Genomic DNA, 115,343 nt, shown 5'->3' with positions numbered 1-115,343 from the left:
CATATCAACACTGCACAATATGAAGGAGGTGGCTGGACATTAAACAGCAACCGCCAATATGCTGAAATATATGCAGACTATCATAATGCCAATTTTGATTACTCCGCCGGTCTGGGCTCAAGCGATCATTTAAAACAAGTGGGCAGTGTACAGTCAGATAAAGGTGTGCTTTTTAATCTGGCTAACGGCAATGATACCGGCATAGGGCTTAAGGCCAATGCCAATATGTTTATGCTGGAAACGGGCAATAAGAATATTACCGGCGGTGATAAACAAGATATCTTTGTGCTTAATGCCAGTGCTCCATTAACTGGGGCCGATGGACGGTTATTTGATGAGGCCAGGGCAACACATGCGGCGTTATTTAGCTCGTACCGTTATGACTTGGATGGCGGCGACGGTATCGACAGCCTGCAACTTAATACAGATTTTTCTGATACGGATTATTTGGGATACAAGGTAGATTTAACGGCAGAAACTATCGCCCTTAAACATAAAAATGGTACTGAAACCAATATCGGTACAGTTGCCAATATGGAAAACCTGCTCCAGGGGATTGCTGCGACTGACTTTAAATCTCAACACCATTTTATTGGCGATGAAAACAATAACCTATTAACCGGCAAAGGCAAGGACACCCTTGAAGGAGGGGCCGGTGCTGACTCTTACCGCATTGGCGAATTGGAAAACGGTGACAAGGTTACGATTATCGAGGCCGCCGCTCAGGATGAGATCGAAGGCAATTCCGTAGAAGTTAACGATGTTTTGCTTGGCACTCAGTTTACTGATTTAGATAACTGGCAAATTGTCGGCAATGATTTGATTATCAGCCTTAAAAAGGGCGGTCAGATCCAGGTTAAGGATATGTATGAGCTCAATGCGCAGGGAGAACGTGTCAGGCTCAACAAGTTGTTGCGTTTTTCTACGACCGACGGCTTCATGTTATCGGCGCAATTGCCGCAAACGATCAGCGGCAATGGCAATGTCGATGATTTCAAGCTTTCCACTATCTATAACGCAGCCATGGACCAGCAAAGGATTAATGGCTCAAATCAGGGGGTAGAAATTGATCTGGCGGCGCGCAGCATTAGCCGTAAAGGTGACGGAGCGGGACTGACGCAGTTGGAAAACAACCAGCAGATCAGTTACCAGGGAAGCCAGAGCAAGACCAAATACTGGTTTGATGCCGCTGCTAAAGATATCAGTGTTCGCATGGATGTTGATTTCCGTTTTCATGATTCGGATTCAATATATGGTCATGGCAATCAACGGGTGGTGACCTTTAATGACTTCAAACTGGTTTTTGTCATCGACAAAGGCAATGGCCAGAAAGAAGAAGTCAAACTTGATATCGGCTCATTTATCGAGGATAAGTCTGAACAATGGGATTATGACTTCCATGAAAGAAAGCATTCTCTAACCTTAAATGTCGAAGGACAAGAGCAAAAAGCGGTATATGATGCTTTACGTTTTTATACCAATGACGGTTACGAAGTTAATTTCGGTACTGAATTGGGCAATATTATGCGCCGCTTCGAAGTTTTCTCGGATGGCGGTTATATGGATGCAAGATCTCCGATGTCGACGACGATTTATTCTGATTTGTCACAGGCCGGCGGTTTAGTTACCACCGAGCATACCGGTTTTTCAGTGCCAAAACCTATCGTGCTTTCGGAGCGATATGAACTTGCTGCCCAGGGCACGGAACTAAATGATAATATCATAGGCGACAGTAAAGATAATATTCTGGTTGCCCAGGGTAACGATACCTTAACAGGGCGTGCCGGAGCCGATATCTATGTCGCAGCCAGCGCTGGCATCACCGTTATCGATAATCAGGATACCAGTACGACGCCTGAAAATGATGCCATAGTGGTCGATGCCGGTATGGAAGAAATTGATATGTGGCGCGATGAGCATGATCTGGTGTTACGTTACCGTAACAGCCAGGGTGAAAAAGTTGTGGTACAAATACGCAATTATTATCAACAAGACAGCCAGGGAAATTACCCCAATGCTCACCTTTATCTGGTGGACAATGAAGGGGGCTCTATGCATTTCTCTTACGATAAAGAAAAAGATATCCTGGTTAAAGCCCTGGTTGGCGGCGATGTGACGGAAAAATCTGCGGCAACATTCCAGGGAGATATTCTCATTGCCGGTGATGAAACCAACACCTTAATAGGAGGCAATGGCCACGACTGGTTGCAGCTGGATGCCAACTCAGGTAAGCAAGTAGACTCACCTTTGATGCTAAGAGGCAACGCCGGGGATGATATGTATGACCTGAGCCAACTTGGTGAGCAGGAAGTCATTATAGACAACCGTGATGACGACCGGGGCATTGATACCGTAGCAATCACATTAGATCCCGCAACTGGCGAGCAGGGACTCAGCTTTAACCGTGACAACCAGGATCTGGTGGTTAACTTTCAATCGGATACAGGTAAAGCAGGTAAATTTACGCTGGCTGACTATTTTCTTTCTGAAAATTATCAGCACATAAAACTGGTGGTGCTTAATAATCTGCCAACGGATGATTCTGCTGGTTTCTCCGGTCTGTCTGCTGAAGCATTCAGGGCAAAAGCTTATGCTGCTCCGCTTGCTTTAGAAAGCCAAAACAGTATTAGTGCAGATGCGCTGCTTGATAGTATTACCAACTTTCACAATCCCTTTGAAGACGTGCAATCAACCGATGTTACGATAAAAATTGGCGGTGCTGAAAGTGGTGAATTAACGACTACCATGCATATCAGCCTGATGGCAGGAGATCGTACACTGAACAAAATTAGTTTACCTCAAGCCCTTAGCCAAGGTTATCCCAGTGCAGACAGCATTGCGCTAGCCATTAATAATGCAATGCCGGGCGGCATTACTTTTGCCGATGCCTCATTGCGTAATGAAAGCTTAAGTGCTTTTGTTAAAGGGCTCTTAAATGATCCCAGCAAGCGCACCATTCCCAATAGATGGTTTATCGACGGTACTACAGCAGCAATTGCTCCTGTTGATAGCAGTGCAGTGGCCTGGGGGAGTGAATTTGTTCAGAGCAACTCTGAAAGTATTGCCGCACAAGGAGGCACTGTTGTTAAAGTACTTGGTAATGAGTTTTCTGCTGCCAAGCAATACCGGCTTGAAGTCTCTACCGAAGGAGACATTACCGGGCTTAGTTTGTCCTTGTTTGCCGGTGATACTTTGCTGAAAACCGTCGCTCAAGCCAATACGCTTGCTATTAATCCTAATGAGCTTAGTTATGAGCAGCTAAGTGCCGCCCTGAATCAGGGAATGCGCTTGGAAATCAGTAACAGTGGTGACACTGAAGTATCGCTAGCCAATATCACTTTGGACGCCAAAGCGATTAACGCTCATATCTCTTATACCACCAGCCGCCGGGAGATTATTTCCGGGCAAGTACTAGATGCACAGGCCTGGGAAAATATGAGTAAAAAGGAGCAGGATGACTACATAGCTGTTGGCCAAGCGGCAAATGAAAAACCAGGCAATGGTACGGTTTTCGACTTAGGTTGGGGAGCGATTGAATCAAACATTAATGGTGTTAACACCTATAACGATAATTTTGAAGGGTTTGGCAATGTTCAGGGGACTATATTAGACGATTACATCGAAGGAGCTGGATACGAAACTTCTAAAAACACCCTGGATGGCCGCGCCGGTGATGATGTTATAAGAGGTTTTGCCGGCACTAATGTATTGATCGGTGGCACAGGCAATGATGTTATGGATGGTGGCGCCGGAAATACGACATATCATTACACCAAAGGTGATGGTGTTGACGTGATCAGGGATAGCGGTGGTGAAAACACTCTCATTTTAGATGGCTTTGATACCGATGATATCTGGTTGACGAAACAGCAAGATGATAGCTTGCTTATTGAGTTTGGCGACTCACAGAATGGCGCTGACTGGCAAAATGGTGCCAATGGCAGTATTACTGTTCACGGTAATATTGACGAAGTCAGCTTAGGTGAGCACAGCTTAAGTTCAGCAAATATCAACTTACTTGTACAAGCCATGGCAGGTAGTGATATTGGCGATCTGGATGGTGTTTCCGGTAACGGTCAGACAGTGAAGCAACAATTAGATACCCTGTGGATGCCTAAGGCCAGCTAATGGTGTTAACTTATAATAAGTATAAATAACAAAGTATTATTCGTATTTTTGGCATATAAGGATACGAATAAACTTTAGAGTTACTTATTGCTTTAATAAAAACCGTAAAGGAAGATTTCTTTACGGTTTTTTTATTTGTATGACGCAATGGTGCATAAATAATTGGATATCAAAAGGTTCATCTCTGTTTGTCTATTGCTTTAGGCATATTAAATACCTCTCATCCAATGTTTTCGATAATTTGGATTATCGGAAATACTGAGAAGCTGTAGTTTTAAAGTGTTACGGAATTCAATCCACAATCAATTTAATTTGGAAGTTTTACGCTATAGAACAAATCAGGTTTTGCTTATTCTATATAGGTAATTTCGACACACTAATGTTTATCTTAAAATTTTCAAACCTAATGAAGTTGGTAATTACGGATCTCGTTACTACTAATACTATTTTTCTTAAGGGTTTCGGCAACTGCAAGGCAACATTATTTAAATCTGAACTCATCATTTAAGTAAGTTGAGCTTTTTTTAAGGGATATAGGGTAAAGTTCCGCAATTAAAGATGTATTTAAGTTAAAAGGTACCTTGAAAAACGCCGCCCCTAATTACAGGTAAATATTTCTCACCAGGTTTTAACTTATCCTCTGATAATATTTGCTTTGTTGTCTTAAAATAAAAGCTTAATCAATTGAGCTTATCCAGTTGTTCCATGGCTGTAATTCTACATTTCTCATCTATATCTATAATGAGTTCGGGAAATATTCCTATACATTGGTCCCATAACTAGTCAGAATTAATGATAAAACTGATGGTTAGATATAAAAGCCAGTAAAATCTGAAATAGGGATTTTTCATGAAAACCAAAACATTCCCGATTAACCAATTGATTGAACAGATTCACCAATCATACGACTTTGACAATATAAAAGAGCCCCCTGCACGCATATACAAAATACCAACACTGTCAGCATATGCAGTTCAATCTTCGCATATTGAAGGTGCCCCTACTGATATTGAAGAAGCATCCGTAGGTGTGCAACATTCAATAGAGGGTGATCTATTACGTTGGTATGGTGATTGCTGGATGGGCTTAGATTGGAGAATGAGTCAACCCCATCTACGCATTACTTATATAGGAATTAAGGATTATGAAAATCTATTTCCATATGTACAACCAGAACCATTAAAACAGCGTTTGGCAGAAATGTTTGAAGAAGCTGACAAAGCTTTTGAAAATGAATTATGGCTAAGCTTTACGACGATCGCAGGAGGTGTATGTGAAGGAATTTTATCTTCAGTATTAAGAGCTGGTAAGGGGCTTAATTTTTCACAACTTATTAATAGAGCAAAAGAAAATAGCATTATTACAGAACAACAAGCCAGTACTTTGGACGACGTTAGAAAGTTGAGAAACATTATTCATCCTAATCGATATAATGAACCTAACATTTCTCGTCCTGTTGCAATGGAACTACGAATTCTAATAGATGAACTTATGAGGGTAGACTGGGAAGCTAAATTAAAAGGGGAAAATCCAGCCGGGTAAGCCACAGCAGAATGCCTATATTGAGCGTCATAACCGTATCATTCGCTATAGCTGGGTGAGTAAACATTTATTTGAAACGCTTGAAGAAGTTCAAGACTATGTAACCAAGTGGCTTTGGTTTTACAATAACGAAAGGCCACATAAAGCCAATAATGGCAGGCCACCGTTGATGGCGGCCTAACTTCTACTTTTAACTTCAGTTAAAAATGGGAGGACTACCCTGAAATGACACAGATTTTTGAACACTACCGATTACCGTAGCGAATCATAATTGTTCAATGAGTTCTTTCATTTGCATCCATATATTTATGAACTTTAAAATTAAAATAATTATTCGGTTTCATCTTTAGATGATAATTCAAAATTCATCATGTTAGCGAAAGTATTCATCGTATTAGCTTGAAGTCTGGCACTTTCATTAATTGTTAAGAGATCAATTCTCCCATTGGGAAGCTTTTGTACTTTTTTTAAACTATCAACTACATGCATTGTTCCCTGTACAAAATGCAATTTCCCTTGATACGCTTGCTCTCTAAGTAAATTGAAGTTTCGCTCAAACTCCAATCTATTTCTAGGTGTCTTCATGTCTGTCATTTTAGTCATTTCTACTTCCTAATTAATCATTGATACTTCTAAAGTTTTACGGTTAATGAAAAATTGTGATGTGAAATTGTAATTAACACGCCAAAATATTTCCCAACCTCTTTGAGATAAAAGATCTAATTTTTCACTTGTCATCATCAATCGATTCCCCTCCCTAATAGGTCTTCCCAATTGTTCTGAATCCCAGCTACGTCCTTCTATCCAATGATTTTCACTAATGTCATTAGGTTTGACCTTACCTGTAAAACCTTGAACTCCTAAGTTAATAAACGAAGGGGTTATTCTTCCTCCTGTATAATTTATTCCAGGTGAACAATTAAACAAGAAGCATTCATTTTTTCTTGTTTTACGTTCGTGAATATCTGTAACCATAGGGTGTTGATTAGCTTGAAATTCTATAGGTTGAAGGCGGCTGTTTTCATTACTTAAAAAGATTGATATTTCAATTAACTTAGGGCTACTATCAGGTGCGGCAATCACCTCAAAATAATGTAAGTATTCATTATTACCTTCCTTGATGAAATCCATAGGATTCTGTGAAGAGTTAGAAAGGAATCGAATTATTTTTTTATCTAATCCATTTTGACAATAATTTTGTATACTTTCATCTGGAAAATTAGGGTTGAATTGTCTTAATGCAGAGATAACTAAATTAATATTTTCATCTGTAACCCTATGTTGAATAATCTGATTTATTACGGGTAATAACTGGTCATTTATATATTTTTCATTTTTCCCTATATTATATCCTCTAGATATTTTTTCATTGATACTTACAACTTCATCAAACCCTAAGTATTGAGAATTTTGAATCAATAACTTATTTAGCGAAAGAAGGTCTGAATCCTTCCATACACCAATTTCTTTTAGCGTAGATAAAATATATGTGAGGGTTTTCCCTAAACCACTTTTTTTTATTTCATATTCAATTTTTCCACTTATCTCTATCGGCTTACTATTAAATATAGAGTTATCTAGTGTTGTATCTTCTTCTAGCAAAGAACTGTCAAGATTGTTGATATATCTAATGATTAGAGACCATGTATGTTTTATGACTAAATGATTACAGTTCTCAACTTTGCTAAATAGTGAGTTTATGTTTACATGAGATTTGATTTGGCTAACATCTTCAATTGCTAATGAATAGAGTATTCCTACCGCGATTTCAGGAGATAGTGCTTGTATATCAGTTAATGAATGTTTGGCTAAAATAGGTAAATAAAATTCAGGTTCAAATCTCGCAATAGATTTTAATATGCTTGGTACTCTTGAATATATGGCCGGCGATGGGTGGTCGATGAAATTAAGTATAAACTTCATTAATACTTCATCATTAGAGGTTATTTCCGAATTTTCAAAGTCCATCCATTCATAATCATCAACAATATGCTTTGGTGGGGAAACCATAGTTTTTATATGTTCAATTATAGATTCATGTACCTGTTCTACCTTTTCAGAAGGCAATATATTACTAAACTTCGAAATTAACTTATCTACTATTAACCAGTCAGTTGCATGTGGTTCATCAGCAATGAGAGGCGTTAATATTTCTAACAACTCATTTTCATCACATAGTTTAGATAGCTCTGCAAATGCTTCATCATTTTGGCTTAGATTTCTAGACCAAACACCCCAGCCTGAATCCTGTATCGCTCTTAACGATAATAATAATTCTTGCTTACTTGTTATGTCGTCCTCAATATCTAAAGCTTCTTTGGCAAGTGCAAAGTGAATATCAAATTCTTTTAACCCCTGGGATGTTCCAAAAGTTCCAGGTAGGTAAAGTGAATTTTCCAGGTCATCTTCATCCTTGTCTTCCGGTTCTATATCTTCATATTCTATGTCTTCAGGGATATATTCCGGCGCTTTGGGCATTTCTATATCAATTTTTTTCTTCTGGATCAGTACGGCCAATTCATCATACTTACATCGCTCAAGATGCTTATTAAGCTCAGTTATAAATTGGTTTCTTATATTGAGTTCCATGTCAGAAATTAGAATTCGAATGATCCTATTTATATAGAAATTTGATTGTATTGTGTTGCTATTATTAATTATTTGAGCAAATATTTCAGAGAAATGGCTGATATATCTATCATCTCCAAGCAGAAATAGTTCGCTAATAGCCCATTGTAAGCTAGGTCGTATGTCTTTTGTGTTTTCTAATATACTTAATATACCATTTTGCTCATCTATTTTTCTTACCCCAGTATCGTAGCTTGCTCCCTTATGTAAACTATCAATTTGATTTGACTCAACTCTATGTAAAATTAATTGATGATCAAGAGGAATGGTCTCATTTTGAAAGTACTTTATAGCTGTAGATAACTTCCCTGATGAACATATAGAGCCAATGAACTCTTCCTTCTCCATCCGTATATAACGTTGAAAAGTCATTTCACCTGATGCAAAGTCTAAAATAGCAGCCAGCTCTTTTGGAGACCATGAGACATTGTGACGCTTAAGCATACTCAAAGAAGAATTAATCAATCCTAACTGATCTTCTTTATACCATGATGGTCCCATTGAAGAATTTAGTAATTCTTGAAAACATTTGTCAGCGCGTCCGCTAGCGAGCTTCCTATAATGTGTAGCCAAAAGTATTAATTCTTGACATCTATCCCAACGATTTTGAACACCCAATAAAACATGTTCTTCGAGTTTTTTTAGTAACTGGAATATTTGTTTTTTATGCTCTATTTGGGGGAGCAAACTTTTTATAAGCGTATGAATAGTTTCTCTAAAACCCTCAGAATAAACCCCTAACTGCTTATCTGAATGTTGATAGATAAAATCTAAATACTTACCTAAATTTTGTTTTGAATATATAGAGAAAAATTCTAAGATAGAATTATAAATAGATGGAAGAACCGTCTCTACTAACATATATGAACGTTCAAACTGTGAACGCGTTAGCAAATCAAAGTTGAGAAGAGGTAAAACCTTTTCTAACATGTCTACAGTTAATTGCTCTGACTCTTGGGAAGTAACACTTAACTTCCATGCAGTACCTAAAAGGTAGCCAATATAAGAAACAATACTTTCTAACGATTTTTCCCATTCTGTTTCGGTGAAAAATTCCAAATCAGGGGGGGAGTATGATTCATCTAGAAAACCTTTATATTTAGAGTTTGATAGTACATTTTCAAACCAGCTATGATTCAGGTCAACTCCATTACTTTCTCTAAAATCAGGGATTTGATTAAAAGTGCATCCACTAATTAAGCCTTCCAATATGTCATATTTGAGCGATACCCTATCCAATAACCTTACAACAAAAAGTGAATCTTCTTCATCTGGTTTATATTTTATTAAAGAATATTCTATATCTTTAACAATATTATCAAGGTCAACTTGAGTGCCAGAAATATCAGAGAAATGACCTACATGGCTATACGCTTGTATTAGAGTCAGGGTAATAGAATTGTCTAGAGGAATCTTTCTTTTTTCCAATTCTTCTATTGGCGTATATATATTATGATGAAGTAATAATAATGCAGTGTTATGCCCTAAAATATAAAGGAGTATTTTACGTTTCTGCTCTTGTTGTTCCTCACTTCCTTCTGATGAGCTAGTTAAAAATTGATGAAGTAATTGTATGACCTTTAAAGAACTTTTAGTAGGAGTGCTGGAGAGCAAGCAATTATTTATAGAGGCGGATGTAAAGAAGTTTAGTATATCTTCATATGCAATTGAGCCTTTTTCATATTCGTTCATGAAATAACTATGTATAGCCGAATGAATGAATTCAGCTTCATCGAAGTTATTTTCCATAATTAGTTTGTATTGAATATGAATAAGATCTTGTGTTGAAACTATAGGGATAGATTCACGAAATAAATGGTGAAGTGCTTCTTCAGGTTTTTTCAAAGCAATTAAATATTCAGCTAATTCCATTGCATTTAAAGCAAAAACATTGTTATATCGAAATTTGATCCGTTGTGAGAGTAATAACAATTTAGTCACAGATGTAAAACAGCCTGATTGCAAATAAAAAGATAGTGCATCTTTTAGGTCTGCAAGAATCAAATCTGGCTCAACAAAATTGTGTGAGCAATTATCGGCCCACTCTTGATTACAAAAATCTATTGTTTCGTTTCTGATTTCAGTTTTTGCTCGCAGAAGATGATGAAGTATATTCCTTTGTGAATAGGAGTTATCAATATGATTTTTACAAAAAAGGGATATTTGTGATTGGAAATCTTCTTCAAGAGCCTCTGTTTTTTTATTTACAAAGGTTATAAGTGAAGCATGATATGCAAAAATGTTTTGTTTACTGGTTAAGAAGTGGCTAATTAAATCAAGGTTTTTATTTAAAGATATTCTCATATTCGCTGGGATCGTATCAATAAGCGATTTATGCGATATGCATTCCCTAAAACGGGTGATTAAAGATATTAAATAAAGTAGTTCGTCTTTCTTTACAATGTCTTGCCAAAGGCTTTCATAATAGACCTCAATCTCACCGCTAACTTGAGGTAACCTATCCAACCAGTCATTAATTTTTTGTTCTCCATGAGTTGTTATATTAGTTCTAACGTACTCAATAAGGTATCGAAGATAGAGAGGGTGATATTCCGAACACTTCCCTATTTTATTACGTAGCCCATATGCTAGTTCAGGTAATTCTTTATTGATGAGCCTTAAGCATGTGTTTACAGGTAATGGAGTTACTAATATTATGTTTTTTTCATTTTGGATTGTATGCTTAGGTGGGAGGCTTTTCTCATTCTGACCGACGATTACGAAAATAATATTTTTAGGTAACACCACAGGCAAAGCAGAAAAAAACTCTTCTATTTTATTTGTTTTGAAAAGCTCATCTATGCCATCAACAAAAATGACGCATTTAGTCTGTTTTGCTGCGTATTTTTCTGACAACTTTTGTAGTAAATTTAATATTGTTGTTATCCATTGATTTACATCTCTCTCTGATTTTTGCGGGATATCATTATACAAATCCGCAACAATTTTATCTTCTAACCACTCAAAAAACTTTAAGTGATTCATTCTGAGTGAAAGTAGGTTTTCTTTACCTTTTTCAAGTAGAAAATATTTTCCAAGAACTTCAATGTCACTTTGAGCATAACCTATAGACTCAACAATAGTCGTTTTACCAGAACCAGGGTGCCCCTTCAAAAAAAGATAACCTGAATCCAATGCAGTGAACTTATTTGTTAACTCATCTACAACGGGAGTATTTAATTCAAAACCATTCGCACTTTCTAATCTTTCTTCTACTGTAGATTCATAGCTAATATTATTTTTATTCAGAAAATTTACTATTTTACATACGCTGATAGCACCTAATGTACCATCTAGTTCTTTTGTAATGATGCCTATGACATTATCATCAGCCATTAAAGGGGAGCCTGACAGCCCTTCAATGAACTCATTGCTTTGGTTATATTCTAAATCCAAGTCATAGCTGGATATGTCAATATTTATGTTCGCTCTAGCAACTTTTCCATCTAATTTAGCCCCTGTGTTTAATTTTCCTCTTGGGTAACCAAATGTACTCCATATAGAGTTATTTCTTATATCTTGATTAGACAATTTAAAAAAATTTTCAATATCTAATGGCTGCTTTAATTCTAAAAGTGCCACATCGAGATCTTCATCAAAATCTTTCAATGTTACTTCTGATTCGAATGGTTCACTATATAAACTGTCAAATTCAAGAAAGATTATTCCTTCATTTTTTTTTGCTTCTTCTACCGTATGATATGCTGTTAATAAATATTGATTAGATATAAGAAAAGCTGTCCCGGCGTCATCTTCACTATGAACTCTACCCACATATTTTTCTAAATAACTTTGCACTCTATCCGTCCTTCTTAAATGTAAAAGCTTCACCACTACCTGAAACTGAAATACTATAATCGTAAGCTTTTTTTAAATCTTCATTATCAAAATATTTAGACGTTTCCGTTTCATAATTGAAAATTAACCTTCTGTTTTTACATGTTTTTCTGTGTACAATTCTAGCAATAGTAGCCATGTCGGGATGATAAAACCTATCACCATTCGTTGAAATAAAATATGTATCAGAATCTATAAGGTTTAATAAACTCGGGCTTGTATTTTTAGAAGAGCCATGATGAGAGAGCTTAATTGCGTCAAACCATATTTGTTTTTGCTGATACTTGTTTTTTAACTCTCGCTCTATTATTGAAGGATGAGAATCCCCCAAAAAAAGAACTTTTTTATTTCCATACTCTAAAACGAATGAAATTGAACTACCATTTGTAGGGCTTTCATCTTCTTCAAAAGCTTTTGTTATCAGCTTTTTGATGTTCACTCCTTTATTCGACACATTTTTATCGATATTTTCTTTCATTGCCTTTTCATGGGAAACTAAAAATTCAAATGCATCGTCAAAAAATTGATTGTCCAGGGCTGAGCTACTAACTCCTAATTTTCTTAATTCCTTTTTCCAAAATGCCATAAGATTATGCAGTTTAGATTTGTCTGGAGAAAGAAGGATTAATTTCACATTACTAGAAAGCTCTATATCTATACCGTTTTCTATACAAATAGCGCCATGGTTGAATTGTGAATTCCAGTTATAGCCCCCTTTTGATATAAGAGAAGCTAAGGAAGATCCCTGTTTACCACTAATTTTTTTGTCGTGATTTTGTGTAATTTCTTTATCTTTTTTATACCCGCGATCACTTATTTGTTGGATGAGCCTTTGATCTTTTAAGGAGAGTATTTGTTGATTAATGGGGTTAGTTTGAATATGACGGTAACTGTTATGCCAAATATTTTTAATATCAATTATTTTAGATAAATTATTTTCTTCAAGTAAAGACAATGCACCAGATATATGATCAGCATCGATATGGGTAATGATTAGAAAATCTAAAGGCTGCTTTTTTCTTTTTAGAGTGGTTAACCTTTCTCTAATGTGATTTTTATAAGTACTTTTAAACCCTGTGTCGATCAAAATATTTAAGGCATCTTCTTCTACTGAAACCAAAAAACTATCACCATATGAAGCAGGAAACATAGTGATAACTAACGTGTTATTTTTTGAGTTACTCTTCATTTTTTACCATCATTGAGCTTGTTAATTCATTTATTCATTACTTGCATTTTTGCTTTTGGTGATTTTACGTAATACAGTAATCCCTCCGAAAAATAATCGAAGCTAAAAGTAGAATTTTCTCGCAATCTAAATGCAGGAGGTTCTACATAAAAGAGTCATGATATACGGGCAATTAGATTATGGATTAATGCTCCTGCAGCATGAAGAAAAACATTAAACTCTTTTCATAGAAATAGACCAATCCACTATTGATTTTCCCGTAAATTGGTCTTTCCTTAATAATGCTATCCATGTCCAAAAGGAAAGCACCTATTGCAACACTTCTACTAATGAACTGCTGCAATAACAGGCGTTACTACTAAAACAAACGTAGTAACTTAAGTCGCAACCCCTGAGTGCTAACGACACCCAGAGGTCGCTAACCACAACGAATTCCGTAGGAGTACGTCATGGCTAAATATCATCATACGTCAGAGCCCGTCTCGGCAAAAGTAAAATATCCCATTTATCGGCAACTTACCGTGCAGGAAACGGTTTGCACCACAGCTTCAAAAACCCGCGGCATAGGGATTAACTATGTTCCCGTCAAGCTTGAGCCTTGTGTTGTGCTCAGGGGAAAATGGCTGCGACTGGCCGGTTTCCCTGTCGGGCAAAAGCTCAGTATTGTTGTCAATCAGGCAGAGTTGGTGATTACACCTAAACAAGCGGAGCCAAACCTGTCCGCTGAAAACTAACCCCGGGCTTTATTGAAAAGCCATAAGCTAAGCTGCTGTATTTAAAGCAGGTACAGCAGCTTTATCTCACGGGAATAGCCCGCTCAAATCAGCTCAACACCTAATGCATCGGTGCCTGGCAGGTGTTATTTCTTGTATGGCTGTTTATTTATTGAACTAAAAATTGCTTTGATTAACTTTACAACGTAACATTTAAAAAATAACTAGCAAGGAAAAGCTAATGTCTGACTATATGGAGCGTAGTTCTTCGTATTTCCGTTTTCGTCCCCTGTATTTTCTGCTCGTGCCTTGCCTGTTTGCCTTATCTGTATTTAGTATGGGAGCCGATATGTTTGGTTGGTTTAAGAAAAAAGAAGCCTATCTTAGTCCAGAAGTTATAGGGGTAGTGACAGAAAACGGCCAGCCCGTTGCCAATATTCAGGTGTCTCGTTTATTAATTTATGTAGATGAGGTTGAGCGTATTGATCATGCAAAAACCGATGATAAGGGGCAATTTTACTTTCCCGAGAAAACCATAATGTCTCGTATTGCTGCTAATGAATTGGCTGAGCAGCGAGTATCTCAAGATATCTATATTGAGCGAGGCAAGCAAACTTATACCCTTTGGGGGGCTGATCAAACGACTTTCAAAGAAGTACCTGAGTACAGTAAGAAACTGTCATCCTTATATTGTGACTTAACCAATAAGTTAGTCACGTTCGAGTTTGCTCACTATAACCCAAACCGTAAAAATATGGCTTCCAGCATTTGTCGATGGCAAGAAGATTATCAGCCATTTTTATTGCATGACGGGGATAAAAAATATTATGTCAATGACGGGGATTTAAATAATTTAACCGAACGAAAAACTGATATGGAAGGGTACTAACCATGAATGGAACGCTTTCCCCCGCAATAGCAGCCAGTGTTGCAGCAAGAGTTTATGACATTAGAGAATCCAGAAGTTTCAATCGTGAATTACATACTGATTTTATAAGAAATTTTGAATTAACCAATACCAGAATAAACGGGATAAGCGGTGGTTTGATTAACCAGTTATTAAACCGTCAATCGGGCTTTGCTTTAACCGCCAAAGGCATCACGCCGCAATTTAAAAAGCATCATATTATTGCCATTCGCGGCACAAAATTGACCTCGGCCTCAGACTGGTTAACAAACTTTCATATCGGGATCACCAATGGTCCTAAAAACATCGGGGTGCATGCGGGCTTTCAAAAAGCATTTCGTAGCCTGCGACCGGCGTTTGAACGATATGTAACGGAGCACCGCCCTGGATGCATACATTGTATTGGTCATAGTTTAGGGGGCGCTCTGGCACAGCTTACTGCTATATGGGCGAGTGAGCGCAGTATTCCCGCGAAACTCTATACTTTTGGCGCACCAAGAGTTGTACTCAGTCACTTTTCCCCTGGCGCAGCACTCAATATTGAACATCATCGTATGGTGCATGGCACAGATCCTGTGCCATATGTGCCAACCTGGCCTTTTGCCCATACGGCAGGGGAATATCAGTTAGCTTCGAATGACAGTGCAAGGTTAAGCGCCTCGGCTCACCTGATGGAAAATGATGCACCCGGTTATATTAATACGATAGCGGGGCATCAAGATTTTGAGAGTATGGCTGGCAGATTTCAAACCATGCATGTTGAACCTGTGGTGCTGCATTATGAAAATCGTCATCAGGCAAATTTTAGTCAACGCTGGCAACGCCGTATCACTAATGCATTGATCACCTTACTTAAGGTAACCGGGCAATATAGCGCTGTTTTAGTACAAGCATCCTTGTCTGTGGGGTTAACGTTTTATGATGTATTAGCTCGCTGCCTTGATGGCATAGCTCAAGCTTCAATAGCAGCAGGCGTGCAACTTAAAGGGATTCTCGGGCATATTTTAGTTTTTGTCGGCAAAGCCGAGCAAAAAATAGAAGCGCTTACAGTGAAGTTTATCCGCTGGGTATTAGAGCTGATGATAAATAGGCTCTACAAAACCGCAAAAAATGCGATAGATAGGGTGTTTTAGATAAAAGCGCTTCAGCCCCAATATTTCCGATAATAATATTTATCGGAAATATTGGGGCTGAGATAACTAACCTATTGTCAAAAATGATATTTATGTTAACTTTTCATTTTTTATAACACCTGCATTTTTGTTATCTAGTCGTTTCCTAAGTTGCTTGTCTCTTTTTAAAGATTAAAGAAGAGCAATTTTTAAAACATGTAACCTAAAAAGCCGAATCGTTAAATGACTCGGCTAGGAAATATGCCCTGTTTTATAGTTAACAACTTATAGGCAAATCATCATGGTTGCCATTATCGGCTAAGGGATGATATCGCAAGGTTGCTCAAAACAAGTCCATTGAGTACGAAAACGTGGCACTTCAAGAAACTCCAGGAATAAATGATTGGAAACATCAAAAGTGACTTTATCAATCATATAGGTACGGTAATAGCTATCCGTGCCTCGATAGACGTATTCACTTTCAGATAAGGTGATTGAAATACTTTCACCACTGACTAACTCGGTAAAATGCCCTTTAATCTGTTCAGCCAGGTCCAATACCTCTTGTGTAACCTCATCATTGTGCACGTAGACATCATCAGGCAGGAGTTCATTCAAGCCAAAAACAATGGTTTCATAATTTGATGCAGCATTTAATTCCGAATAAATTGCTGACTGGGCTTCACTAACAAAGTCATCTTCCAATTCTTGGGTTACTAATGCATTAAAGAAAGGAATAAAGTCGAAGATGCTGTCAATATCAACATCAAAATCAACATTTAAGCTATTATCAACCGTAACGTTAGAGATTTTGCCGGTAAACATATTGTAATCACCGTTAACCCACATAGCATTGGTATCCAAGGAGTAATGGGCATAGATTAAACTGTTCTTCCTCAATTTGCCTGAAGAGTGGACTGAAAAACCGCCAAACCGGGCATTAATGGTACCATCAGCACGACCGGTTAAAATCAGTTGAACCGGCCCGTTCAATGAAAATGAATAATTCCTCAAGGAAAGTTCACCGCTCACTTCCGCCCGTATCATCGCTTCTAGGCTATCACTTAAAGCACTTTCCATCGCCTGAATTTTAGCGGCTTTATTTATTACCGGCTGGTAATCATCGCTTAAATGCGAATATTCAAATGTGCGGCCTGCATTGGTGTAGGTGATGGTTCCTTGATAATCGATATCATAAAGGCTCTTTGACCATCCCGAGCCTGCATTTGCGACACCTGATACCATCATTAGGGCCGAGAAGGCACCTAAAATACTTTTTTTGTTCAACATCATTGTTGTCCTTATTTCCAATAATAGTAGTGCAATATGATTGCTAAGAGATTACGCGCCAATACACTGTGGGCTAATTGTTTCACTGTGCTTAGTGCCCAACAATAGTCTCAATACTTGCTCGTTTTATGTTATCAATTTCATGACAGAAACTTTAACTTCTACACCATCTTATTGATTTTATTATGATATACTTGCATTATTTTATTGATTACTATCACATAAAAATGGATTTTTTTAAGTTTATACTCTGTTGCCTCTCACTATTTTTTTACACTTATTCTTTTGCTGCTGAATTTTCCCCTCCCTTTTTGGATGAACCCAGATTCGAGCTGCTAACGGCAATTCCCCAAGTTGAAGTCAATAAAATATTTCAGGATAAGAAAGGTTTTCTTTGGTTTGGTACCAACCAGGGCTTGCTGAAATTTGATAGTTACCGGGTTAAATCCTACTTGGCCAGTAATAAGGAAAACAGTTTATCGAGTAACTTGGTTTGGGATATTGTCGATGATGACAAGGGGCATTTATGGCTTTCTACTTACGGCGGTGGTTTAAATCAGTTTATTCCAGAAGAAGAACGCTTTGTCACCTTTAAAAGTGGGGACGATAATGATGAATTAGCTTCTGATACCTTGTGGGACATTGAAAAGTTTGGCAGTCAACATCTCTGGATTGGCTCCCGTAACTGGCTTAATCGATTCAATACCAGCAACCATAAAAATAGTCGATTTTCTCCCGACTCCCCTTCCCCCCTTAACATTAACAATAATGTTTGGAGTTTATTTACCGACAATGAAGAGAATTTGTGGATAGGGACCTTAGGCGGCGGACTTTATCGTTTTTCACCGACATCGGGTGAACTGAAACAATATCAACATAATGAAAAAAACGCTGGCAGTTTAAGTCATAACCTTGTCCGTGCAATCACTCAAGATAGTCAAGGAAATATTTGGGTGGCTACCGACAATGGCTTGAATGTATTAAATAAACAAGCTGATTCATTTAAACGTTATTACCATGTGCAGGGCAATAAGCAATCTTTATCAAGCAATGAAATTAGCAAACTCTATACCGATAGCTCGCACAGGCTCTGGATTGGTACTTATGGCTCAGGCGTCAATTTATACCACCCGCAAACAAACAGTTTCCAGCGTTATAATTTTAGAAGTTTAGGTTTAGCCAAGAGTAAAACCCCCAATATAATCAATGATATCTTTGAAGACGGTCAGGGGAACATTTGGTTTGCTACAGACAAGGGGGTGATAAAGCTCCATCCGGATGCTGCAAGCATTTCTCATATGATATTCGAAGATAACATGCTGTCTGATATCACCAGCATGCTTTATAGCAGTAACAGTGGATTATGGGCGGCATTTTATAACAAGCTATTAAATTTCAATAAAGATAATTTCAATTATCAGATAGTTACGGCCTTGCCCTCGATAATTTCAGATATTAGCGAAGCACCTTCGGGGAATTTATGGGTCTCCACCAAAGATCATGGTATCTATAAAATTTCTCCAAAAGGGGAGATTTTAGTCCACGTTAATAATAACGAAACAAGCCCCTCACTTCCCAATAATTACGTTTATTCCTTATATGCACAGTCCGATCAGCGTTTATGGCTTGGCTTCGCTCTAACTGATAAACCCGGTGGATTGGCATTGTTTGAAGAAGGGAAAGGCATTACTCACCATTTTTTCAAAAACAGAGTCATCAAAGACATCGAAAAATTAGATAACGATACTTTATTATTGGCAACAAATCTGTCTGGGGTGATCAAGTTCAATACCAAAACCTTAGAGCACAGTTATATCAATAATGTTGAAGAAAAAACCCTCAATAATATTAATGAACTCTATATTGCAGCCAATCAAAAAATATGGCTTGGCACCGACGCTGGCCTGGCGGAGCTATCGCTAAAAGAGCGTAAAATTATCCCATATACACCCGAACTGGGCATAATCTACGGCATACACTCAGATGAAAATACTGGCTTATGGCTAACCACAAACAATAAGCTTTTTCATTATGATGTTAATACCAGAAGTTATGAAGAATACGGGGAAGGTAAAGGTTTATCCGTGGCGAAATTTACCCAACGAACGCTATTAAAGGCCAGCGATAAACTTATTTTAGGCAGCAATGACGGATTTTTTTATTTTACGCCAAATCTAACAGACAACCCAGGCCTTGCCAGGAAGGTGCAGTTAACAGAATTTAAGCTTTTTAATAAAATTGTACCGCTGTCGAATGCTCAGTTGCCGACTCCTTTGAATAAACCTTTGTCCTTGCTAGATAAGGTGACCCTGACACATGAAGATTATTTATTTTCTTTTTCCTTTTCGGCATTAGATTTTAACGCCCCGGACAATATTCAATATCAATATTTATTAGCCGGTTTTGATAAGCAGTGGATTTCTACCGATGCTACTGATCGAATAGCAACTTATTCAGCAATTCCTCCCGGGGATTATATCTTTAAAGTAAAAGCTACAACTAACGCGCAAGTGACTCCTGAAACCAGCATTAGATTGACAATATTGCCTCCCTGGTGGAAAACCACCTATGCCTATACCAGCTATGTAATTTTAATGCTTGCTCTGCTCTATCTGCTGGTAAGCTTAAGAACACGGGTATTAAAACAACAAGCGAAAACGCTGGAGCAAGGCATAAAGACACGCACGTTAGCGTTAGAGCAACAAACACAGACTATCGCCCGGTTGCTTGAACAAAAAAAGAATATGTTTACCAATGTTTCCCATGAACTTCGTACACCACTAACACTTATTCTCAGTCCTGTGGAGCAATTATTGTCACGGGAGCAATCATCACAAAATAAATCATTATTATCACTGATCAAACAAAACAGTCAGCGTCTGTTAATGATGGTAGAGCAGTTACTGGAACTGGCTTGGTTGGAATCCCCCGATAAAAAAGAAAAAGCGCTTTTTTCTTTAACGGAACATTTACCTTTAATCATAGCGTCATATAAACCACTGGCTGCAGCAAAAAATCAACAGCTAAGTACAAGAGAAATTGATGATGTAAAACTGTTACTGTATCCGGATTCGCTGGATAAAATCATTGGAAACATACTCTCAAATGCGATCAAATATACCCCTGAAGGCGGGAGTATTGAAGTCACCACCGCAGTGCAAAAGGGCAAGGTCATCATCTCGGTAATAGATAATGGCTTGGGTATTGCTGATAAGCACCAAGCTATTATTTTTGAGCGCTTTCAACGGGGAAGTTATAAAAACAATGAGCAAATAGCCGGTGCAGGTATTGGTTTGGCCATAGTAAAAGAGCTGGTAGCATTACACCAGGGCAGTATTATGCTTGATAGCCAAGAGCATAATGGCTGCCAATTTCATGTCTCTTTACCTATATTCATCGGTACTCAAGGAGATATTGTCTCTGCCGGAGAGCGGCCAATAGCCAAACAACAGAACTTGGTTGCTTTTCCTGTCGAGAATAATCAGCCACAGGTCTCTGATGCTGAAACTAATCTTAAACACCCTATAATGTTGATTGTTGAGGATAATGTCGATATGGCAGCCTACCTGGTCAGCATTTTTAACCGTGAATATCACTGCATTTTAGCTTCTGATGGTCAAGCGGGGTTAGCAAAGGCAATTGAGCATGTGCCGGATGTTATCGTTAGTGACGTTATGATGCCAGTTATTGATGGTTATCAACTCTGTCAAAAGATTAAGCAAAACGATCTCTTGGCGCACATTCCTATTCTACTGTTAACCGCAAAAGCCGATTTAGAAAGTAAACTAACAGGGTTACGCCTACATAGCGATGATTATTTAACCAAACCTTTTAGTGATGAGGAGCTAACATTACGCGTCAATAATTTACTCAATGCCCGCAACAGATTACGTCAACAAATCGCTAAAGAATTACAAGATGATCCCGGCGCTATTGTGCAGATCAGCAAGGTATTAAACAGTAAAGATCAAAACTTTATTCATGCCTTTGAACGCTTGGTCATAAAACGATATCCTGAAACAGAATTTGGACTGGCAAGCGCTGCCTATCAGTTAAATATGAGTGACAGGCAACTGCAGCGTAAACTAAATGCCCTAATGGATAATAACTTTTCCGAGTATTTACGGTTATTTCGATTACATAAAGCGAGTGAACTTTTACAAGATGGCCTAACCAGCACTTTAGTAAGTGAACAGGTTGGGTTTTCATCACCTTCTTATTTTTCTACATGCTTTAAAAGCCACTTTAAGGAAACGCCTAAACAATTTCAGCAACGACAATTAACGCTCCAGAGAAAAACAGCGATACAGAATGAATAGAAACAATGCTAAATTTTGTGTAATTTCCTACCTCTTTATAAGAGTTGAGGATAGGCAGAGTATAAATAATAATTAACTTAAAGCCTTTGTTAAACAAGCTGTTAAAAAGAACAAGCTCGAACAATAGCTGACTGGCTTCAGGCAGTTGGTGACCAAATCACAGTTGAGCTCAGCAGCTATTGGCTAAGCATCCTATCGACATTCTCTCCGCCTTGAAGGACAGGGAGAATGTCAATGATAGCGCAATCTAACCTCTTTCTATTATTGCAACCTTAGTTTCTAATTTAGCACTATGGTGTTTTCTTACCTGAATCTGTTATGGCAGGAGATAAGCCGGAAGTATTGAATCCTGTCAGTATATTCTTTGATGTATTGCTTTCGAAAATAACACCTTTATCTGTGTCAAAAGCACCAATGTTTATTACATCAGAATTTTTAAAATCACTGTTACTGACATTAAACAGCCGAATATGCCTTTTATTTGAATTGACTTGGCCAACAAGCCAATTATTGTTGTAATAAAAACCGTTTTGATGGTAGATACCAATAGCATTGTCGAAAAACCGTTTAGTTGTATATTCCACGCCATTCGTCGGCGAAGTATTTGGGGTGCCATTAGAGATACTATCAGGGGTTTTATGTCCATCCCCTCAAAATTAACCTGCAGCAGCCAGCCCGTCTGAAAGATTTTATCCGCTTAAAGCTGGTCATCGAAGAAAAATACCATGTTCCTAAACAGGCTGAGCCAATTACCCTCAGTAGCCCTACGATTTTAGGCGGTGTTAAAACTATTCCCCCCACCCGGCCGCCAGTGATACTGTTTCACTTTTTCCGGCGGCGGGCCGGCATAAGCCAGAGCGGCTTTATAGCCGCAGGCAACCTCTATATCCATAAGCCGAAACCGGGCGGCATCCTCTGCTGAAAAGTCACTGTTCAGCAGTGCTGCGGGCAGATCCGGACTGACTGTCACCGAAAACCGCTCAAGCGGCAACGCCAGGCCAAATCCTTTGGCTTTGATATAGGCTTCTTTACGGGTCCAGCAGCTAAAAAATGCAGCTTGCTGCTGCCCCGGCGGTAAACGGGAAAATAGCTGATGCTCTGTCGGTGAAAAAAAACGCTCCGCCATCTCTGTGCCGGCTATCGGGCGTATTTTTTCGATATCGACACCAAGTGCTTCGCCGTTACTGACGGCGCATAAGGCCATTTCATCTGTATGTGAGAGACTAAACAGCAACGGCTTATGATCGGCCAGGAAAGGTTTGCCATAAGCATTATGCTCAAAAACCAGTTCAGCGGCATCTGTTGCGCAATAGGATGCCAGTATCAGCCGCGTGGCAATATGCGACACCATAAACTGCCGTCTGTGGTGGTCAAGCTGGCATGCTGCCGCACGTGCCCGCTCGTATTTATCCAGCACTTGCGGCAAGGAACCAGGGTCCTGATCAAGTGTGATATGCCAGATATCAAGCATAAGGCCTACTTGTGATGGTATTGCTCTGGCTGGGGCACATCATCGGTAATTAAAAGTAATATCAGGCCGACAATTGGCGTGAGCAATAAAGAGCCAAATGTCAGTCCCCAAAATCCGATACGGCGTCTGCGCCCTAAATAACCTATAACCAAGCTGAGAAACAGCGACAGCGAAAAAGCAGTAAACATATGCCCTCCAAATTAAAAAGTATGTCCGTATTAGTTAGCATCATTTTCAGCAACAAATCCCAGCGTCCCGTCTTTACGGCTGACCAGCTGTAGTATGGAATAATTGATATTGACGCTTTCACCTTCATTAAAACTATAACTGCCGAGTAAACCAAACCATACCGGCAAGCGGTAGTTCAGCGCCTCACTGACTTGGATCGGGACAACGGTTTTGGCACTTGCAACCCCCTGGGCATAGAGACGAACACTGTCATATCCCAACATGGCCGATACGTTGGCCTTACTACCAGTAAAGCGTTGATTAAACTTTTCTTCAAAACGTTTAACCTGATAATCACCCGCGCGGTAAAGGCTTGTTGTCCGGGTACCTATACCGTGCTCGCCGACAATATCAATAAATTCCTTCGGCGAATTAAACTCCCTGCTCCCGAGAAACGGCTGCAGCACACCGATTTCACGGGTAAAATGTATCACATGAGCAGCCAGTTTTGGCGGCATCAGTAAAATAATGGCATCGGTGTCACTGTAGCGTAATTCTGCAAGCGATGCCCGCAAGCGTCCCTGGTAACCCCGGTTTAAATTTCCCTCACCAAGCTGCATGGCATAAGAGCCCGACAGTGTTATGCCGTCGTTAACCAATTCGGTTCTGAGTAACTCAATCACTTCGGTCTCGTGATAGGTATCAAGATAGACAATAAAAACCGTTTGCCATTTTTGCTGTTTGATTTCAGCGGCAATGTTGTCTGCAAGGATTGTATTGGGCGGCAGCAACTGAAAATATAAATCGTTGGCAACCCAGTCGATACTTGAGTAACTACTGCCGGCATTGAGAAATAAAACGCCGTGTTTTTTATAAACCACCATAGATGACAGGGTTGATTCCACCGGAATATCGGCACTGATCACCGCCGAAACATTGTTTCGGGCAACCACCCGGTGGGCGATGTCGGCACCGGCAACCTGCTTGGCATTACGATAGCGCCCTTCGAGCATGGCGCGATCTACATGATGGCTCTTTAAAAAGGAAGAAGCTTCGGTAAAGTGCAGCCTCAGCTGGTGTCCGTCAATGCCTCCTTCGGCATTGATTTCTTCTGCCGCCAGGATTGCCCCGTCGCGAAATTGTTTTTTATCTTTGTGCCAAACCAGGGCGATATCTATATCCTTGCCGGCGGCATAATTTTGCCTGAGCGTCGCCGTTCTTTCGATCGCCGTGGTGCCCACTTCCGGCTGCCCGCATGCCGTTAAGCCAAGCAGCAGCAAGCCCGCCAACAGCGGGTGCAAAGTGCCAATAGCCCGATCACACATCACTTGTAAATATATCATTGGCCACCCAGAATAATCGGCAGGCCATCTTCGCCGGCGCCTATAACCACCACTTTACTGTTAGGTGACTCCGACAGCTCCAATGTCGCTTGAATACCTTGCCATTTCAGCAATTTTTCATTTAAGGTCGGGGTAATGATTTTCTGGTAGTCGCGTATCCCTCCGGCCTCTATGCGCTTACGTTCGGCCTCTTGTTCTTCCCGCTGCAACTTAAAGTTATAGGCTAAAAATTGCTGCTCATTCACCAGTTTCTCTTCAATGGACGCGCGCACGCTCTCGGGCAACTCCACCGAGCGGATGATAATGTCATCTACATGAATATATTTACGCCCTACTTCTTCCAGGGCCAGGGTAATAATATCGCTTAACACACCTTCGCGGTTGGTATAAACATCTTCCGGTGTTAAACCGCCGATATTCTGCCTCAGCACAGATTCGATCTGCGGCAAGATAATTTTATCCGGATAGTCGGGACCCACTTTTTGATGCAGCACCCCCAACAATTCGTAAATGGGTTGGTAGCGCACGGCCAAAGTAAGCATGATAGGCAAGCCCGCTTTGGTCAATACTTCGAAATCGTGCAATATGACCTGCATACGGGTATCGTATATGTACATAGTATCTATCGGCAGGATCACATGCAGCCCTTCGGGAAAAATATAATCGGTTACGGTACCTTTGGTTAACAGGCGATAAATAACCCCGGCTTCCCCCGGCTTGACAAACACCAGAATACGCGGCCAAAAGGCGGCAAAAAACAAAAGGATCAGCAAAAACAATACAATAAAGTAAGGTATGTGGTCTTTGAGCCAAAATTTTATCTTACTCATTTAAGTCTCCATTCATATTTATCATGACCAGCAGGCTCTTGCGATCCCTGTTCTGGCGCAGCAAGAGCAAAACTGTGGAAAATATCCTCAATTGCTCCCTGCTTTTTCATATTAATCAGTGCTTGATCCAAACGATCATAAACAGCCTGTTGTGCCGGATTTTTCGAATATAAAAAGTAGAGTCCCGGGTTATCGTCAAGGGTAAAGTCTGCATATTTGACGCTCCTTGCACCAATGGCTTGCAGACGCTGTTCAACCTCGCGCTTGCTGCTGACAAGCATGACATTTATCTCCTGGCGGTGAAAAGCCAGTACCATAGACTCAACCGTCGAATACGCCGCTTTGTTAAAATGACTCGCCCTTTGAAAGTCAGTATTAAAATAATTCCCCTGTGGATAACCCACCGCCATGCCTTCGAGATCGCTCAAGCCCTTAATCACTTTGGGGTTATGCTCCCACAGGGCAAAGTAAACAGAGCGTTGCTCTTCCCTGATGTTGGCGCTGTAGCGATATGCCTTCTCTCTCTCCCGGGTTCGGGAGCGGACATGAGGCACTATATCTATACTGTTGTCAGCCAGGCCGGCAAGGCTTGCCGACAAAGCTTGCTGACGCCAGTCTACCCGATAGCCTATTTCGTTGGCCGCTTGTTCCAGCACTAAGCGCAGCGGACCGGAAAAGCGGCCCTTTGAGTAATAAAACATGTTCGGCGGCTGATCGCGAAAAGTGGCAATCAGCTTTGGCCGGTTATCGGGCGCCTGTGCCGGCAGCTCTTTCTTTGGCTCAAAAAAGTCTTCCATCATCACTTCCAGCCGGTAACGGTACTCATAAGCAAGGTAAGCCCCGGTCAATACTAATATCACCAGTAGCGCAACCGTTCGGCCAAAATAGCGGTAATGGGTTATCCGTGTTAACCCGGACTTGTGCTTAATCACCGGCATCCGTCTCCGTGACTGCTATCGATAGGCTCATCTTAATTCCCCTTGACGCCATTTTCAGACAGCTGGCCTTCATCCATTTTCAGCACCCTGTCGGCTGTTGCGAAATATTTATCATCATGGGTAACGGCAATAATGGTTTTACCCTGCGCCTTAAGATCCGGCAGCAAGACCTCATAAAAATGTTTACGAAAGCCGGGATCTTGATCCGCTGCCAGCTCATCAAAGATATAGATTTGTTTATCTTCCAAAATCGTGTTGATATAAGCCAAGCGCTTACGTTGCCCGGTGGAAAGGGAGGTATTGGTAAAGGCGCCGTTTTTAAAGCGGGTTTTGCCGGCCAGGCCCATTTCTTTGATCAAAGTATTCACTTTTTCGCTGTCAATATCCTGGATACCGTATAGGCGGTCAAACAAATGAAAGTCGGTAAAGACAATGGCAAATAATTCCCGGTAATCGGCATACAGGTCCTGATCCAACAGCTCGCCGTTGATGGTAATTTCGCCGCTGCCGGGATAATAGAGTCCCGTCAGCAGTTTCAGCAGCGTTGATTTGCCGCTGCCGTTGCCGCCAACAATAAACACAGTTTCGCCAAAACTTAACTCGAGATTAACCGGTCCCACCTTAAACTGGGCTGCACCTTCCTTATCCATATACTGAAAACGGACATCTTGAAAACGTATGTGCTTAAAGGTAAGCGGATTGTGCTCGGGCGGTTCACCGAGCTGAAACCCTTGCGAGGCGGCATCAACCTTTTGTTCCAGCTCGCGCAAATTATTAACCGCGACATCGGCTTTAATAAACAAAGGGAAAGAGCCAAACAATAAATTCAGCGGTCCCATAATAAACAGGGTCGAAGCGGTTAATTTAATAATGATCCCGGGATCGGTGCCGTTGAAAAAAGGCCAGATAAATAAAATGGTGGCGATCAGGATATAAAAGAATACCTCGGAAAACATCATCACAAAGACAGAGTTAATACCGGCCCGGCTCTTTAGCGCCTTAACATCGGTGGCGATTTTATCCTGATGCTCAAAAAGATCATGGCTTTTGAGCCTGTTGAGCTTAATTTCTTTAAATCCGGACAAGGTATCGTTGAGGGCATCGAAAAAATGTATTTCTTGCTCGGTTGCCGACTGCAAATCATTGAGGATACGCTCCCTTTTAAGCATAAAAACCCAGGCCCCTAGCGCAATGGCGGTCACGGTCAGAAAAAAGCCGGTCAGGGTCAGCCAGGCAACATACACCATAGTAAAGACCAGCATAATCGCGGCCTGAAGAGAAGCAAAAACAACGGTCGCACTTTGCGAGATTTGTACGGTATCCTGCGCCAAACTATTATAGATTTCGCTATGCCCGGTATCTTCAACAAAACTGAGTTCGGTATGGCGGATCTTATCGGCAATCCGTATCCTGACCTTGTACAGCACCTCTTCAACCAATATCGCAGCCTTCTCCAGGGTATATCTTTTGGTATATATCAAGAGACAAAGCAAGACAGCAAACAACATCAGATAATAAAACTGCAGATAACCGGCAGAAGAAAATTCACCAACCATACCGGCCCCATGGTTAATCACACCTAACAATAATCCATTGGTAATACCGGATATGGCTGAAAAAGAAATAAGCCTTTTTCGCGGATACACAGCTTCCTGATCAATAAACTCAAGCAGGCGCTTTGCTGGAAGATACTTTGATAACATTCGATACCTGTCAACCGGGTCCATAAGTTACGGTATAAATTTACAGCACGAAAAATTTATACCGTAAAACTAAAATCGTTTAAGAAAATCATGCAAAAAAATACCAGCCCTGAACTAGCCAACTGGTATTTTTACCTGATCGTTACTTGTTTTTAGAGCTGCTGTCGCTTTTTTTACGACCGCTTCCACTATCCTCCTTAGCCTTTTCAGCCGCCTCATCAACTTCACCGGACGCGGTTGCTTCGGCGACCATTTTTTTACCTTCATCGAGCTGGTGGGCAAAATAATCACGCACTTTCTCGGGATCAAAAGTCAAAAAGGTGCCCCCGGACTCAAAGTGTTGGATAAAGACTTTACCCAAGGCAAACGTCGTCGCACCATTGATTGTCGGCATGGTTAATGTGCCAAGAATCGAACCGACACCGGGTATGACCTTAACCGCACTAGAAGCGACACGGGATGCAGATAAAGCAACGGTACTGCCGATTAAAGATGAAATGCTTGAACGTACCAGCTCATCTTTAAACGGAACATCGTAGATTTTCGCCAAACTGTGCACCATCTTCAGCTGGATCCCGGTTACGGCTACCAGATCCACAGCCGGGATAGGAACCAAACTGGGCACGATAGAACCAATGGCATAATTACGCACCACCTGATTTGCCTGTTCGGTCTTGCTCATTGATGACTCGTTTGATGCTTCACTTGCATCCTTCTTTCCTTCTTCGGCTACAGCATTCATACTTCCTCCTTCCTACGTTTAGAGCAAGCAGAAAAAATCAACTTGCCATTCGCTGTTTACGTTAGCTTTGAAAACAGCACTGAGTTAAACACACTTACTAACAACTTCACTTTACTGCATATCGGGATTGCCGTTTTGATCAACACTGTCACCGCTGCATATGTTTCTCCTTAAAAAGCAGCAACATAGCAGACAGAGCAAAACCACTTCCCCAATCTTTTTCATGGCTGCAGGGTTACTTGGAACCTATCTCCTGCATCAACATTTCTGCCAGTTCTTTTTCTGACAAGTCCTCAAGCCCGGCCTCCGCTTCACCTTGTTCCGGTTCAACTGCCTGTTGCACCGAACCGGCAAATAAGGTTTCCACCAGATAAGCAGCCATTTTCCTGATCGTCGGATAGTCAAAAGCCAGAGTAGACCTTAGCTTGCAACCTATATCCCGCTCCAGCCGGTCTTTTACCTCTACCGCTGTCATAGAATCCATCCCGAGATCAAACAAACCTTTATCGACATCTAACTGCTGTGCAAGATCAACCTGCAACATGTCTTTTACCAGGTTGAGCAAGTAGTGCTCAACCCGTTTGATACGTTGTGGCATCGCCATATCTGCCAACTCAGCTACCAGCACAGGTTGCGGCGATTTTTCTGCCACAGACGGCTTAGCCCCGGCACCGGCAAGATCACGCAGCAATGCCCGCTGACCCGGCAATTCACTGATTTTTCCGGGTTCGATCGGCGCCGCCACCAGTTGCGCATATTCTCTCGCATGAGCCATGGCAAAGGCCAAAGCACTCAAGCCATCGTCTGGCGCTATGGTATGATAGCCTTGGGCCAGCAAACGTTTTTTATGGCGCTCATCCATATTGGCGGCCATACCGACATCACTCCACGGCCCCCAATTGATAGTTAATGCCGCCAGCCCCTGCCCGCGGCGGTAATGTGCCAGCGCATCCAAAGCGGCATTGCCCGCCGCATAAGCCGCCTGTCCTGCTGAGCCGAACACGGATGCCACGGAAGAGAAGAACACTGCAAACTCGATCGGGCAGTCGCCTAGCGCCTGGTGTAAATGCCAGGCCCCCGAGAGTTTGGGCAACAACACCTTGTTAAAGCTCGCTTCATCCAAGTTTTCCACCAGCGCATCATCGAGTACCCCCGCCAGATAAAAAACAGATTGCAGCTCACCGTATGCCCTTGCATTTTGCACCAGGTGTTGTACATCGGCAGATACGGTAACATCGCATTGGATATGCGCTATTTTCACTCCCTGCCCGGCCAAAACATCAAATAATGCCTGCGATGCCTGTGTCGGGGCGTGACGCCCGGCAACAACTATGGTGCGGGCGCCGCAATCGGCGAGCCAGGGAATAAGCGCCATGCCCAGGCCGCCATGACCGCCTATCACCAGTTGAACATCCGTTGCCGACAACGTCACTTTTTCTGCCGGCTCTTTATAGGGCAAAGCCGCCAGCGCCGGGGCATAATAGTTCTTTTGACGCCAGGCAAGCTGGGGTTGCGAATTATCCCGGCTGAAGATACAGGTTGCGATTGCCTCTAGTGCCTGAGCTTGCTCGGCTTGCTGCTCCAAATCCAGAGACAGCACGGATAACCGGGACAGTTCATGTTGTAATGCCGCCGCCATTCCCGGCAGAGGCGCATGTGCGATATTGATCGCGCTATCAGGAGTGATATTGCTGTCAACATCCGACAGTGAGACCTGCCGGCAATTATGGGTGACCAGGAGCAGACGCAAACCATGCCCGCCATGGTGCTTTAATGCCTGGATGACCCCTAAAAATTGCTGGCATCCCGTAGCGGCATCTTCGAGCGGGTAGTTACCGGCAATAAAAATAACCGTCTTTATGGTGTCTGAAACCGCTAAAACTTCGGCAACATCGGCCGCCACCTGCTGGCGCGAGCCCTGTCCCTGAATATAGGTCACGGCTGTGTTTGGATTTTGCACCTGTTCGCACAAGGCATTTGCCAGCGGATGGCTGCCGACAATTAGGCAATCGCCGCCGGCTTCGTTTTGCCCAGATAAAGCGACCGGCTGCCAATCCATTTTATAAAACCAGTCGTTAATGCCCGGCCCCAGAGCAGAGCGGATAGCGGTTTCATCGGCTCGGCGCAACTCCAGCCCTAAGGTCTCAAGCAAGACCTTGCCCGCATCGTCAAACAGTTTGATGTTGCCTCTAAAGCGCCCCTCCTGCTGCATATCGGCTTGCCACTCGGCGTGACACCATAATTCCCCCTCTTCAGGCAGTGCGTGACAAATAAAGGCATCGAGGCAAAAGGGAATAAGCGTCCCTTCAGTTCCTCCCGGCATTGCTTCCATCAGCACCTGCCAATGGGCATCAATCAAACCCGGATGCAAACGGGCGGCATCGCTGGCGGACATCCCCGGGGGCGGCGTAATCCTAGCAAGGGCCTGATGCTGCCCCGTTTGAATCGAGCTTAGCCAGTCAAACGACGCCCCCAGCTCAATATGCATAGCCTGCATTTTTTCCTGATGTGCCGCTACAGCTATTGACTGAGGACAAGCGGCTTTTAATGCGTCGAGATCGACAAACTTCGCGGCATCGGTCGATTTGACCACCTGCGCCCTGGCATGCAGCTGAGTGCGGGTATCCAGGGTATTGTCGCCAGCGCTGCAGCTGCTTAGCTCACATTTCATTCCCTGCTGTTCCCGGGTCAAAATCACCTGAACATCCCGGCAGGCATCTTCCTTAACCACCATGGGTTTGATAAACATCAGGTTGTCAAGCCGGACCCGGGAGCTGGAAACCGCGTCCATTGCCGCCCGCATCATTTTCGCGGCATAGATAGCCCCTGGCGGCACCATATGCCCGAATACCCGGTGATCCGCCAGTTCAGGCATACGGTTAGCGTCAAAGCGGCAACGGTACAGCTGCTGACTGACATGCGGCAGTGCGATAGACTCCCCCAGCAGGGGATCTATCTGCGCCGCTTCGGCCAAACCAGGTTGCCGGTTGGCTTCAATCCAGTGCCTTACCCGCTGCCAGGGATAAGTCGGCAGCGGCACCCTGTATCCGGGGTTATCCTGATTGCGTTTGCCCCAGTCCAAATCGCAGCCGGCCTGATACAAGGCGGCCAATGCCGTTTGCAGGCTCTGCCGGTCGTCGCTGTTGCGCCTTAGACAAGGCTGCCAAAGTGCCGGGACATCATCCCCGGCGATTTGCCAGCCGAAAGCGCACATCACCGGGTGGGGGCCGAGCTCGACAAAAGCGCGGTGTCCCATGGCCAGTGCCTGCTCAATGGCTTGTTGGCAATTAACCGTTTCGCGCACATGCCGTACCCAGTAATCCGTACTTGCCAAAGCTTCATCAACGACATCCCCCGTCAGGGTTGAAATAAAGGTCACGCCGGGTCTTGATAACGATACCTGTTCGACAAGCTGTTTAAATTCCTGCAGCATGGGCTCCATCAAGGCCGAGTGGAACGCGTGAGAGACCGGCAGGCGTTTAACGGTAATGCCTGCATCCTGCAATACGGTTATCGCCGCATCCAGGTTCACTTTATCTGCGGAAATCACCTGGTTGTCGGGGGCATTGCTCGCGGCAAGACAAACCTTGATACCGCTTTGCGCCAATATATCTTGCATCCGGGCCTTGCCAGTCAAGACTGCTGCCATGGCACCGCCTTCAGGCAATGACTGCATTAAGCGCCCGCGCGTTGCCACCAGCTTGACCGCATCCTCCAGACTAAAGACGCCGGCAAACCAGGCTGCGGCAAACTCACCGATACTGTGTCCAATCAAGGCCTGCGGTTGAATGCCAGACTCTTCGAGCAAGTGCAGCAAAGCAACCTGGATGGCGAACAATGCCGGCTGGGTATAAGCGGTTTGCTGTAACAGTTGGCCGTTATGTTCCGACTCCGCAAATATCACCTCAAGCAAGTCATGCTCTAAGTAAGGTGAAAACAAAGCTGCGCATTCGTCCAGGGCTTGCCTGAAGGTAGCTTCGCTGTGATAGAGTTTTTGTGCCATGCCCGTATACTGGGCCCCCTGTCCGGTAAATAAGAATACCAGCCCTTTAGCGGTATCATGTTGCCTGACGGCCTCACCAAGCCCGCGTTCAAGTTCGGTTAACATCGCCTGACTGTTAGCGGCAACAAAAGCGCGGCGGCAGGGGAAATGCTCACGCCCGGTTTGCGCGGTGAAACAAATATCGCGTAACCGGGTATCCGGATGCCGTGTTAACCAGGCGATATATTTCTCCGTCAGGGCGTTCAGGGCTGCCGGATTTTTTGCCGCCAGGGGCAGGATTTCAATGTCCGGCGTTTCAGCTGCCATCTCAGCTGCGGGCGCCTGTTCGGGCGCCTGTTCAAAGATCACATGGGCATTGGTGCCGCCGATACCGAGTGAATTCACCCCAGCACGCCTCGGTATGCCGTCGGTTTGCCACGGCAATAATTTGTCGTTGACAAAAAAGGGACTTGAAGCAAAATCAATCTGCGGATTCGGCGTCTCATAATGCAGGGTGGCCGGTATCTGCTTGTGCTTGATTGCCAGTACCGCTTTTAATGCCCCGGCGATCCCCGAGGCTATGCCCATATGGCCGATATTGGTTTTCACTGAGCCCAGCGCGCAAAACTGGTTACGGCCCGAATCGTGGCGGATCGCCTTGCTCAGGGCCTGTACTTCGATCGGATCCCCCAGCGGCGTCCCGGTGCCGTGCCCTTCAATAAAGCCTAAGGTATCCGCCGAAACGCCGGCCCGGTCCAGGGCCTTACGGGCAGCACCGTATTCCCCCATCATGCTCGGCGCGGTAAAGCCCATTTTCTGGCCGCCGTCGTTGGTTACCGCAGAGCCACGGATCACGGCATAAATATGATCGCGATCGGCAACGGCTTTATCCAGACGCTTGAGCAGTACCGCACCCGAGCCGCTGCCAAAAATGGTGCCGCTTGCGCCGGCGTCATAAGCCCGGCAATGGCCGTCGGGGGTAACCAGCATGCCCTCGGAATACAAGTGTCCGGCATATTGCGGCAGCATAGCGGCGCAGCCTCCCGCCAAAGCCACTGCCGATTCCCCCGAGCGTATGCTTTTGCAGGCTTCGTGGATCGCCACTAAGGTGCTTGAACAGGCGGTTTGCACATTGACGCTCGGCCCGGTTAAATTCAGCTTGTAGGAAACCCGCGTCGGCAAATAATCCTTGTCGTTGGTGATCATGACATTAAAGCCGTTGGTGGAATCTACCGTAAGCAGCTCTCCCAGGTTCTCCCGCTGCAGCCAGTCGCTGTTGGCAAAAATATTATTGAGCAGGTAGGTATTGGTGCCCGCTGAAGCAAAGACCCCTACCTGCCCGATACTTTGTGGGGTATAACCGGCATCTTCAAAAGCTTCCCAGGCGGTTTCCAAAAAGATCCGCTGCTGGGGATCGATAATGCGCGCTTCCCGGGGAGAGTATTTCCAGAAATCGGCATCGAAACCTTCAATATCTGTCAGCACAGGGGCGGCATGTACATGATCGGGATTATCGGCCTGCTCGGGTGTCAGCCCGGCTTTGATCGCCTCATCGGCGCCATAAAAGCTGATCGACTCTATACCCTGTTTCAGGTTATCCCAAAAGGCCTCTGGCCCGTCGGCGCCGGGCAAACGACAGGCGATGCCGATAACGGCAATCGCCATATCCTGGGCCGGGGCCCCATCCCCCGAAGGGGTCGCATCTTGCTGCGCCTGCGCATCTTTTTGCTCTGCGCTGAAATACTCCGCCATAATGTTAACGGTCGGGGTGTTAAACAGCTCGACAATGGCAATCTGCCTGCCGATTAATTTTTCCAGCTCCGCCTGCACCTGAAAGGCCAGTAAGGAATGCCCCCCCAACTCGAAAAACGTATCATCGTAGCTGATCTCATCCAGCTCAAGCACCTGACACCAAATGGCGGCAATTTGATCCGCCAGCGCTGAACCGGCTTTGGCCTTGCGCACCTTGTTGGAGCGCTTTTCCTGCACCAGATTCCGCTCGGAAAATTCTCCCTGTTCAAGCAATTCTTTCAGTTTGGGGCGCTGAATTTTACCGATGGCGGTGCGCGGAAACTCTTTTGGCTCCAAACGGATCATTATGGCAGGAGACACCCCGACCACCTGCATCAGCTGATTGCGGATCGCTTTATTAAGCTGTATCAGATCGGCATGCTCGCTTTGCTCGCAGTGATAGAGGATGGCCAGCTGCTCGGTATTTTTACCGGCAACATTGACCCCGCAGGCAGCGACATTGCCCCGGGTAATGGCCGGCAGCTGCTCTACTGCCCCTTCAATTTCATGGCAGTAAAAATTATTGCCGTTAAGAATAATGATGTCTTTTTCGCGTCCGGTGATAAACAGGTGGCCGTTGCGCAAAAAGGCCAAATCCCCCGTGGTTAACCAGCCGTCCTTGATGATCTTGCTGTTGAGCTCTTCCTGGTTGTGGTAGCCGGAAAACACCGACGGCCCTTTCAGCTGCAACCGGCCGCTTTGCTGCTCCGGCACAAGCTGATCGTTGTCATCGACGATGCGGACAGAGGCGCCGGGAATACAGGGGCCGAGATCGACAAAACTGTCATCATCGTGGCTGTTTTCCAGGGTGAACCCCCTTGACCAGGTAATGCCCGAGCAGGTTTCCACCATGCCAAAAGCAGGCCTTAACGCATCCAGGGGCAATTGATGCTGCTGCAAAAGGCGGATAAAGTCGCGGGCGGTGCGGCTGACAATCGCCTCGCCGGCATTGACCATAAAGCGCATACAGGATAAATCCCAATGCCTGTCAGCAAGTTCCTGCTGTTTTTCCAAAAACAGCGAAAAGACAAAATTGGGCGCCCAGGAAATAGAAACCCGGTGCTCGTGGATCAAGTCCAGCCAACGCAGCGGCTGCTGCAGTACGTAGGAAATCGGCACATGGAACTGGTCGCATTTGAGCGCCACCCCCATCACCCCGAGAAAAACCAGCGAGCCGGCATGGTCCATCGACATCCAGTTCAGGGTCACATCGTCTTGGCTAAAGCCATTCATCTCGATAGTGCCGTCTACCATAGCCAAAATAGTGCCGTGTGTTTGCGGTACCCCTTTAGGAATACCCGTGCTGCCGGAGGTCAGAAAGAGCACGGCAACATCTTCGGGGTCCGCCTGATAAAACCGGCTCGGCGCTTGCCCCTGCTGCAAGGCTTCCAGGTTTAAAATCCGGGGAATAAAGGCAGCGAAAAACCGGCTGACGTCGCTGATCGGCCCGGATAAGGCTGCGCAGGTCAGGATTGCCGGCTGGTCAAAGTTCTGCCAGACATTGACCAGTTTCTGTGTTTGATTCTGATCATCATAGGTCAGGGCAACATTTAACGGAACAGGCACCACGCCGGCCAAAATACAGCCCCACATGGCGGTAAATAAATCGCCGGCATCTTCTATCTGCAATAAAACTTTCTGCCCCGGCTCAAGCCCTGCCTGCTGCAGGCCGCCGCAAATTTTTCCTGCCCGGCTCAGGAGTTCACCATAATGGCGGCGCGTCAAGTTGCCGTCGGCGCCAACGGACACAAAGCCCTTATTGCAATGATCTTCCCCCGCCCGTTGCAGCAAACTGACGAGTCTTGAATCTGATACCGAAAAACGGGTACGCTCGCCACCAAAAGCTAAAGAGTTCTTGCTATCCGGTAACTGCTTGTTTTTATGATCCCTGATATGTTCCATCATTTGTGTCCCGTGTAATAGTTAAAAGTTAGCTGTCTGGCCTCATCTATACATATACAAACTTAAGGCAACCTGGTCAGGTCATTCACTTCAACCTGTTGGATATCACCTATTTTCTTGATCATGGTGCCCGTTTGAAAACGGGCATTACCTATGGCATCGGCAACATTCTGTATGGCGGTGACATGATCGGTAAACGACTGCAGCCGCGCCTGTTCAACCGACACCAGGTCATAAACATCTGCCAGGGCAAAAGTATTGTTGCTGACGATGCCGTTCAACGCCGTCTGATAATGCTGACTTTGCTGCTTGGCCGCTTTTAAGGCTACCAAACTGTTATAAAGCGAGGTGATGGCGGAATCGACCGCAATCTCGATGCTGCGCCGGGCATTATTGTATTCGGCGTCTTTTTGCCGCCTTAAATGCCGGGTTTTATCAACCTGGGCCCGGGCTTTGTAATTGCCCAGTTTTTTTTCAAAGGAAAGTTGTACCGTATAGCCGAGATCGCTGCGCCCGTCATTAAAGGAGGAAAAGTCGACATACTCATCGCCTCCCAATCCCAGACCTTCCTGTTTTAAAACAAAGGACAAATCGAGTTTATCTTGCTCATCATTTTTCGAACCGGCATAAATGGCTTTGGCGGCATCGAGTTGCAATTTGGCCGCTTTGAGATCAAAACGGTTGGCTTCGGCCAGGGCATGCCATCTTTTTGCTATCTTGGCATGATCGAAATAAGCCAGGGTCGTGTTCCAGTCGAGGGGGAAATCATCGGCCAGTTTAGTGATTTTCCTGGCATCGCTGCTCGATACCCCCAATACCTGGGCAAGTTTGCTTCTGGCAACATTGGCCGCTTCTTTCGCTTTACTGACATCTACGCTCAATTCGGTTTTATAACCGCTTAAATAGCTGATATGTTTGCCCGCCCCCGCCGCTGAAGCCTGTTCAGAGGCAGAGACATTGGCCAGCCAGAGATCCACCAGCGCCTTCGACTCCCGGGTAAACTTCAACTTGGTTAACGCTGCTTCATAGGCCCAATAGCTGGTAAAAACCTCTTGAATAATCGTCGCCACCTGTTGATTCAAATCCATCTCGGCGGCCTCGCGCTGGTAGCGGAAGTTTTTTTCGTTGGCGGCGGCAATATTATTTTCGCCGCTAAACTTCATCAAAGGCACATTCACCGTCAGTTGGATGGTCGACGGGTGTACTGGGGAATAATCCCCGACTCTTGCCCCGGACCTTAACCCGGTCGCTTCCAGAGCCGGTATCACATCGGCAATATCTGCCGCCGTTTTATCGCTGTCTGATGAATCCAGCTCTATGCTCAACTCGGTATATACGCCGTTTCTAAAGACTTTATTGATGCCGGATTTTAACTGCTCATTATTTTGGTGATCTGTCATAAAAGTCGAGGCCGTGACCTCTCCCCCCGTTGCCGCCGATACCTGCTGTAATTCGTCGGGATATTCATAGCCGCGCACCCGCTCGAAAGCCATGCTGGTGGTAAAGTTAATATCAAAGGGATCGGCAGCCGACAATTCATCGGCCCTGGCCAGGTCGACCTGAACCGAGGCGGTAACCAGGCTGGAGGAGTTGGCGATAGCAATGCGCAATGACTGCTCCAGCGTCAGGCCTTTGCCTGCCGTCACGCTATCAGGAATTGCCGCCACCGATGAAAAAGCCAGCATCGACGCTAAGGCGATAACGCCGTTTTTTTGACCTGGTAGTAAATATTTTTTCATTTCATCCTTCCCTGTTCCTAGACATTCACCGAACCACAGATTATGGTCCCCCGAGTGCCGGCAGCACCGATGGCGCCGCCGGCTATGGCCGCTAACCCAACAGGGTTTGCAAATACGGGTTATAAAAAAGCCCTTTTGGATCCACCGACTGACGATAAGCTTTAAATGCCGGTACCGGCGCGCCGCGCTCGATGCGCTGCCCTGTGGTATAGGAGATAAAACTGGCATTAAAAGGCTGGGTGAAAGACTCCTCATCCGGGTTGCTCGGATCATAAAAGCCATACATTTTGCCGTTATGGGGCAAGCCCCCCAGTTCAACCCAGCGACGCTCGACATGGGCGAAAAAGCGCAATAACTCGTCGGTGTACTTCAGGCCCGGGGTATTGGCATCCTGCTCCTCGACGAAGCAAATCAAATCCAGGTTGATAAACATGGTCTCAGGATCCAGGGCAAAGGTGCCCGATAACGCGGCATCGCAGGCTTTGACAAAGCGAAATTCCATCGGCGCGGCAATATGGAAATTACCGCCTTCGATAACATAGTCGCGCACCACCGCCAAACCTTCCCAGGCTTTAGCCAGGCCATCGGCATCAATTTTCGGCAAAGGCACAAAATAAGACATAAAGGCCACCCGGGCGGCATTGTTCAGCCACAGATCCGAATATCTGGCATTTGCCGCATCCACCTGGCTTTGAATATTCTTTATCGCCACCCAGTTGATCAGGGCGGCAGCCGCGTCTGAGCTTGCCTGTTGTGCGGCAATGGCTGCCCACTCCGCCACTTCTTCGCCGATTTGCAAATAGGGGGCGCCAAAAACCCCGTTGCCTGCCAGTTCGCAGGCACTGTCGGGATCTGTGCCGACATTGGGCACTTTTTCATCCGGATCTGCCACCAGATCCCAGTTCAGGGCAAGGAAGCTTGAAGAAAGGATATTGTCGGCATAAGGATTGAAGAAAGACTCAACCCTGTTATGGCTTGTCAATAAAGTCTGATATTTATCGATAAAGGTTTTGCGTAAATTGCTGGCCCTTATGGGACCGAACAGCTCCCTGCTCGGCTTAAGCGTGGTGGCATAGGGGCGGTCGAGCACATTAACCGTCATTGAGGTCACAATGCCAAAAGCCCCCAAAGAAACGCGGATCAACTGCAATAGCGACACATTGTCAAAGCTTGCATCGGCATCGATATACTTGATGGTGCCGTCGGCCTGCATCACAGAGAAGGAAGCAACCGTTTCGGCAAAAATAGACTCCTGCACCGTAGCGCCATGTACATCGACCGCGGTCATACCGCCGATGCTGAAAAAACCACCTGCGGTGACCGTTTTCATGATGAGGTTATTTTTGGTTAAAAAAGCATCGAGATCATCTTCACGTACCCCAGCATTGACCGTCACCTGTTTTTTGGCGACATCGACCACCATACTTTGATCTTTATTGGCTCCCAAATCGACATAGCACGACATATCAACCAGATAGTCTTTGGCTTGAACGGGAACGTCTCCCCGGTTATCCCGGGTCACTAAAGCGGGCTGGGAATGACGCTGCCCGGAGACACGCAGGGTCGCCCCGTCGATGGCTGCAACCTTAAGCACTATCTCCCTGAGCTCGGCTTCTGTGGTCGGGGTAAAATAAAAATCTGCACCGTCCGTCGGGGCATTATGGACAATATTGCGGCTCCAGTTTTGCCATTGCGGGGCTGATTGCCCCGGTGCGCTGTTAATTTTTTCCATGATCCGATTTCCTTTAAATTTAATGTAAACATTTACAACTTAAAGTTATTTTTATTTATCGCGCTTAGCTGCCCTGAGCTAACGCGATATCCTGTGCAAACCTTGATAAAAACGCTTTATTGGTTTTGCTAAAAAAGTGCCCGCCTTCAAAGCTGTGCAAATCAAAGTCGTCGCCGGTAAATTGCCGCCAGGCCTGCATTTTTACCGGCGGTACTATCTCATCCTGCTCGCCGGCATAGGCAATAATGGGACAAGCCAGGGGCCTTTGTTCCACGGGGCAGTCGACCAGGCCGATATCGGCGCGCAAAACCGGCAAAAACATCTGCGCCAGTTCCGGATCGTCAAAGACTTGCTCCGACGCCGCCCCGTAGCGCAACAGAAACGCCCTGAACTCTTCATCCGGCAGCTGAGCCGCCCCTGCATGCCCCGACTCATTTCCCGGCGAGTTATGCGCCATGGCAACAAATAAATCGGGCCCGGGAGCCCCGAGAGCGGCCAGGCGATGGGCCAATGAAAAGCCCACCTTGGCGCCTAAACTGTATCCCGCCAACACATAGGCGCGATCCAGGTAAGGCAACAATGCCCGGGCAAGTTCATCAACGAGCCGGTCAAGCTCAAGGTGGCAGGGCTCATCGAGGCGGGTTTCTCTGCCCGGATACTGCACCGGCACCAGGGCCACCCCCTGCGGCGTTGCCTTGCGCCAGGGCAGGTAAAAAGAGGCCCCGCCGCCGGCAAAGGGCAAACAAAAGACCCGGCGCTGCGCCGATGTATCCCCGACCCCAAAAGGGAACCAAGCTTTTTCCTTATCCGATATTTTCATACCCGCCTGCCTGTTATTGCTGAAAAATTGCCGTCATTAAACCTGTGTTGCCGCAACTGGCCGTTGATTTTTTAAACGCCCCCGGCCAGCCAATGCATCACGTTGAGGATAAACTGCTGGTTATGCTTGGCCTGGGGGTTGTTAAAGCCCATGGGATAATTATTTTCCCAATTGGCATAACCGACAGACCACATCGAAGCTTCGCCAAAGATCCCCACCCGGCCTTTACCTGAGGTCAAGACCACCCCCTGATATAAACCGTCGCCGCCGGAAGATGGCGTGGTCGGTCCCATTTGGTCGGCCACGCTTGGCCAGAGAATATTGGTGCCCTTGCCTAACTGCATCACAGGGGTAAAGGGCACCGCAGGTTTCATACGAAAGGCATGTCCGGTAAAAGTGATCACAAAAGGCACCGCTTCACTGGGTTTATTGCCTTCGGTGATCCGGTTGCCGAATAAGGTGCCCCCCTGCACTATGCCTTCCTCCGCCGGCGGATACTGGAAAAAGCGCATCAGATTCATATTGCCTGTGTTAGGGACAAAATCGGGGTAAAAGGCGAAGTTGCTTTGTACTTCGACGCCAAAAACTTGCCCCATATCTGTCACCGCAGAAGGAAACGGCATATGATCTGAGATCAACAGCAGGGAGCCGCCGTCATCAACCCAGTCTTTCACCGCCTGAATTTCTTCGTTGCTAAAAGCCGAGAGTACCGGCAAGGCCCATTTATCGACATTGGCCTTATTAAGCGCATTGCAAATCACCAGAATATCGGTTTTCGCCAAAGATTCACGGCTGAATTTAGCCGTCCCCGGACTCGGTACGAAGCCATCGGCCTTGATCAGCTCGGCAAAGCCCTGAAAACGATCCGCCATGGTTTGGTAATTATGATGTGCCTGGTCAATGGAGACACGCGGCCCCTTGCCTTGGGGATAAGTGGGGTTTTCCACCTTAACCACATAATCCCCGACACCGACCGTCGGCGGCAGTGCCTTTTTCTGTGTGACCGCACAGGCCGGCGTAGTGATCACGGCCGCCAGTAGTAGACTTGCTAGTATTTTATTAATCATCGTAAATATATCCCTATTTCATAGTAAAAAGAGGTTACCCGTTATTAAAATACAACTATTTTCAAACGCTTAAGCTTTATACATATGTGTTCAACTGCTGATAAAATCTGATATTTCCCTGGTTAGCACCTCCGCATTAGGTGAACGCATCATGGTTAAATGATCGCCGGGCACTTCAGTGACCGTCACCGGCTGCTCAAAATAGCGCTGCCAGCCCAGATCCAAAGAGGTGCGCAACGTCGCAAACTGCTCGGTGATCAATTGTTCGGGCTGTTGCTCCTTAGAGCGCAGCAGCAATACCCGGGTATTGGCCGGCAGTTTTGCCGGCGAATAATCAACACACAGGTTCGCCTTATAGACTTCAATAAAGCCCCGTAAAAAGCTGATATTAGTTTGCTCAGGCAAAACCCCCCTTGCTATCAGCCTTTGATGCAGCAAGGCCAGCTGCGCTTCGTGATCCAGGGAGGCAAACTCCTGTGACGAAATGGCGGCATCAACCTGATAGAGATGGCTGATGATCTCAGAGACCTGGGCCAGCCATTGCGCCTGCGACCAGTCCTGCCCGGTTGGCTGGAAGAAATGGGGCGCCGGGGTATCGATCAATACCAGCACCTGGGGGGCATGGCCCAGCTTGTTAAGCTGCGCCGCCATATCAAAGGCCACCAGGCCGCCAAAAGAATGTCCGGCAACAAAACGCGGATACTGATAGCCGTGATGCTGAATATCATCGAGATAGTGCCGCGCCAGCTCCTCTACCCGGGTATAGGGCGGCGTTTCTCCGTCCAGTCCCGGCGGCTGCAAACCGATAAAGGGATGGCTGCCCGCCATTGCCCTTGCCAGCTCATTGAAATAGACCAGGTTGCCCCCGGCCCCGGCCGCACAAAAGAACGGCTCGTCCTGGCCCTGAGACTGGATCGGCACTACCGAAGACCAGATCTTGTCATCGGCGTCACTGCGCAACAGTTGCGCCTGCGCTTCAACCGTCGAGCCCTGGAATAAGCTTGCCAGCGGCAGCTGGCGGTCAAATTGCCGGGCTATCTTGGCCATCAGGCGCACCGCAATAATCGAGTGTCCCCCCAAATCAAAGAAATTGTCGCGGATGCCGATAACTTTGATACCGAGCACTTCCTGCCAGATACGCAGTAATTCCAGCTCGAGGGTATCGCGTGCCCCCAGATACTCCGCCGATGCCTGTTCGATTTCAAGCCGGGCCAGCGCCCGCCGATCGACTTTGCCGTTTTCGGTTAACGGCATCTGCTCGAGGCGCAACAGTAAATCCGGCACCATGTAATCGGGTAACACTTGCCCCAGCGCCTGCTTTAATTGGCTGCGGTCGGTTTCACCGCCGAGGTAATAGCCAATCAGCCGGCTATTTTCACTCTCGGGGCGGTCAAGTACCACGGCGCACATGTCAACCCCGGGTTGTTTGCCAAGCACATGTTCGACTTCGCCGGGCTCCACCCGGTAACCGCGTATTTTAATTTGCTGATCATTACGCCCCAAATACTCAATACGGCCATCGGGCAAATAACGCCCTAAATCCCCGGTACGGTAGAGGCGCTGTCCCGGCAGGAAAGGATCTTCGATAAAAGCTGCCGCGGTCAGCTCCGGGCGGTTCAGATAAGCATTTGCCAGTCCGTCGCCGCCGATAAAGAGCTCGCCGCTGACCCCTACCGGCTGCGGCGACAGGCAGCTGTCTAAAATATAAATCCGGGTATTGGCGATCGGCCTGCCGATGGGGATCCTTGCATGTATCAGGTCCGCCGGCTTAACCTGCTGCAGGCTTGACCATACCGTGGCTTCCGTTGGCCCGTAGAGATTCCACAAACTCGCGACTTCCGGCAACAGCTGCTGCGCCAGCATTGAGGGCAGCGCTTCTCCGCCGCACAGGACTTTCACGCGGGCATCCCCCTGCCAGCCCGATGCCAGTAACAAGCGCCAGGTGGCCGGCGTTGCCTGCATCACAGTTACCTGTTCGGCCAGCAGGGTTTGCATCAAAGACCTTCCGTCGCGCACCGTTTCCTCGTCGGCAATCACCAGGGTGGCGCCAACCGTCAGCGGCAGGTAAAGCTCCAGTACGGCAATATCAAAAGCCACTGTGGTCACCGCCAGCAGGGTATCGCTTGCGGTGATGCCGGGCATCTGCGCCATGCTCGATAAAAAGTTAACCGCTGCGTGCTGTGTAACCGCGACCCCCTTGGGCTTGCCGGTTGAGCCCGAGGTATATATCACATAGGCCAGCGCCGGGTTATCCTGTTTCTTTGGCGCTTTTTTCTCAGGCATTTTTGTTTCGGGTACTCTTGCTTCAGGCACGGCGCAGCCTTGCTGCCCGGCATCGGGGCAGAAAACCGGACAGGCCAGGGAAGAAAAAGAAGACAGCAGGCCGGTTTCGGTCAGCAACAGGCTGACGCCGGCATCTTCCAGCACTTCCCGGATACGGTCACGGGGATATTTAGGATCAAGGGGCACATAGGCATTGCCGGATTTGAGCACCGCCAGCAAAGCCACCAGCATATCCGCGGAGCGGGGAAGACAGACCGCCGCCAGGGAGCCCTCAGCCAGGCCAAGTGCCCGCAACCGCTGTGCCAGTTGCTGTGAGCGCTGATTGAGTTCGCGGTAGCTCAAACTGTCTGCGCCGCATTTTACCGCCACCGCGTCTGGCGTTTTATCCGCCTGCCTCTCGAACATGCCCTGGATAGTCAAGGGCCCGTCTATCGGGCGGCGGGTTTGATTCCAGCCCTTAAGCAGGCAGTCTTCTTGCTCCTTGTCCAATATCGCCAGGCGGGCTAATGCCTGCCGGGAGCCGGTTAATATCGATTGCAATAAATTGCTGTAGTGGCCGGCAAAACGTTTAATGGTGTCGCGGTCAAATAAGTCGCTATTGTACTCAAAGCAAGCTTCCAGTCCTGCCCCCGACTCACTCACCTCCAAGGTTAAATCATATTTGGAAACCACCTGTGCGCCGGAGATTTCTGATACTTCCAGTCCGGTCAAATCCGGGGTTACCGCAGGAGTATTCTGCATCGAGAACATCACCTGAAACAAAGGCGAATAGCTTAAGTTACGCCGGGGTTTGAGCTCTTCCACCAGCTGCTCAAACGACACTTCCTGGTTGGCATATGCCTCAAGCGCCGCTTCCCGTACCTGCTTTAAAAAACCGTCAAAGGCCTGCTCCCCGGCAACGTCCAAACGCATCACCAGGGTATTGACAAAAAAGCCCACCAGAGGCTCAAGTTCGCTGCGGCTGCGGTTTGCCGTAGGCGAGCCGATGACGATATCCCGCTGCCCGCTATAGCGCATCAATAACACCGCAAAGGCGGCAAGCAATAACATGTAGAGGGAAACCCCGGACTGCTCCGCATAACGTTTCAGCCGCAAAGAAAGCGAGCCGTTAAGGTTCAGCTTAAAGCTATCCCCGTGGAACTGCTGTACCGCGGGACGGGGCCGGTCTGTCGGCAGCGCCAGCAAAGCAGGCGCTCCCGCCAGACGCTTGCGCCAATAAGCTAACTGATGCTCCAGCTTGCCGCTTTTTAGCTGCTCGTGCTGCCAGGCGGCATAATCGCCATATTGCACCGCCAAAGGCGCCAGCGGCGAGGCCTGCCCGGCGACAAAAGCATTATACAAACGGCTCCACTCGTTCACGATAATGCCCATAGACCAGCCGTCGGAAACGATATGGTGCATATTGACCAGGACAACATGGTCATCGGCCGCCAACTTCAGCAGGGAGCAGCGAAATAAGGGGCCCGTTGCCAGATTAAATACCTGCTTTGCATCCGAGGTTATATGCTGCGCCAGTGCCTGCTGCTGCAACTGGCTGTCCAGGTGGCTGAGATCTATGGTTGCCATCGCCGGCAGGGTATCGACAAGCCGTACCCCGGGCTCTCCCCTGACGGTTTCAAAATGGCTGCGCAGGGTTTCATGGCGCCTTACTATCGCATTCAGGCTGGCCGCCATGGCATCCAGCGCTAATTGTCCTTTTATCCGCAAGGCCACCGGCATGTTGTAGGCGGCGCCGGCCCCTTCGAGCTGATCCAAAAACCACAGCCTTTGCTGTGCAAATGACAGGGGTAAGCTTTCCCCTTTGCGCTCAAGCCGGGGGATCGGCAGGTTTTCTGCGTTTATGCGCGGGTTATAGCCAAACACTTCGGCCATTTGCCGTGAAGGCTCTCCCAAAAACTCCTGCCGGTAATTTTGCCGCCAACGTTCGGCTATTCCGGCATCTATCCGTTGGTGGCTATGAAACTTAACGTCCCCCAACATTTTGGACTCCCGATGGATACCGTCTGTCATGCGCTGTTGCTGCTGCCGGTTATAGATATCCAGCATATCGGCAGAGAAGTCTATGCCGATAAACCGACACAACTGTTTCACGGTTGCCTCCGGCTGCTGCGTCATCTGCTCGAAACTGACGCTTATCTGGCGATGGTCCGGAATATTTGCTAAAAACTGGCCAATATTGCGGTGGCTGTGCAGCCAGATCAGTTCCCCTAAACGGCGCACCGGCAATTGGTGGGGATAGCGGAAAAAAATCTGGTCGAGCTTGGCTTCTTCGAAGGAGTGGATCATGCCATACGGATGGCGGTGCAAATGGATATAAAGCGGCTCTTCAAAATAGGCCTCTGCCCGCTGCATAATGCCGGGATCCAGGGCATAGGAAGGAGACTTGTCAACCAGGATACGCTGCCCCAGCCAGCCTTGCAATTCGCCGTAAAAAGCTTGCACCGGCATATCCGCACTTTCCCGTGAAGCCATGATTTCCCTGGCGCCGTCGGCATCGACATCACATGCCTGCATCACCGCCCGCAATGTCCCTTCAAGCCAAAAGGCATCGCGTCCGGAGCAAACCCTTTTACGCTGGCCCAAGGTATCAAAGCCGAGCAACTCCAGCTCCGGCGGCGAAAACAAATCCGAATGTCCTCCCAGCAAGACCCGCAATAAGGTCGAGCCGGAACGCGGCGGCGAGAGCACGAAAATCGCCCGCGGATTTTTTTTGCCGTCGCCGGACAATTTGCCTGAAACCGGGTGGCTGGGGGTCGGCGGGATCAGGGCACGAAAATCGGTAAGGCTCTGTTCGTCAATAAAGGCATCGTCCAGCTGCCTGATATCTGCCTCGCCCATTCTCGCCATGGCTTCGGGGTAATGGCGGCGTAAATAGTCAATCAGCAGACGTATGGTCGGCGCCTCAAATAAGGCCACCACATAAACCACGCTTTCGATACGCTGCTGGATCTTGTTGGCTAAAATCGCGCCGCGGATCGAGTCACCGCCGAGCTCAAAAAAATTGTCATCCAGGCCGATGTGCTCGATATCGAGCACTTGGCACCAGAGGGTTGCCAACAACTTTTCCAGTGCCGTCTGCGGCGGCGCCGATAAGGGGGCGCCGGTATTGACCCCGCTGCGGTTTTCCAGAAACAGGCTGTCGAGTTTTTTTCGGTCCAGCTTGCCGTTGGCGGTTAAGGGTAAGCCGGGTAATACCAGGATCGCCGCCGGGATCATATACTCAGGCAGCCGTGATACCAGCTCCTTGCGCAATAATGCCGGCAAAGCGCCGTCCCGATCGTTATCCGAGACGACATAAGCCACCAGGCGCGCGCCGCCGGCCTCTTGCCGAGTTAATACTACAGCTTCTGTGACCTGGGGCAAGTTGCCCAGGCAGCGCTCTATTTCTCCCAGTTCGATGCGGAAACCGCGCACTTTCACCTGATGATCGATTCGGCCCAAATACTCCAGGGAGCCGTCGGCGCGCCAGCGCGCTAAATCACCGCTGCGGTATAAACGCTGCTGAGCCCCCTGGCCGGTAAAGCCATCATCAATAAAGCGTTCTGCGGTCAGCTCCGGCAGGTTCAGATAACCTTTGGCCACACCGCCGCCGCCGATAAGCATCTCACCCGGCACGCCAAGGGGCACCAGCTGATTGTTGGCGTCGACCAGGGTAAGGGAAAGATCCGGCAGCGGCCTGCCGATAAGGCTGGTGCCGGTGTCGATATCCTCTTGCCGAAGGCGGTAATAACTAACATGTACCGTGGTTTCGGTAATGCCGTACATATTGATCAATTCGGGCGCGTCCAGGCCATAACGGTCAACCCAGGCGGATAAGCTGCGCGGATCAAGCGCTTCGCCGCCAAAGATAACCCATTTCAGGGGCAAAGGTTGGTGCCGGGATACCTGCAGGCGGCGATCGGCATCGATAAGCTGCCTGAACGCAGATGGCGTCTGATTTAAAACCGTGACCCCGTTTTGCCGTAAAAACGGCTGAAACTGCTCCGGCGAGCGGGCTATGTCCAGCGGCACCACCACCGCCTGGCCGCCGTATAACAGGGCGCCCCAGAGCTCCCATACCGAAAAGTCAAAGGCGTAAGAGTGAAACAAGCTCCAGATATCGTTACTGCCAAAACCAAACAGGGACTCGCTGGCGCGGAACAGGCGCATAACATTGTAATGGCTCACCTCAACCCCTTTAGGGCGACCGGTTGAACCTGAGGTATAAATCACATAAGCGATATCCTCTGCAGCCGGTGTTATCCCGGGCTGAGCTGTGCTTTCCTGCACCAAAGACGGATCTTCCAGATCTAGCATAGTCACCGCCAATGACGGCTCCGATCGGTAAGTGACAAGCAGGCGTATGCCGCTGTCCTGCGCCATATAAGCCAGGCGCTCTTGGGGATAAGCGGGATCGAGGGGAATATAAGCCGCGCCGGCCTTTAAGATCCCGACAATACCAATGACAAGTTCAAGGGAGCGCTGACTGCACAAGCCGACAAAATCCCCCCGGACCACGCCCATTTTTTGCAAACGCCGGGCCAGCTGGTTGGCCCTTTCATCGAGCTGGCGGTAGGTTAAGCCGGTGTCGCCAAAGCGCAGTGCAACCGCTGCCGGGCTGGCTGCGGCTTGTCGGGCAAATGCCTGGACCAGGGTATTATCCGCCGCCGCCCGGTATTGGCCGCCGCGCCAATCGCTAAGCTGCGCCAGCTCGGGCGGGGTTAGCATCGCCAGGGTGGCAATCTTCTCCTGCGGCCTGGTCAAAAGTCCCTGCAATAACAGCCTGAAGTGGCCGAGCATGCGTTCTATACTCGCCCGTTCAAATAAATCTGTGTTGTAGCGGAAAAAACCCTGGATATCGTTATCGCTTTCTTCTAAAGACAGCACCAGATCAAACGGCGAATGCAACGACTGGGTCGGCCGGCCGCTGATATTCAAACCATCGAGTTCGACATCTCCCATGGGGGCATTTTGTAAGGCGAATAATACCTGAAATAGCGGCGTATGTTCCGGGTTACGCTCCAGATCCAGCGCCTGCAACACCTGATCAAATGGCATTTCGCTGTGCTCATAGCCTTGCAGTGCCGTTTTGCGCACCCTGGCCAGTAAGGTATGAAAACTCGGGTTGGCGCTCAAGTCTATCCGCAATGCCAGGGTGTTTAAAAATAACCCCACCAGGGCTTCGCTCTGGCTATGGGGACGCACCGCAATCGGCGAGCCGATCACCATATCCTGTTCGCCGGTATAGCGGTAAAGCAACACCGCAAAAGCCGACAATAAAGCCATAAAGGGCGTCACGCCGCTATCGCTGCAAAGCCTGGCCAGCTGTCCGGCGCTGTCACTGCCCAATTGAAAATAGACGGCGCTGCCCTGGTTATTGCGTACTTTCGGGCGGGGATGATCTGTTGCCAGCGGCAAAAAGTCCGGCGCACCCTTAAGTTGAGCCAGCCAGTAATCCCTGTGATGTGCCAGGCGCGGCCCCGTCATGCGCTTACGCTCCCAGACGGCATAGTCGGCATATTGGATCGGCAGGGGTGGCAAGGTTTTGCTGACGGGCTCACCGGCAATACGGGCCCGGTAAAGCTGCGACAACTCGTCGATCAAAATGCCCATCGACCAGCCGTCGCCGATAATATGATGCATGGTCAGCATAAAGACATGTTCGTTTTCGGCCAGTTTTAACACTAAAGCACGCATCAAAATATCGCCGTGTTGCAAATCAAACGGCTGCAATGCCTGTTCGCGGATCACCTGATCGATGCGCTGCTCTTTTTCCGCCGGGGTTAAGGCCGTCAGATCCGATACCGGCAAGGCCAGTTCAGCCTCAGGCAATGCCCGCTGGACCGGCTCATCCTCTTCGATACGAAAGGCGCTGCGCAACACTTCATGGCGCTGCACCACCTCATTGAGCGCCTGCTGCAGGGCCAAAATATTGAGTTTGCCCTCAAAGCGCAGCACCACGGGCGGCATCACAAAGGTGGCGGAGTTTCCCTGGTCGAGCTGGTCGAGAAACCAAAAGCGTTGCTGCGCAAAAGACAGCGGCAAACCTTTATCCCGGGGCTGACGGGGGATCGCCACCTCCTCCCAGAGCTGCTGCCGATCTGTACTGCGCTGCTCAAGCAAACGAATCAAATCGGCCTTATGATCGCTCAGGCGTTTCAACAGCAAGGGCTGCAACGCCCCCTTAGGGGCACTGTAGCGTAGCTTGCCATCATCCAGGCTTAACCTGATATCCAGCATTTCCAACTCAGACAACAAGGAGGCTGCATCCATATCCATAAAAACAATCCCTTAATAATCAGAAGTATATCCCGGCACTGCCCCGCTAACTTTCATCGGGGAACCCCACTTCAGTGCCGCTATGCTCTTTTGTTAAAATAAAAACATTACCCTATAACACCCCTTCCTCACGCTCGGCTTCCGCCTCCCGGCTATCCTGCTGCACCTGGAGAATCATGCCGGCAATGTCGGCAATCGTCGGCCGCTCAAACAATAACGTCAGTGACAGCTCCTGGCGGAAAATTTTTCGGATCTGTGCCAGCAATTGCGTCATTAACAACGAATTGCCCCCCAGCTCGAAGAAGCTGTCATCGGCGCCTATGCCGCTGATGCCTAACAAACTCTCCCATAACTGGGCTATTTGCAGTTCAACCTCCCCCGAAGGCGCAATATATTCCCCCAGCATGGCGGGGCGGGCATGTGTCGCCGCTGCGTTAGCAACCGGCGGCAAGGTTTCTTTCGGGGCGACCCATTGCTGCATGCGGTATTTCAGATCGCCGCTGGAGATCACCAGGCGGTCTCTGTGCGGCGCCTGCAAGATACGCTCAAAGATATCCAGGCCTTCTGCCGGTGACATACTTAATTCGGCGAGAGCAGCCCCCGCCTGACTGTTATCTAACTCATCGTCAAAGCGCCACCCTTCCCAGTTCACGCTGATCCAGCGACTGGCATGTCTCTGGTTGTGGGCGATGACGAAACTATCCAGGCAGGCATTGGCACCGGCATAGGCGGCAAAGCCCAGGCCGCCTAAAACCGAGGAGAGGGACGAGCATAAAATACAAAAATCAAGCGGACGGTCAGCCAGTACCTGCTCGAGCACGCGTACCCCCTGTAGCTTAGGGGTAAACTGCCTGATGCAAAACTCACGCGAGCTTTCCCCCACGGTAGCAAAAGACTCCTGGCCAACCAGCCCGGCGGCATGGATCACGCCATGGATTTGGACAAAGTGCTGTTCCACTTCATCGAGCAATGCCTTCATGGCCGCTTCGTCGCTGCAGTCGGCATGGGCAACCTGTACGCTTGCCCCCAGGGTCTCGAGCATTTTTACTTTTTGTAACCGCTCGCTGCCGGCGGCTAAACTGGCCCGGCGCGTTGTCAGCACTAAATGAACCCCACTGGTTTGCCGGGCGATGCATTCCGCCAGCGCCAGACCTATATTGCCCAGGCCGCCGGTGATCAAATAAACCCCCTTGTCCCGGAAAATTTTCTTTCCTTCCCGTCCGGCTTCGGGCAGAGATACCGCCCGATCGGGCTCAAATGTCTCCGCCCAGCGCTGTCCGGCTCTTAAAGCGACAATCCGCTCCCGGGCGGTGAATTCCGCCAGTAGATCATCGAGCAAACGCGCGCGTTGCCAGGCTAACTCAGGTATTTGCACATCTATCATGCGGCACTGCAGGTTCGGGTATTCCTGGGGCAGGACCAGTAAGGGGCCGAGTACAGCGGCATTGGCGGGGGTTATTTCACCGCCGCCTACCGACAAACTTTTGTCCGTCAATAAAGTCAGCTTAATGGTATCGGAAAAAACACGGCGGCCCAGCGACTGCCCCAGTGCCAGCAAGGGATAAAATCCCGCTTCGAGCGAACTGCTGTCATCCCTTTGCTGCTGATCGAGCAGGCCTAAATAAACAAGGTGATCAAATGACAGCTCTTCGCCCCCCGTCACCGCAAAGACCGCATCCCAGTCGGCAGCCGTTGCCAGGCTGGCCGGCGAATAACAGACAACCTCAACGCCGGCTGCGCGCAAATGTTCAACCAGGGGAGTCGCTAAACCGCCGGGTTCGCCGATCACCAGCCATTGCCCGTCAAGATCCGCCGGAGCCGGCCGGGCAAGTTCCTGCCAGCAGGGCCGATAAAACCAGTGCGCAGGATCTGCCTGTTTACCCTCAGTTTCCCTCCCGTCGGCTAACGGCTCAGACGGCTGCGCATCCAGCCAGTAACGTTTATGTTCAAAGGCATATCCGGGCAAGGCAATACGCCGGCGCGCCTGGTTGCGGTAAAATGCCGGCCAGCTAATATCCAGCCCCGCCACCCATAAGCGGGCAAGTGCCGACTGAAAATAAAACGAATCCGCCGATGCCAGCTCCTGTGCGGCCGCGTAGCGGGGGTCGGATAAACTCGGGATGATCTGCGCCCCCGCCGGACGGTCCTGCTGCAACAGGGCAAAGCCGGTCATGCTCTGCCCGGGTCCGACTTCAAGGAAGATACAGTCGGCAAGTGAAAACAGCCGCTGAAAGCCTTTGCTCAGTTCAACCCTTTGCACGGCCAAACGCAGGTAATGCTCGGGATCCCTTGCCTGCTCAGGGTCAATCCAGTCTCCGGTAACGCAGGAAACAAAAGGTATTTTAGGCGCGCTGAACTTAACTTGTTGTAACCGGGCGCGGTACGGCGCAAGCAAGGGCTGCATAAATTCAGTATGAAAGGGCAGGTCCAGCGGGCTATCAACATAAGAGGCCCCGCGTTGTGCCAGCTCTGTCTTCAAAGCGGCAACCGCTTGGGGACGCCCGCCCACCACACATTGCTTGGGCGCACAAACCATCGCCAGGGCAAGTCCGTCCCCTAGCAGCGGCTGCAACTCGCTCTGTGACAGAGAAACCGACAATAATGCCCCCGGCTCGACCAGAGAAAACAGCTCTGCGCAGCTGATGGCCAGCATCAATGCATCTTCCAGGCTGATCACTTCCGCCAGACAGGCACAGACATATTCTCCCAGGCTGGAGCCCATCATGGCCCGGGGCTGTATTCCCAATGCCAGCAAGCTGCGCGCCAGGGCATATTCGGTCACGAATATCGGCAAGGGATCGAGGGAAAAGTCCGGTGCGTCCGCCTCCCTGTGGCCGGCAAATAAACGTGACAGCAAATCTATGCCATGCTCGCGCCGGACAATTTCATCGCACAGGTCTATATGCTGTTTAAACAAAGGTTCGTCCCGGTAAAGGGACTCGGCCATGCCGGCATATTGTGCATCCTGTCCCGGAAACATAAAGGCGACAGCCGGTGCCTGCTCCCCTGCTTCGCCGCAAAAAACCTGCGGTGCGGATAAGGTATTGAGTTTATCGGCGCCATCGCCGCAACTGCTGCTTACCACCGCCTGGCGCTGCTTAAAAGCACAGCGTCCCGTCTGCAGGGTATAGGCGATATCCGCCAGTGAAGTGTTGTCCTGGCAGGCCAGGTAATTCGCCAGGCGATGACGGTTTTGCTGCAATGCCCCCTGGGTTTTTGCCGACAGGGCAAGCATCTGCCAGGGACGCCCGGGGGTTGGCGCCGGCACTGCGGGGGCCTCTTCGACAATAACATGGGCATTGGTGCCGCCAATGCCAAAAGAGCTGACCCCACCCCGCCTCGGCGCCCCCTTAAGGCGCGGCCAGTCCCGCAGCGCTGCATTGACGTAAAAGGGACTGGTGTCCAGATGAAGCTTGGGATTGGCCCGGGTAAAGTGCAGCGAGGGCGGGATCTGGCCATGCTTTAAGCCCAGCACGGTTTTAATTAACCCCGTTGTGCCCGCGGCGGTATCTAAATGGCCGACATTGGTTTTTACCGAGCCTAAACCGCATACCTGCTTGCCTGTGATGCCCGCTTCGCGAAAAGCCTCGGTTAGTGCGGTAATTTCAACCTGATCCCCCAGGTCTGTGCCGGTACCGTGTGTTTCAACATAACCTAAGGTATCGGCACCGATCTCCGCCATTTCCTGCGCCTCGCGGATCACCGCCGATTGTCCTTCGACACTCGGCGCGGTATAACCGACTTTATGCCCGCCATCGTTATTAACGGCAAAACCGCGCACCACACCATAAATGGTATCCTTAGCTTTTATGGCGTCATCGAGGCGTTTTAGCACCACCACGGCCACGCCGTTGCCGTCCAGCGTTCCCTGGGCCTGCTCATCAAAAGCCCGGCAATGGCCGTCGGACGACAAGGTACCGCCGGGGTGGTACCAGTAACCCTGATCCTGGGGCAGGTGAATCGAGCAGCCCCCGGCTAGCATCATATCGCTTTGATAAGACAACAGGCTTTGACAGGCCATGGCAACCGACACCAGGGAGGTGGAGCACGCGGTACTCACGTTCATGGCCGCGCCGCATAAATTCAGTTTGTAGGCAACCCGGGTGGCGGCAAAATCCTTATCATTGCCCAGGGTCAGCTGCCAGCCTCCCAGGGCTTCGATGACATCTTTGCGCCCCGCCAGGTTATGGAGTAAATAATTGTTGAGGCCGACTCCCGCCATCATGCCGATAGAGCCGGCATCGCTAAAACTTTGGCTGTTCGGGCCATAGCCGGCATGCTCTAAGGCTTGCCAGCTGCATTCGAGCAGCTGGCGATGCTGGGGATCTAAGATTTCAGCTTCCCTGGGCAGAATGTCAAAGAAGTCATTATCAAACTGATCCGCCCCTTCTAATAAACCAAAGGCTTTGACAAAATCCGGGTCGGACAAGGCTGACTCCGGGACACCCGCTGCGCGCAGCTGATCGTCGTTAAAAAAGCTTATCGACTCGACACCATCGCGCAGGTTCTGCCAGAATTGCTCCAGGCTGTCGGCGCCGGGTACGCGCAGGGCCATGCCGACGATGGCGGCCGCTTCGAGTTCGTCGGTAAATGCCTTGTCGCCTGATCCCTCATCCCCAAGGGGATGGCTATTATTTGCATCGGCTGTATTAAGCACATTGACTCCTTTTTTTCTTCTTTTTAAAAGCCTGGCGCTGACGGCTTGCGCGCTGTTGAATCTCTTGGGTTTGGCCCCTGCCCTTGTCCGGCGCCTGCGTCATAAAACGCGCCTGCGCCGCGATCGTGGGTAAACGCAGGATATCGACAGGCAGCAAAGCTTTGCCGAATGTCGCCTGCAAACGGTCACGCAAGGGGATCACCAGCAAGGAATGCCCCCCGAGCTCAAAGAAACTGTCGTTGATACCCGGCTGTTCTATGCCCAGCAGCTCGCACCATATAGCGGCAATTTTCTTTTCCGCTTCATTAGCCGGGTGAGCAAAAGCCGGGGCCAGCTCTGCACGTAACCTATCCGGCGGCGGCAATGCCGTGCGGTCGACCTTGCCATGGGCAGTCAGGGGCAAAACATCGAGCAAGACAAAGGCGCCGGGCAACATATGGGCGGGCAGAGCATCGGCTAAAGCCATGCGCAAAACCTGTTCATCAAAAGTATCGGCATGCTCGGCGACAATATAGGCAATCAGGCGCACATCCTGCCTGCTGTGCTGTTTGGCGATCACTACCGCCTCGCGTACTTGCGCCTGGCGGGTCAAACCCGCTTCAATTTCTGCCAGCTCGATTCTGAAGCCGCGTACTTTTACCTGGTTATCGCAGCGTCCCAGGTACACCAGGTTGCCGTCGGGCAGATAACGCACGATATCGCCGGTGCGGTAAAGGCGCTTGTCCGCCATGGCCGGCAACAGGTCTTTTAAACCGGTTTCTGCCAGGGTCACAAAGCGCTCAGCGCTTAGCTCGGGGCGGTTGTGATAGCCCAGGGCAACGCCGTCGCCGCCGATATAAAGTTCGCCCTTGACGCCAACGGGCACCGGCTGGCGGTTTTGATCCAGGACGTACAACTGGGTATTGGCAATAGGCCGGCCGATCGGTACTGTCCCTGCGGTATTGCCCGGAACACGGCCGGTGTCGGCCTGATAAATGCAGCAGCCAACCACGGTTTCGGTCGGGCCATATTCATTTACCAGACGCGTTTGCGGGGCATATTGGTGCCAGTTGCCAAGCTGGCTTTCAAGCAGGGCTTCTCCCCCCAATACCAGGCAGCGGGTTTGCTGTGCCAGGGACTGTCCCTCCACTGTGGCATTGACCAGCTCAAGGTGCGCCGGGGTCAGTTTGACAAAGCTCCAGCAGGTCTCTGAGGTGAGCGCAGTGCAGATATGATCGATTTCCTGGCCGCCCTCGCTCAGCAGCACCAGCTTGCGTCCGCTCAATAACGGCAAAAACAAACTGGTCAGGGTGGCGTCAAAACTGATTGATGAATGCAGCGGCGCACCGTCCCCCTGCGCCGCCTGATAATATTGTCCCGCCCAGGCCAGATAATTCACCAGACTGCGCTGTGTTATCAAAGTGCCTTTAGGCTGCCCGGTCGAGCCTGAGGTATAGATCAAATAGGCCAGATTTTCCGGGCTCAGGGAAATATCCGGGTTATTGCCGCTATTGCCGGCAAAAAGCGCCTGCTGCGTATCCAGGCACAAGGTCTCCAGGCCGGTCAAACCGTCAAAGCGCGCCGCAAGGGAGTGCTGCGTCAATAACAGCGCCACCCCGGCGTCTTCGAGCATAAAGGTCAAGCGCTGTGTCGGGTATGCGGGGTCGAGCGGCAGGTAGGCCCCGCCCGCCTTCATCACCGCCAGCAAACTTACCACCAGCTCAGCCGAGCGCTCAAGGCATACGGCGACCACGACATTAGGACCTACCCCCTGGTTTTTCAGCCAGAGCGCCAGGCAGTTGGCCCGGCGGTTTAACTCGGTATAGCTGATTTCAGTTTCGCCTTCTTTTAATGCAATGGCCTCAGGCGCATCGGCAACCCGGGTTTCAAACAACTGGCTGAGACATAAGTTACCGGGATAATCAGCGGCGGTATCGTTCCAGTCTACCAGCACCTGTTGACGCGCAGCCTGGTCCAGCAAGGGGATTTTTTCCAGCGCCTGGCCGGGATCGTCGACAATACTCTCAAATAAGGTAAACAAGCCGGCCACATAAGCCGCTATGCTTGCCTCATCAAATAAATCCCGGCTGAAGTCGCACTCAAGCACCATCTCGTCGTCAACTTCCGTCAGGTTAAGGGTCAGCGCAAAAGCGGTATAGTGAAGGGACTGCGACAGCCATTTCACTTGCATGCCAGCCATTTCCGGCGCCTGGCCGGGGCGATCTAAATTAAACACGGCGGAGATCAGGTTACCGCGCCGGCCTTTCAATCTTGGTTCATCAAGCAGCCGGGCAAACGGGTAATCCTGATTTTCATAACCTGCCAACAGGGTATCGCGCATCCCCTGTAAATAATCACTGAAGGACTGTTGCCATTGCACCCGGCTGCGCACCGGGAGCAAATGCGTCGCATAAGCAACTAACTGCTCTCCTTCCGGTAAACTGCGCCCGGCAACGGGAATACCGATCAGGACATCATCCTGCTGGCATAAACGGTGCAGCCACAGGGCATAGACACTAAACAGGGTCATAAAATCGGTGCAGCCGGCGGTACGGCTTAATGTGCGGATCTTTGCCAGAAGCGGCGCCGCGATAAGCTGACGATAACGTCCGCCGCGATAGCTTTTTGTTACCGGCTCGGGTCTGTCGACGGGCAGATCCAGCACCGGTAGTTCACCCGCCAGCTGTGCCAGCCAATAGGCTTTTTGCTTTTCAAATGAAGCATTTTGCTGCCAGTGCAGATAATCCCCCAGCGGCAATGGCCGGGGCAGCTTATGCTCCTGTGCCTGCAAGCTTGCGCTGTAAATCGTTGCCAGCTCACGGACAATCAGGTTAACCGACAAACCGTCGGTCACTATATGATGCGCTTTGATCAGCAAACGGTGTTCGGTCTCAGCCAAACAGAACAAATGCACCTCAAACAGCGGTCCGTGGGACAAATCAAAAGCCTGCTCGGCATGCCCGGCGAGCAACTGTTCCAGGGCTGATTCCGGGTCAGGATGGCCGCTTAAGTCGGTGGAAGTCATACCCGCAGCGGTTAATTGCTCCAGCGGCATGATCTGCAGCTGATCGTCGACAACCCGGGCTCTTAATGCCTGGTGGCGGCGCATCACTTCACGCACCGCAAGTTGCAATACCGCAGGTTGCAACTGCCCTTGCAACTGCAGCAGCGGACTGACATGGTAGGCTTTAGAGCCCTCGGGCAGGATCCGGGCCAAGGTCAGCAACTGCTGCTGCGCCTGACTTAGCACCATAGGGGCAGGCAAATCAGTATCCCTGTCCGGCGGGGTAATAAAGCCGCCGTGCTGCAATGCCGCCACGCTCTCTTTTACCGCTTGAATAATCTTTTCGATATCTTCAGCCGTGTGCGCCGTAGACAAGAAATAGTTGCGCCATTCCCAGATAAAAATGCCTTTTTCCATCATGTGATAGAACAGGAGTTCAAAGTTACCCGAGAAAGAAAAACGGAATAATGAGCCAAAATAAATGACCCGCATCGGCACATTTTGCTCGTCAAAAAAGTTGTTCAGCTCGCCGGCCAGGTATTGTGTGCGGGCATTCAACTGCTGCTGAAGTGCCGGTCCCTGCTGCTTGAGATAACGTAAGGTCGCCAGCGTAGTGATCATGGTTGTCGGGTGCTGGCAGAAAGTGCCGCCGAAGATGGTACGGTCCGCAGCCGGGTAGGAATTATCGCCGTATTGCCAGGCACCGCCGTCGATGGCATCCATAAAACGCGCCGCCCCCGCCACCATGCCAACGGGCATGCCGCCCGCCAGGACCTTACCGTAAGTTGCAATATCCGCTTTAACGCCGAACCAGGCCTGAGCGCCTCCCTGGTGGATGCGAAAACCCGTGATCATTTCATCAAACACCAGCAGGCTGGCGGACTGCTCGGTGATGCTGCGCAACTGGTGCAAAAATTCCCGCGGCTGCAGGTCCGGGCGGCGGCTTTGCACCGGCTCAACCATAACCGCAGCAATCTCTCCGCCATGTGCGCGAATAAAGTCCAATGCGCTGTCGCTGCCATATTCGAGTATCCAGATGTCATCAACGGCTGCCTGGGGGATCCCCGGTGCTACCGGTACTGTGGTCAGCGTTTCTTCCTGCCAGACAGGCCGCCCCATTACATTATCGGCATGGCCATGGTAGGCGTTTTCAAACATGACTATTTTATTGCGTCCGGTCGCGGCGCGCGCTAAGCGCATGGCAACCATCACGGCTTCCGTGCCGCTATTGGTAAAAGTCGCCCTTTCCATACCCGTCAGCTCACACGCCAGCGCCGCCGCTTCGCCGGCATGTGCCGAGCGGGGTCCGAGCAGCCGGTGATCGTTTTCGGGATCCGCCAATGCCTGTTCGATAAACTCCGGGTGGTGGCCAAAAAGCGTTACCCCCTGCCCCATGGTAATGTCGATATATTCGTTACCGTCGACATCCCACAAATGTGCCCCTTGTCCCCGCTTGCCCACGACAGGATATAACATCTCTTTGGTGGTAAAGCGAAAGCCCACCGAAGCCCGGCTGTCCGCCAGGGCCTGACGGTGCCTGGCGGCGAGCTTTTTAGACTCCCGGGTTTTGCCGGTATAGGCGCTGATCAGGCTTTCCAGGTGTTTGCTTTGCTGCTCGCTCAGGCCCCTGGCGCGTGTTTCCAGCGGCGACAGCATGCGGTGCATCACGGCCGCCGAGCTGTTTTTGTCGGCACTGTTCTTGTCTGCACTCTTTTTGTCTGCACTTTGCCCCGGCTTAGCTGTTATCTTATCTGCGGCGCTGGGCTGTTTTGCCTGTGCAGCGGCGCCTGGTGTCTCTGCGGGGGAAACCTGCTCCCCGCCATCAAGTTCGCCTAACAGGGCCAGTTGCCTGGCGACGAGGCGGTTGATGGTCCGGGAAGCCGTTTCCAGCTGGCGGGTAAAAATCGCCTGCAGCTCTTCTTCGCCTGCCGCCTGTATCATAGACGGCGCAGCTGCGTGCCTGGCTGCTGTCCCCGGCGCGGCACTTTCCCCTGCCCGGTTAGCTGCAAAGCTTGCTGCAGGCGCCTCCACGGATGGATCGCTGGTGGTATCGTCAACCGCCTGGCGGCAATTTTCGACAATATGGTCCACCAAAGCCGCCGCATGGGTCAGCTCTTGGAAAAATTGTGGAATGCTAATCGTCAGCCCGTAACGGGATTCCACCGCGCGCTGCACTTCCATCAGCGCCAGCGAATTGGCCCCCATTTCCAAAAACGGGACGTGCATATCGGCCTGCGTCGGCGCAGACGGCAAAACCTTCGCCATAAAATCACGCAACATTTGTTCAACATCGGCACGACTGACAGCTTGTGTTACCTTTTGCGGGACACTCATTTATCTCTCCAGAAATAACAATGACAAGTCAAAATTAATCGACCGCCTCAAGCGCGGGCTGTTGCCACACTTGCTCTAAGTTCAGGTCAAGGCGGGCCGCCAGTCCGCTGTGACATCCGGTATCGGTTTCAAACGGCGCCAGATACAAATGCTGCTGATGGATCACGCCGCCGATAAAGCCCCGGCAGGCAGGATCCGCCAGGGCCAGATCACAAACCGACCAGCTGTCCGGGTCATCAAAGGCCCCGGATAACCTATAACGGGCAAGCTGGCCGTGATATTGTCCCAGTGCCCGGCAGTGGGGCAGCAGATACAAATAGTCTTGATCGCACAGAGCGCCAAAAAAGCCGCGGCTGCCCGGCTCCACCCGGGCGCAGTCAAATACCGTCCAGGCCGCCAGGTCCTGTACCTTCATATCGGTATTAAAACGCAGGACATTGCCGTGCCTTTGCTCGTTATTGCGGTAGGGGGCAAAATACAGCATGCCCTTATGATATACCGCCCCTATATATCCCCGGCACTGCTCCCCCAGTGCGGCCATATCGAAAGCTTGCCAGGCGCCGGGATGCTCAAACCCCTGACTGAGGTCGTAGCACAGCAGCATGCTGCTGTGCTCGCCGCCGTCGCGCAGGTAGGGAATAAAATAAACATACTTGCCGTCGCTTACCGCCGAATGAAACCCCCGGCTGTCGGCATGAACCTGTGCGGTATCAAAGACCTGCCAGGAACCGGGGTCGCTAAAGCCGCCTTGGGTATCATAACGGGTCACCTGCCCGTGATGGGTGCTGTGATCTAACTGGTAGGGGGACAAATAGATATAACGGCCATCAAAGCAGCCGCTGACAAAACCCCGGCTGTTGGGGTGTATGGCCGTAGAATCGAATACCCGCCAGCTATCTTGTTCATCAAAGGGTTTTTGGGTATCGTAACGGGTGATCTGGCCGTGATGTTTGTCATTGCAAAAAGGGATCAGGTAAAGATAACGCCCGTCAAACAAGCCGTCGATAAACCCCCGGCTGCCGCCATCGAGCTGCGTGCTGTCAAAGGTATCCCAGGAGGCCGTTTCATCAAAGGGTTTGGCGATATCAAAACGCGCCACAGTGCCGAAAAAATCGCCGTTATTTAGCGGAATAAAATAAAAATAGCGGCCATCGGACACCACGCCGGAATAGCCCTTGATACCCGGCTGCAAATGCGTCATATCGAATAAAGTTACACCGTCCATAGTTATTCACCTATCTCGGGGATCAGGTAAGCGGGAAAATCATGGGTTATGCTCAAGTCATTTTCAAAAATAACCAGCCGGCCCTGTTTTTCCAGTTCACTGAAATGGTTAAATTTATAGGTCATATACATCATGCGGTTGCGGTCATTGGGCAGCATTTCGGCAAGCAGGCGCACTCCCTGTTCGCGTGCCTGGTTGCGCAGGTGGTTGATCAATACCGTGCCGACCCCCCGGGTCATCACCCGGCACGACATCAGCAATAATTTGATCACCCAGACATCCTGCTCCAGGGCGATCAGCACCAGACCTATTTTGCCGTAAGTACCGTATTTATCTTCCAGGCTGGCAACCAGCAAATGGTGGCCTTCGGATTGGCGAAAAGCATTGAGCTCATCATAGGAATAGGTATAACCTGTGGTATTGAGCTGATTGGTGCGCAGGGTTAATTCCTCCGCCCGTTTCAGATCGGCCTCGCAGGCATGGCCGATACGCAGCTTCATTTTCAGGCTCGCCAGAAAGCTGTCCTGCGCCCCCTCAAAATGCTCTTCCACGGCATTGCGCTTGATATCCGCCATATACATCTGGCGGCGCCGGGCTGAGTCTTCGGTAATAAAGCGCGGAATAAACTCTGCGCGCGCCGCCAGGCTGTCGAGCTCGTTAGCGTCAACACATAACACCCGGGGAAGGGAAAAAGCCACTTCCTCACGCTCGAAGGCCTGATCGTCGATAAAGGCAAAGGTATCCAGGCCGATATTCAAGGCTTTGGCAATCCGCTCGATGGAGGCCGACTTGGCTCCCCAGTTGATCTGCGGACAGAGAAAGTACTCGGCTATGCCTAAGGACTGTAATTGCTCAAGCGCCGGCCGGTGTTCGTTTTTTGAGGCAATCGACTGCAAAATACCCCGCTGGTCCAGCGTTTTCATCAGGGCCAACACCCCGGGACGCAAACCTTTGATGCCGCCTTCCAATAGCGTGCCGTCCCACAGGGTATTGTCCAGATCCCACACCACACATTTAACCAAGCGCTGGCGTTGTTCTTCTTCTAAAGCGCTCGCCTGTTCCATATTCATGCTTCACCGCCGTCATCTTTTGATTGCGCCAAACGCTGCTGCTTTACCGCATGCTCCTGATAGCCGTGCTTGGCTATGATAATCTGCTGCATCTGATTGCTGCCTTCGATGATCTCCATGATTTTGGCATCGCGTAAATAGCGTTGTACCGGGTATTGGTCCGAACAACCGTTGGCGCCATGGATCTGCACCGCATCGGCGGAAACTTTTGCCGCCATGCGGGAGGCAAAATATTTGGCGATCGAGGTTTCCATGATCAGGGAGGGCTCTCCCCGCTGCTTCAGTGAAGCGGCGCGGTAACAAAGCATACGGGCGGCCTGGATCTGGGTGATCATATCCGCCAGCAGCTCCTGTATCAGCTGATGCTCTTTAAGCGGTTTGCCAAATTGCCGGCGCTGGCCGCTGTATGCCAGGCTGGCATCCAAAGCCCCCTGCGCCAGCCCCAGACAGCCCCAGGCGATAGAATACCGCCCCTGATCCAGCGCTGCGCCGCCGACATGTGAAAAACCGAAGCCGGCACGTCCGAGCAGGTGGGCTTGGGGTACTTTGCAGCCGTCGAGAAAGATATCTGCCAGCATGGCGGAGCGAAACCCCAGCATGCCGGTGATCGGCTTAGTGGAAAAGCCCTGACAGTCTCGCTCAACCAGCAAGGCCACGGATTTGCCTTCTGACTGGGCAAAAACCACAAACAGGTTTGATACCTGACCAAAGGAAATCCAGCGTTTTTGCCCGTGCAGCCGCCAGTGGCCGTCGATCAGGGTGGCGCGGGTTTCAACAGAGGAGGCATTGCTGCCGACATTCGGCTCGGTCAGGGCAAAACCGCCGATAATTTCTCCCGTGGCCAGACGGGGCAGCCAGTCCTGGCGCTGATCTTCATTGCCCCATTTGAGAATCGATTGGATCACCATACCCTGCACGGTAAACAGGGATAATAAGGAGGCGCTGCCCCGGCCGATTTCTTCACACAACAGTCCCCAGGTAATGCTATCCATACCCACGCCGCCGTATTGCTCGGGCACCAGTCCCCCCAAATAGCCCAGTTCGGCGACTTCGCCAATTAACCCGGCTGGCATTTCTTCCTGGCGGTCATACTCGTCGGCATAGGGCATCAGCCTGCGCTCGACAAAATCCCGGAACTGTCCCCGGGCTGCCTCTTGCTCTGCAGTCAGTTCAATATCCATGGCTTTTCTTTCCTTAAGCTGTGGCGCCCAGGCCTAATTTTCTACCGGCAAAATCAGCAATGGCATTGATGGATCTAAAGTTGTCATAATCCAAATCTTCATTGTCCACGGCAAAACCAAATTCCCTTTCAACAAACAACACCAGCTGCATGGCAAACAGCGAATTCACCATACCGGTGGCAAATAAGTCCACTTCACGGCCAACTTCAGCACCATTAAGATATTGCGAGACAAATTCATGTGATTTTACTGCTATTTCTTCGAAGTTCATGGCTAATCCTTTACGTAGCATTGTTATTAATATTTGTAAAACCCTTCGCCGCTCTTGCGCCCGAGCAGCCCGGCATCCACCATTTTCTTTAACAGGGGGCAAGGACGGTATTTACTGTCGGCAAAACTCTCATGCAGGACTTCAATAGAGTAAAGAATGGTATCGAGACCGATTAAATCCGCCGTCTCTAACGGCCCCATTTTATGGCCAAAACACTTTTTAAAAATCTCGTCTACCTGCTGCGCATCCGCCACCTGATCCTGTACCGTAAATACCGCCTCGTTAACCGTCAGCATCAGGATGCGGTTGGAAACAAACCCGGGGGAATCTTCCACCAGGATGCTGGTCTTGCCCATGGTTGAGAGCAAATTATCTGTGATCGCTATGGTTTCTTCAGAGGTATGCCAGCCCCTGATGGTTTCTACCGTCGGCTTCATAGGCACGGGGTTCATAAAGTGAATGCCGATGACCTTATCGGGACGTTTGGTCAGGGCAGCAATGCGGGTGATGGAATAACATGAGGTATCGGCGGCATACACGGTATGTGCGGGACAAACGGCTTCGAGTTGCGGGTAAACACTGCTTTTCGCGTGCCATTGCTCGGACACATTTTCGATCACATAAAATACCTGCGCCAACGCTTCATAGTCGGTTGTAAAGACGATACGCTGCAAAACCTCATCGGGATCATCGAGCCGGCTTTTGTCTTTTTGGCCAAATGCCTGAAACCGGATATTGTTGCGGATATCATTAGCTGCTTTGTCCAGTATTGCCGTTGAAATATCCAGCAATACAACATTAAAACCACTTTGTGCCAGATTCTGGGCGACGCCTGCTCCCATTACCCCGGCGCCAATCACGCCCACCACTTGCTGTGTCATAATCTTTCCCTGTTTTTTTTAGTTAAAATTAATGCCCGCCAACCACAGTTTTCCTAAGCTTGCCAATAAAAATGCTTCATCCGGTTGTTTTTCATACCGATTTTTTAATGAAGGCAGGACAATTTTATCCTGCAACTGCTGCGCAGCCGGATGCTGCAGAACAAAACTGCCCAGGCTCTGCCCCGGGCCGACTTCTAAAAATATCCGCCCCTCGCTATCGAGCAATGTCGCCAGGCCATCGGCAAAACGTACCGTCTGCCAGGTATGGCGCGCCCAATAACCGGGGTCCGTTGCCTGATGATCGCTGATCCATTGCCCGGTCAAATTGGAGATATAGGGAATTTCAGGGGCACGCAGGTTAAAGCCCTGCACCAGGGCAATCAGGTCGTCATGCAACGGCGCCAGCATATGCGAATGGAAAGCATGTGTTCCCGGCAGGCGGCGCGATACCACCTCATCCTGCTGCAAATGCGCTTCCAGGGCGCTGACCGCCTGCTCTGTGCCTCCCACCACACATAAATTTGCGGTACTGACAATCGACAGCGACAATTGCTCATTTAACAGCGGCAATAACTGCTCTTCAGACAGCGGCACCGCCAGCAGCACCCCGGCGGGAAGCGCCTGGATCATCCTGGCCCGCTCGGTGATCAGTTTAAGCACATCCTCCAGTGCTATTACCCCGGCCAGGCAGGCCGCGGCGTACTCGCCTATGCTATAGCCGATCATGGCGTGGGGCTGCACTCCTCTAGAGAGCCATAACCGGCCGAGGGCGTATTCGACAATAAACACCAGCGGCTGGCTGTGCTGCGTTTGATTGAGCTTTTGTGCGCCGGGATCGGCGCTATTGCCGCGCCCGAGCATCGCCCTGAAATCCATCTTCTTTTCAGGCTTGTTTGCCTGACCGGGCGCCGTTGATGAGTTCCCTGTCGGCGGATAAAGTACCTCAAGCAAATCTATGCCCAGTGATGATTTCAGGTAATGGCAACAGCGGTCTACGCTCTCGCGAAACACGGCTTCATGGCGATACAGGCCCAATGCCATATTCAGGTAATGATCGCCGACCCCGGGAAACATAAACACCAGCTCACGCCCCGGCCGTGCGTCGGCAAACAGCAGGCGTTTTAAATCTGCCTTACCGTCTTTGCCCAATGCCAGCTGCGCATCCTCGTGCCCCTGATGTACCAGGATACTGCGGGCATGGCCGCTACCTATTACTCCTTCGGGTCCGCCAAGTGCCCTGGTTTGCTCCGGGGTGCTGTTGGCCAGTGTGCCGGTCAGGTCTTTAAGCGCCTGCTTATCTTTCCCGGCCATCAATAATAAAGACCAGTTGCCGAGTTGATGGCAAGCCTGAGAGGGCGCTTTCGGGGGAAGTTCCCCCGCTGCCGGATCAGTCCCGGGAGCCGGTGCCAGTATTTGTGTAGCCGGTTCTGCATCTGCCTGCGCTTTTTGGGCCTGCTTTGCCTTCATATGCTGTTTGAGAAAAGCCATCTGCTGTTTCACCACCTCATCGATGGCATCGCAGGACAGGGCCAACTGAGCCTCTAACAATTGGCTCAACTTCTCCCCTGCCATGCCGGATGTCGCTCGGCTTAGCCGTGCTGGCGCTGGTGATGATAACTCAGGTGATAGTGGCGTATCTGCTGCCGGCGCCGATCCTGTGCTTTCATGTTCCTGTGCCGAAGCAAGGGCCAGGCCCGGCGTAGCTTCTTCGCCAGGTTGCTGGCTGCAGTCCCGCCAGTAGTGCTGACGCTGAAAAGCATAACCGGGCAACCGGACCTTTTCACGCCCCTGCCCTGCGTCAAATGCCATCCAGTCGACAGAAAAACCCAGCAGATATAACCGGGATAAACTTGTTAAAAGCGCCGGCCACAAAGGACCGTCCTGGGGACATAAGCCGATAACGTCAGGGCCTGCCTGCTGCTCTTCCCCGACAGCCAGTAAGGTTTTAAAGCCTGCATCGGCCAGGCCCCGTACGGCACTGTTCCCATCGGCCTGTGATGTTAAAGTAAAGCGATAGCCGGGCCGTGCATCATAGGGCAGCAAGGCCCCGTCATTCCCGGAGTAAACCGCTAAGGCCCCGGCCCCGGCATCTACCGCATGCCCCGCCAATGCCTCAAATGCCTGCTCCGGTTGCAACACGCCGGCAACGCACAGGGCGGTTAATTCGCCTATGCCCCAGCCCGCCACTGCCGCAGGTTTCATCCCCCAGGCCAACCAGAGCCGGGCGAGGGCAAATTGGCCGGCAAAGCGTGCGGCATCGCTGCTTTTTCCTTCGACCAGCAGGCCGGGTTTAACCTTATCCGCCAATGTCTGGCAAAGGCGTAAACTGGCCGCCACATCCGGCAGGTTTTGCGCCAGGCGGTAAATACCGTCGAGGGGAATATCCCGGCTAAAGAGCATCGCCAGGCGGGGACTTCCTCCCTTGGCCAGCTCAGCACTTTTAATGCCCGCCATGGGCTTATCTGCAATAACGGACGCCAGCTGTTGTTTTAATAATACCTTGCTATCTGCCACAAATGTCAGGCGGGCATTGAAATGATCCCGCCCGCTGTTGGCACTGAAGCAAATATCGGCCAGGGCAGTATCGTCGGACATCGCGCGGCAATCGAGCATATTTTGCACCGATTCAAGCAGGCTTGGCCGGTTGCGGGCCGATAAGCACAAAAGCTGCAATGAAGGTTCGGGGGCCGTTTGCTCTTTTGGCACCGGCGTCTGAATCGGCGCTTCTTCCAGCACTATATGGGTGTTGGTGCCCGACAAACCAAAGGAGCTGATACCCGCCCGCCTGGTCCTTTGTTGCCGCTGCCAGGGCTGCAGCTGTGTCGGGATACGCACCGAGAAACCTTCCCAGGGAATTTTGGAGTTGGGTTTTTTAAAGTGCAGGTTCGGCGCAATTTTTTCATGCTCGATCATCAATACCACTTTAATTAATCCGGCAATCCCTGCCGCAGCGCTGAGATGGCCAAAGTTGGTTTTCACCGAGCCAAGCCATAACTCGTCCCCGGGGGGGCGCTGGCCAAACACAGAGCGCAATGCCGCCACTTCAATCGGATCCCCCAATTGTGTCGCGGTGCCGTGGGCTTCGACATAATTGATATCATCCGCGCTGATGCCGCCGCGCCGGTGCACTTCAGCAATTAAATCCTGCTGGGCATGCTCATTGGGTACCGTCAGGCCGCTGGCCGGACCGTCATGGTTAACACCGCTGGCGCGCACCAGGGCGCGCACCGGATCTTTGGCCTGCTCGGCATCGCCAAGGCGGCGTAATACGATAACCCCGACCCCTTCCCCGAGGACAAAACCGTTTGCCGCCTCGTCGAAGGTACGGCAACGGCCATCGGGGGCAAATGATTGAGTTTTCGATAAAAACACCTGCATTGCCGGGGTCAGGTTCAATTGGCTGCCGGCGACCAGGGCAAAATCGCACTCCCGGTTACGCAGTGCCTGGCATGCCTGGTGCAGCGCCACCATAGAAGACGAGCAAGCGGTGTCCACTGAAAAGGCCGGCCCCTGCAGCCCCAGCAGATAAGCTAAGCGTCCGGCGGCAAAACAAAAGCCATTGCCTGTGCCGGTATAGGCATCGATATCATCGAGGGCTCCCCCCAGCTGCATCACGCCGTAATCCATCTGGGTTATGCCGACAAAAACCCCGGTGCGGCTGCCCCTTAACTGTGCCGGCGGCAGCCCGGCATCTTCAAGCGCCCGCCAGGCGACTTCCAGCAAGATCCGCTGCTGGGGATCGATACGTTCGGCTTCATGGGGGGAGATGCCGAAAAATTCCGCATCAAAAGCGCCGGCATCCTCGATAAAACCGCCGTAGCGGGTACTGATCTTACCCGGCGCATTGGCATTGCTGTCGAAAAAGTGCGCGAGATCCCAGCGTTGCTTCGGCACTTCGCCTATCGCATCTTTGCCCTCGGACAATAGCCGCCAATAAGCCTCCAGGCCGTCGGCCTGCGGAAAGCGGCAGCCCATGCCGATAATCGCGATCGGCTCGCGCTGCGCATATTCGGCATCGGCTAAGCGGCTGCGCAATTCTTTAATCGCCAGGGCGGATTTTTGCAGGGGAGATAATCCGCTCAGCGTTTCATTGGCGCTCTTGTTGTCACTCATGAGTCAAGCTCTCCCAGATCGCCTAGCTCGGCATCTATCATGGCCGATAACTCATCGTCAGACATCTGGCTCACCTCTTGCGCCGCCGCACTGATACTTAACTCCGGCTTTTCCTGTTCGGCGCCGCCCGGCAACAGGGGCTGGCCGGAAGCTTTTTCTGTGGCGAGCCCAAAAATCTCTTCGCTGAAATAGCGCACCAGCGCGCTGACCGTCGGGTACTTAAACAGTAAGGTGGACGGCAAGCTCTCCTTTGCCATGGTTTGCAGGGCATTACGCAGCTCAACCGCCGTTAAAGAGTCCATGCCCATTTCAAAAAAGCCAAGCTCTTCATCCACCGCATCCGCCGATGGCAAAGCCAGGACACGCGCCAGTTGCTGCTTCACCATATCGGTTATCAGGGCAGCTTGCCCCCCCGCCGGCAAATCCGCCAGGCGTTCCCGTAAACTCAATTGGCTGGCATCATCTTTTGTCTGCTCCCTTGCGGCAAAGCGTTCGAAAATGGCAAGCTTGCCGTTTTGTGCCAGCATGCGCGGCCAGTCGATCGAAGCAACCAGCACCCGGTCCATCGGCTGTTTGAACAGGTGGGCCAACACCGCCAGGCCCTCGTCCGGTGCGATGCCCGCCATGCCCCGGGCATCGAGCTGGTCATCGCTGACGGCGCGGGAAGCCAGGCCGATATCCGACCATGCCCCCCAGTTAATTGCCATGGCCGGTAAGCCCAGCTGACGCCGGTACGCCGCCAGCATATCCAGGAAACTATTGGCCGCGGCATAGTTTGCCTGGGCCGTTGGTGCCAATACCGAGGCGGCGGAGGAATAGAGGATAAAGAAGTCAAGCGCCAGGGATTGACAGGCCAGGTGCAGGTTCCATGCCCCCAGGGTTTTAGGCGCCAGGACGGCGGCAAAGCGCTGCCATGACATGGACGCGAGCACGCCGTCATCCATAGTGCCGGCCGCATGTATCACCCCCGCCAGTTCGCCCTGGCCGGCTATGGTGGCCATCATGGCATCAACCTGAGTGATTTCTGTCATATCAACCGCTATGGTCAGGATACTGGCCCCCAGGGCCTGGAGTTTGGCAATCTGCTGCTGCGCCTGCGCCGAGGGCGCATGGCGCCCGGCCAACACCAGGTGACGCGCCCCTTGTTCCGCCACCAGCCAATGCGCCGTAACCAGGCCGAGATCCCCCAAACCGCCGGTGATCAGGTACCAGGCCTGCTTGCGTATCGGCAGCGCTTCATGGGGCGCCTGCCCCGCCGGCAAGCGTGCCAGACGCGGCACATAACGGCAATAGCGGTCTTGCCCTGCGCGCAGCGCAACGGTTTCGTTTGCCGCCGACAACGTCACCGAGGCCGCTTCCTGCCAGAGGGCATGGATACACGGCGCCAGGCTGTCTTGCCGGTAATCGATATCAATATGGCGGCAATGATATTCGGGATACTCTTTTTGTATCACTTGCCCCATGCCGGTCAGCGGCGACTGGCCGACATTGATCCTGCCCCCTTGCGGCATGGGGGCGACATCAACGCCGCAGCGAGTCACTAACACCAGACGCGGCGTGTGCACAAGTTTCAGCGTCGCCAGCGCCGCCAGCAAATCCAATGCGGTTTTACAGCCCAGGTGCTGCGCCGCCGCCAGTTTTTCGCTATCCAGCATATCGCTGCCGGCAGCATCTAGGGCGCGGGCATGCACGATAACAGACAAATCGTCACAGTCCTTAAGGCATGACGCCAGGCTGTCGGCCGTGACCGCCTGGTCCGCGGCCAGCAAATGACAGGAAACGCCGCCGGCATCTAGCTGCTGCGCCAGTACAGCAGCTATGCCGGTTTGATCCGCCACTATCAGCCAGTGACCGCTGTCCGGGGTTAACGGTTTTCTTGCCGCAATCACCGCCTGACGGCACAGCGCATTTTCAGGCAGCTGCTGCGCGCCGATCGCGGCCGCAGTATCAAAACCGGACGCGGTCAATACCCGGCGCCAGCTATCGACAGCCACCAGGGGGTAACCGTCGCTGCGGGCGGCATCGCTGCCCCGCCACCAGCCGTCGGTCAAGCCAAAGGTCATATCCAGCCAGGGCTGTGGCGATGTGCCTTCCAGCAATAGCAGTTCGCCCCCCGGTACCAGTAGCTGGTTGATATGTGTCAGGGTTTGCTGCAAATCACAGGTGGCATGTACCACATTGGCGGCAATGATAATATCAAAAGTGGCGGGCTCGAATCCCTGGGCAAGGGGGTCGGTTTCGATATCCAGCACCCGGTAATCGATAAAGTCATACTCGGCAAATTGTTCGCGCGCTTTGCTGGTAAAAACCGCCGAAATATCGGTAAAGACATAATGGCAGCGTCCTGCGGGCAGCTGAGGCAATATATGGGAACTGGTACTGCCGGTACCGCCGCCTATCTCCAGAATACGCAGCCCCTGCCCTGCCGGCAGGTGCTGAAGCGTCTTTGTCAGGGTGTGCTGCAGCAACTTGTTCATTTGCTGCGGCCCCGGGGAGCGGGTATAAAAACGTGTCACCAGCTCTGCACTGCCGCCGGGGAAGAGCAGCTCCAGGCCTTTAACCCGGCCATTTAATGCCTGCGCCAGAGAGCGGCCGCATTGCTGTACCAGGGCCAGCTCATGGTTTGCCTGCGGGAAGCTTGCCGACAGGGCATCGAACAGGCGCTCGCAGTCACAGGGAGCAAGGGGCAAGATCTGCCAGTCCTGCCCGTTCGCCTGCAAATGTCCCTGCTCTGCCATAATAGCCAGCAGCCGGGCCAACAGCCGCCGATATTCGGGGATAACCGTCAGTTGCTCCATTAAGACATCCAGGGTAAAGCTTGTGCCCGGCTGCCAGTTCAATCCCAGCTCTTTTAGGGCGGCACAGGCATAACCTGCCACCAGGTTGTCCAGGGCGGCAAAGAACTCACGGTACCAGTCAATTTGCCCGGCCACCTCTGCTGTTGCGCTCTGCAGCTGCCGGGACAACGAATCGACATCGGGCAACCAGTCGGCATTGGCGCCATAGGCCTGGCGCTCTTGCCACTCGGTCCGGTAGAGCCAGTCGCTGTACCCGAATAAGCCGCCGGACAAGGCGTTTTTACCCACCTGCTGATAGCGTAATTCGTCAACCTCGGCCAGGATATTGCCCGCTTCATCCGCCAGCTGGACATCGGCCGTAAACAGCTTGTTGCTTTCCCCTTTCACACGCACCAGACACCAGGCGACTTTGCCTGTGCCCTGATAACGGCGTAATGCCGCCATACCGACCGGCAAATAGGCTTTTTTCTGTTTTTGTGCCAGCAAAGGGACACCGACCATTTGAAAAGCGGCATCTAAAATAACCGGGTGCAGTAAAAACTCATCGACACTGCCGGCCACCTCGTCCGGCAGCTGCAAGCGCGCCAGTATCAGATCTTTTCCCTGCCATAAGCCCGTCAATGCCTGGAAATGCTCGCCATGCTCAATGCCGACAGCATGCGCCCCCTGATAATAGTCGGCCACCGAGAGCTGCTCGGGACATAAGGCCTGCAATTGCGTTAAATCGATCCCGGCCGGCATCACCGGATCTGCCAGGGGTTTTAACTGCCCCCGGGTATGGGACAGCCATGGGCTGTCCGCATCGCCCTGGCTGTAGATACAAAAATCATAGCTTTTCCGGCTGTCTGTGTTTGTCGCCGCCGGCTTTAACACCAACTGCAGCGACGTCGGCTGCTCGTCAGATAATACCAGCGCCTGCTCGATCGCTACTTCCTCCACCGCCAGGTGCCCGGTGCTGTCCTTTGACCACAAACGGGCGGCGCCTGCCAGGGCGATTTCAATATGTGCTGCCGCAGGCAATACCACCTGATTGAAGATCTTATGATGGGCCAGCAAATCGGCGGTCTGCGGACTCAGTTGCGAAGTAAAGACCAGGGTTTCTTTGTCCAGTGCCGGGCTGTGCAGGCGCTGCCCCAATAACAGGTGATCCGGATGATTGCTATTGCTCCCCGTTTGATTGCCGAGACTCCAGTCTATCCAATAGCGGCTCCGCTGGAACGGATAGTTGGGCAGGCGGGCATGGGCCGGACCGGCGCCGTTTAACTCAGACCAGTTAACCTCTGCGCCTGTCGTCCACAATTGCCCCAAACTTTGCAGCATGGTGGTCCAGGATGCATGCCCGGCCCGCAAACTGGGCAGCCAGGTGCAGTGTTTGGCAATATCGGCATCGAAATTTTCTGCCACTTCCCGCCCCAGCGAGCAAAGGGTGGGTCTGGGGCCGATTTCAACAAAAGTGCGGTAGCCGTCAGCCAGTAAAGTTTGCATGCCCTGGGCAAAACGTACCGGGGCAGTAATATGATCCCGCCAATAACCGGCATCGGCCAGGGCGCTATCCGACCGTTCCCCGGTGAGAGTCGAGTACACAGGAACATTAGGGTTACTATAGGCGATATGCTTGGTTGCAGCGGCAAACGGCGCCAGCATCGGCTCCATCATGGGCGAGTGGAATCCATGGGAAACTTTTAATATCCGCGGCTCTATGCCCGCAGCCGTCAAACCGTCGGCGAAAGCCGCGGCGGCAACCGGTTTACAGGAAACCACCACATTTTGTGGGCCGTTGATTGTCGCTATGGTCAGCTCTCCCCGCCAGGGACGGATCACCTCTTTGACATCCTGCTCGCTCAGGGGCACAGCGACCATGGCCCCGGGATCGCATAACTCCTGCATCAGCCGTCCCCGCTCGGCAATCAGCTCAAGCGCATCCTCAAGCGACAAGATACCGGCGCAGCAGGCGGCGGCATATTCCCCGACACTGTGCCCGAGCACCGCATCCGGGGTTATGCCCCAGGATTGCCACAAGCGCATTAACGCATATTCGACGGCAAACAATACCGGCTGGGTAAATGCGGTGACATTTAACAAGACCTCATACTGGTCGTCGTCCCCGTAAAGCAAACTGATCAGCGAATGTCCGAGCTTTGGCTGTAACAAGGCATCACAGGCATCCAGCGCTTCTTTAAATACCCCGGACTCCCGGTACAATTCCTGTCCCATATGCCTGTGCTGGCTGCCCTGTCCGGTAAAGACAAAGGCGATTTTTCCCCTACCGCCGCCGGTCACGCGCCCCGCGGGCAGATTGTTCAATGCCAGGCGCTGACTCACCGCCCGGGCACTGTCGCCGAGCAAAGCCATGCGGTAAGGCAGCTGGCTGCGGCCATTGACCGCAGTGCGCGCCAGTTCCGCCCAGGTTTCGTCAGCCACAGGCTCGGCGGCCGCCAGATGCTCTTGCCAGGCAGAGGCCAGGGCCTTGAGCGCCCGTTCGTCTTTTGCGCTAACCGGCAACAGGCGCCAGCGTTGTGCCGGCAGGGGGAGGGCTTCCTGCTCAGGTTCCTGTCCCGATTTCTGTTCCGGTTGCGGCGCCGTGGCCAGCACCAGATGAGCATTGGTGCCGCTAAAGCTGAATGAACTGACCCCGGCATAACGCAACGGTTCATTCCAGGTTTGCATACTGGTGGGAATGTTCACTGCCAGGTCTGCCCAGGGAATATGCGGGCTGGGCTCGTTAAAATGCAAATGGGGAGGAATTTGCCCGTGTTGCAACATCAGCACCGACTTGATGAGCCCGGCAATACCGGCCGCCGACTCCAAATGGCCAAAATTCGTTTTCACCGACCCCACCCACAACGGCTGTTGGCGGTTTTCGCCATAAGCGCTGTTCAGGGCAGAGACTTCGATGGGATCCCCCAGGGCGGTGCCGGTGCCGTGCGCCTCAACATAGCCCACCTGGTGGGGAAGGATACCGCCGGTATTAAGCGCTTTGCGTATCACCTTTACCTGTGCCGGACCGTTGGGCACGGTCAATCCCCCGCTGGGACCGTCCTGGTTTACCGCCGAGCCCTTAATAACCGCCAACACCTTATCGCCGTCGCGCTCTGCATCGCTGAGGCGTTTGAGTACCACCACCCCGCCGCCCTCGCCGCGGGCATAACCGTCGGCGGCGGCATCGAAGGTTTTGCAGCGGCCGTCCGGAGCAAGCATTTTCGCTTTGGAAAAGTTGACAAAGGTTTCCGGCCCCAAAATCAAATTCACGCCCGCAGACAGGGCAAGATCGCAGTCCCCGGCACGCAGGCTCTGACAGGCGATATGGGTTGTCACCAGTGAAGAAGAGCAGGCGGTATCCACCACCAGGCTAGGTCCGGCCAGTCCCAGTGCATAGGAAAGCCTGCCGGCGGCAACTCCCAGGGAGCCCCCGGTGCCCGCGTAGGCATTAATGCGTTTGGTATCCCCGGACCACAACAGGTGGGCGCCGTATTCTGTGCTGGTCATGCCGACAAAAACGCCGGTTTCGCTGTTGTAGACCTGGTCTGTGGGAATATTGGCATTTTCCAGGGCTTCCCAGGCCAGTTCCATCAGTAACCTGTGCTGGGGATCTATGCTTGCGGCCTCACGCGGCGAGATCCCGAACATCGCAGGATCAAACTGATCAACCTCAGCTAAAAAGCCGCCGTTGCGGACATAGGTTTTTCCCGGGGCATCGGGGTTGGTATCGTAATAATCATCGACACTCCAGCGGCTTGCCGGTACCGTCCCGGTGGCATCCTGCCCGCTGCACAGCAACTGCCAATAGGCTTCAGGCGTATCTACCCCGCCGGGAAAGCGGCATGACATACCCACGACGGCAATCGCCTCATGGCGCGCTTGCTCGGCGGCATCGAGTTTATTCTGCAGTTTTTGTATCGCCAGCAGCGCACGTTTGGTTGCCGAGGGCTCAGTGGGATTCTTGCCAGTACTCATTCGGGTTGTTTCTCCATTTGTTCAAGCTCGGCCAGAAGCAAGGCTTCGGCTTCGGCTTCGGACATTTCTTCAACACCTTCATTTCGCTGTAGCGGGCTGTTTTGCACAACCGGCTGCTGCACGGCGGAAATAGGGAACAACTTATCCAGAAAATAATCGGTTAACGCTTCAATGGTCGGGTGATCAAATAACAGGGTCGAGCTCAGCGAGCACTCAAGCAGGCTTTGCAGGCGGTTTTTCATATCAAGGGCGGTCAGGGAATCTATGCCTAAATCAAACAAACGGTCCCGCACCGCGACCTCATCGGGAGACAGATGCAGCACTTGCGTGACAACCGACACCAGTAACTGAGTCAGCCGCTCTCTGCGCTCATGACCTGCGGCCTGCTGCAGCTGCTGATAAATTGAAGCGTCTGTTTTCTCCCCCGCCAGATGGTTTAAAAGCGGCGTCTTATTTGTCTGGCTGTAGCCCTGCCAATCCACGGCCAGCACACCCGTCTGCCCCTGAGCTGCGGGCAATAATTTACCTAACTTATCCAGGGCGTGGCGGGTTGTGATCCGGGCAATGCCCAGCAAGTCCATCCGTGCCTGTTGCTCGGTATCGAGTCTGGCAGCCATACCCGCTTCTGCCCACGGCCCCCAGTTGATGCTTAAACCGGCCAGTCCAGCAGCATAGCGCTGGTTGGCCAGGGCGTCCAAAAATGCATTGGCGGCGGCATAACTCCCCTGCCCGGCAGGGCCAAGTAAAGACGCCAGCGAAGAAAAGTTCACAAAAACGGCTAAGTCTTTATCCCGGGTCAGGCGATGCAGATTCCAGGCTCCGGTAACTTTCGGCGTCAGCACTTGCTGCCAGCGCGGCCAGCTTTGACCGGCCAGCAAACCGTCGTCCAAGATCCCGGCGAGATGGAATACCCCCGCCAGCGGCGCCTGCCTGTGCTCCGCCTGCTCAATCACAGCGGCCAGTGCCGAGATATCGGCAACATCCGCTTGATAAAAACAGGGGCTTGCCCCCTGACTGGCTAAATCTTCAAGCCATGCCTCCTCCGGGGCGCTACGGCCGATAAGCGCCAAATGGCGGGCACCGCGCTGTACCAGCCAGGCAGCCAATTCCCGCCCAAGCGCCCCCTGTGCGCCGGTAATGAGATAGCTGACATCCGGCTTAGCCGCAAATGGCGCATCGGGTTCGCTGTCGGTTTCAGATAGGGTCAAACGGGCGGCATAAGCGCTGTTGTTGCGCCAGGCGATGCGGGTCTCCTCATGGGGTAAAGCCGTTGCCGCCAGCAGCTCGGCTGCCGCCTGCTCTACAGCGGTGTTCGGCTCCAAATCCAGGCAGATACTTGCCCATTCGCTATGCTCGGCCGCGGCGACGGAGCCCAGCCCCCATAATAAAGCCTGCTGCGGCGCCGGCAGCTGTTCGCCGCTTAAAACTTTTTGCGCCCCCCGGGTCACCAGGTGCAGTCGGGGTTTGCCGGTACCGGTATCCTTGCCCGGATATTGCGCCAATGCCTGCAATAAATGTAAGGCGCCGGCACAGGCATGTTGCTGCTCGTCAAAATGCTCGCCGGATTGATCCAGTCCCCACAAATAGACAATTGCCCCGGGGGCTGCGCAGGCCGCCAACAGTTGCTGGAAATGAGAAGGCGAGCTTGGCGATAAAGCATAGTTGCCCGTTGCCGTTTGGCTCAGTTGCCCGGCCTGCGGGTCTGGCAGGGCAAGCGTGGCGGCAATGCCTTTTTTGTTTAAGGTGGCGGCCAGTTGTTCGCCGATCCCTCCGGCATCAGCAAAGATCAGCCAAGGTTGCGCTATCGAAGGGGAGTCCGGCGCCATCACCGGTTGCAGTTGTTGCCAATCTACATGGTACAGCTCCGGCGCGCGGTTTTCATCTGCCGCCAATAAGGCCTGACGGCTGGCACTGCGCCCTTCAAGACCGACAAAGGCGGCCAGCATCTCTCCCTGTTCGCTGTATAAATGAATATCCCCCAGCATTTTCATGTGATCGCATTCACGCACCACGGCATGTGCGATAAAAGCGGTGACACCGGCAAAACCTTGCGACGGCGGATAGACATGCAGGGCTTCTATGGAAAAGGGAATAAAGCTCTCGGATATTTCCATGGGCTTGGCTATCACCATAGCGCCGAAACAAGAATCGATTAACCCCGGGTGGATACTATAATTTTGGATCACATTTTCCAAAACCGACGGAAGCCGTAACCGGGCAATAGCTTCCGACGGGCCGCGTTGCAACTCAGTTAACCAGTGATAGCTGGGGCCAACAACAATATGGCGTTTTTCCTGCAGCCGGTAGACTTCTTCGGCGGCCAGCTTTTCGCGGCAACGCTCCCGGGCAGCCTGGAGATCCGGCGTTACGGCAGGCGAAGCATTCGCGGCAAACTGCCCTTTGGCATGCAGTTTGGGCTCTGCCTGCTCCGGCAAACTCATTAAGCGAAATTCACCGCTGTTACCGCTTTGCGGTGTCAGGGACAGCTGTACCGCGCATTCCCCCTGCTCCGGCACAATCAGCGCCGTTGGAAACATCACCTGGCTAAGGGAGCCCCCCTTGCTTGATAAACCGGCCAGCGACAAGGCAGATAATACCAGGGATAAATGTGATGCCCCTGCCACCACCAGTTTGCCAAAGACGCGATGCTCGTCAAGAAAAGGCTGGTTTTTCCTGGAAAAAGTTGTCTCGAACAAGGTTTGCTGCAACAGTGGCGATTTGAAACAGCGCTGCAGCAGGGGATGCTCCAGCGAAGTCATGCCCTGCAAACCGCCATGAGCCGCATCAATGTCGATTGCTTGCCTGAAATCTCTATGCTGAAACGGATACAAGGGCAGCTGAATATCACGCCTGGCTTGCATGCCCGCCTGTGACCAGTCCACCTGGCCGCCGTGAAGCCAATATTGCCCCAGGGCGGCCAGCATGCTCGCCCCCGGCGACTGATCTTTGTTTAAGCTGGCAGCCAGGACCGCATGCTCACCGACACTCTGCCTTGCCATCCCGACCAGGGTCGTTGCCGGGCCGAGTTCAAGCATAAAGTGATAACCCCGGGCCGACAGTTGCTCCAGGCCGTCGGTAAAACGCACCGGCGCCAGCACATGCCGCCCCCAGTAATCAGCACTGGCTATTTCCTCACCGGCAAAGCGGCCGCTGACATTTGAAATCAGCGGCAATTTAGGTTTGTGGTAATGAATTTGCGCGGCAAGGCGGCGAAAGTCTGACAACATAGGCTGCATCAGGGGGGAGTGAAAAGCATGGGAAACCGCGAGGCGGCGGTACTCAATTCCCTGCTCCTGCAATAGCGCCAGCAAGGCATCAAGCGCCTGGCCATCGCCCGACACCACAGTGTTCCTCGGGGCATTGTAGGCGGCAACTGACAGGCTGTCGGCGCCGTTTTCCAGCAGGGATTCGACACGCTCCGGCGCGGCCAATATCGCGGCCATGGCGCCGCCTGCCGGCAAAGCCTGCATCAGACGGCCACGACCAGCAATCAGCTTCAGCGCATCTGCCAGGGAAAAAACGCCCGCAACACAAGCGGCAACATATTCTCCGACACTATGCCCCATCAGGGCAGCCGGCTGTATGCCTCGGGATTGCCACAAACGGGCCAGGGCATACTCAAAGGAGAACAAGGCGGGTTGGGTATTGCCGGTTTCATTGAGCAAACCTGTGTCTGTCCGGGGGGATTTTGGGTATAACAAGTCGAGCAAGTCAATGTCGCAATAATCCCCCAACAGGGCGGCACATTCATCGATTGCTTCGCGAAAAACATCTTCCTCTTGATAGAGGGCTTGCCCCATGCCGGGATATTGCGCCCCCTGCCCGGTAAATAAAAAAGCGATCCCCGGCACTTCATCGGGCACCTCTACAAGGCTTATGCCCTCGGCTTGGCCCTTGTCGGCAAACTCCAGCAATAAGGTACGGGCCCTGGCCGCACTGTCGGCGACTAACGCCAAACGCACTTTAAATGCACTGCGATAATGGGCGGCACCGGCACACAAGGCGGCAAAATCGGCATCCTCTTCGGCCAGTGGGCCCTGTGCCCATCGTTTGGCCAGCGCCTTTAAGGCGTCAATATGACGGGCCGATAAGGTTAACAACTGCTCTGCCCTTGCCGCCTGGCCCTGTGGTTCAGCCTCTGCCTTTGGCAGATCTGACATCAGCAGGTGAACATTGGTACCGCTAAAGCCAAAAGAGCTGATACCAGCCACACGCTGCCTATCTTCCTGTTTATGCCACGGCGTCAACTGGGTAGGTACTTTAATGTCTGTTTCAGACCAGGGGATCAAGGGATTGGGCTTGTTAAAGTGTAAATGTGGCGGTATGGATTTATGCTGCAAAGACAAAGCCACTTTAATGGCTGCGGCTATGCCGGCGCTGGCTTCAAGATGACCGACATTGGTTTTAACCGACCCCACCAGCAAGGGCTGCTTAAAGACATTGCCTAAGGCGCCGATTTCAATCGGATCCCCCAGGGGGGTTCCTGTGCCATGTGCTTCAATATAATCCACACTTGCTACATCGAGTCCTGCCCTTGCCAATGCCTTTTTGATCACTTGCTCCTGCGCCGGCCCGTTCGGCACCGTTAAGCCGCCACTGGCGCCGTCCTGATTAACGGCAGAGCCGCGCAGCAAAGCCAAAACAGTATCACCGTCCCTTTGCGCATCCGATAAACGTTTCAGTGCGACAACACCGCAACCTTCGCCGCGGACATAGCCATTGGCTTTAGCATCGAATGTTTTACAACGCCCGTCTTCAGACAACATATTGGCCTTACAAAAAGCGATCGAATATCCGGGATGTAACAAAAAGTGCGAACCGCCGGCCAGTGCCATATCACACTCTTGACGGCGCAGGCTTTCGGCGGCTAAATGTAAGGAGAGTAATGAAGAGGAGCAGGCGGTATCGACCACCATACTCGGACCGTTAAAACCAAAGTTATAGGAAACCCGGCCGGCGATCGGCGCCAGGGCGCAACCTGAGCCATGATATGGCCCGACATCCGTCAGGCGAGCCTCACCGAACTGATTGACAATTTGATCCATGCTGCTAACGCCAATAAAGACCCCGGTATTACTGCCCGCTAACGACGACGGCAGTATATTGGCATATTCCAGCGTTTCCCAGCAGACTTCCAGCAAGATACGCTGATGCGGATCCATGGTTTGCGCCTCTCTTGGCGAAATGCCAAAAAAGCCCGCATCAAACCCGAAGATATCTTCAACAAATCCGCCGCAGCGGCTATACATCTTGCCAAAAGCTTCACGGTCAAGCGCGTAAAACTGCTCCAAGTCCCAGCGTGCACCCGGAACTTCGGCAATGGCATCCCGGCCATCACGTAATAACTGCCAATAGCGATGGGGATCGTTTGCTCCCCCCGGAAAACGGCAAGCCATACCAATAATGGCAATGGGCTCATTTTCTGCCGCCTGGTAACCGGTAATACGGGATTTTAGCGCTTTTATTTCCTGTAAAGCATTAACCATCAAGATGCGATGATCGGGGGTCGATGGTTCCAATTCTTACTCTTCCCTATAGTTAGAATTTAATTTATCCTACACAGCTCAAATGAATTTTAAAAGTCTTTTTTGGTTAAAAACCATACATTTGTTGTTCGCTTTTTGTTCTCCCTTTTTAGGAGGGCAGATCTGGGAGGCAGGAGGCAAATAAGGCGCATGGCTTCTAAATTCAGCTATTATGACTTAGCCAATGGGTAACAGCGCCATGATACCAGGGCGCTCAATCTCCGTGCTAAGCAATACTTCCCTTGATAATTCATCGCCTGGAGATGCAGGCTTTAAATAACTCATAATGCGATATTGGACCGCTGTGGGAACTTCGCAGAAATTGCAAGCAATAGCAAAAGCATCTTCTGTAAATATGAACCTCGCGACAGGTACCATGTGAACACAACCTGGCTTCAGTAAAACCAAGTTTACTATGTGCAAAGCCACTTTTAGCAGCAACTCGTCCAGCCTTTAAATCTTTCAATACTTTTATCTCATCCCATTAAAACAGCAAGAAATATCAAAAAAAAGCGCCGGCCACTACTTACAATGCGCAACTCAAAGACAAACGATGGCTAGCCCCCTTTAATCTATTAATTAATAAGGGAAATATCAGATGTTTGCTGGCTATTGTCTGTTAATAAACAACAAATCATAAATGAGAAGGGACTAATCACTATGTTACCCAAATACCAAACAAGCTTCATCGCCGCGGCCGTATGCACCAGCCTATTGGCGGGTTGTGATGGCAGCGACAATAACAATACAACTAACGGAGTTACAGACACCACAACCCCCTATGAGTCAATGCTAACCGCATTGGGAGGTGAACAAGCGATAACTTCGGCTGCCCAGTTAAGTTTTAACGTAGCAGGCACGGCGTATGAATTTCAGGAGCAACCTGAGCCTGTTGCCAATCTGATGGCCCGGTTTAGCTATGATGTGGTCGCAGCGCTTGATGGCAGTCAATTACGGCAAGAGTGGCAAATTGATGCTGTTGGCGTCATTGAGGTCGAGATGTCGTTTACCGAAGTCATAGACGGCAGCCAAGGCGTGGTAATTGGCGGTCCCAACAGCTTTAGCGCCTATGCGCTTGGTCCGTTCGGCGTGCCTACAGAGCCAATGAATTCTGCCAAACTGGCCACCCGGCAAAAAACCTGGTTTATGTCTTCTCCTTTAGCCATTGCCGGCGCCATCATAGAGCAAAAAAATGACGGCGCCAATGTTATCGACAATGAAGCTAGCCGGGCAAACAATACCCTTATCGCCGAATTCCGGGGGCAAGAGGTGAGCTTGTTGCTGGATGAAGAAACCCATTTGCCGAAATCTGCCCAAACCCTTGAATTTGATCCCTTGCTCGGTGATGTCGTTTATCAAGTGGAATATGCGAACTGGCAGCCTTCGGGGAGCTCTTTTTACCCGATGAATATTACCCATACACTTGACGGTAATCTTATTCGAGAAGAAACCCTTAGTGGCGTGCAAATGGCTGAGTTAACAGCGGATAATTTTGACTTTACCGACATCACCCCGAGCACCAGAGACACGGAAGCTGAACATAGCGGTTATATTTCTTCACAATTTTATCTGCGTGGCATGATGATGGGCTTCCCGTTCGACGGCATCGATGAAACCCAAGTACATAGTAACTTTATCGACAGTGAAAACAAAGTATTACGTGTGATGGGCACAGGGCATTATAGCTATGCCTTTTTAATTGATGATCGGGTGTATATATTTGATGCCTCGTTAAATAATGCCCGCCAGCAGGTGGTACTTACCGAAGTGCAAGCGCAGTTTCCCGGCAAAGAAATTGCGGGGGTAATCCTCAGCCATAACCACTATGATCACAGCGGCGGCTGGCGCGGGGCATTGGCGCAAGGGGGTGATCTTTTGGTTGGCGCAGGCTCTGAAGAATTTTATCAGCAGTTACTGACAAAACCGCATACCCTGCAACCAAATCCTTTGGCACAAAGAGAGGCGGTTCAGGTTATCCCGGTGGACGGAAAACTGATCTTAGGAGAAGGTACTGAAACATTGGAAATTTATTCGGTTGCACAGGAAGGCCATGCTGAAGAGGATGATATGCTGATTTTATATCGTCCGGATGACAAGACCCTGATTTATGCCGATTTGTATAGCAGTGGCGCCAACATGCTGCAAACACTCTACCCTGAGGTGGCTTCTACCTATAAAAAGCGTGCGCAATTACTGATAGATTTTGTTGAACTACATAATCTGGATGTGGTCACCATAGCGCCCACGCATGCCATTGACAACAATGACACCAGCTATGACTCAGTGAAAGCCGCGGCGGCATTTTAACAGCAGAAGTGAATGGCTAAGGCAGTTAGCTGCTGCCTTAGTGTGCTCTTTTTCGTTTCATTAATGTAATGCAAGAAAAAGAGCCCGATACATTGCTAAATCTGTTCTGTAAATAACGATAATCATGGACATCCACAAATTAGAAATGCCGTAAGCGTCAATTTTCAGCTCTCGCCAGTTTATGAGTGTCCGGACCTACTTGTTATCTGCTATTGCTTTTTACATAAAATCTGTCAAGAAAGTCTAATGCGATTGATGTAGCAGCATTCTTATAATAAGATAATTTTGACGGATAAAGAACCACCAAAATCATTTAAAAAAGGAATTTAAAATGAAGAAATCTTTGTTATTTTTTACGGCACTATTAACTGTTAACTTTACTTCTTACGCAGATCCTGTCACTTGCTATTCATCTGCTAGAGCCGTCATATCCAATTCGACTCTTGTTACTAAGTTATGCTCCGGTGCTGAAAATAATGAGCCGTTGCATTGCTATTTAAATGTTCCATCATCAATAAGTACAAACACGACAGGAAAGGTTAATATTTGCATGGGAGCGAAGAGTGAAGATGAATGGCGGCAAAGATTCACCTGTATGGATGATGCTCGTGCAAGTACAACCTTAAATTCCACACTAAGGCCCATGTTATGTAATCAAATTTACATGACAACTTATTAATGTTTAGATCTTCGTCATGTTTGCAGCATGACGAAGCCTAAAACCCTTTAAATAAGAAAAGCCGACAATATGAGCAGTGCGATTTCCCATTAAGATATATTGCTTCGCAGTGTATGCTTCAATCTAGTAGCTTATGTTATAGCCACTGAAATCTGTATAGCTTAGAAGTCCTGAGGTGAACAATTTGCAAATTAACTTTACTCACCTCGATCTTTTTCAGAGCAAAAATCAATTTCTATCACAAAGGTGTCGCTTGCCGCTGGTATTTCCAGCTGCCAGCCATATAAGCCGGTTAAGTTTTTGATCAGTTTCAGCCCTAAACCAAAACCTAAGTCATTGGCTCCAGCTTCACCGTTGTTACCAATGTCTGTGTTTATGCTATTGACCACTTTGACTTGAGTGCCTGACTGCACAATGGCCACTTTACCTTCATAGGTGTGCTGAAAAGCGTTGCGGATCTGGTTCATGATCACTACCCGGGCCGGGGTCAGGGCCAGATCGAGTTCCAGCGTTTGTGTCTGTATATCTAATTTTATGTCCCTGCCCTGGATCAGATACTTCAGATCATCGCAGGTATCTTGCACCAAGTGGGCTAGGTCGACTTTTTCCAAGGGAATATCGCCGGTTTCATTCTGGCTTAACCATAAAAAAGTTTCGGTTAATTCGGTCATGGTTTTGACCGCTTCATCAATTCTGCCGACAACTTGTTGTGGTCGGCTGTCAAGCTCGCTCAACAAACGTTTAAGCAAGTCGATATTACTTCGGCATACCGCAATCGGCGTACGCAATTCATGACTGGCGTGTTGTAAAAATTCCTGCTCTTTCACCAAAACTTGCCTGTGCTTGGCTATGCTGGTTGCCAGGGTTTTTGAGATTTCATTTAATTCGCTATATTTGTATTTGGGAGAGCTGGTGACATCATTTTTTTGGGCGATTTCCAATGCCCATTGTCTCAAGCGCTCTATCGGCCGCACCATAGTATTAAGCACCAGGTATAACAACAGGGCGACACTTACCGCTACCAGCGAGCCGCTAATCAGTCCCCACCAGTACATTCTTAATTCCAAACCGGCAATGGCAAAGCCGCTATGACTGCGATCGAGTTTTTTGGCGACATAAAGCTGCTTATTGACGGCATTTTCTGTTTTTAGCACGAAATAAACGGCGGGGGGCGATTTAAATCTTTTATGCCTTACCGCTTTTCGGGTCATCTGTCCGCTTTCCCGGGGCCAGCGTTTCATGGTGGTTAAAAACACTTCGGGCAACAAATCCTTTGAAGGGCAAACAATGATGCCTGAGGTATTGGTGCAAGTATTGTTCAGGTGCGGGGCCGCCACGGCCGCTTCCGACAACAGGGTGTTCATGGTGGAATGAACGCCGCTGCGATAAAACTTTACCGTCAGCTTAAACACCAGCAAGGCTATTACCAGGCCGACTATGATGCTGGCAGCCAAAAAGTAAAGTTTGAGGTTCGCTCTAATCTTCATCCGGTTCTCTTATCACATAACCCATAGCAGGAATGGTATGCAGCAGGGCCTCATCAGCCTCTTTATCTTTGATCTCTTTGCGCAGGTTATGGATATGCACCTTTAAGCTGCTTAATTCCGGGATATTGTCTCCCCAAACCTGTTCCATCAGGCTGCTTCTTTCTACCGGCGACGGGCTGGCTTTCATTAAACAGCTGAGCAATTTAAAACTTAAAGGAGACAGCTTTAACACCTGACCGTCCCTTTTGACAATATGGCCGTTGATGTCTATTTCCAAACCGGCCACCCGGTAGCGGGTGGCCTGACTGCTTACCCTGCCCGACAAGGCTTTCACCCTGGCAACCAATTCATCCATGGCAAAGGGTTTGACCAGGTAATCGTCGGCGCCCATGTCAAAACCGGTTAATTTTTCTTCCAGACGTCCTTTGGCGGTGAGCATAATAATTGGGATCTTATTGCCCTGCTGTCGCAGCTGTTTACAGACCTCATAACCGCTCAGTTTCGGCAGGTTAATGTCCAGCACCAGTACCTGGTAGTGATTGGCAGCAAGCAGGTTAAGAGCTGCGACACCATTGTCTATGTGATCGCACACGACCTGCTCCAGCTCAAAATAATCGACTATGCCCGCCGCCAGGTTCTTGTCATCTTCAACCAAAAGTATCTTCATAAGGCTATTTTCATAAGGCTATAGAAACCATTAATTTAGTTGCAGTTGAGCATTTTTTTGCCCGCCTTGCAAAAATCCCGTTAATTTTTCCGCCAGCAAATAATTCACCGGCACTAAAAACAGGGTAATAAAGGTGGCAAACAAAATGCCGAAACCGAGCGATACCGCCATAGGGATCATAAACTGGGCCTGGGTGGATTGCTCGAACAGCAAAGGCATTAAACCGATAAAGGTGGTTAAACTGGTGAGCATCACCGGCCGGAAACGGGCAGCACCTGCAGTTAATACCGCCTCCATTAAGCCCTTTTGCCCGTCTCGCTTCTTGTTGATGAAATCAACCAGCACCAGGGAGTCATTTACCACTACGCCAATCAAGGCCAGCATACCCAACAGGCTCATGATGGTTAATTCCATGCCCATCAGCCAATGACCGGCAACACTGCCGATCATGCCAAAGGGAATAACACTCATGACGATCAGCGGTTGAGTGTAAGATTTAAAGGGAATGGCGAGTAAGCCGTAAATGACGAACAGCACCAGTAATAACGCCCACGACAGGGAGCCCATGGATTCCCGCTGCTCTTTCATTTCCCCTTCCAGGGTAAAGGTCACCCCGGGGTATTTCGCCAGAATCTCGTGCAGGCTCTGCTGCAAGTCCCGCTGGAAAACCGTCATGTTGACCTTGTCTTTTTCGATATCTGCGGTCACGTTTACCGTGCGGTAACGGTCGATGCGGCGGATAGTGGACGGACTCTTGCCGGGAATGAGTTTGGCGACATGGGATAAAGGCACCAGGTGGCCGTCGCTTGTCTGGATCAGCAGGGATTTAAGCTCGGTCATGGATTGTCTTTCCTCAAGCGGCAGGCGCACTATCACCCTGACATCATCCCGGCCACGTTGGATCCGCTGCACGTCCACACCGAAATAGGCGCTTCTTACCTGGCGTGAAACTTCCAGCCGGGTCAACCCCAGGGCCTTGCCGCTGCTGGTAAGCTCTATCTGTAATTCTTCCTTGCCGTCGGAAAGGGAGTCGGTGACGTCAAATACCGACTCGAATGCGTTCAAATAATCTTTCACGGCTGTGGAAGCAGCATCCAGACGTTCCAGCGAGGTCGCCGAGAGCTGTATATCAATAGGATCCGATGAGCGCCCTATTTCGGCCCGGTAACTCAAGGCCTCGGCGCCGGGCACCGGCCCTATCAAACGCCGCCATTCCTGCACTAATTGCCGGGAGGAGACTTCTATTTTCCTGTCCTGGGGCGGGGTTAATTCAATGCGTACACCGCCGAGATGCGACACCCCGCTCCGCCCGCCGGTAAAGGCAAGCACGTTTTGCACTACGCTTTGACCGCTGGTTTTATCGGTATATTTCTCTCTCAGTAATTCGGCTTTATCCGCCATATCGACAATGACTTTATTGGTGACATCAAAAGGTGTACCTGTGGGCATGGTTACATTCAACCTGATGGTTTCACTGGGAATACGCGGGAAAAAGATAAATTTGGTCCAGCCGGAAGCGATCAGCGCCACCATAATGGCAAAGATGCAGATAAAGGCACTGACTACCGTCATTTTATGGTTTAATGCCAGCTTAAGCGCCGGTTGATAATATTTTAAAATCGCCCGCTCAAAACCGTCGGCAAAGTTTTGCTGGAAACGTTCGAACCGGCCGGGGGCACTCTTTTCAACCCTTAGCTTTAAATATTTAAGGTGGGCGGGTAAAACAAATTTAGACTCTATCAAAGAGAACAATAATACCGGGATCACTACGATCGGGATTTGCTGGAACAGGTTGCTCCTCGCCCCTTCAATAAAGGCCAGCGGTAAAAAGGCCGCTACTGTGGTCAAAATGCCGAAGGTAACCGGGGTGGCGACTTCCCGGGTGCCGTTAATGGCCGCCAACTCTCCAGACTTGGCGGTTTTCAAATGGCTGTAGACATTCTCCCCGGTCACTATGGCATCGTCCACTACTATGCCCAGCACCAGGATAAAACCGAACAGACTTAAAATATTAATGGTGGCGCCAAATAAAGGCATGGCCAGGAAGGCCCCCATAAAGGATACCGGAATACCGATAAACACCCACAGGGCGATTGAAGGACGCAAGAACAGGGTTAACAGCGCCAATACCAGTATGCCCCCCTGAATGGCATTGGTGGTTAAAATTGCCAATCGGTCCTTGACGATTTGCGAGTCGTCATCCCAATAACTAAGCTTGTAGCCGCCGGGCAAACCCGCCTGTTTGCTCTGGATATAATTCCTGACTTTTTCCGCCACTCCAATAGCGCTTTGCTGGCCGATGCGGTAAACGTCGATAAACACCGCGGGCTCGCCGTTAAAGCGGGTACGCACGGGGTTTTCTTCGAAAGCATCGCGGATTTCGGCGATATCTTTAAGCAGCACAAAAGAGCCGTCATTGTTCTGCCGGATCACTATGCCGGTAAAGTCATCCTTGCGGTAGCCCTGCCCCTGGGAGCGGATCAGGATATCTCCCCCCTGCGTTCTCAGGTTTCCGGAAGAAACATCGACACTGGTGCGGTTGATAATGGCGGCCACTTCATCCAGGGTGATGCCGTACTGGCGCAGTTTGTCGCGGGAGACTTCAATGGCGATTTCATAATCCCGGGTGCCGCTCAGCTCCAGTTGGGTGATCCCGGGAATACGCAGCAAGTCGTCCCGAACCTGTTCGGCAAATTCCCGGGTTTCTTTTTCCGGATGGATACTGGAAACCGTCACCGCTATCACTTCACGTATCCTTTGCGCCAGGGCGACCACAGGTTTTTCGGCGTCGGCGGGAAAGGTATTGATGGCATCCACCCGGCTTTTGACATCCGAGAGCAACTCCCTGGGATCATAGCCGGTTTCGGCATACACGGAAACCGAGGCGCTGCCCTCGGAAGAGTTACTGACGATTTTGTCTATGCCTTCAAGATCCTGCACCGCCTCTTCAATTCTTATTGCCACTCCCTGTTCGACATCTTCCGGGGTTGCGCCCCTTAAGCTGACGGAAATGCTGATGCGATCCGACTCGGTGGAGGGGAACACTTCCACCGGGATTTTACTGCTCAGGGAAAAGAGGCCGGCGATCACTATGCATATCATCAACAAATTCGCGGCGACGTGATTTTTGGTAAACCAGGCAATCATGACTTGGCTCCCCCGGCGGCGGCTATCGACTGCTGTTTGTCTTTATTTTTGCCTTTGCCCCTGTCTTTACCGGGGCGTTTATTCGGCGAGCCGCCGGCATTGATCACATTCACCCGGGTGCCCGAACTGACCATGCCCAGCGGCGTGGAAACTAATATGCTTGTTGCCGACAAACCCCGGTCGATAATGGCCAGGGTTTCGTTTTGCCAGCGGATATCAATGTCGGTGCGCTTTAAGGCCTCATTGACCAGGGTATAGACATAACTTTCCTGGTAGATGGTATTTTTGTCTATCACTATGGCATCGGTTAACAACTTGCCGAAAATGGTGGCGTTAACATACTGGCCAATTTTTACCGGCGACTGGTCTTTGCTGATGCTGAAGGGATCTTTAATTTCGGCGACCACATAAAGCTGCTGGGAGTTTTGGTCTATCGCCCCTTCGGTCCTGACAACTTGTCCCTGCCATGTCTGTGTTTGGTACAGGTCCGAAGTAAAATGAACCCGAATGTTTTGCTGCGAATAGCTGCCTTGACGAAATTCTTCCGGCAGGTCCAGCAAAGGCAAATCTTCATTATTTACCGGCAGGCGCACTTCCACCACATCCGTGGCGTATATTTCCCCGAGCAGGCTATTGCCGGCAATTACCTGGCCGATATCCACCTGTTTGGACAATACCCGGCCGTTATATGGGGCCTTAATTTCGGTGCGCTCCAGTGCAAGCAATGCCTTGTTAAGCTCTGCCCGGGCCGCCCCCAGGTTGGCTTTGGCATAGGCCAGTTGGGGTTTGCGCATGGCCAGTTCGTCGGGTTTTTCATCTTTGCGCAATCGTAGCCAGTCTTCCAATGCCTGTGTTCCCCTGGCCTGCTCTTCCTTCAGGGCAAGATCGGCAGCGGCAAGTGCTGCCCTGGCGATATCAACATTTGCCCGGTAATCCCGGGGATCAACCGTTAATAGCCGTTCGCCTTTATTAAAAAAGCCGCCTTCGCGGAACTTGTCGGAAAGATAAACTACCTCTCCCGACACCTGACTGATCAGGCTGGTGCGGGTTTTAGGCTGTACCACACCGTAACTGGCAAGTTTCACCTGAAAATCCCGGGGGGCGATCTTTGCTGCCGCCACGTTCATTTTGTTTTCCTGCCCGCGGCTGCGACCCTCGGACTTTGGGGGATTGTTGATAATGGCCATCACGGCCGCGCTGGCAGTGAGTATAAGCAGCGCCGGAATAATGATTTTATTAAGTTTTTTCATATCCATCTTTTATCTCTGGGGCTTGAGTTTAGCGTCAGCAGTCAGGGGAAGTTGGTTACCGCCGAGGGCAAGCATCAGCTCTATCCGGTTGCTTGCCAGCTGGGTTTTTAACTGGATGACACTACTTTGTGCTTCCAGCGAGCGCTGCTGGGACACCAATACCGTGGCATAACTGACCAGGCCTTTCTGATACTGCTCAAAGGACAGGGTTTCTGCTTCAATGGCATTAAATTCAGCTTCAAGCGCCGTGGTTAAGGTTTTTTTGGTGCTGGCATCTAAGGTCAGGGCATTTTCAACAGCGGTAAAGGCATCATAAATTTCAGCGACATAAGCCTGCTCTGCCTGCCTTAATTGCAGCCGGGCAATGTCTTCATTGGCCTTTAAACGTCCGGCATTGAAAACCGGGGCGGTGATCCCCCCAAGCACTGACCAGGCCAGGGAAGAAGCGTCCAGCAGGTTCTCGACTTTTGGGGCCGACTGGCCGATTGAGGCTGAAATATTCAGGCTGGGAAACCTTTGCTTATGGCTAAAGGCCAGATTGGCATCCGATGCCAACAGCGATAGCCAGGCAGATTGAATAGAAGGCTTTTGCGCAATTAAATCGGAAGGGATCACCTGGCGGATTTCTTCCAGCCACATGGGGATCTCCCGGCTGAAATTAACCAGGCCGCTGGGATATTGCCCCATTAAACGCTCGAATGTCCGGGTGGCGGTGATAACTACACTTTCCTGGGTGGCCACTCTCGATTGTTCGCTGGTATATTCATTGCGGGTAAGATAAACGTCCAGGGCTTCATTGAGGCCAAGCCTGTGTCCGCGCTCGACGATCAACAAGTTATTTTTCGCAGCCTCGCGGCGGTTTTCATACAAATGCAGCAGCTGTTTTGCCTGGATGATTTCCAGGTAAGACTTGATCACCTCTGCCGCCAGGGTTTGTTTGGCCTGGATAAATGCCTGCTCTGCAGCCAGATAGCTTAATGTGGCATTTTTTTCTGCGGCGGATAATTTGCCCCACAAGTCAATTTCATAAGCAATATCAAAAGAGAGGCCGCTTTCGTTGCTAAACGTGCCGTTGTCGCTTTTTCGCCGCTGGCTAGTCAGGCCGGCGGTAATTTGCGGCCATAGTTCACTTTGCGCCACTGAGATATTGAGCTTGTCCGCCGCCAGTGCATAAGCCTGTTGTTTAAGTTGCTGGTTGTGCTGTAAAGCAAAATCCACCAGCTCACCGAGACTCTGGTGACCTTGATTATCGCCGCTTGTGGGGATTTCAGACCAGGCGGAGGGCAAGGTAATATTGAGTTTATTGTCCGGATCAAAGTTGCCGGGCTTATCCGTGGCAGAACAGGCCGACAGGGCGATGGCCAGCACAAGTACCGATATTTTTTTAGGAAATGTCAAAACAACCCGCCATATTAGTTTTATTGGCGGCTAGCTTAACAAATAGCCGGTTAATAAACGGTTATCAAAAACCTTGCGGCAATCGCTTTCACTATCTTTTTATACTTGCTTGGCAAAGCTATTGATATCCGTTGAGGTCACTGCAGCATAAGTGGCTAACACCAGGCTTGTCCCTGGTGCTAACGATATTTTGTCTTGTGATCAGGGCCGTCAAATCACGCTGATATTGTTGACTGCTATAGTTCGGCCGAGCATTCCACTTCAACCTTGGCATTTAGTGCCAGGCCGGAAGTGGCAAAGGCGCTGCGTGCCGGTAACGACTGGAAAAATGGTTTATAGGCTTTATTGGCTGCCGGCCAATCTTTGATATCTGCCAGCATTAGGGTACATTTGACAATGTCGTTGTAGCCGAGATCATATTCTTGCAGCACCGCACCTATGTTTTTCATTGCCTGTGTCATTTGGCTGCCAATATCTTCCCCTGCCAGGGTCATGGTAGAGGGGAAGTTACCAATTTGTCCCGAAAGCCACAACATGCCGGCGGCGGGTTTAGCGCTGACAAAAGGTAATTCTTTACTGTCTCCCCGGTGAATAAACTCTCCATTTTTAATGACATGGGCAATGTCTAAGGCATGCTTGATATTATCGCTCGGGTCTTTATTTAAAATAACTAAGTTGGCGGCATAATTTGCTTTCACCTGGCCGTGGCTGCTTTCTATGCCTATCACCTGTGCGCCTATGGTGGTTGCCGACTGTATCGCCTCAAGCGGAGTCAGGCCGATATCATCGACCAATAGCTGCATTTCTTTTTGTACCAGGGGGTAATCAAGCTGGTATTGATCGCTGGTGCCGTCGGTACCGGTGGCAATTTTTATTTTGTGCTCATGGGCCAAGCGGGTGAATACTTTAGCCCATTGGTACATTAACTCCCCCCGCTTCCCCCGCTGCGCTTTGGACATTTCAAATACCGTGAGGGTTGGGTCAAAAAGTGTGCCCTGCGCTTTCATTTGTACCATTAACTCTTGATAACGTTCCAGCTCGAAAGACTCTTTTTTCTGGGCTTCGGTGATATGTTTGTCTTGCCTGCGCAGCTGATAAAAGTTGTCAACAACATGGGAAGAAATATCCGGCGCATGGGAGATGGTTTCTACACCGCCTTTTATGGCATCCGCTGGCCGTGCCGGGCCGACAAAGGCATGTGACCATACTTTTAAGCCATGCTTTTTGGCTGCCGTCTGTAATTTGCCCATCATGGCCGGGGGGACTTTGGCATAAATTTTAATGCCGGTTGCCCCCGTTCCCCGGGCCTTTAACATCACTTGGTCGAGGTCGGTTGTTTCATCAACGGCGCGCATCCAGTCTACGGCTCCGGGGGTCTCCCCTTTCGCTGAAGCTATGGTTCTGGGATCTGAGAAAAACTCCTCGCCCGCGATAATCACCGAATAGTAAATATCCGGAGATTGAATGAGATCGTTGTCTGCACGGCGTTTTAGCGAGCTTAAAGCACGGGTATCGCCGCCCATGTCGCGAACCGAGGTGACACCGCCGCGCAATAAATTTCTCAAGCGGGTGCGTGTTATTTTATCATTGTCCCAGTCATCGGGAGAGGTGGCGTGATGAACATGGGTGTCGATTAATCCCGGCATGGCATATTTGTCTGTCATGTCAATGGCGATGACATTGTTACCTGGGAGCGGGCTCTTTGATGCTAAAATCGCCTTAATTTTATCGTCTTCTATTAATATGGTTTTCGACTTGTCGATAGTCAGTGTTTCTACATTGATAATATTAATGTTTTTCAATGCTATGGTTTTACTTGTTGCAGCAAAACTTAAACACGCAGTGGTTAATAATAAGGTTAAGCAACGTTTGCTATTCATGAAAAAGAGTCCTTGCTTGAGCTTTGGCAAACAGTTTGCACAGAACAGTTATGGTTTTAAAGCGCACTTAAGTTTATAGTCTGTGAACTTTTAGTAGATAGTTGGGCTGATTGATGAATAAGTTTGACGCTATGCGTGCCTTCTGTTTTGTTGCCGAGCGGGGGAGTTTTGCTTCGGCTGCTGATGAAATGGCGGTATCCGCTACTATGATCAGCCGATACGTTAAGCAGCTTGAGCAATCCCTGGGCTGTTTGCTGCTTAAAAGAAATACCCGCAAGGTGTACTTAACGGATGCCGGTAATCAATATTTGCAGCAAATCCGTCCCTTATTACACAAAATCAACCAGGTCGAGCAACAAGTGTCTGAACTTGCACATGAGCCTGCGGGTAAGCTGACCATTTCCGCCAGCATAGAGTTTGGTGGCTTGTATCTGGCGCCTTTGATTGATTTATACCGGGAGAAGTTTCCCCGGGTAGCGCTGGAATTTACCTTAAGCAATACCCCGGTGGATTTATTTGATAGTGGTGTTGATTTGGTATTCCGGGTCGCCCCCGCTCTGCCTAATGCCAGTCATATCGCTCAGGTTGTGTGTACATCCAGGCTGTCATTATGGGCCAGTCCGGCTTATTTGGCCCGTTACGGCATGCCGGAAAAACCGGAAGATTTACACCAGCATAAATTACTGTTTTTTAAGCATAGTATTCGTAAAGAGCAATGGTTGTTTGTTGTTGAAGGTGAGCAAAAGGCCATTAAGTTTCATTGGGACTGGATGTCTGATAACGGCCGTTTATTAAATGAAGCTGCGGCACATGATATGGGCATAATTCAAGCACCGAGTTATTCTGTTGCCCCCTGGGTGGAAAAGGGCCTGCTGGTGGAAGTTATACCAACATATAGCATTAAACCTTTAACGATATCAGCGATTTACCCTCATAGATATGACTTGTCGAATCGAGTGAAGACTTTTGTTGAATTGGCAAAAGGTTATTTTAAGGATAATCCTGTCCCTTAAGCGGACAAGAAGAATCTTGAATGCCTGTTGTTTATGTTTCAGCTCTCAGGTGTCCGAATTTGAAATAGTAGGTTGAGTTTTTCAGCGCCGTTAATTTTATCGGTGAATTCATGGGTAAACGCAGCCAGCTACCGGTATTGAGAATTTGATTACCATCACTGATGGCACCGTCCAAAACCAAAAGCTCAACGCCTAATATTGTCCATGCCTCGGGAAGCGAACAATTCTCTTTCACATTGATGATTTCGACACGTTCATAGTCGTTAAATAAAGTTTTAAGGTTGTAATGAAGTTTTGATTCATCTGGCCTTTTTTCATTAAGCTTGATGACGATACGTTCGTTATCTGTTATTTCAAATTGTTGAAGCTTAACAAAAATCATGCAGCCCTCCCGGCTAAAGGGTTTATGGCTGGAACCGGGGGGATTCCTGACATAAGTACCGGCGGGGTAGTCGCCGTATTCGTCTGAAAATGTGCCCGAAAGCACCAGGAATTCTTCCCCTTTAGGATGGGCATGGGGTTCGAAGTAGCTGCCGGGCTCATAGGAAACTATGCTGGTTGCCCGGGTTGTTTTTTCGCCGCCTTTTCTTTCTAACAGCAGCCTTTTCACCCCTTTCGCGGGGGAAGGCTGCCATTGAGCTTCACTGGTTTGAACGGTTGCCGGTAACCCCAGATCATGATTTAACACCAGATCGGTGGAGGCTTGTTGGGGCAAGGTTAAGCTTTGACTTTTGTCGTAGAGTTCCTGCCAGTAGGATGTTTTGTCCAACATAAGAGTCACCTGAGAATACAATCCTCTTTATAAAATAGTTAATTTGTCTGCCAAGCAAACAGACACTGTAAGATTAAAACGCTTTGCAGAAGTCTTGTATATATTTTATGGTCTGTTTAAATGCTTTTTTGCATCGTCTTTACCCGTAACGGGTGTGAAAGCGAGTCTAACCGGCTTTAGGCTTTGGAGCTAATGCAAAAACCTGCATTGCTAGCGGGTTAGACTGCTACTTTCAAACAACGGCGATTGCCGATGATTAGTTACGCCCTGCCATTACACCGCCATCGACATTGAGTACCGTACCTGTGATCCAGCTTGCTTTTTCAGAAAGTAAAAATTCAATGGCATCGGCGACATCTTCAGTGGTGCCAATTCGGCCGATGGGATGAAACTCGTTAAACCCTTGCAGCTGCTGCTTAATTTCGGCTTCCGGAATAAACGACTTATAAATGGAAGAAAGCACAACCGCCGGCGCCACCGCGTTTGCTCTGATGCCGTCGTCAGCAAGTTCCATGGCCAGGTGTTGTGTCAGCGAATGCAAGGCGGCTTTTTGCATTGAGTAGGCGGAAGATGGTGTCGCCTTCACAGCTTGGTGCGCCCACATTGAACCTATATTGACGATAGAGCCGCCCTGGTGCTGCTTCATGTTTTTAACTACTGCCTGGGTAATAAAGAAAAAGGATTTATTGATATCCATTTGCAGATCATAATCTTGTGCGCTGTGTTCAACAAAGCTTACCGGTTTGAAGAATCCGGCGGCATTGACCAGGTAGTTGATATGGCGGGTTTCCGATTCAATTTGCCTAATAAAGTTGCCAACGGCTGCCTGGTCGTACAGATCGACTTTTGCCGTTTCCACCCTGCCGCCGGTTTCGCTTTCCAGCTCAGCCTTGGCTGCTGCCAGTGTGCTGTCCTGATGGGAAAGGATCAACACGGTATTGCCGGTTTTTAACAATCTTTTTGCTGTTTCTTTGCCCATACCCGATGAACCGCCGACGATTAGTGCAATTGTTTCTTGTGACATAATTTTCTCCTGATAGATCTTAAATTAACTACCTACCGATAGGTAATTTGTGGTTGTAATTTATCCCCATCTGTTTTCACTGTCAATAAAAAACCTATCACTAGGTAGGTTTGTATCCGTTCGATATCAGGTCTTTTTATTCATTAGTCTTTAAAATCAATTGGATGGCTATAAATAAAAAAATGAAAAAATTTCTCTTTTATCGGATATATGGAGCGGTTCCCTCCCCTGTCATAAATACTCGTGCAGCATTGCGGGAGTATTTATCGATAAAAATGACGATCTGCCAGGTGATAACTTCGGCTGACCAGGTTTCAGCTTTATCCAGGCATCAAGGGTGCCTGTTGTTTTTATATATCTACTGATAGATAATGATCCTTTGAAAAGAGGTGCATATGTCCAGAAGAGATGAAATTTTAAAAGTAGCCGAAGCCAGGGTCCGTACCGGCGGTTACAATAATGTCAGCCATAGGGAAATCGCCAATGAGGTTGGCATTAAAAGTGCGAGTGTGCATTACCATTTCAAAACTAAAGAAGATTTGGGCGCCGAGCTGGCGCATCAATATACCGATGCTTTTTTGCATGCCTTGGGTGAACCGGGCGATATTATCAACCAAGGTGAAAATCCTGTTGCTAAATATATCGAGTTATTCCGCAGTGCTTTGATCAAAGATCAAAAAATGTGCCTGTGCGGTTTACTGGGCGCGGAAAGCGATTGTTTGCCGGATAAGGTCAGGTTTGAGATCAAAAGGTTTTTTGAACTCAACATCGAGTGGGTTAAGCAGTCTTATGTTTTACTCAGCCCGGATGAGGCAAGTCATGCCAAGACCCGGGCAATTAAATTAATTTCAATATTGGAAGGTGCTTTGATGATGAGTAAAGCTATGGACGATATTGAACTGTTCGACTTAGCCACGCTGGAGTTAGCTGACTGACACGACGCTCTTGTTTTTCTATCGAGCTCTTTTCAATTTTCCCATTAAGCCACTTTTGACAGTGGCTTTTTATTAATTTTATTTAAACTCGTGCTGACTAATACCGCCATAGGCATCAATAGTCAGGTTGCGTTCTTTAGCATAGGAATGAGGCGTCAAACCTAGCTGACTTTTTAAGTACCGGATAAGGTGGGGTTGATCGCTAAAACCGAATTGGTAAGCGATTTCAACCCAATCAATATCATCAGTATTTCTTTGATACAAATACTCAAGCAAGGCCTCAAGTTTGTTCATCGATTGGCACTGCTTTAATGTCATTCCCGTTACTTTGTTAAATGTTCTTTCAAGTGTTCTTTGCGCGCAGTGCAATTTATTTCCCAGCTCAGAGATTGGCGTTGCACCTAATAACTCGACTGCTTTATAGGTAAGTGCACTATAACGGTCTTGTTTAAAGCTTAATAACCATGGCGATAGCACTGAATCTAGCAGCTTACAACAGTCATTAGCACTTTCTCTCGCTGACTTTAGCAGCTCCGAGGCATCAAGGGAGGGCTGCTTTATTAAATCAGATAGATTCATTGGTTCAATATAATCTAACAAAGGATGCGTACAGCCGGGAACTTCTATTGAGTAGAGCGCACCAATTCTAAATTTGACTCCTAAATGAATGAAAGGCTTAACATGATCTAACTGAAAGGTTTGCAGGTGCGGAAAAATTAAATGGCAGCCCTTACCGCTATCCGATGCTCCTGCCTTGTCATAATGATAGGCTTGATCATCAGGAGATATAATTAAATGGGCACAAGGATCAGGGTTTAATTTGGGAAACTGGAAACTTTGAGCTCCGGGCTTTTTCTCAATCAACCAGTAACATTCTACATATGCAGCGACTGTCGATGACTTTGGCGCCTGTAACCAGTGTATCATGTGTTTTCCGCTTTAAAATTAGATTGCTATATGAATAAATCACGCAGGAATAGAGTCTTTGTCATTTGCAACAAAAGAGCTTATATAAAAGTTATACAAGCTCTTTAAAGTGATCAAATTTAGTGGTTACCCAAAATGAAACTGAATGATTCGATTCTGAGACATAAACCCGGCTTTATTCATGGCCTTTTGTGCTGCAATGTTGCCACTTTCCGTTGAACATATTGCTTTTAAGCCCTTGCTTTCTGCATACTCTGAGAGAAAATTCAGTATGCTGGTTGCAAGCCCTTTCCCTCGCTCTGACTGAGCCACTATCATGCCTAAATCGGCATAGCCGCATTGAAATTCATCAAAGAGGCGGCACTCGCCTGTTGCAACCATCTTATCGTTTTGCCAATATCCCCACAGCTCTTTTCGCTTAATTAAATTTCCATAATAGCCAGTTAACCATTCTTTTGGCGCACCTATTGCTGCTATTGCAAATTCAACGAATTCATCAAGTTGCTCCTGTTGTGCTAATGTCATCTTTATGCGCTCATGCGGTGTAAAGACAATCGATTTATTTTGTTCATACATCAAAGCATTTACTTTAAAAGAAGGTGAAGTATCTAAACATAAGGATAAATATTGAGGTTCGCCAGTGCTGACAAAAGCACCTTTAATTTCTCCGATAGCCGAACTGTTACCTTGAATTATTAAGGTAAATAACTCTTTAATTTCTATATTAGCTGTTGGTGCGAGATAAAACTGCAACAAGTAACCTTCGCTGTTCATACAGCAATAACCAACCAGCTTTTCATTTTCATAAAAGCCAAAATGCGCCGACATAGGCGCAAAGCCAAAGTGCCACATACCATCAAGCGGGGCGGTCGATTGAGCAAAGTATTGCTGCTTTAGCCCATTAATTTCTTTTAAATTCGATATTTTTTGGATGTTTAACATCGCCGGAACTCCTATTATTTCAACTAAACAAAATACGCCGGTTTCCGCAAAGATAGACCGCGAACTAGGTTTCAATGGCAACAAGTTTAATGTAATTGGTGGTTGTAAATATTGAATTAAAACGACAAGTATTAATTAGGTTTGTTAAGTGAATGTATCTGGTGCAGCAGGGGTTGTCGGAAATGAAATCAAACGATTTAAACAAGGGCGATAAACTAACAATTGATTAAAAGTAGCAAGAGGAAAAGCCAATTGATAAGAAAATGTTCCTGGCGTTTATACGTACTATTGAATCAAATGAAGAAATTGAAATTATATATTGTCGCTTTTATTCAATCTTTTGGTTCATACCTGCTCTACTATCTTAATCATTAAGAATGTTGCTTCACTTTTCACGATGAACACAACCTTTAATGCAATGTCTTTGCATATTTTTAGGAAAGAACAATATTCAAAACAGATTACTTGCATGGCTAATCACAATCCACATTGCAGTTTGGTCTGTCTCATCATTTTATGATTATGGTTTTCTTATAGGAATCAAAATGAAATATACAAAACCAACAACATTAAGTGCAGTCATCGCTGCAGCCACATTAATGACTAACACGGTATATGCCAATCAGTCTTTACCCCAAAAATACACAATAACGACAGATTATGCAGAATCCATTGCTAAAGCGGCTATTGTTGAATGTAAGAAATCTAAGGCTAATCCTTCAATTTCGATTGTGAATGATCAAGGGATCTTAGTGTATTTCTATCGTGGAGATAACAGCGGCAGCAATACCGTGCATACGAGTTACAGAAAAGCATATACGTCAGCAACATTAAAAATGGCAACATCGGGACTTTCCCATATTGTTGAATCTGAAGGTTATAGTCAGTTGGGTAAAATGGAAGACGATATTCTGCTATTAACGGGGGGACTGCCAATTTTCTATGAAAATCAGCTTGTAGGTGCAATAGGTCTATCTGGTTCACCAAGTCCTGCACTCGAAGAGGGATGCGGTAAAAAAGCGCTGGAAGCGCATCAAAGTACGGATAAATAACAAATCGTTAATATATAAGCTCATGAAAAAATTACTAGTTATTTCAGGACATCCCAAATTAGAGGTGTCTTTGGCCAATAAAACGATTTTAAACCTGATAGAAGAAAAAATAGACAATGTTAAAGTTCGCAGACTGGATTCACTCTATCCCGGCTATCAAATTGATGTTGAAGCAGAACAACACAGCCTGCAAAGTGCGGACATTATCGTTTTACAGTTTCCTTTATACTGGTACTCGACCCCTGCTCTATTAAAAAAGTGGCTCGACGATGTCTTTTCTTATGGCTTTGCTTACGGTGCAGACGGTGACAAGTTAAAGAATAAAAACCTGATATTGTCATTCACGACAGGCGGACCTGAACAGTCGTATGATACTTTAGGTTACAATCATTTTCCTATTTCTGAATTAATCAAACCTTTAAAACAAACCGCTTATCTTACCCAAATGATATTGCACCCTCCCATTATTAGCCACAACATGGCGTATGTCGAAGGAGTGCGCAACACACCGGCGGGCATAGAGAAAAAAGCAACAGAACACTCTCAAAGCCTGATCAGCAAACTTAATGAAGTCATGCTGTTAGCAGGTTAGATCCTTTCTTAACTTATATCATAGTTATTATTTATTACTGGAGAATCAAGATGAATTATATCCTTTGGCCTGAAAACTATGTCCCAGGCTTTACCGATAATTTTTGCTCTAACGAAGTGATTGTTGCAGGTTTAACGGTCAAGGATGTCTGGCCGTTTTTAGTTACCCCTTCATTATGGCCGACATATTATAAAAACTCGGCGAATACGCATGTTAAGGATGATAAAGGGCCTCAACTAGCCGATGCAACTGCCTTTTCCTTTGAAACTTTTGGTTTCCCGGTTGAATGTGAGGTGGTGGAATATGTTGCTCCTGTTGACGGACAAGCAGCTCGTATTGCCTGGCGCGGCTGGTCTGGCGAAGGTGAAGGCCGTATTGATGTCTATCATGCCTGGTTACTTGAAGAGCTTTCAGGCAATCGGGTCCGTATCCTTACACAGGAAACACAACTTGGTAATCCGGCGAAAGAACTGGCTGTAACTGTGCCAAACCCTATGATAAATGGTCATCAAGCCTGGCTGGATGGCTTGGTATCGGCAGTTAAGCAAGTGAAACCAAAGTTAAGCGTTTAGCTTGTCCATCAGGATCTCATTTGTCTTAGCCCTGACGGTAAAGCTGTTGCACCTGTTTTCAGGCACAACAGCTTAGTTTATGACTTTCCATAATGTTGTTTTTTAGTTCTCGACCGAGTGGTTTACAGCAAGCTGTTTAGGCGTGATCACTATCTCTGCCTGGTTGACCCTAATATTGACCTTTTGCCCGGCAGGAAAACCGGCCAGTCTCAGCCATTTCCCCCTGAGCACCACACAAGGCTCAAGTTTGACCGGCACATAGTTAATGCCGATGCCGCGGGTTTTCGTTGCGGTATTGCAAACCGTTTCCTGTACGGTAAGTTGCCGATAAATGGGATATTTTACTTTTGCCGAGGCTGTCTCTGGCGTATGATGATATTCAGCCATGACTTACTCCTGGTTAGTTCGTTGTGGTTAGCGACCTCTGAGTGTTGCCCCACTCAGGGGTTGCGACTTAAGTTACTATCTTCTCTTTGGTAGCAACGGTTGTTATTACAACAATTCAACAATGGAATTATTGAAATAAATGCTCTCCTTTACACTTGGATCGCATTATTAAGGAAAGACCAATTCACGGTTAAATCAATAGTGAATTGGTCTTTTTTTTGGGGGAAATTTGAAGGCCCGCGGCTTAGGTGTGAACAGGCTTAACGCCAGCTATTGAGGCAGCTTTGTTGCTCGGCTAATTCCACAACATATCATTCAGGGCGCTTAAGGGCTTTCTGTTAAGATATTAACGGATTGATCACCGAGCATGGTCCTGATATTGGTCAACAATTCAGCTTTTAGCCCCTGTTGTGTTACCGTCAGGTCGTCATTGTCGGTAATGTTGGCAAATTGCAGCATCTGGGTTAAGGCCTCCTTATTACCCTTGTTGATAATATCATTGGCCAAATGACGGAAGTCGGCAAAACTCATCGGTCCCCATTCGCCATCGGAGTCATCTGAGCGGAAACTGTCAATGCTGCCGGTAGATAACTTGGAGTCTTCCCTGACCAGCTGAGGCTGCATTTGTTGATCGTCTATAGCATCATGCTCATCCATTAATTCGTGATCTTCTATATGCTGTGCCAGTTGCGACATGTTATAAGCCAGGGTATCGCCATCATGTTTCACATTTGCCATTTCCTCTATTTCTTCGGCAAAGTCGGTTTGTGCGGTATCAGTATGCAACAAGTCGTACAGAGGTTTGCTCATGGTTGAGAAGCTCGACTTTTCATTGGTGCTTTCATTGATATAGAGCACTGGCGCGTCTGCTTCTTTAAAGTGAGGCACGTCGTACATATGGCCTGAAACTGAAACAATTCTCATACAATGGCTTTCATAGCCCCCCGGAAGCACAGGAAAATCATCTTTATATTGTGCGCCGCTGTATAGTCCTTTTGCGGTTTCATTTTTAAGCATATCCCTGATTTGGGCATCGCCATTGGGGTTCGGGGCACGCTTATCCAATACCTCATAATTTTCATCATCATCCAGGGTTTTTACTAAGGTACTGTAAGGCAGCAAGTGTACACTTGGCTCTGAGCCATAAGAGTCATAAACAGCACACATACCGTGTTTATCCGGTCCTTCGACGGTAAAGGCATGGTTGACATTACCGTCGGTGGGGTGGCTCCAGCCGATACGTTGCAGTGGCAGCTCATGACCTTGGGCGGCACGGGTCAGAAAAACCAGAGAGCTGAGATTACCGCAAGTACCGCCACCGGTTCTGATCGAACCAAGGGCCTGTGCTTCACTTGATTTCAGTGAGGTGATGCCATAATCCTTGTTTACGGAAGCCTCTTTTGCTTCAACCCCGGCCATGTCAGATAATCTGACGCTGAAACCACCGGATCTGACAATATCATCGGTACGGTTTCCCACCAGGGGCACGATCGCCCGTGAAAACATATTGGCTTTCTCCCCCTGGCCCATGGCTTTAAATAATTCTGCCGATATTTTCTGGGCTTTTACTTCTTTGCCTCCATAGTTTATCTGGGCAACTTCTACGGTTTGTGTCCCTTGTATTCCCGCGTTTTTATTGGCTATCGGCGACGGCGGCGTATTTAATGACTGACGACTGATCACATCCATTTTATTTTTCTCCTATGCCATCACTGCATGAAAATTAGTCGCCAGCGGTAAATCCGGCGCCTCATCCACTTGTAGTTCACTTACCTGATTTTTTAGGCGATCGTGCCATAACAGGCTGGCTTCCAGTACGCGATCAAATACTTGCTGCAACAGGCTGACATCAAGTCCTTCACTATCTATTGCCAAACTCAAAGCAATGCTCTTTTTTCTGGGGCAGATACCTAAACTGGCACCGCCAAGTGCGTCCTGATCATGATTGGCATCCAACAGGGTTTCATAAAGCTTTAACCGGTTTTCATCATCAAGGGGAGCGATGTAGGCAAGGATCAGACAGCGCTCTTGCTGATTCAGAATGTTTATTTGCACTTTATTGTCTATGAGTAAGGCAAGGCCATGTTCATCGACAAAGTCAGCGTCCTGATAGCCAAGTTGTTTGGCAAATTGTTTGATTATTTCTTGTTGGGGTTGGTTGATCGCCATGCTGCTTATCCTAAATATTTTTATTTTTCAATACGTAGGTAACTGGAAGCGGTAGAATGTCGCAGAAAAGTATTTCAATAAAGCTCTGGTTGTGAGCAGGAATTCATATCAGAGAAAAACTTAAGAGATCTATTATGAAGTTTATTAAATTTACATGTTTCACTTCTTGTCTATTTTTATCGTTATTTTCCTTGGCAAATACCACATCAAAAAATGTCGGGCAGAAAGTTGCAAATCACTCTATTTGGCAAACCCAAGGTTATGGCTACATTTTAGAGGTTAAAGGTGATGATATTACTTTTTACGATATTACCGAGAAACATTGTTTAATCAACCATCTTGAAAGCGGCGAATATCCGAGCAGCAGTATCACTGTCGTTGAAGGGGGAGCAGAGCTTGACTGGGGGGCAATACACCCGGTGCGCCTGACACCGCTCAAAGCACTTCCCAAATTATGCCGGCAAGCGTTAATCACCAGCATTTACGATAAGAACTATAAATTTTCTGCGCCGCTAACCTTTGATGTGCTTTGGTTTACTTTTGCGGAGCACTTTGCTTTTAGTAAAGAAATAAACTGGGACTGGCAGGCAAAATATCCTTTGTGGAAAGAGAAAATAACGGCACAAATGAATGAAGCGCAATTGGCCCAAGTCTTTGAACAATTATTGGCTGAGCTGGGAGATGCGCACGCCCACCTGGAGTCAAAGGAAGGCCGTATATTGGCATCGCATAACATCAAATGGGATGATTTCAAAAAAAATAAAATAGAGATGCCATTTGCGGCGCAAAGCGAGTTTTCATCGCACTATGAATTTCATATGGGCCTGAATAAGAAACAGTCAGAGATTATTGCCAGTTACTTTATCGAGGATGTGAAACCGCAGAGGCTAAACCGCAGCTTTTTCCTGGGGCAGTTACCCAAGGAGATAAGTTACTTCAGCATCGACGATATGAGCGAGTTTACCGAAGAAGACACTGTTTTGTCTGATCTTGAAACGGTAGACAAGGTGATGAAAAAGATTTTGCCGACCTTACATAAATCAAAGGGATTAATTATCGATTTAAGATGGAATGCTGGAGGGTATGATGTTGTCTCTAATCGACTTTTGTCTTATCTCATCAACCGCCCCCTTTATATTGGCAGTAAGTCAACTAAGTTAAAAAATGGTTTTAGCCAAGCAAGAAAAATAGAGATCCAACCGGCAACATCGGAGCAATATCAAGGACCAATAGTGGTGTTAACGAGTGGCTTGACCATGAGCGCCGGTGAGATATTTTTACTAGGGCTTGCGGCAAGAGAGAATGTCACCATTATTGGCGAAGCGTCAAACGGGGGCTTTAGCGATTCGTTGCCTAAACAGTTGCCAAACGGCTGGACTTTCGCTTTATCAAATGAACGCTACCTGGATTTCGCTGGCAAAAACCATGAATATTCGGGCTATCCTGTTGCACAACAACATGAATACTTAAATGCACAAGCACTGGAAGAGAGCAGAGATTATGCGTTGGAGTCTGCGATAAAATTGCTGCAATAGGCACTTATTTTGACAATAAGCAGTGTTGTCTCCCAGCAATTCGCGTCCGTTATAACCAGGGAGCTTCTATCATCTGCAATATCGGAGTTTTTAGGTAAAAATAACGATAGTAAAACCGGCACAGAAAAAGTAAATGGCGGAAAGACAAAACACGTTAGGCTTTGTTTAACAGGAAGAAGCAAGCGTATCCGGGAAGGTGCAGGCAGAGCAGAAACCTGACAGGATAAAATTTACATAAAATACTTTATTGATAGGCACTTAGCTTGCTGAATAACATAAAATGAAGCTATTTTATATCTAGAGGACAGGAACTGAGCAATTTTGTTTTTTATCACAAAAAATGATGAATTAGCAAACGATAAGAATATAATAGCCAAATAAAAATAATTATCATTCGAGGAATGTATGCGCGCTTTTTTAATCTCAATACTGCTTTTTAACCTGGCAGTGATGACATCGGTATTTTCTTTACCCGCCCGGGCAGAGATCACCCAGGTCGATGTTGTTTACCCCAAAACCAACCAAAGTCATCAAATCTTGCAATTAACCGGCACCGTTGAGGCAAGACAAAATGCCGAACTGTCCACCCAGCAGTCGGGGCTGGTCGCAGCTCTCTATGTTGAAGCCGGGGATAAGGTAGCCAAAGGCGACAAACTGCTAACCCTTGACGATACTCTGGCACGGTTAAGCCTGGCGGAGGCCAAAGCCAGTGTTGAGGCAGGCAGGGTGGCGCAGGCCGAAGCTGAGCGTTTGTATAAAGAAGTGCTGGCCTTGTCAAAGCAAAAGGTGGTGGCAGAAACCCTGATCGGCGAACGTAAAGCCGGGGTTGCCAGTGCCAAAGCCGAACTTGCCATGCGTAAGGCCAGCTTGGCGTTGCAGCAGGAAGTGGTCAACCGCCATAGCCTGTACGCGCCTTTTGCCGGTGTTATTGCCAGCAGAAATGCTGATCTCGGCGAGTGGGTCAGCCAGCAAACCCGGGTGTTTAACCTGGTGCAGCAGCAGGAATTGCGTTTAAATCTTGCCATACCGCAGGAATATTACGGCCAGCTTATCGACCGGGAGAAGGTCGCGGTCACGGTTACCCCGGATTTTGCTGATGCCGCCGCCATTGAAGCACACTTGAGCCGCCTGGTGGCGGTAGCGAACAATCAGAGCCGTACCTTAACCGCCCATGTCGATTTACCCGCCAGTGCCAATCTGGTGGCAGGTATGTCGGCAGAAGCCGAAATCAAGTTACCGCAAAGTAAGGAAAACCTGGTCTGGCTGCCCAAGTCGGCGATCAAGCAGCACCCGGACGGCGGTGCCAGCATTTTTGCCGTGGTTGATAACAAGGCCAAACGTTTTTTGGTCAAGGTGGTCAGGCAACAAGGTGAAAAAGTGGCGGTATCGGGAGCTCCCGCCAACCAGGCCCTGGTGAGGTCGGGTATTGAGCTGATGCGCGAAGGTCATGAGCTGAAAATCAATTCGGTACAAGGCCAGCCGTTATGATAGAAGCAGCTGTAAAACGCGGTATTTTAGTTACCGTGATCGTCTTGATCACCTGTATTTTAGGCTTAGTGGCAGCGCTGAATATTCCGGTACAGATGATCCCTGACCTGGAAGTGCGCACCATCACGGTACAAACCGGCTGGCCCGGTGCGACGCCGCAGGATGTTGAAAAAGAAATCCTGATCGAGCAGGAGCGCTACCTGCGCGGCCTGCCAAACCTTAAACGTATGGTGTCGTACGCCGAAATGGGCGAAGCCACGGTCGAGCTGGAATTTCCCTTTGGCATGGACGTTAATGACGCCCTGATCCGGGTAAACAATGCCTTAAGCCAGGTGCCCGCCTATCCGGAAAATGTCGACCAGCCGCGGCTGTTTTCCAGCTCGTTCTCCAGCAATGCCTTTATGTACTTCAGCCTTAAGCCGCTCGCGGGCAACCCGTTGCAGCTGGATGTGGATCTGCTGAGGGATTTTGCCGAAGACTATATCCGCCCACGCATGGAAAGTGTGTCCGGGGTTTCAGAAATCAATGTCAGCGGCGGCGCGCAAAGGCAAATTCAGATCAAAATCGACGCCGCCCGCCTGGCCCAGCGCGGCATCAGCCTGCCCCAGGTTCGAAGCGCCATCCGTGCCCGTAATACCGACGCCTCAGCCGGTGATATTGAAAGCGGTAAAAGCCGCTATCTGCTGCGGGTGGTCGGCCGTTTTGAAGAATTGCATGAGCTGGAAAACGTCACTATCCGCCGGGAAGGCAATGCCAATATCCTGCTAAAAGATGTCGCCGAAGTTACCCTGGATCATTTTGAAACCCGCAGCATGGCCTATTCCGACGGCGAGCGTACCTTAAGACTATCGGTCAGGCGCGAAAGCGGCTCGAATGTACTCGATATCAAAGAAAAAATGCTGCCTGTGGTTGCAGAGCTTAACCAACAACTGCTGGCGCAAAATGGCCTGGAGATGGTGCTGCTCAGCGACGATGTGCAGTATGTCAAAAGCTCGCTGGAAAATGTCTGGAGCAACCTGGCCCTGGGCGCCCTGCTTGCTACCCTGGTAATGTATTACTTTTTACGCTCCGGTCGGGCAACCATGGTGGGCGTGATGGGCATTCCCATTTGTACCCTGGCGGCCTTTTTTGCCCTGATGAGCTTTGGCCGCACCATTAATGTCATTTCCCTTGCCGGGGTCGCCTTTGCCATCGGCATGACGGTGGACAACACAATTGTGGTGCTTGAAGCCATAGTGCAGGCCAAACGCAAAGGGGTGAGCAAAGCTGAGGCCGCTATCAGCGGGGTGAAAGAAGTCTGGCCGGCAGTGCTGGCGTCAACCGCGACTACGGTATTGGTGTTCGCCCCGATATTATTTGTGGTCCAGGAAGCAGGACAGCTTTACTCGGATATTGCCATTGCCATTTCCGGCGCCATTATCGCCTCCATGCTGGTGGCCATTTTTATCGTGCCGGTGGCGCTGGCGCATCTGGGTAAAAAAGAGAATTTAAGCGACAGCCGCCAGTTTGAACTGTCGAAATCCTGGCTGAAGTCGGTGCACTTTTTTACCCGCACCAAACAGCAGGCGCGCCTTTATAGTGCGGCCTTTGTACTCGGTGTTATGGGCCTTGCCTACACCCTGATGCCAGCCGCCGAATACCTGCCGGAAGGGGAAGAGCCAAAAGCCTTTTCCATGATGATAGCGCCGCCCAACTACAATTTGTCGGAAATGGAAAAAATTGCCGCCGAACTCAGAGCCCATTTTGACGGCTTTGTCCGGGTAAGCGATGAAGATTACCTGGCGGGCAACACCCGGATGCCGCCGCTTGATTATTATACTATGTCGGTGTCGGTTGGCCGCATCTGGTTTTTAAGCGCCCCGGTCGATGCCGCTTATATCAACGACATGATGACCGCCATTACCGACAAATTCAAAAGCTACCCGAATATGCGCGCCTTTTCCGCCCGCGGCTCGATTATTTCCAGCAACGACGGCGGCACCCGGGCAGTGGCGGTGGATATTGCCGGCAGCAATATCACCGAGCTCTACCAGGCGGCCGAAGCGGTTTACCAGGAAGCCGATAAGCTGTTCGACAAGCCGCAGATCAATTCAGAGCCGAGATCCCTGACCTTAGATCAGCCGCTGATTGAAATTAAGCCCCGCTGGCAGCGCCTGGCTGAATTAGAGATGGATAACGGCGATTTCAGCTACGCGGTGGCCGCCATGAGCGACGGCGCTTATGTTGACGAGTTTATTCTCAATGACGATAAGGTGGATATTTTCCTGTTCAGCGGCTCCGGCAACCGGCAAACCCTTGACGAGCTGGCGGCCACCCCTATGGTTACCCCGCAGGGAGAAATTTTGCCGCTAAACGCCCTGGCAGATCTGGTGGAAAGTAAAAACAGCAACTCGGTACGCCGGGTTGACGGTAACCGCACCGTCACGGTTTACATTATTCCGCCGCGCAATATAGCGCTGGAAACGGCAGAGCAGAAAGTACGCAACGAGCTGCTGCCGGCATTATGGCAACAGGACAAAATCGCCCAGGGCATCAAGCTCAGCATCAGCGGCGCGGCGGACCAGCTTGAAGCCACCCGCTCGGCGTTGTCGGGCAATTTTGTTATCGCCCTGGCGCTGAGCTATCTGCTTTTGGTGGCCATTTTTACCCACTGGCGTTACCCGCTGTTTATTCTGGCAACCGTGCCGCTGGGTATGGCGGGCGGCCTGCTGGGACTGGTACTGGTTAACGGCATCAACTCAGGCTTGGCCGGTATAGGGTTAAGCAGTTTTCACCAGCCGTTTGACATGATCACTATGCTGGGGTTCCTGATTTTGCTGGGTACTGTGGTCAATAACCCGATATTGATTGTCGATCAAACGCGTCGCTTTGTGATCGAACAGGGCTTTAATGTTAAAGAAGCAGTACGCCATGCGGTAGCAAAACGGTTAAAACCGATTTTAATGTCAACCGCCACTACCATCTTCGGCCTGGCGCCTTTAGTGCTGATCCCGGGGGAAGGCACCGAGCTTTATCGGGGAGTCGGCATTATCGTATTAAGCGGCATTTTGGTTTCTACCTTGCTGAGTTTATCGTTTTTGCCCGCGCTGCTGGTGGCGGTGATTAAGGATAAAAACTGAGGTTAACCGGAAGCGGCTTGCACTATTGCCTGTCTCTTGAGAGCACGTCTGACTCAAGAGTCAGGTCAGTTCATAACCAGCAAGAAAATGCCGGAAAGCCAGTTACTGGCTGTCCGGCGATGCTGGTGATTTAAACATCAGCAATCATATTAGCTGCGGCGTCTTCTGCCGTATAACATTGCAGCAAGTCCGAGGGCGAACAAAGTAACAGGCGCAGATTCAGGAACCGAGGCCGAGTCACCCCGTACTAAAAATACCCCCGCTTGGCTGTATGAAAAGTTATTGTCTAAGGTATCGTTATGGTAAAGACGGTTATCAGTACCGCTGACAAAGCTTCCGTGAAACTCTACCAAATTGTCTCCGATAGATGCTATACCGTAACTTACCGCTTCATATTGCGGGGCGGTATTGCCAAATAAACTTGTCATCAATAACCCCTGCTCTCTGGTGCCGGTGCCATAAATGACGTTTCCAGGAAAACTTGCCTGATCAAAAGTAAAATCAGTAAATAAAACATGTTCAAATAAGTTTTTTACCTCGCTTTGTTCGGCCATTCTCCAACCGCTATAAAGCGAGTTATTTGCTAAGATATCAATCGTCTGGCCAACCGACCAACCCCGCGTCACCGTTAAATCCAGCCACTCAAGGCCACTGGCATTGTCGTAGGTAATTAAACTATCTCCTGAATTGAGCCAGTCATGCTCAACTAAACCTGCAAATACCTTGGTAGACAATAAACAGAACAGCAAGCCGAAAATACGTGATTTTTTCATTACAACCTCTTTAAAAAATAAACAACTACAACTAATAATGTCATCAACACGGCAACAACATTTAACACAAGCGTTCATTAGCATTTCGCCAACAATGGCAAAGTCGCTATACAGCATACTCAATAAAAATGTATGAACTTTCATGATCTTACTAACTAGTCAGGCTTGCCTCAATTTGTTTTTTAAAGTGGCGGCAATGGTCGGATTAGACATTCAAAGACTTACTATCATAGCGGGGATAAGCGTCGGTTTTGACAATCCGGCTTTGTTGCTGCTCAGCTCGGCCGTTTCATCAATTGCCATAAACAGATTTCAATGACAATAACCATCTCAGCCACAATGCCAATCAATTGATCGCAATCAATTGATTGGTAAAGCTTTTATCAATCATAAAAATAAAACTTTTTCCTCTGGGGCAAGATGTTTATAGTACGCCGGCTATCAGGTGCGGAGGCTGTTTTCCATTACCTGAACACGGAAGATAACAGGCGGATGCGCTGAAAAGCCAGCTTTTGCCTGTATGAAGAATTGATAAAAAATAAGGATGTACCTTGCTATGAACAGCATAAAACGCAAAATTGTCCCCTCTTTACTCACGGGTGCAGCACTTTTCTCAAGTGCGGCATCGGCAGATCTGTCGGTGAATTTTAACTACACCCCCAATGCCACACTACACCAGATCACGGCGAACGGCACACCGCTGCTGCATTCCACTTGCGGCTTATATATTATCGGCGGTTTTAACAACCTGGATACGGAAGCCGATAATGTGACTTCGTGCTCAGGTCAACCATTAACGCGCCTGCTCAATCCGGACCCTAATATTAATATCCCGTTCAGACTGAATTTTGTCGAAAAATCGGGTGATCCCACGACGCTGACCTTTGATGCCACCATAGATGTCAGCAGTGAAAACCTGACATCTCTCAGCCTGCCCCTGGATGCCAGGGATGACACCTTTGAATATTTCCGTTTCGGCGGTTCATCTTATTTTAACGGCGTTTTAGGGGGAAATGGTTATGTCGAATATAAGAACCTGGACAGATATGACAACCTGATCAAAGCTTACGATATTTGCAACGGCCAGGATGTGAATATCGGCAGGGCAATCACCCATTCAAACTGGGTTGAGCTTATCTCCAAATCAAAGGGGTACACCCTGCGTTATGAAATTACCGACTCTACCCGCCCGGTGAAATTATTTTTTGTTAACCACGCTTGTTTAAAAGTAAATAACGGCGAACTGGGCTTTCATGATGTCAACAATGAAGTGCTTAATGTCAAAGGGTTTATCAAGGTACAGGAAACCGACTACTCTGTTTTTGGCGCCCCGGTAGCAACCTTTACCTCCCACTCCTTTTATCACCAAATAGGCAGACAAGAGTGGGATGGCTGGTCAGTGAGTGTTAATGACCCGTTTAACCAGTACATGGCTTATGGCCCCTATACTAACGCTATTCCACCGGGCCAGCACCAGGCAAAATTCCGTATGCAGGTGGATAACGTAACCGCAGATGATTTGACCATAGTCACCCTGGATGTTTTTGACGCCGCTAGCGGAAAAGTACTGGCATCAAAAGACATTTCAAGAAAAGACTGGGACCGCCCGTTTGAGTTTAAGGACTTTAATGTCAACTTTACCAGCGCTCCCGGCGCCACCCTTGAATTCAGGGTTGTTTACCGGGGTTACTCTTACGTAAAACTGAACCAGGTAAGCGTTTATTAAGTAAATACAGGCGGGAAAGCAAACACTTTCCCGCCTGAACTAAGCGGGTGAATTGCAGTGGTTTACTGAGCCCGGACATCATTTTAGCTGGTATCACTATGTGCTGCCGTTCATCTTTTAACTGGCAGCTATGAGCGAAAAGCGGCAGTCGCACTCATATAAAGCGTTTACTTTTTCGATATGCACTGGGAGTTATATCGAATTCTCCTTTAAACCGCCTGGAAAAAGTTGATGCATTTGAAAAACCACACCTGTCAGATATTAACTCTAAAGAAATAGGTGTGTTTTCAAGTAATCCCCTACTCTTCATTAACCGCCATTTGTTTAAATAAGCAATTGGGGTAATACCAACAAGTTTCGAAAATTTATCTGCAAATCTCGCCCTGGACATACCCACTTCAGATGCGATTGAAGATATCGTCCAGTTTTGTTGGTAATTTTCATGAATGAGAGACAAAGATTTTTTAATTTTATTGTCTCTTAAGGCATTTAAGAACGGGCTATTTTTTGTATATTCGCTTTCCCTGAATGATTGGATAAATATTATTTCTAATAACCGGCTCAAAATGCCGGCTATACCCGCTTTGCCCGATGATATTTCTGTACCAAGAAAAGTAAGTGCTGCTTTTGTTTCCTCGCTGATGCAAGCTTGGGTTTTAGTGGCAAATAAAACAGAACTTAGATTACTTAAAATAGGATGGTCGATGTCTTCATCATACTGGCAATAGCCGCAGAGTAGCTCAGTAGTATTATGTTCTGTTCCAACGGACAATTTCAGACAATTTTCATCAAGGCCATTTTTTTGAATCACATCCATTAAAGGTTTGCATAAGCTCGTTGGCTTTGCTTTGATACTTTGCGCCAGCCCATTTGGAATGATTATTAAATCTCCTTTCGATAGATGGAATTCTCCTTCGTTGGGGACTGTTATATAACAACTACCTGCTTTGACGTAATGAAATCTAACTAACCGTTTTTCATTTGGTATATCTACACCAAAATCCCCCTTAAATTCGGTGGTAAAATATAAATGGCTATTAAGCCTTAGCTCGGAAAAGATCTCTGAAACTATATCTTTCACTAACTGCTCACTCCTGAGACGATTTGTCAAATATTTGAGACTTAACCGTATATTAGTCTTAACTTAAATTGTGTCAACATAGCTTTCAAGATACAACAGGAGAGTCATTATGCTGATTGGATCTATGGTTTCGGTAATTTTGAAAAGTTAAATAGGGTTAATAGTATGGCTATTTCTATTGTGAAACTAGGAAGTAAAAGAAGTACTTGCGAAGGTGTTCGAATAGGTACGGTACGTCGGCCACCTAGAGGAGTTAAAAAAGAAAATTACGGTAAAGAAGATTGGTTTGATACCTGGTTGCCGGAATTATCTCCCTCCCCGGAATTGATGAAAGAGGGAAAGTCCGTTCAATCTGATCTTGAATGGCAAACTTTTGAAAAGAAATTCAGGAAAGAGCTCAACTCACCATCGAATATCAGGCTGTTAAATTTATTATGTTTAATGTCACGAGAATCAAACTTTTCCATTGGTTGTTACTGTGTACAAGCAGAGCGGTGTCACCGTTCAATTTTAATGAAAGTGTTTTTGGAAATGGGCGCAACAGTTGAAAACTGTAACTAGAGACTGCTTTTGAGCAGCTTATTCAATATTTAAAACAAAAACATTCCTTTTAGGAAAGGCACAAAAATATTACAGAGAAATTTAAGGAATACACTATGTTCAAAAAAACACTTTTTGCCGCTTGGGGCTATATGGATTTTAACGCTCATATGGGGAATACCGCCTTTCTCAATAAGGCTGGAGATGTCAGGATGATGTTCTTCTCTGAAAATGGTTTTCCAATGCAGGCTTTTAGAAAGCAAAGATTGGGTCCCGTTGTCATGAAAGATGAGATTGCGTACTACAAGGAAATAAACTTGCTGGAAGAATTCACGGTATCTTTGTCTTTAACAGGGCTGTCAAACGACGGCAGTCGCAGAGACTGTAAATAATTTTGTGTAACTGCCTATCACACGATACTCTAACCAGAGTTTAAGGATAGGCAGACAATGAAT

The 115,343-nt window shown here is 49.1% G+C and carries 62 protein-coding genes and 1 pseudogene (1 of these 63 running past the window's edge); 20 read left to right on the top strand and 43 right to left on the bottom strand.

Annotated features, from left to right (window positions below):
- From QL234_RS25875 to QL234_RS25865, 3 genes and pseudogenes are all read left to right on the top strand, one after another.
- Window positions 1-4,128, top strand: partial view of a C80 family cysteine peptidase gene (locus QL234_RS25875; RefSeq protein ID WP_281560653.1) — the 3' end only. 6,909 nt of this gene lie to the left of the window's left edge; the window shows 4,128 of its 11,037 coding nt (coding positions 6,910-11,037); its start codon lies beyond the left edge, outside the window; the stop codon is at window positions 4,126-4,128.
- An 849-nt stretch (window positions 4,129-4,977) separates the two neighbouring features.
- On the top strand, window positions 4,978-5,670 hold the full coding sequence (locus QL234_RS25870; RefSeq protein ID WP_281560652.1) for a hypothetical protein: 693 nt from the start codon (window positions 4,978-4,980) through the stop codon (window positions 5,668-5,670).
- Window positions 5,657-5,851 (top strand): annotated as a pseudogene (locus QL234_RS25865) (transposase); the annotation flags it as partial. The gene QL234_RS25870 and the pseudogene QL234_RS25865, both read left to right, overlap by 14 nt.
- A gap of 149 nt (window positions 5,852-6,000) precedes the next feature.
- Here the strand turns inward: QL234_RS25865 and avs1c are convergent.
- The 3 genes from avs1c to avs1a are packed head-to-tail and all read right to left on the bottom strand — an operon-like array spanning window position 6,001 to window position 13,324.
- Complete coding sequence (gene avs1c / locus QL234_RS25860) at window positions 6,001-6,273, bottom strand: AVAST type 1 anti-phage system protein Avs1c (protein WP_281560651.1); 273 nt, start codon at window positions 6,271-6,273, stop codon at window positions 6,001-6,003.
- Window positions 6,274-6,282: 9 nt separating this feature from the next.
- Window positions 6,283-12,096, bottom strand: a complete 5,814-nt coding sequence (locus QL234_RS25855; RefSeq protein ID WP_281560650.1) for a serine protease — start codon at window positions 12,094-12,096, stop codon at window positions 6,283-6,285.
- 1 nt (window position 12,097) lies between these two features.
- Entirely contained in the window at window positions 12,098-13,324 is a 1,227-nt protein-coding gene (gene avs1a, locus QL234_RS25850; RefSeq protein WP_281560649.1) for an AVAST type 1 anti-phage system MBL fold metallo-hydrolase Avs1a, read from the bottom strand.
- Between the two features lie 449 nt (window positions 13,325-13,773).
- Here avs1a and QL234_RS25845 point away from each other — a divergent pair, with 449 nt between their 5' ends.
- From QL234_RS25845 to QL234_RS25835, 3 genes are all read left to right on the top strand, one after another.
- Window positions 13,774-14,058 carry a SymE family type I addiction module toxin gene (locus QL234_RS25845; protein ID WP_281560648.1) on the top strand — a complete coding sequence of 95 codons (285 nt, stop codon included), beginning with the start codon at window positions 13,774-13,776 and terminating at the stop codon, window positions 14,056-14,058.
- Window positions 14,059-14,278: 220 nt separating this feature from the next.
- Window positions 14,279-14,926 carry a DUF6795 domain-containing protein gene (locus tag QL234_RS25840; RefSeq protein ID WP_281560647.1) on the top strand — a complete coding sequence of 216 codons (648 nt, stop codon included), beginning with the start codon at window positions 14,279-14,281 and terminating at the stop codon, window positions 14,924-14,926.
- A 2-nt stretch (window positions 14,927-14,928) separates the two neighbouring features.
- Entirely contained in the window at window positions 14,929-16,077 is a 1,149-nt protein-coding gene (locus tag QL234_RS25835; RefSeq protein WP_281560646.1) for a lipase family protein, read from the top strand.
- A 297-nt stretch (window positions 16,078-16,374) separates the two neighbouring features.
- Here the strand turns inward: QL234_RS25835 and QL234_RS25830 are convergent, their stop codons facing one another.
- Window positions 16,375-17,349, bottom strand: a complete 975-nt coding sequence (locus QL234_RS25830; RefSeq protein WP_281560645.1) for a hypothetical protein — start codon at window positions 17,347-17,349, stop codon at window positions 16,375-16,377.
- Between the two features lie 182 nt (window positions 17,350-17,531).
- On the opposite strand from QL234_RS25830, the gene QL234_RS25825 reads away from it, so the two are divergent.
- Window positions 17,532-21,665, top strand: a complete 4,134-nt coding sequence (locus QL234_RS25825; protein WP_281560644.1) for a hybrid sensor histidine kinase/response regulator transcription factor — start codon at window positions 17,532-17,534, stop codon at window positions 21,663-21,665.
- A gap of 290 nt (window positions 21,666-21,955) precedes the next feature.
- Here QL234_RS25825 and QL234_RS25820 read toward each other — a convergent pair whose 3' ends face one another.
- From QL234_RS25820 to QL234_RS25705, 24 genes are all read right to left on the bottom strand, one after another.
- Window positions 21,956-22,249, bottom strand: a complete 294-nt coding sequence (locus tag QL234_RS25820; protein ID WP_281560643.1) for a hypothetical protein — start codon at window positions 22,247-22,249, stop codon at window positions 21,956-21,958.
- Between the two features lie 188 nt (window positions 22,250-22,437).
- Window positions 22,438-23,136 carry a 4'-phosphopantetheinyl transferase superfamily protein gene (locus QL234_RS25815; protein ID WP_281560642.1) on the bottom strand — a complete coding sequence of 233 codons (699 nt, stop codon included), beginning with the start codon at window positions 23,134-23,136 and terminating at the stop codon, window positions 22,438-22,440.
- Window positions 23,137-23,141: 5 nt separating this feature from the next.
- The gene (locus QL234_RS25810; protein ID WP_281560641.1) at window positions 23,142-23,324 is read right to left on the bottom strand and encodes a hypothetical protein; all 183 of its coding nucleotides are present in this window, start codon (window positions 23,322-23,324) and stop codon (window positions 23,142-23,144) included.
- Between the two features lie 30 nt (window positions 23,325-23,354).
- Entirely contained in the window at window positions 23,355-24,647 is a 1,293-nt protein-coding gene (locus QL234_RS25805) for an ABC transporter substrate-binding protein (protein ID WP_281560640.1), read from the bottom strand.
- The gene (locus tag QL234_RS25800; RefSeq protein WP_281560639.1) at window positions 24,644-25,477 is read right to left on the bottom strand and encodes a prohibitin family protein; all 834 of its coding nucleotides are present in this window, start codon (window positions 25,475-25,477) and stop codon (window positions 24,644-24,646) included. Before QL234_RS25800 ends, QL234_RS25805 begins: the two co-directional genes overlap by 4 nt.
- Window positions 25,474-26,415 carry a transporter substrate-binding domain-containing protein gene (locus QL234_RS25795; protein ID WP_281560638.1) on the bottom strand — a complete coding sequence of 314 codons (942 nt, stop codon included), beginning with the start codon at window positions 26,413-26,415 and terminating at the stop codon, window positions 25,474-25,476. Before QL234_RS25795 ends, QL234_RS25800 begins: the two co-directional genes overlap by 4 nt.
- Before the next feature lie 32 nt (window positions 26,416-26,447).
- Window positions 26,448-28,118 (bottom strand): cyclic peptide export ABC transporter, encoded by a 1,671-nt coding sequence (locus tag QL234_RS25790; RefSeq protein WP_281560637.1) that lies wholly within the window; start codon window positions 28,116-28,118, stop codon window positions 26,448-26,450.
- Between the two features lie 142 nt (window positions 28,119-28,260).
- On the bottom strand, window positions 28,261-28,860 hold the full coding sequence (locus tag QL234_RS25785; RefSeq protein WP_281560636.1) for a DUF697 domain-containing protein: 600 nt from the start codon (window positions 28,858-28,860) through the stop codon (window positions 28,261-28,263).
- A 235-nt stretch (window positions 28,861-29,095) separates the two neighbouring features.
- Complete coding sequence (locus tag QL234_RS25780) at window positions 29,096-36,538, bottom strand: type I polyketide synthase (protein WP_281560635.1); 7,443 nt, start codon at window positions 36,536-36,538, stop codon at window positions 29,096-29,098.
- A gap of 59 nt (window positions 36,539-36,597) precedes the next feature.
- Window positions 36,598-38,274, bottom strand: coding sequence for a TolC family protein (locus QL234_RS25775; protein WP_281560634.1), 1,677 nt, complete (start codon window positions 38,272-38,274; stop codon window positions 36,598-36,600).
- A gap of 91 nt (window positions 38,275-38,365) precedes the next feature.
- Entirely contained in the window at window positions 38,366-40,006 is a 1,641-nt protein-coding gene (locus tag QL234_RS25770) for an FAD-binding protein (RefSeq protein WP_281560633.1), read from the bottom strand.
- 64 nt (window positions 40,007-40,070) lie between these two features.
- Window positions 40,071-40,826 carry an alpha/beta fold hydrolase gene (locus QL234_RS25765; protein ID WP_281560632.1) on the bottom strand — a complete coding sequence of 252 codons (756 nt, stop codon included), beginning with the start codon at window positions 40,824-40,826 and terminating at the stop codon, window positions 40,071-40,073.
- Window positions 40,827-40,897: 71 nt separating this feature from the next.
- Window positions 40,898-41,893, bottom strand: a complete 996-nt coding sequence (locus QL234_RS25760) for a hypothetical protein (protein ID WP_281560631.1) — start codon at window positions 41,891-41,893, stop codon at window positions 40,898-40,900.
- Window positions 41,894-41,983: 90 nt separating this feature from the next.
- Complete coding sequence (locus QL234_RS25755) at window positions 41,984-50,434, bottom strand: non-ribosomal peptide synthetase (protein ID WP_281560630.1); 8,451 nt, start codon at window positions 50,432-50,434, stop codon at window positions 41,984-41,986.
- A 112-nt stretch (window positions 50,435-50,546) separates the two neighbouring features.
- Window positions 50,547-55,091: a type I polyketide synthase gene (locus QL234_RS25750; RefSeq protein WP_281560629.1), complete on the bottom strand. Its 4,545-nt coding sequence runs from the start codon at window positions 55,089-55,091 to the stop codon at window positions 50,547-50,549.
- Complete coding sequence (locus tag QL234_RS25745; RefSeq protein WP_281560628.1) at window positions 55,084-60,408, bottom strand: non-ribosomal peptide synthetase; 5,325 nt, start codon at window positions 60,406-60,408, stop codon at window positions 55,084-55,086. The genes QL234_RS25750 and QL234_RS25745 overlap by 8 nt, the downstream gene beginning before the upstream one ends.
- A 34-nt stretch (window positions 60,409-60,442) precedes the next feature.
- Complete coding sequence (locus tag QL234_RS25740; protein WP_281560627.1) at window positions 60,443-61,633, bottom strand: hypothetical protein; 1,191 nt, start codon at window positions 61,631-61,633, stop codon at window positions 60,443-60,445.
- A gap of 2 nt (window positions 61,634-61,635) precedes the next feature.
- Window positions 61,636-62,703: an HAD-IIIC family phosphatase gene (locus QL234_RS25735; RefSeq protein WP_281560626.1), complete on the bottom strand. Its 1,068-nt coding sequence runs from the start codon at window positions 62,701-62,703 to the stop codon at window positions 61,636-61,638.
- A complete protein-coding gene (locus QL234_RS25730; RefSeq protein WP_281560625.1) occupies window positions 62,700-63,884 on the bottom strand; it encodes an acyl-CoA dehydrogenase family protein in 1,185 nt (394 codons plus the stop codon). The genes QL234_RS25735 and QL234_RS25730 overlap by 4 nt, the downstream gene beginning before the upstream one ends.
- A gap of 13 nt (window positions 63,885-63,897) precedes the next feature.
- A complete protein-coding gene (locus QL234_RS25725) occupies window positions 63,898-64,155 on the bottom strand; it encodes a phosphopantetheine-binding protein (RefSeq protein WP_044833078.1) in 258 nt (85 codons plus the stop codon).
- A gap of 26 nt (window positions 64,156-64,181) precedes the next feature.
- Window positions 64,182-65,036, bottom strand: coding sequence for a 3-hydroxyacyl-CoA dehydrogenase NAD-binding domain-containing protein (locus QL234_RS25720; protein WP_281560624.1), 855 nt, complete (start codon window positions 65,034-65,036; stop codon window positions 64,182-64,184).
- Window positions 65,037-65,054: 18 nt separating this feature from the next.
- Window positions 65,055-69,149 carry a beta-ketoacyl synthase N-terminal-like domain-containing protein gene (locus QL234_RS25715; protein WP_281560623.1) on the bottom strand — a complete coding sequence of 1,365 codons (4,095 nt, stop codon included), beginning with the start codon at window positions 69,147-69,149 and terminating at the stop codon, window positions 65,055-65,057.
- A complete protein-coding gene (locus tag QL234_RS25710; RefSeq protein ID WP_281560622.1) occupies window positions 69,146-75,901 on the bottom strand; it encodes a type I polyketide synthase in 6,756 nt (2,251 codons plus the stop codon). The genes QL234_RS25715 and QL234_RS25710 overlap by 4 nt, the downstream gene beginning before the upstream one ends.
- Window positions 75,898-81,420 carry a type I polyketide synthase gene (locus tag QL234_RS25705; RefSeq protein ID WP_281560621.1) on the bottom strand — a complete coding sequence of 1,841 codons (5,523 nt, stop codon included), beginning with the start codon at window positions 81,418-81,420 and terminating at the stop codon, window positions 75,898-75,900. Before QL234_RS25705 ends, QL234_RS25710 begins: the two co-directional genes overlap by 4 nt.
- 666 nt (window positions 81,421-82,086) lie before the next feature.
- Here QL234_RS25705 and QL234_RS25700 point away from each other — a divergent pair.
- Window positions 82,087-83,733 (top strand): MBL fold metallo-hydrolase, encoded by a 1,647-nt coding sequence (locus tag QL234_RS25700; RefSeq protein ID WP_281560620.1) that lies wholly within the window; start codon window positions 82,087-82,089, stop codon window positions 83,731-83,733.
- A 331-nt stretch (window positions 83,734-84,064) separates the two neighbouring features.
- The gene (locus tag QL234_RS25695) at window positions 84,065-84,412 is read left to right on the top strand and encodes a hypothetical protein (protein ID WP_281560619.1); all 348 of its coding nucleotides are present in this window, start codon (window positions 84,065-84,067) and stop codon (window positions 84,410-84,412) included.
- A 197-nt stretch (window positions 84,413-84,609) separates the two neighbouring features.
- Here the strand turns inward: QL234_RS25695 and QL234_RS25690 are convergent, their stop codons facing one another.
- The 6 genes from QL234_RS25690 to QL234_RS25665 all read right to left on the bottom strand — a co-directional run bounded on the left by QL234_RS25690 (window position 84,610) and on the right by QL234_RS25665 (window position 94,241).
- Window positions 84,610-85,899 carry a HAMP domain-containing sensor histidine kinase gene (locus QL234_RS25690; RefSeq protein ID WP_281560618.1) on the bottom strand — a complete coding sequence of 430 codons (1,290 nt, stop codon included), beginning with the start codon at window positions 85,897-85,899 and terminating at the stop codon, window positions 84,610-84,612.
- On the bottom strand, window positions 85,889-86,566 hold the full coding sequence (locus tag QL234_RS25685) for a response regulator transcription factor (RefSeq protein WP_281560617.1): 678 nt from the start codon (window positions 86,564-86,566) through the stop codon (window positions 85,889-85,891). The genes QL234_RS25690 and QL234_RS25685 overlap by 11 nt, the downstream gene beginning before the upstream one ends.
- Window positions 86,567-86,596: 30 nt before the next feature.
- Window positions 86,597-89,713, bottom strand: coding sequence for an efflux RND transporter permease subunit (locus QL234_RS25680; protein ID WP_281560616.1), 3,117 nt, complete (start codon window positions 89,711-89,713; stop codon window positions 86,597-86,599).
- Window positions 89,710-90,963: an efflux RND transporter periplasmic adaptor subunit gene (locus QL234_RS25675; protein ID WP_281560615.1), complete on the bottom strand. Its 1,254-nt coding sequence runs from the start codon at window positions 90,961-90,963 to the stop codon at window positions 89,710-89,712. The genes QL234_RS25680 and QL234_RS25675 overlap by 4 nt, the downstream gene beginning before the upstream one ends.
- Before the next feature lie 9 nt (window positions 90,964-90,972).
- Window positions 90,973-92,361 carry a TolC family protein gene (locus QL234_RS25670; protein ID WP_281560614.1) on the bottom strand — a complete coding sequence of 463 codons (1,389 nt, stop codon included), beginning with the start codon at window positions 92,359-92,361 and terminating at the stop codon, window positions 90,973-90,975.
- 236 nt (window positions 92,362-92,597) lie between these two features.
- The gene (locus tag QL234_RS25665; protein ID WP_281560613.1) at window positions 92,598-94,241 is read right to left on the bottom strand and encodes an amidohydrolase family protein; all 1,644 of its coding nucleotides are present in this window, start codon (window positions 94,239-94,241) and stop codon (window positions 92,598-92,600) included.
- A 113-nt stretch (window positions 94,242-94,354) separates the two neighbouring features.
- Here QL234_RS25665 and QL234_RS25660 point away from each other — a divergent pair, with 113 nt between their 5' ends.
- Entirely contained in the window at window positions 94,355-95,254 is a 900-nt protein-coding gene (locus QL234_RS25660; protein WP_281560612.1) for a LysR family transcriptional regulator, read from the top strand.
- Between the two features lie 31 nt (window positions 95,255-95,285).
- On the opposite strand, the gene QL234_RS25655 is transcribed toward QL234_RS25660, so the two are convergent.
- A complete protein-coding gene (locus QL234_RS25655; protein ID WP_281560611.1) occupies window positions 95,286-96,026 on the bottom strand; it encodes a cupin domain-containing protein in 741 nt (246 codons plus the stop codon).
- Between the two features lie 256 nt (window positions 96,027-96,282).
- Window positions 96,283-97,050 (bottom strand): SDR family oxidoreductase, encoded by a 768-nt coding sequence (locus QL234_RS25650; protein WP_281560610.1) that lies wholly within the window; start codon window positions 97,048-97,050, stop codon window positions 96,283-96,285.
- A 395-nt stretch (window positions 97,051-97,445) separates the two neighbouring features.
- On the opposite strand from QL234_RS25650, the gene QL234_RS25645 reads away from it, so the two are divergent.
- The gene (locus QL234_RS25645; RefSeq protein ID WP_281560609.1) at window positions 97,446-97,985 is read left to right on the top strand and encodes a TetR/AcrR family transcriptional regulator; all 540 of its coding nucleotides are present in this window, start codon (window positions 97,446-97,448) and stop codon (window positions 97,983-97,985) included.
- Between the two features lie 78 nt (window positions 97,986-98,063).
- Here QL234_RS25645 and QL234_RS25640 read toward each other — a convergent pair whose 3' ends face one another.
- Together QL234_RS25640 and QL234_RS25635 are read right to left on the bottom strand one after the other, a co-directional pair.
- Window positions 98,064-98,912, bottom strand: a complete 849-nt coding sequence (locus QL234_RS25640; protein WP_281560608.1) for a helix-turn-helix domain-containing protein — start codon at window positions 98,910-98,912, stop codon at window positions 98,064-98,066.
- Between the two features lie 126 nt (window positions 98,913-99,038).
- Window positions 99,039-99,854 carry a GNAT family N-acetyltransferase gene (locus tag QL234_RS25635; protein WP_281560607.1) on the bottom strand — a complete coding sequence of 272 codons (816 nt, stop codon included), beginning with the start codon at window positions 99,852-99,854 and terminating at the stop codon, window positions 99,039-99,041.
- Between the two features lie 545 nt (window positions 99,855-100,399).
- Between QL234_RS25635 and QL234_RS25630 the strand changes: the two genes are divergently transcribed.
- Genes QL234_RS25630 through QL234_RS25620 form a run of 3 tightly spaced genes read left to right on the top strand, consistent with a single transcriptional unit; the run spans window position 100,400 to window position 102,070 of the window.
- A complete protein-coding gene (locus QL234_RS25630) occupies window positions 100,400-100,906 on the top strand; it encodes a heme-binding protein (protein WP_281560606.1) in 507 nt (168 codons plus the stop codon).
- Between the two features lie 22 nt (window positions 100,907-100,928).
- Window positions 100,929-101,498 carry an NAD(P)H-dependent oxidoreductase gene (locus QL234_RS25625; RefSeq protein WP_281560605.1) on the top strand — a complete coding sequence of 190 codons (570 nt, stop codon included), beginning with the start codon at window positions 100,929-100,931 and terminating at the stop codon, window positions 101,496-101,498.
- 50 nt (window positions 101,499-101,548) lie between these two features.
- A complete protein-coding gene (locus QL234_RS25620; RefSeq protein ID WP_281560604.1) occupies window positions 101,549-102,070 on the top strand; it encodes an SRPBCC domain-containing protein in 522 nt (173 codons plus the stop codon).
- Window positions 102,071-102,172: 102 nt separating this feature from the next.
- On the opposite strand, the gene QL234_RS25615 is transcribed toward QL234_RS25620, so the two are convergent.
- From QL234_RS25615 to QL234_RS25605, 3 genes are all read right to left on the bottom strand, one after another.
- A complete protein-coding gene (locus QL234_RS25615) occupies window positions 102,173-102,457 on the bottom strand; it encodes a SymE family type I addiction module toxin (RefSeq protein WP_281560603.1) in 285 nt (94 codons plus the stop codon).
- Between the two features lie 324 nt (window positions 102,458-102,781).
- Window positions 102,782-104,146: a hypothetical protein gene (locus QL234_RS25610; RefSeq protein ID WP_281560602.1), complete on the bottom strand. Its 1,365-nt coding sequence runs from the start codon at window positions 104,144-104,146 to the stop codon at window positions 102,782-102,784.
- A gap of 12 nt (window positions 104,147-104,158) precedes the next feature.
- A complete protein-coding gene (locus QL234_RS25605) occupies window positions 104,159-104,626 on the bottom strand; it encodes a type III secretion system chaperone (protein WP_281560601.1) in 468 nt (155 codons plus the stop codon).
- Between the two features lie 134 nt (window positions 104,627-104,760).
- On the opposite strand from QL234_RS25605, the gene QL234_RS25600 reads away from it, so the two are divergent.
- From QL234_RS25600 to QL234_RS25590, 3 genes are all read left to right on the top strand, one after another.
- On the top strand, window positions 104,761-106,161 hold the full coding sequence (locus QL234_RS25600) for a S41 family peptidase (RefSeq protein WP_281560600.1): 1,401 nt from the start codon (window positions 104,761-104,763) through the stop codon (window positions 106,159-106,161).
- Between the two features lie 405 nt (window positions 106,162-106,566).
- Window positions 106,567-107,649, top strand: coding sequence for an efflux RND transporter periplasmic adaptor subunit (locus QL234_RS25595; RefSeq protein ID WP_281560599.1), 1,083 nt, complete (start codon window positions 106,567-106,569; stop codon window positions 107,647-107,649).
- Complete coding sequence (locus QL234_RS25590; protein WP_281560598.1) at window positions 107,646-110,768, top strand: efflux RND transporter permease subunit; 3,123 nt, start codon at window positions 107,646-107,648, stop codon at window positions 110,766-110,768. Before QL234_RS25595 ends, QL234_RS25590 begins: the two co-directional genes overlap by 4 nt.
- A 149-nt stretch (window positions 110,769-110,917) precedes the next feature.
- Here QL234_RS25590 and QL234_RS25585 read toward each other — a convergent pair whose 3' ends face one another.
- On the bottom strand, window positions 110,918-111,685 hold the full coding sequence (locus QL234_RS25585; RefSeq protein ID WP_281560597.1) for a hypothetical protein: 768 nt from the start codon (window positions 111,683-111,685) through the stop codon (window positions 110,918-110,920).
- Between the two features lie 412 nt (window positions 111,686-112,097).
- On the opposite strand from QL234_RS25585, the gene QL234_RS25580 reads away from it, so the two are divergent.
- Entirely contained in the window at window positions 112,098-113,267 is a 1,170-nt protein-coding gene (locus QL234_RS25580) for a hypothetical protein (protein ID WP_281560596.1), read from the top strand.
- A gap of 154 nt (window positions 113,268-113,421) precedes the next feature.
- On the opposite strand, the gene QL234_RS25575 is transcribed toward QL234_RS25580, so the two are convergent.
- A complete protein-coding gene (locus tag QL234_RS25575) occupies window positions 113,422-114,348 on the bottom strand; it encodes an AraC family transcriptional regulator (RefSeq protein ID WP_281560595.1) in 927 nt (308 codons plus the stop codon).
- A gap of 165 nt (window positions 114,349-114,513) precedes the next feature.
- Here QL234_RS25575 and QL234_RS25570 point away from each other — a divergent pair, with 165 nt between their 5' ends.
- Window positions 114,514-114,909, top strand: a complete 396-nt coding sequence (locus QL234_RS25570) for a DUF488 family protein (RefSeq protein ID WP_281560594.1) — start codon at window positions 114,514-114,516, stop codon at window positions 114,907-114,909.
- 95 nt (window positions 114,910-115,004) lie between these two features.
- Entirely contained in the window at window positions 115,005-115,280 is a 276-nt protein-coding gene (locus QL234_RS25565; RefSeq protein WP_281560593.1) for a thioesterase family protein, read from the top strand.
- Window positions 115,281-115,343 lie beyond the last annotated feature (63 nt).

Origin of the sequence: Thalassomonas sp. RHCl1, assembly GCF_947387555.1 — a bacterium.
GTDB lineage: Bacteria > Pseudomonadota > Gammaproteobacteria > Enterobacterales > Alteromonadaceae > Thalassomonas.
This window is presented reverse-complemented; position numbering and strand designations above follow the sequence as displayed.

What these genes read in the sequence shown, in the direction of transcription:
- QL234_RS25650 (WP_281560610.1), bottom strand. Translation starts at nt 97,050, where the DNA reads ATGTCACAAGAAACAATTGCACTAATCGTCGGCGGTTCATCGGGTATG.
- QL234_RS25755 (WP_281560630.1), bottom strand. Translation starts at nt 50,434, where the DNA reads ATGGATATGGATGCAGCCTCCTTGTTGTCTGAGTTGGAAATGCTGGAT.
- QL234_RS25805 (WP_281560640.1), bottom strand. Translation starts at nt 24,647, where the DNA reads ATGATATATTTACAAGTGATGTGTGATCGGGCTATTGGCACTTTGCAC.
- QL234_RS25785 (WP_281560636.1), bottom strand. Translation starts at nt 28,860, where the DNA reads ATGAATGCTGTAGCCGAAGAAGGAAAGAAGGATGCAAGTGAAGCATCA.
- QL234_RS25685 (WP_281560617.1), bottom strand. Translation starts at nt 86,566, where the DNA reads ATGAAGATACTTTTGGTTGAAGATGACAAGAACCTGGCGGCGGGCATA.
- QL234_RS25570 (WP_281560594.1), top strand. Translation starts at nt 114,514, where the DNA reads ATGGCTATTTCTATTGTGAAACTAGGAAGTAAAAGAAGTACTTGCGAA.
- QL234_RS25795 (WP_281560638.1), bottom strand. Translation starts at nt 26,415, where the DNA reads ATGCCGGTGATTAAGCACAAGTCCGGGTTAACACGGATAACCCATTAC.
- QL234_RS25635 (WP_281560607.1), bottom strand. Translation starts at nt 99,854, where the DNA reads ATGTTAAACATCCAAAAAATATCGAATTTAAAAGAAATTAATGGGCTA.
- QL234_RS25615 (WP_281560603.1), bottom strand. Translation starts at nt 102,457, where the DNA reads ATGGCTGAATATCATCATACGCCAGAGACAGCCTCGGCAAAAGTAAAA.
- QL234_RS25835 (WP_281560646.1), top strand. Translation starts at nt 14,929, where the DNA reads ATGAATGGAACGCTTTCCCCCGCAATAGCAGCCAGTGTTGCAGCAAGA.
- QL234_RS25775 (WP_281560634.1), bottom strand. Translation starts at nt 38,274, where the DNA reads ATGAAAAAATATTTACTACCAGGTCAAAAAAACGGCGTTATCGCCTTA.
- QL234_RS25870 (WP_281560652.1), top strand. Translation starts at nt 4,978, where the DNA reads ATGAAAACCAAAACATTCCCGATTAACCAATTGATTGAACAGATTCAC.
- QL234_RS25780 (WP_281560635.1), bottom strand. Translation starts at nt 36,538, where the DNA reads ATGATGGAACATATCAGGGATCATAAAAACAAGCAGTTACCGGATAGC.
- QL234_RS25825 (WP_281560644.1), top strand. Translation starts at nt 17,532, where the DNA reads ATGATATACTTGCATTATTTTATTGATTACTATCACATAAAAATGGAT.
- QL234_RS25765 (WP_281560632.1), bottom strand. Translation starts at nt 40,826, where the DNA reads ATGAAAATATCGGATAAGGAAAAAGCTTGGTTCCCTTTTGGGGTCGGG.
- QL234_RS25695 (WP_281560619.1), top strand. Translation starts at nt 84,065, where the DNA reads ATGAAGAAATCTTTGTTATTTTTTACGGCACTATTAACTGTTAACTTT.
- QL234_RS25790 (WP_281560637.1), bottom strand. Translation starts at nt 28,118, where the DNA reads ATGTTATCAAAGTATCTTCCAGCAAAGCGCCTGCTTGAGTTTATTGAT.
- QL234_RS25665 (WP_281560613.1), bottom strand. Translation starts at nt 94,241, where the DNA reads ATGAATAGCAAACGTTGCTTAACCTTATTATTAACCACTGCGTGTTTA.
- QL234_RS25725 (WP_044833078.1), bottom strand. Translation starts at nt 64,155, where the DNA reads ATGAACTTCGAAGAAATAGCAGTAAAATCACATGAATTTGTCTCGCAA.
- QL234_RS25710 (WP_281560622.1), bottom strand. Translation starts at nt 75,901, where the DNA reads ATGAGTACTGGCAAGAATCCCACTGAGCCCTCGGCAACCAAACGTGCG.
- QL234_RS25645 (WP_281560609.1), top strand. Translation starts at nt 97,446, where the DNA reads ATGTCCAGAAGAGATGAAATTTTAAAAGTAGCCGAAGCCAGGGTCCGT.
- QL234_RS25845 (WP_281560648.1), top strand. Translation starts at nt 13,774, where the DNA reads ATGGCTAAATATCATCATACGTCAGAGCCCGTCTCGGCAAAAGTAAAA.
- QL234_RS25585 (WP_281560597.1), bottom strand. Translation starts at nt 111,685, where the DNA reads ATGAAAGTTCATACATTTTTATTGAGTATGCTGTATAGCGACTTTGCC.
- QL234_RS25690 (WP_281560618.1), bottom strand. Translation starts at nt 85,899, where the DNA reads ATGAAGATTAGAGCGAACCTCAAACTTTACTTTTTGGCTGCCAGCATC.
- QL234_RS25740 (WP_281560627.1), bottom strand. Translation starts at nt 61,633, where the DNA reads ATGGACGGTGTAACTTTATTCGATATGACGCATTTGCAGCCGGGTATC.
- QL234_RS25800 (WP_281560639.1), bottom strand. Translation starts at nt 25,477, where the DNA reads ATGAGTAAGATAAAATTTTGGCTCAAAGACCACATACCTTACTTTATT.
- QL234_RS25720 (WP_281560624.1), bottom strand. Translation starts at nt 65,036, where the DNA reads ATGACACAGCAAGTGGTGGGCGTGATTGGCGCCGGGGTAATGGGAGCA.
- QL234_RS25565 (WP_281560593.1), top strand. Translation starts at nt 115,005, where the DNA reads ATGTTCAAAAAAACACTTTTTGCCGCTTGGGGCTATATGGATTTTAAC.
- QL234_RS25590 (WP_281560598.1), top strand. Translation starts at nt 107,646, where the DNA reads ATGATAGAAGCAGCTGTAAAACGCGGTATTTTAGTTACCGTGATCGTC.
- QL234_RS25625 (WP_281560605.1), top strand. Translation starts at nt 100,929, where the DNA reads ATGAAAAAATTACTAGTTATTTCAGGACATCCCAAATTAGAGGTGTCT.
- QL234_RS25580 (WP_281560596.1), top strand. Translation starts at nt 112,098, where the DNA reads ATGAACAGCATAAAACGCAAAATTGTCCCCTCTTTACTCACGGGTGCA.
- QL234_RS25680 (WP_281560616.1), bottom strand. Translation starts at nt 89,713, where the DNA reads ATGATTGCCTGGTTTACCAAAAATCACGTCGCCGCGAATTTGTTGATG.
- QL234_RS25610 (WP_281560602.1), bottom strand. Translation starts at nt 104,146, where the DNA reads ATGGATGTGATCAGTCGTCAGTCATTAAATACGCCGCCGTCGCCGATA.
- avs1c (WP_281560651.1), bottom strand. Translation starts at nt 6,273, where the DNA reads ATGACTAAAATGACAGACATGAAGACACCTAGAAATAGATTGGAGTTT.
- QL234_RS25840 (WP_281560647.1), top strand. Translation starts at nt 14,279, where the DNA reads ATGTCTGACTATATGGAGCGTAGTTCTTCGTATTTCCGTTTTCGTCCC.
- QL234_RS25730 (WP_281560625.1), bottom strand. Translation starts at nt 63,884, where the DNA reads ATGGATATTGAACTGACTGCAGAGCAAGAGGCAGCCCGGGGACAGTTC.
- QL234_RS25600 (WP_281560600.1), top strand. Translation starts at nt 104,761, where the DNA reads ATGAAGTTTATTAAATTTACATGTTTCACTTCTTGTCTATTTTTATCG.
- QL234_RS25770 (WP_281560633.1), bottom strand. Translation starts at nt 40,006, where the DNA reads ATGGAAAAAATTAACAGCGCACCGGGGCAATCAGCCCCGCAATGGCAA.
- QL234_RS25605 (WP_281560601.1), bottom strand. Translation starts at nt 104,626, where the DNA reads ATGGCGATCAACCAACCCCAACAAGAAATAATCAAACAATTTGCCAAA.
- QL234_RS25640 (WP_281560608.1), bottom strand. Translation starts at nt 98,912, where the DNA reads ATGATACACTGGTTACAGGCGCCAAAGTCATCGACAGTCGCTGCATAT.
- QL234_RS25745 (WP_281560628.1), bottom strand. Translation starts at nt 60,408, where the DNA reads ATGAGTGTCCCGCAAAAGGTAACACAAGCTGTCAGTCGTGCCGATGTT.
- QL234_RS25700 (WP_281560620.1), top strand. Translation starts at nt 82,087, where the DNA reads ATGTTACCCAAATACCAAACAAGCTTCATCGCCGCGGCCGTATGCACC.
- QL234_RS25815 (WP_281560642.1), bottom strand. Translation starts at nt 23,136, where the DNA reads ATGCTTGATATCTGGCATATCACACTTGATCAGGACCCTGGTTCCTTG.
- QL234_RS25735 (WP_281560626.1), bottom strand. Translation starts at nt 62,703, where the DNA reads ATGAATATGGAACAGGCGAGCGCTTTAGAAGAAGAACAACGCCAGCGC.
- QL234_RS25830 (WP_281560645.1), bottom strand. Translation starts at nt 17,349, where the DNA reads ATGATGTTGAACAAAAAAAGTATTTTAGGTGCCTTCTCGGCCCTAATG.
- QL234_RS25715 (WP_281560623.1), bottom strand. Translation starts at nt 69,149, where the DNA reads ATGAGTGACAACAAGAGCGCCAATGAAACGCTGAGCGGATTATCTCCC.
- QL234_RS25675 (WP_281560615.1), bottom strand. Translation starts at nt 90,963, where the DNA reads ATGAAAAAACTTAATAAAATCATTATTCCGGCGCTGCTTATACTCACT.
- QL234_RS25760 (WP_281560631.1), bottom strand. Translation starts at nt 41,893, where the DNA reads ATGATTAATAAAATACTAGCAAGTCTACTACTGGCGGCCGTGATCACT.
- QL234_RS25630 (WP_281560606.1), top strand. Translation starts at nt 100,400, where the DNA reads ATGAAATATACAAAACCAACAACATTAAGTGCAGTCATCGCTGCAGCC.
- QL234_RS25655 (WP_281560611.1), bottom strand. Translation starts at nt 96,026, where the DNA reads ATGTTGGACAAAACATCCTACTGGCAGGAACTCTACGACAAAAGTCAA.
- avs1a (WP_281560649.1), bottom strand. Translation starts at nt 13,324, where the DNA reads ATGAAGAGTAACTCAAAAAATAACACGTTAGTTATCACTATGTTTCCT.
- QL234_RS25660 (WP_281560612.1), top strand. Translation starts at nt 94,355, where the DNA reads ATGAATAAGTTTGACGCTATGCGTGCCTTCTGTTTTGTTGCCGAGCGG.
- QL234_RS25595 (WP_281560599.1), top strand. Translation starts at nt 106,567, where the DNA reads ATGCGCGCTTTTTTAATCTCAATACTGCTTTTTAACCTGGCAGTGATG.
- QL234_RS25620 (WP_281560604.1), top strand. Translation starts at nt 101,549, where the DNA reads ATGAATTATATCCTTTGGCCTGAAAACTATGTCCCAGGCTTTACCGAT.
- QL234_RS25810 (WP_281560641.1), bottom strand. Translation starts at nt 23,324, where the DNA reads ATGTTTACTGCTTTTTCGCTGTCGCTGTTTCTCAGCTTGGTTATAGGT.